At 71.2% G+C, this 100,059-nt stretch carries 73 protein-coding genes and 1 pseudogene (1 of these 74 running past the window's edge); 48 read left to right on the top strand and 26 right to left on the bottom strand.

Annotated features, from left to right (window positions below; genetic code table 11):
• Window positions 1–42, bottom strand: the 5' end (the start) of a protein-coding gene (locus ACIBTX_RS10765) for an alpha/beta hydrolase (protein ID WP_357125051.1). The gene continues 807 nt to the left of window position 1, outside the view; only the first 42 of its 849 coding nucleotides appear in the window; its start codon is at window positions 40–42; the stop codon falls past the left edge of the window.
• Window positions 43–51: 9 nt separating this feature from the next.
• Entirely contained in the window at window positions 52–885 is an 834-nt protein-coding gene (locus ACIBTX_RS10770; RefSeq protein ID WP_357398529.1) for an alpha/beta hydrolase, read from the bottom strand.
• A 215-nt stretch (window positions 886–1,100) separates the two neighbouring features.
• Between ACIBTX_RS10770 and ACIBTX_RS10775 the strand changes: the two genes are divergently transcribed.
• Both ACIBTX_RS10775 and ACIBTX_RS10780 read left to right on the top strand, forming a co-directional pair.
• Complete coding sequence (locus ACIBTX_RS10775; protein ID WP_357398539.1) at window positions 1,101–3,968, top strand: BTAD domain-containing putative transcriptional regulator; 2,868 nt, start codon at window positions 1,101–1,103, stop codon at window positions 3,966–3,968.
• A gap of 55 nt (window positions 3,969–4,023) precedes the next feature.
• Window positions 4,024–4,488 carry a helix-turn-helix transcriptional regulator gene (locus ACIBTX_RS10780; RefSeq protein WP_357125058.1) on the top strand — a complete coding sequence of 155 codons (465 nt, stop codon included), beginning with the start codon at window positions 4,024–4,026 and terminating at the stop codon, window positions 4,486–4,488.
• A 51-nt stretch (window positions 4,489–4,539) separates the two neighbouring features.
• On the opposite strand, the gene ACIBTX_RS10785 is transcribed toward ACIBTX_RS10780, so the two are convergent.
• From ACIBTX_RS10785 to ACIBTX_RS10840, 12 genes are all read right to left on the bottom strand, one after another.
• Window positions 4,540–4,890 carry a hypothetical protein gene (locus ACIBTX_RS10785; RefSeq protein ID WP_396832373.1) on the bottom strand — a complete coding sequence of 117 codons (351 nt, stop codon included), beginning with the start codon at window positions 4,888–4,890 and terminating at the stop codon, window positions 4,540–4,542.
• A 152-nt stretch (window positions 4,891–5,042) separates the two neighbouring features.
• Complete coding sequence (locus tag ACIBTX_RS10790) at window positions 5,043–6,395, bottom strand: ricin-type beta-trefoil lectin domain protein (protein WP_396832374.1); 1,353 nt, start codon at window positions 6,393–6,395, stop codon at window positions 5,043–5,045.
• A 356-nt stretch (window positions 6,396–6,751) separates the two neighbouring features.
• The gene (locus tag ACIBTX_RS10795) at window positions 6,752–7,180 is read right to left on the bottom strand and encodes a PPOX class F420-dependent oxidoreductase (RefSeq protein ID WP_396832375.1); all 429 of its coding nucleotides are present in this window, start codon (window positions 7,178–7,180) and stop codon (window positions 6,752–6,754) included.
• Window positions 7,161–8,081 (bottom strand): NAD(P)-dependent oxidoreductase, encoded by a 921-nt coding sequence (locus ACIBTX_RS10800; RefSeq protein WP_357168988.1) that lies wholly within the window; start codon window positions 8,079–8,081, stop codon window positions 7,161–7,163. Before ACIBTX_RS10800 ends, ACIBTX_RS10795 begins: the two co-directional genes overlap by 20 nt.
• A complete protein-coding gene (locus tag ACIBTX_RS10805) occupies window positions 8,078–8,671 on the bottom strand; it encodes a dihydrofolate reductase family protein (protein ID WP_357125073.1) in 594 nt (197 codons plus the stop codon). The genes ACIBTX_RS10800 and ACIBTX_RS10805 overlap by 4 nt, the downstream gene beginning before the upstream one ends.
• Before the next feature lie 57 nt (window positions 8,672–8,728).
• The gene (locus tag ACIBTX_RS10810) at window positions 8,729–9,631 is read right to left on the bottom strand and encodes a helix-turn-helix domain-containing protein (protein ID WP_396832376.1); all 903 of its coding nucleotides are present in this window, start codon (window positions 9,629–9,631) and stop codon (window positions 8,729–8,731) included.
• Window positions 9,628–10,842, bottom strand: a complete 1,215-nt coding sequence (locus ACIBTX_RS10815) for a nucleotide disphospho-sugar-binding domain-containing protein (protein ID WP_396832377.1) — start codon at window positions 10,840–10,842, stop codon at window positions 9,628–9,630. Before ACIBTX_RS10815 ends, ACIBTX_RS10810 begins: the two co-directional genes overlap by 4 nt.
• On the bottom strand, window positions 10,839–11,510 hold the full coding sequence (locus tag ACIBTX_RS10820) for a VC0807 family protein (RefSeq protein WP_363660523.1): 672 nt from the start codon (window positions 11,508–11,510) through the stop codon (window positions 10,839–10,841). Before ACIBTX_RS10820 ends, ACIBTX_RS10815 begins: the two co-directional genes overlap by 4 nt.
• On the bottom strand, window positions 11,507–12,124 hold the full coding sequence (locus tag ACIBTX_RS10825; protein WP_357125085.1) for a TetR/AcrR family transcriptional regulator: 618 nt from the start codon (window positions 12,122–12,124) through the stop codon (window positions 11,507–11,509). The genes ACIBTX_RS10820 and ACIBTX_RS10825 overlap by 4 nt, the downstream gene beginning before the upstream one ends.
• 118 nt (window positions 12,125–12,242) lie before the next feature.
• Window positions 12,243–18,434 (bottom strand): S8 family serine peptidase, encoded by a 6,192-nt coding sequence (locus ACIBTX_RS10830; protein WP_396832378.1) that lies wholly within the window; start codon window positions 18,432–18,434, stop codon window positions 12,243–12,245.
• 13 nt (window positions 18,435–18,447) lie between these two features.
• A complete protein-coding gene (locus ACIBTX_RS10835) occupies window positions 18,448–18,591 on the bottom strand; it encodes a hypothetical protein (protein ID WP_355236120.1) in 144 nt (47 codons plus the stop codon).
• 98 nt (window positions 18,592–18,689) lie between these two features.
• Window positions 18,690–21,644, bottom strand: coding sequence for an ATP-binding protein (locus ACIBTX_RS10840; protein ID WP_396832379.1), 2,955 nt, complete (start codon window positions 21,642–21,644; stop codon window positions 18,690–18,692).
• A gap of 99 nt (window positions 21,645–21,743) precedes the next feature.
• Here ACIBTX_RS10840 and ACIBTX_RS10845 point away from each other — a divergent pair, with 99 nt between their 5' ends.
• Window positions 21,744–22,991, top strand: coding sequence for an FAD-dependent oxidoreductase (locus ACIBTX_RS10845; protein WP_396832380.1), 1,248 nt, complete (start codon window positions 21,744–21,746; stop codon window positions 22,989–22,991).
• A 7-nt stretch (window positions 22,992–22,998) separates the two neighbouring features.
• Complete coding sequence (locus tag ACIBTX_RS10850) at window positions 22,999–23,538, top strand: MarR family transcriptional regulator (RefSeq protein WP_357125098.1); 540 nt, start codon at window positions 22,999–23,001, stop codon at window positions 23,536–23,538.
• 71 nt (window positions 23,539–23,609) lie between these two features.
• On the opposite strand, the gene ACIBTX_RS10855 is transcribed toward ACIBTX_RS10850, so the two are convergent.
• Entirely contained in the window at window positions 23,610–24,173 is a 564-nt protein-coding gene (locus tag ACIBTX_RS10855) for an ester cyclase (RefSeq protein WP_357125101.1), read from the bottom strand.
• Between the two features lie 89 nt (window positions 24,174–24,262).
• On the opposite strand from ACIBTX_RS10855, the gene ACIBTX_RS10860 reads away from it, so the two are divergent.
• Complete coding sequence (locus ACIBTX_RS10860) at window positions 24,263–24,886, top strand: TetR/AcrR family transcriptional regulator (protein ID WP_357125104.1); 624 nt, start codon at window positions 24,263–24,265, stop codon at window positions 24,884–24,886.
• Window positions 24,887–24,931: 45 nt separating this feature from the next.
• On the opposite strand, the gene ACIBTX_RS10865 is transcribed toward ACIBTX_RS10860, so the two are convergent.
• Window positions 24,932–25,777: an IclR family transcriptional regulator gene (locus ACIBTX_RS10865; protein ID WP_357125107.1), complete on the bottom strand. Its 846-nt coding sequence runs from the start codon at window positions 25,775–25,777 to the stop codon at window positions 24,932–24,934.
• Between the two features lie 119 nt (window positions 25,778–25,896).
• Here ACIBTX_RS10865 and ACIBTX_RS10870 point away from each other — a divergent pair, with 119 nt between their 5' ends.
• Both ACIBTX_RS10870 and ACIBTX_RS10875 read left to right on the top strand, forming a co-directional pair.
• Window positions 25,897–27,123, top strand: a complete 1,227-nt coding sequence (locus ACIBTX_RS10870) for a fumarylacetoacetate hydrolase family protein (protein ID WP_357125110.1) — start codon at window positions 25,897–25,899, stop codon at window positions 27,121–27,123.
• Window positions 27,120–28,637: an aldehyde dehydrogenase family protein gene (locus tag ACIBTX_RS10875; protein WP_357169011.1), complete on the top strand. Its 1,518-nt coding sequence runs from the start codon at window positions 27,120–27,122 to the stop codon at window positions 28,635–28,637. Before ACIBTX_RS10870 ends, ACIBTX_RS10875 begins: the two co-directional genes overlap by 4 nt.
• Before the next feature lie 242 nt (window positions 28,638–28,879).
• On the opposite strand, the gene ACIBTX_RS10880 is transcribed toward ACIBTX_RS10875, so the two are convergent.
• Window positions 28,880–30,403, bottom strand: a complete 1,524-nt coding sequence (locus ACIBTX_RS10880; RefSeq protein ID WP_357125116.1) for an alpha-N-arabinofuranosidase — start codon at window positions 30,401–30,403, stop codon at window positions 28,880–28,882.
• A 486-nt stretch (window positions 30,404–30,889) separates the two neighbouring features.
• Between ACIBTX_RS10880 and ACIBTX_RS10885 the strand changes: the two genes are divergently transcribed.
• The 7 genes from ACIBTX_RS10885 (at window position 30,890) to ACIBTX_RS10915 (ending at window position 40,385) form a co-directional block, all read left to right on the top strand.
• On the top strand, window positions 30,890–31,912 hold the full coding sequence (locus ACIBTX_RS10885; RefSeq protein WP_357125118.1) for a LacI family DNA-binding transcriptional regulator: 1,023 nt from the start codon (window positions 30,890–30,892) through the stop codon (window positions 31,910–31,912).
• Window positions 31,913–31,995: 83 nt separating this feature from the next.
• Window positions 31,996–34,170: an alpha/beta hydrolase gene (locus ACIBTX_RS10890; protein ID WP_396832381.1), complete on the top strand. Its 2,175-nt coding sequence runs from the start codon at window positions 31,996–31,998 to the stop codon at window positions 34,168–34,170.
• 105 nt (window positions 34,171–34,275) lie between these two features.
• Window positions 34,276–35,616: an extracellular solute-binding protein gene (locus tag ACIBTX_RS10895; RefSeq protein ID WP_357392600.1), complete on the top strand. Its 1,341-nt coding sequence runs from the start codon at window positions 34,276–34,278 to the stop codon at window positions 35,614–35,616.
• Between the two features lie 80 nt (window positions 35,617–35,696).
• Window positions 35,697–36,638, top strand: a complete 942-nt coding sequence (locus tag ACIBTX_RS10900) for a sugar ABC transporter permease (protein ID WP_357125127.1) — start codon at window positions 35,697–35,699, stop codon at window positions 36,636–36,638.
• Entirely contained in the window at window positions 36,639–37,523 is an 885-nt protein-coding gene (locus ACIBTX_RS10905; RefSeq protein ID WP_357125130.1) for a carbohydrate ABC transporter permease, read from the top strand.
• A 42-nt stretch (window positions 37,524–37,565) separates the two neighbouring features.
• Window positions 37,566–39,293 carry an IlvD/Edd family dehydratase gene (locus ACIBTX_RS10910; RefSeq protein WP_396832382.1) on the top strand — a complete coding sequence of 576 codons (1,728 nt, stop codon included), beginning with the start codon at window positions 37,566–37,568 and terminating at the stop codon, window positions 39,291–39,293.
• Window positions 39,294–39,359: 66 nt separating this feature from the next.
• Window positions 39,360–40,385, top strand: a complete 1,026-nt coding sequence (locus ACIBTX_RS10915; RefSeq protein WP_357125136.1) for a LacI family DNA-binding transcriptional regulator — start codon at window positions 39,360–39,362, stop codon at window positions 40,383–40,385.
• Window positions 40,386–40,407: 22 nt separating this feature from the next.
• Here ACIBTX_RS10915 and ACIBTX_RS10920 read toward each other — a convergent pair whose 3' ends face one another.
• Complete coding sequence (locus tag ACIBTX_RS10920; protein WP_396832383.1) at window positions 40,408–41,733, bottom strand: ricin-type beta-trefoil lectin domain protein; 1,326 nt, start codon at window positions 41,731–41,733, stop codon at window positions 40,408–40,410.
• A 655-nt stretch (window positions 41,734–42,388) separates the two neighbouring features.
• Window positions 42,389–43,528 carry a substrate-binding domain-containing protein gene (locus ACIBTX_RS10925; protein ID WP_357125143.1) on the bottom strand — a complete coding sequence of 380 codons (1,140 nt, stop codon included), beginning with the start codon at window positions 43,526–43,528 and terminating at the stop codon, window positions 42,389–42,391.
• Between the two features lie 457 nt (window positions 43,529–43,985).
• Between ACIBTX_RS10925 and ACIBTX_RS10930 the strand changes: the two genes are divergently transcribed.
• The 11 genes from ACIBTX_RS10930 (at window position 43,986) to ACIBTX_RS10980 (ending at window position 55,508) form a co-directional block, all read left to right on the top strand.
• Window positions 43,986–46,025, top strand: coding sequence for a DUF2264 domain-containing protein (locus tag ACIBTX_RS10930; protein ID WP_396832384.1), 2,040 nt, complete (start codon window positions 43,986–43,988; stop codon window positions 46,023–46,025).
• The gene (locus ACIBTX_RS10935) at window positions 46,022–47,326 is read left to right on the top strand and encodes an ABC transporter substrate-binding protein (RefSeq protein ID WP_396832385.1); all 1,305 of its coding nucleotides are present in this window, start codon (window positions 46,022–46,024) and stop codon (window positions 47,324–47,326) included. Before ACIBTX_RS10930 ends, ACIBTX_RS10935 begins: the two co-directional genes overlap by 4 nt.
• A gap of 116 nt (window positions 47,327–47,442) precedes the next feature.
• Entirely contained in the window at window positions 47,443–48,306 is an 864-nt protein-coding gene (locus ACIBTX_RS10940) for a sugar ABC transporter permease (RefSeq protein WP_357125152.1), read from the top strand.
• Window positions 48,306–49,202 (top strand): carbohydrate ABC transporter permease, encoded by an 897-nt coding sequence (locus ACIBTX_RS10945; RefSeq protein ID WP_357125155.1) that lies wholly within the window; start codon window positions 48,306–48,308, stop codon window positions 49,200–49,202. The genes ACIBTX_RS10940 and ACIBTX_RS10945 overlap by 1 nt, the downstream gene beginning before the upstream one ends.
• Before the next feature lie 5 nt (window positions 49,203–49,207).
• Window positions 49,208–49,885 (top strand): hypothetical protein, encoded by a 678-nt coding sequence (locus ACIBTX_RS10950; protein WP_357169033.1) that lies wholly within the window; start codon window positions 49,208–49,210, stop codon window positions 49,883–49,885.
• Between the two features lie 85 nt (window positions 49,886–49,970).
• Complete coding sequence (locus tag ACIBTX_RS10955; RefSeq protein ID WP_357169036.1) at window positions 49,971–51,155, top strand: glycoside hydrolase family 88 protein; 1,185 nt, start codon at window positions 49,971–49,973, stop codon at window positions 51,153–51,155.
• 45 nt (window positions 51,156–51,200) lie between these two features.
• On the top strand, window positions 51,201–52,025 hold the full coding sequence (iolB, locus tag ACIBTX_RS10960) for a 5-deoxy-glucuronate isomerase (RefSeq protein WP_357170542.1): 825 nt from the start codon (window positions 51,201–51,203) through the stop codon (window positions 52,023–52,025).
• A 44-nt stretch (window positions 52,026–52,069) separates the two neighbouring features.
• The gene (locus tag ACIBTX_RS10965; protein WP_357392599.1) at window positions 52,070–53,587 is read left to right on the top strand and encodes an RICIN domain-containing protein; all 1,518 of its coding nucleotides are present in this window, start codon (window positions 52,070–52,072) and stop codon (window positions 53,585–53,587) included.
• Between the two features lie 138 nt (window positions 53,588–53,725).
• A complete protein-coding gene (locus ACIBTX_RS10970) occupies window positions 53,726–54,190 on the top strand; it encodes a hypothetical protein (protein WP_357125167.1) in 465 nt (154 codons plus the stop codon).
• A 116-nt stretch (window positions 54,191–54,306) separates the two neighbouring features.
• Window positions 54,307–54,741: a VOC family protein gene (locus ACIBTX_RS10975; protein WP_357125170.1), complete on the top strand. Its 435-nt coding sequence runs from the start codon at window positions 54,307–54,309 to the stop codon at window positions 54,739–54,741.
• A 74-nt stretch (window positions 54,742–54,815) separates the two neighbouring features.
• Complete coding sequence (locus ACIBTX_RS10980; protein WP_357125173.1) at window positions 54,816–55,508, top strand: type 1 glutamine amidotransferase domain-containing protein; 693 nt, start codon at window positions 54,816–54,818, stop codon at window positions 55,506–55,508.
• Between the two features lie 74 nt (window positions 55,509–55,582).
• Here the strand turns inward: ACIBTX_RS10980 and ACIBTX_RS10985 are convergent, their stop codons facing one another.
• The 3 genes from ACIBTX_RS10985 to ACIBTX_RS10995 form a co-directional block, all read right to left on the bottom strand.
• Entirely contained in the window at window positions 55,583–57,196 is a 1,614-nt protein-coding gene (locus ACIBTX_RS10985; RefSeq protein ID WP_396832386.1) for an FAD-dependent oxidoreductase, read from the bottom strand.
• Between the two features lie 83 nt (window positions 57,197–57,279).
• Window positions 57,280–58,572, bottom strand: coding sequence for an MFS transporter (locus ACIBTX_RS10990; RefSeq protein WP_396832387.1), 1,293 nt, complete (start codon window positions 58,570–58,572; stop codon window positions 57,280–57,282).
• 46 nt (window positions 58,573–58,618) lie between these two features.
• Window positions 58,619–59,809 carry an MFS transporter gene (locus ACIBTX_RS10995; protein ID WP_357392597.1) on the bottom strand — a complete coding sequence of 397 codons (1,191 nt, stop codon included), beginning with the start codon at window positions 59,807–59,809 and terminating at the stop codon, window positions 58,619–58,621.
• A gap of 164 nt (window positions 59,810–59,973) precedes the next feature.
• On the opposite strand from ACIBTX_RS10995, the gene ACIBTX_RS11000 reads away from it, so the two are divergent.
• A complete protein-coding gene (locus tag ACIBTX_RS11000) occupies window positions 59,974–61,398 on the top strand; it encodes a class I adenylate-forming enzyme family protein (RefSeq protein WP_357125706.1) in 1,425 nt (474 codons plus the stop codon).
• A 43-nt stretch (window positions 61,399–61,441) separates the two neighbouring features.
• On the opposite strand, the gene ACIBTX_RS11005 is transcribed toward ACIBTX_RS11000, so the two are convergent.
• The gene (locus ACIBTX_RS11005; RefSeq protein WP_357125185.1) at window positions 61,442–62,071 is read right to left on the bottom strand and encodes a 4'-phosphopantetheinyl transferase superfamily protein; all 630 of its coding nucleotides are present in this window, start codon (window positions 62,069–62,071) and stop codon (window positions 61,442–61,444) included.
• Window positions 62,072–62,086: 15 nt separating this feature from the next.
• Between ACIBTX_RS11005 and ACIBTX_RS11010 the strand changes: the two genes are divergently transcribed.
• From ACIBTX_RS11010 to ACIBTX_RS11040, 7 genes are read left to right on the top strand one after another with little or no spacing between them, the layout of a single operon-like run.
• Window positions 62,087–62,374, top strand: a complete 288-nt coding sequence (locus tag ACIBTX_RS11010) for an acyl carrier protein (RefSeq protein ID WP_357125188.1) — start codon at window positions 62,087–62,089, stop codon at window positions 62,372–62,374.
• 2 nt (window positions 62,375–62,376) lie between these two features.
• Window positions 62,377–62,619 (top strand): hypothetical protein, encoded by a 243-nt coding sequence (locus tag ACIBTX_RS11015; RefSeq protein ID WP_357125192.1) that lies wholly within the window; start codon window positions 62,377–62,379, stop codon window positions 62,617–62,619.
• On the top strand, window positions 62,616–63,731 hold the full coding sequence (locus tag ACIBTX_RS11020) for a beta-ketoacyl synthase N-terminal-like domain-containing protein (protein ID WP_357125195.1): 1,116 nt from the start codon (window positions 62,616–62,618) through the stop codon (window positions 63,729–63,731). Before ACIBTX_RS11015 ends, ACIBTX_RS11020 begins: the two co-directional genes overlap by 4 nt.
• On the top strand, window positions 63,728–64,285 hold the full coding sequence (locus tag ACIBTX_RS11025) for a beta-ketoacyl synthase chain length factor (RefSeq protein WP_357125198.1): 558 nt from the start codon (window positions 63,728–63,730) through the stop codon (window positions 64,283–64,285). Before ACIBTX_RS11020 ends, ACIBTX_RS11025 begins: the two co-directional genes overlap by 4 nt.
• 1 nt (window position 64,286) lies before the next feature.
• Window positions 64,287–65,591: a beta-ketoacyl-[acyl-carrier-protein] synthase family protein gene (locus ACIBTX_RS11030; RefSeq protein ID WP_357125201.1), complete on the top strand. Its 1,305-nt coding sequence runs from the start codon at window positions 64,287–64,289 to the stop codon at window positions 65,589–65,591.
• Between the two features lie 10 nt (window positions 65,592–65,601).
• Window positions 65,602–66,531, top strand: coding sequence for a phytanoyl-CoA dioxygenase family protein (locus tag ACIBTX_RS11035; RefSeq protein ID WP_357125204.1), 930 nt, complete (start codon window positions 65,602–65,604; stop codon window positions 66,529–66,531).
• Between the two features lie 20 nt (window positions 66,532–66,551).
• Window positions 66,552–67,544, top strand: coding sequence for a phosphatase PAP2 family protein (locus ACIBTX_RS11040; RefSeq protein WP_357125207.1), 993 nt, complete (start codon window positions 66,552–66,554; stop codon window positions 67,542–67,544).
• Here ACIBTX_RS11040 and ACIBTX_RS11045 read toward each other — a convergent pair.
• On the bottom strand, window positions 67,477–68,196 hold the full coding sequence (locus ACIBTX_RS11045; RefSeq protein WP_357169055.1) for an alpha/beta fold hydrolase: 720 nt from the start codon (window positions 68,194–68,196) through the stop codon (window positions 67,477–67,479). The genes ACIBTX_RS11040 and ACIBTX_RS11045 overlap by 68 nt on opposite strands.
• 179 nt (window positions 68,197–68,375) lie before the next feature.
• Between ACIBTX_RS11045 and ACIBTX_RS11050 the strand changes: the two genes are divergently transcribed.
• From ACIBTX_RS11050 to ACIBTX_RS11075, 6 genes are read left to right on the top strand one after another with little or no spacing between them, the layout of a single operon-like run.
• Complete coding sequence (locus tag ACIBTX_RS11050; RefSeq protein WP_357169058.1) at window positions 68,376–76,364, top strand: beta-ketoacyl synthase N-terminal-like domain-containing protein; 7,989 nt, start codon at window positions 68,376–68,378, stop codon at window positions 76,362–76,364.
• Window position 76,365: 1 nt separating this feature from the next.
• Window positions 76,366–83,043, top strand: coding sequence for a thioester reductase domain-containing protein (locus ACIBTX_RS11055; protein WP_357169061.1), 6,678 nt, complete (start codon window positions 76,366–76,368; stop codon window positions 83,041–83,043).
• A 5-nt stretch (window positions 83,044–83,048) separates the two neighbouring features.
• Window positions 83,049–84,788 (top strand): NAD(P)/FAD-dependent oxidoreductase, encoded by a 1,740-nt coding sequence (locus tag ACIBTX_RS11060; RefSeq protein ID WP_357125221.1) that lies wholly within the window; start codon window positions 83,049–83,051, stop codon window positions 84,786–84,788.
• 23 nt (window positions 84,789–84,811) lie between these two features.
• A complete protein-coding gene (locus ACIBTX_RS11065) occupies window positions 84,812–86,572 on the top strand; it encodes a tryptophan 7-halogenase (RefSeq protein ID WP_357125224.1) in 1,761 nt (586 codons plus the stop codon).
• 21 nt (window positions 86,573–86,593) lie between these two features.
• Window positions 86,594–88,261: an NAD(P)/FAD-dependent oxidoreductase gene (locus ACIBTX_RS11070; protein WP_355047928.1), complete on the top strand. Its 1,668-nt coding sequence runs from the start codon at window positions 86,594–86,596 to the stop codon at window positions 88,259–88,261.
• 8 nt (window positions 88,262–88,269) lie between these two features.
• Entirely contained in the window at window positions 88,270–90,018 is a 1,749-nt protein-coding gene (locus ACIBTX_RS11075; RefSeq protein ID WP_396832388.1) for an NAD(P)/FAD-dependent oxidoreductase, read from the top strand.
• Here ACIBTX_RS11075 and ACIBTX_RS11080 read toward each other — a convergent pair.
• On the bottom strand, window positions 89,996–90,586 hold the full coding sequence (locus tag ACIBTX_RS11080; RefSeq protein ID WP_357125231.1) for a TetR family transcriptional regulator: 591 nt from the start codon (window positions 90,584–90,586) through the stop codon (window positions 89,996–89,998). The two genes, ACIBTX_RS11075 and ACIBTX_RS11080, sit on opposite strands and share 23 nt — an antisense overlap.
• A gap of 151 nt (window positions 90,587–90,737) precedes the next feature.
• Here ACIBTX_RS11080 and ACIBTX_RS11085 point away from each other — a divergent pair, with 151 nt between their 5' ends.
• From ACIBTX_RS11085 to ACIBTX_RS11105, 5 genes are all read left to right on the top strand, one after another.
• Window positions 90,738–91,874, top strand: coding sequence for an acyl-CoA dehydrogenase family protein (locus tag ACIBTX_RS11085; RefSeq protein ID WP_357125234.1), 1,137 nt, complete (start codon window positions 90,738–90,740; stop codon window positions 91,872–91,874).
• A 31-nt stretch (window positions 91,875–91,905) separates the two neighbouring features.
• The gene (locus ACIBTX_RS11090) at window positions 91,906–93,465 is read left to right on the top strand and encodes an amino acid adenylation domain-containing protein (RefSeq protein WP_396832389.1); all 1,560 of its coding nucleotides are present in this window, start codon (window positions 91,906–91,908) and stop codon (window positions 93,463–93,465) included.
• Window positions 93,466–93,470: 5 nt separating this feature from the next.
• The gene (locus tag ACIBTX_RS11095) at window positions 93,471–94,016 is read left to right on the top strand and encodes a flavin reductase family protein (RefSeq protein ID WP_357125241.1); all 546 of its coding nucleotides are present in this window, start codon (window positions 93,471–93,473) and stop codon (window positions 94,014–94,016) included.
• 9 nt (window positions 94,017–94,025) lie between these two features.
• Window positions 94,026–95,462, top strand: coding sequence for an MFS transporter (locus ACIBTX_RS11100; RefSeq protein WP_357125244.1), 1,437 nt, complete (start codon window positions 94,026–94,028; stop codon window positions 95,460–95,462).
• A gap of 722 nt (window positions 95,463–96,184) precedes the next feature.
• Window positions 96,185–96,388, top strand: a complete 204-nt coding sequence (locus ACIBTX_RS11105; protein ID WP_357125247.1) for a hypothetical protein — start codon at window positions 96,185–96,187, stop codon at window positions 96,386–96,388.
• 125 nt (window positions 96,389–96,513) lie between these two features.
• On the opposite strand, the gene ACIBTX_RS11110 is transcribed toward ACIBTX_RS11105, so the two are convergent.
• Window positions 96,514–96,936 (bottom strand): isoprenylcysteine carboxylmethyltransferase family protein, encoded by a 423-nt coding sequence (locus ACIBTX_RS11110; RefSeq protein ID WP_357125250.1) that lies wholly within the window; start codon window positions 96,934–96,936, stop codon window positions 96,514–96,516.
• A gap of 332 nt (window positions 96,937–97,268) precedes the next feature.
• On the opposite strand from ACIBTX_RS11110, the gene ACIBTX_RS11115 reads away from it, so the two are divergent.
• From ACIBTX_RS11115 to ACIBTX_RS11130, 4 genes and pseudogenes are all read left to right on the top strand, one after another.
• Window positions 97,269–97,823: a TetR family transcriptional regulator gene (locus ACIBTX_RS11115; RefSeq protein WP_363660516.1), complete on the top strand. Its 555-nt coding sequence runs from the start codon at window positions 97,269–97,271 to the stop codon at window positions 97,821–97,823.
• 208 nt (window positions 97,824–98,031) lie between these two features.
• The gene (locus ACIBTX_RS11120) at window positions 98,032–98,310 is read left to right on the top strand and encodes a phosphopantetheine-binding protein (protein WP_355047938.1); all 279 of its coding nucleotides are present in this window, start codon (window positions 98,032–98,034) and stop codon (window positions 98,308–98,310) included.
• 21 nt (window positions 98,311–98,331) lie between these two features.
• Window positions 98,332–99,687: an NAD(P)/FAD-dependent oxidoreductase gene (locus ACIBTX_RS11125; protein WP_357125257.1), complete on the top strand. Its 1,356-nt coding sequence runs from the start codon at window positions 98,332–98,334 to the stop codon at window positions 99,685–99,687.
• 45 nt (window positions 99,688–99,732) lie between these two features.
• Window positions 99,733–100,059: pseudogene (locus ACIBTX_RS11130) on the top strand (hypothetical protein); the annotation flags it as partial.

Genomic DNA, 100,059 nt, shown 5'->3' on the forward strand with positions numbered 1-100,059 from the left:
CACGCCTACCGAGACGAGGCGGCGCTTGAAGGACAATTTCACGGTTTCTCCTTACTGCTGCACGAAATCGAGCAGGGCGGCGTTGACCTGATCGGCGTGGGTCCAGGCAATGGCGTGCGGCCCGCCCTCGATGACGAGCAACCGGGAATCCCCGACGAAGGTGGCAACCCGCTGGCCGGTCACCCCGATGGGCAGCACACGGTCCTGGTCGCCCTGGATCACGAGCACCGGCACGTCAACCTTGGCCAGGTCCTCGCGGAAGTCGGTGAGCCAGGTGGGGATACACGCCACCGCGGCGACCGGGGACCCGGCCTCGGCCACGGCCAGACTGGCCTGGAACGCCTCGTCGCCGACCAGCGATCCGCCGTACACGTCGAGGTTGTAGAAGTTCTCCAGGAACTGCTTGAGCCACCCGTTCCGGTCGGCCCGCGCGGCCTGGATGAACCCATCGAACAACGCCTGCGGCGCGCCTTCGGGATTGTCGTCCGTCTTCAGGAGGAACGGCGGAATCGGCGACATCAGCACGGCCTTCGCGACGCGTTCGGTGCCGTAGCGACCCAGGTACCGGGCGACGTCACCGGTCCCCATCGAGTGGCCCACGAGAATGGCGTCGCGTACGTCCAGTGTCGTGAGGAGCACGTTCAGATCGCTGGCGAACGTGTCGTAGTCGTATCCACCCGCGGGCTGGCTGGAATCGCCCCAACCGCGCCGGTCGTACGTGATAACGCGGTACCCGGCGGCGAGCAGTGCGGCGACCTGCTTCTCCCAGGCCTGCCCGCTGAGCGGGTAGCCGTGGCTGAGCACGACCGGCGTGCCGGCGCCGTGGTCCTCGTAGTGGATGTCGATCGGGTTGGCTCCCTCTGAGCCAACGCTGACATGGGGCATGCGTACTCCTTGGGCTTGCGTTCCACGCTGGGAACCCTGCCGAAGGTACGGAGGTGGCGGCGTTTCGGAATCACCCGAATCACGTAGTCCCCGGCGTCGTCGGCCGCCCGAAAGACAACGAGCGATGGGCGATGCGGCGGGCCCGGCAGGAGTCGCAGGCTTGGGCCGAAAAGCGAAGCCGCCACCCCTTCGTCTCTAGGATGTCAATCGTGACCATGCCCGACCGCAGGCTCTCGGACGGGCCGCCGTCGCACTGCGAGTTCAAGGTCTTCGGCGGTATGGGCTGCCGGCGGGATGGCTCGGACGTCGATCTCGGCCCGGTCCGCCAGCGGGTCATCCTCGCCAAGCTCCTCGCGGCCGGCGGTGACGCGGTCAGCCTCGACAGCATCGTCGACAGCGTGTGGGACGACCGACCTCCGGCCAGCGCCGCCAACCAGATCCACCGGCACGTCGGGAACCTCCGCCGGATTCTGGAACCGGACCTGGACGTCCGCGAGACCGGTCGTTACCTCCTACCGGCCGGTACGGGCTACCGGCTGATCCTCGCGACCGAGGCATCCGATCTGGCCATGTATCGCGAGCTGGTCCGGCGGGCCCGCGAGGCGCTGGCGGGCGGGGATGCCGTGTCCGGCGTGCGGGCTTACCTGACCGCCCTGGAACTCGGCCGCAGCCCCGCGTTCACCGACCTGCCGCCCGGGGCGTTGCGTTCGCCGGAGTTCGTGGCCATCGAACGGGAGCGCGTCGCGGTGGCGCTCGCGGCCAGCGAAGCCGCGCTGGCCCATGGCATGGCCGACGCCGCCCTGACCCCGCTGGTGAGCGTGGCCGCCGCGGCGCCGCTGGACGAGGCGCTGCAGGCGTGCCTGATGCGCGCGTACGTGGCCACCGGCCACCGGGCGGAAGCGGTGCAGGTATTCGAGCGGACGCGCCAACGTCTCGCCGAGGAACTGGGGGTGGATGCGGGGCCCGAACTGCGGGAGGCGTACCGGGAGCTGCTCGCCAGCGGCGGAAGCTCGCCGGACGAGCTGCGTCCGCTGGAGGCTCCCCGGCCCGCGCAGCTGCCGCCGCCGGTCGCGGGCTTCGTCCGACGGAACGACCTGGCCGCAGTGCTCGACGGCCTACTCTCCGACGCGTTCAGCGACGCGACGATCGTGATCACCGTGCTCGGCGGTATGGGTGGCATCGGTAAGACCGCCCTCGCCGTGCACTGGGCCCACCAGATCGCCAACGAGTTTCCCGATGGTCAGTTGTTCCTCGACCTGAGGGGCCTGGACCCGGACGGACGGGTCATGTCACCGCAGGAGGCGCTCGCCACGCTGCTCGCGTCACTGGGCGAGCCGGCGGTCTCGTCACCGCAGGAGACCGTCGACGCTCAGGCGGCTCGTTATCGCAGTCGCCTCGCCGGTCGTCGCGTTCTGATCCTCCTCGACAACGCCCGCGACTCCGATCAGGTCCGTCCGCTGCTGCCGGCCTCCCGAGGCTGTCTGGTCATCGTGACCAGCCGCCACCGGATGACGAGCCTGGTCACCCGGGAGGGGGCACGTTACCTGCAGGTCGACCGGCTGACCGGGGCCGAGTCCCGGCAGCTACTGATCAACCGTCTCGGCACCCGCCGCGCCACCATGGACCCGGCCTCGCTCGACAAGGTCATCAGCCTCTGTGCCGGGCTGCCGCTCGCACTGGCGATCGTCGCCGCCCGCGTGGCGCTCAATCCGGCCCTGCCATTGAGCGCTGTCGTCAGCGCCGTCTCGGCCCCGTCAGCCAGACTCGACGCGTTGTCCAGCGCGGACCCGTCAGACGATGTCCGGTCGGTGTTCTCGTGGTCGTACCGCGCTCTCGATCCATCGGCAGCGCAGGTGTTCCGCGCTCTCGCCGTCCACCCGGGTCCGGGGGTCTCGCTGGAGTCGATGGCGAGCGTCGCCGGGGTCAGTCGGACGAGGGCGCGCACGCTGCTCACGGAACTGGTGACCGCGAACCTGCTCGACGAGGCGCAGTCCGGGCGGTACTTCCTGCATGACCTGCTGCGGGCCTACGCGGGTGAGCTTCTCGACGAGGATCGAGAGCGACCGGAGTACGAGCGGCGTCTCGTCATGCACTACCTGCACTCGGCCCGGGCCGCGTACGCGAGACACCACCGGCAGCCGGTCGGCACCGCCACCGGGACGCCACCGGACGTCACGCCCGAGTCGTTCGACAGCGTGTCCCAGGCTGCCGCCTGGTACGCACGGGAACGGCCAGCGCTGTGGGCGACGATCGAGCTGGCCCTCGCCCACGGCCTGGCGCGCGATGCGGCGGCAATGGTCCTCGCGGCCTCGGCGCCGGGCAGCAACTCCATCCCCGCGGGCCGGACACCGACCGTCCTCGCGATCCTCGACCTGGCCGGCGCGCTCGGCGAGCCGCTGATGGAGGCCGAGCTTCTTCGTACCATCGGTGAGGTCTTCGCCCCGCTGCCACCGGCCGACGAATACCTCCGTCGAGCCCTGTCCATCTTCGCCGGCGCCGGCGACCTCGCCGGGCAGGCCGACGTCCTGCGAAACCTGGCCGTGCTCTCGTCGGCGCGTGGCGACCACGACGCCGCCAACGCGTACGGCGAACGCTCGGTGGCTCTCGCTCGGCAGACGGAGCGTCAGGAACCGCTCGCCGTCTCGCTGCTGACACTCGCGAGAGCGCGGCTCGGTTCGGGTCGGTTCGACGACGGCGTACGGATCGCGGACGAGGGGTTGGCCATCGCGATGGTGCAGCACCTTGATCACCTGAACGTCCGCTACGCGCAACTCCTCGCGGAATCGTCCTGGAAACTCGGTCAGCTTGAGCGAGCGGTGACGATCTCGGAGTGGGGATTGGCCGAAGGCGTCAGTGAGTCGAACGGTCCCCGCTGCGCCGTCGCGGCGATCCTCGCGCGTGCCGCGTTCGACCTGGGCGACCAGGCGCGCGCGGAACAGGGCTGCCAGCGGTTCGAGGGCCTGATCGCCGACAACGGCTTCCGGGAACTCATCGAGTTCGCCGGCATCGAGGACGCCGAGACGTACCGAACCATGGTCGCGTACGTCCGGGCCCGGCTGAGTCTGATGAGCGACGCGTCGTGAGCGGCTAGGGCGCGAGCACTCAGTTTGCACTCGTCGCGCACAGCGGTGCGTTCGGATGGTCGTCGAGACCCCGAACCCGCGCCCGAGGAGCACCATGCACTGCCCCCCAGCCGACTCTTCCCGCGTTCATCCGGGTGCGGCACTGACCCCCCGACAGGAACAGATCGCCCTGCTGGTGGCGGCCGGCTCCACCAACATCGAGATCGCGAGACACCTGGTCATCAGCCCCCACACCGTCAAACACCATCTGCGCGGAGTGTTCCACCGGCTGAACGTCGCATCCCGCCGCGAACTGCGCGGGAGGTTGAGCCACCGCACGACCGATCGCTTCGCCCAGAGCCGTCGCCTGACCAGTCAGGAGCGCGACATCGCTCGCCGGGTCTCGGACGGCGCGTCCAACCGGGAGGTGGCGGCACAACTGTTCATCAGCCCGAGCACGGTGGACTATCACCTCCGCAAGATCTTTCGCAAACTCGACATCACCTCACGCCGAGAACTGGCCGATCGCCCTCGTCTCTGACGCTCCCCGGTCTGCGCGTCGGCACGCGGTTCGCGTGTCGCGGGACCCGAGTCAGCGCTGGTCCCAGTGTCCGACGTTCGCTCCCCATCCGGACGGCGCTGCCAGACGAAGCTCGTCTCGACTCAGCACCCCCAGATCGGCCGCTCGCCCCTTGACGACCCGCGTGTCGAAGGTGAACTGCACGCTGGTGCCGTCCGCGAAGGAGACCGTGACGTGGGTGTCGGGCCCGGCCGGGTGGTTGTCCAGCCATTGCACATGGACGACCTCGGCCGTCAGCGTGCCGTCCGGACGCACCAACGCGAATCCCTCGAGGCCACCCTGGGCGACATCCGGGTGGAACCGTCCGCGCAGCTCCGCCCGCCGCTGCTCGCGCCAGCGCCGTCGTGGGTCGATGTCCGCCATGCAGCGCATTCTGCAACGGGCGTCAGCACCGCGGAACCCGGTGTACGAGCATCCGGCGGCTACTCGTTCGGCCGTTCGATCGGACCCGAACGACACGCGCCGCCCGGGACAGAACCCGGGCGGCGCGTCTCTGACAGGTGGTGGGCGATGCCCTAGGTGCGCGTGCTCCACTGCTGGTTGGCGCCGCCGTGGCAGGCCCAGAGGTGCAGCTGTGTCCCGTTGGCCGTGCCGGAACTGACGGCGTCGAGGCAGAGCCCCGACTGCGCGGAGGTGATGGTGCCGTTGGAGTTGACGTTCCACTGCTGGTTCGACTGGCCGTTGCAGTCCCAGATGATGACCGCGGTGCCGTTGCTGCTGCCGCTGCCGCTGGCGTCCAGGCACTTGTTGCCGTAGACGGTCAGCGTGCGGTTGGCGGTCCGGGTCCAACGCTGGTTGGCGCCACCGTGGCAGTCCCAGAGCTGCGGGCGCGCGCCGTTGGCCGTGCTGGAGTTGGGGACGTCGACGCACCTGCCGGACTGGCTCCCGACGATCAGCACGCTCTGCTGGCTGGGTGGCGGGGTCGTCGGCGGGGGAGTCGACGGCGGGGGAGTGGTGGGCGGCGCGCCGCCGCCGAACTGCGCGAAGAAGTTCCACACCTCCTGCTTGACCCAGCTCCGCGCGCCGCTCTCGCAGCCCGCACACCCGTCCACCGGGCCCTGCTGGTGTCCGCCGTCGAACGCGGCCCAGAGCACCGGATATCCGGGCTGGCAGGAGTAGGCGGTGGTGATGTGGGTCCGGCTGCCGGCCGCGGGCTCGGGCGGGTTCTGCGCGGCGCATCCGTTGTTGCGGACGAACCTGTCACGCAACGCCCGGCCGTTCGCGATGTTGTCGTTGATGCCGTGGATCCCCAGGTACGCCACGGGTTGGGTGCCGCCGCTGCATCCGCTGATCGCTCCCGGGGCCGCGATGGCCGCGACCGCGCGGAACACCGTCGGCCGGGAACACGCCAGCGAGTAGCTCATCGCTCCGCCGTAGCTGAACCCGACGGAGAAGAGTTGCGTCGTGTCGACGCAGAGGGCGTTCTCGATCACGCGGACCATGTCGTCGGTGAAGGTGACGTCCTCACCGTTGGCGTTGCCCCAGCCGTTGTTGAGTCCCTGCGGGGCGACGAAGATCGTGGTGTTGTTCGCCTGGGAGAGCATGCCGTAGTAGGCCCACGGCGCGCCGTCGGTGCCGCCCGACGCGACCTGGCTGGCGGTGCCGCCCAACCAGTGGAAACCGAAGGCCAGCCGGTGGGCGTAGGTGTTGTTGTAGCTGTCGGGTAGCCGAAGGATGAAGCTCCGGCTCTTCCCGCCGCTCTGGATGGTGTGGGTGCCGCTGTTCAAGCCCGGCGCCTTGCCGCAGCCGGCGGTGCTGGCCGCGGCTGCCGGAGTGACGCTGGTGACGATGTAGGTTCCGACGGCGATCAGGACCAGGACCGCCATGGCTGCCCCGATCCAGGGGGCGGACAGTCTGCGAAGTGGCACAGTTGAATCTCCTTGTGCGAAAAGGAACGTCGGCCTGCCGCACGACGCCTCGTCTGTTCGGTACGAGGTGATCCACGCGCGGCGCGGGACGTGCCCATGACGAGGGCCGGCTGGACGCCACCGGTCCTGCGGCCCGTGCGGGACCGGATGGTCGTCGAATCGTCGGTGGCCCACAACGTTCGCCCGAACACCACGCGCCCGGCCGTCGGAGGATGCCGGAGCACCAGATCCGAGGGTCGAACCGATTCGACTCGACGCTAGATCAAGCAATTAGGGGTGTCAATGTCTTGGGCGGCGACGACCGAGACGAGACAGACCTGGGCGACCGCTGCCAGTGTGCGGGGACGGGCTGCGCGTCAGCGGATGCCGATGCTCTGGTGCTCGGGTTCGATGACGGCGACGACGCGTTCGTCGTCGCGCGGGTACGTCCCGTCGGTGTACTTGGCGACGATGCGGTCGATGATCGACCACGCGGCGTCGCCGTCGAGCCAGCTGACGACACGGCCGCGTACGACAATCGGAGTGAACGGATCGTCGGCCGGCGCGATGGACAACGCCAGGCGCGGGTCGCGGCGCAGGTTGCGCGCTTTGCGCTTGCCGGGCCCGGTGAATATGACGATGTGTTCGCCGTGCGTTCCGACGTAGACAGGGGTGGCGTGCGGTGCGCCGTCCGGCAGGACGGTGGCAAGGTGGGCGATCGGTGACCCGTCGAGCACACGGCGGATGTCGAGACGCAGCACGGTGGTCCCTCCGGTGGTGTGGTGGTCATCGGGCGTGATGGGCACGCCAGCTGATGTAGTCGGCGACGGCGGCCGTGAGGTCGAACGCCGGTTCGAAGCCGGTGTCGGTGGTGAGGCGGGAGATGTCGAGGTAGGGATCGCGCCCCGGTCCGCCACTGCGACCGTCGAGCACGTCGAGCCGCGCGTCCGGAATGGCCGCGCGTACGGCGTCGATCAGCTGCCCGTTGGTGAAGGGCTGTCCGCTCGAGATGTTGTAGATCTCGTGGCCGAGGGCGTCTGCCGTGATGAGCAGGGCGATTGCGCGTCCAGCGTCGGGGGCGTAGCAGAAGTCGCCCCCGTCGTGGGCGTGCAGGGCGGTGGGGCGTTCCCCGCGTAGCACGGAGCTGATGTAGGGCGGGACCGCGTTGAAGGGAGTGGCCGGGTCCATGAGCGGTCCCCAGGTGCTGCCGATGCGGAGCACGAGCGCCTGAATCCCGGTGTCCCGCAGCGCATTCGTGGTGAGCGGTTCGACAGCCTTCTTGAAGGCGATGATCGGGTGCGGTACGGCCACCGCAGGTAGGGGCAGGTCTTCGTGCCAAGTGATCGCACTGCTGCCCAGGTAGGAGCCGAGACTGCCGGCGACGGCGAAACGCCGCACGCGCCAGCTGCGTGCGGCGTCGAGCATGGTGAGCAGCCCGGCGGTGTCGGCCCGGAAGTACGCGACTCGATCCTCGCCGGGGATGCTGCCGGCCAGGTGGACGATGTCGGTGATCCGGTACCGGTCGCCGAGGGTGGACACCGCGGCGGCGTCGGTGACGTCGAGTTGTTCGACGATGACGTCGTCGGGCAGGAACGACGGGCGCTCGGTTCGCCGGTGGGCGGTCGCGACGACGGTGTGCCCGAGGTCCGTCAGGGCGCGCGCGGTCTGGGCGCCGATCATGCCGAGGCCGCCCGTCACGAGGATCACCGGACCACCTCGTAGTGCAGGTGGGTCACGGCCGGCGCGGCGACGGCCTCGATCAGGCGGAGTTCGACGGGTGCGGACAGGGCCTGGAAGTACGGCCGGCCGGCGCCCAGCAGCACCGGCCGCTGGTGCAGGATCAGCTCGTCGACCAGACCCGCGGCCAGCGCGGCGGTGGTCACTCCGCCCCCCATGAGGGCCACGTCCTTGTCGCCGGCCAGGCGGCGGGCCGTGTCGACGGCCTCCTCGATGCCACTGGTCACCAGAATCTGGCGCGGATGCTCGGCGGGCAGCGATCGGTGGCTGAGCACCACGAGCGGCGCGTCGGGGTGAGGGGTGCCGCCGCTGTCCCAGCCGGAGTCGTCGTAGGTGTTGCGCCCGGCCAGGCTCGCTCCCACCCTGGCCGCGGCCGTGTCGAACACGCGGGCGCTGGGAGCGCTCAGCCGGAAACCGTCGAACACCGCGCTCGGGGTGTCGCCGTCGAAATACCAGTCGAACAGCATGCCGCCGTCACCGAGGCCGCGTCGGGGTCCCGGGTCACGACCGGTGATGTATCCGTCGACCGAGACCGACAGGGCTGCGAGGACCTTGCTCATGTATCGCCTCTCACTCGTCGCGGGACCAGGTAGGTGCCGGCCTGCCACGGGGGGACGTTATCGAGCGACGCGCTTACCGGTCTTGAACGAATCGCGCACCGTCACGTGGTCTGCGTCTCCACCGACCTGGACTTTCTCGGGCGATCGAGCCGCGAGGAACGGCGCGTACGACGCGGTGTGGTCGTGCCCGCACGAGCACCGGTCGACCTGTGCGCCGAGCAGTCCGGCCGGCGTCAGCCCGCTCAGACGCCGCACCTCTCGACTCAGGTGGGCCTGATCCGCGTACCCCGCATCGACCGCGAGTCCCACCATTCCGTCGGCCCCGCGTCGTCCGGCCGCCATGGTGCCCGACTGCGCCAACGCCAGGAAACCCTGGAACCGCAGCGTCCGCTGCAACGACTTCGGACCCGTTCCCACCGCCCACACACAGCGGCGACGGAACTGGCTGACCGACAGTCCGAGGTGGTCGGCGACGACGCCGATCTCACGCGGCGCCCAGGGCATGAGCATGCGCACCGCCGCGCGAACGAGGGGATCCCCGCCGGCGGTCCGCGTGCGGCGCAGCAGGAATTCCTGCAGGACGAGCAGCCCCGCCCGAGGTGTGACGGCGGTGGCAATGGCCTCGCCGAGCCGGTCCACCCACCGGTGACCGACCTCGTCCAGCGCGACCTGCCGGTCGAGCAGGTCCCCGACGCCACCAGGTATCAGAACGGGTGCCCCCGGATGGAATCGGACGCCCAGCAGGATCGTCGACGCGGGGATCACCTCGACCCGGGGTCCGGTCAACGGGCCGAGCAGGCGTGGCTCTCCGCCGAGCGGCCAGTGCAGCTCCGCGCCACCGGTGGGCAGGTGCCGCTGCAGGTAGGGCGCCGCCCCGGTGGTCTGCACCCAAACGGTCCGAAGGTGGTCGACCAGCCCTGGCAGCGGGGCAAGCTCAACGTAGGACTCGCCTGCGCTCACGCGCGGACCTGATCCCCGTCGGACGCGATGGCCCCCTGCACCGCGTCCGCGGCCGCTCGACGTCCGCCCGCCGCCCGCACCGTCGCGGATGCGGTACGCAGGCGCTCACGGATCGTCGGATCGTGCGGGAGGTCGCGGATGCGGGCCTCGACGTCGCTGTTCGGACCAGCACCGTTCGACAGGTTCACCCCGAGACCGAGAGCCTCGACCCGTGCCGCGACGACGTGCTGTTCGCTGGTACGCGGCGCGCAGACCATCGGAACGCCGAACCAGAGGGACTCCATGACGCTGCCCATCCCGGCGTGCGTGACGAACAGGTCGGCCTGCGCCAACGCGGCGAGCTGGTCGACGTGCTCGTGGGCTTCGACCCGGTCGGGCAGCGTCCCGAGAGCGGCGATCGGGAGCCCGCCGGTGGACACGAGCACCCGGCGGTTGGGCGCCGCGGCGGCCGCCGCTCGGATCAGTGGCCGTAGCGCCTCGGGCTCGGCCGCCGCGGTGCCCGCGCTCACGTACACGAGGCGCTCGCGCACTGCCGGTCCGGTGCCGAGCCGCGAGCGCAGGCACGGTCCGACGAAGTGGTGGTCCGGGCCGAAGCCCTCTCCGTTGCACTGAAACCACCGCGGGAGGAACGCGATCGATCGCCGCTCGCGTGCCTCGGCCAGGTCGCGTACGGTGCCGCGCTCCAGTCCCCAGCGCGCGGAGAACTGGTCGAGATGGTCCTGCAACGGGGCGAAGGCGGGATGTGCGGGGTCCAGGACGCTCGCCTGCCCGGTGGCCGCGGCCAAGGACCACGCCGGCCCCTGTGCGAAGGACGGAAACATCGCCACCGCCGGCCGGTTCAGCAACTGCGCCAGCGCGCGGCCGGCCGGATGCGCGGCCCGATCGTAGAGCAGGACGTCGGGGACGTCGCCGCGCAGCACGGGGATGATCTGGGGGACGACGGCGGCTGCTTCCGCCAGGAGCACGAACGGGAGCCAGACCGCGAAATCAGCCGGCGGCACCGTCGACGACGGGCGCGTGACAAGCGTGGACTCGTACGTCACGACGTGCGCGCCGGCACGTCGCGCGGCGGGTGCGGCGCCGTCCGGGGCGAAACAGGTGACCCGGTGCCCGCGGGCCCGCAACTCCTCGATGACGTCGAGGACGGGCAGCAGGTGACCAGTGGCCCCGACGGCGAGGACGGCGACGTGCGCACTGGCCTTCGTGCTCATGCGCGCAGCCCGTGTCGGGCGGTGTACCAGAAGAACCAGGACAGCAGGCCGGCGAGCATGACGACGTACTGCACGTTGGTGACCGTCGCGACCGCGTCGAGGTCGATCACTGACGCGATGGCGACGCGGACCACGGCGTCCAGCATCAGCACGACGCCGACCACCACGCTCACCAGGCGCAGGCGGCGCCGGAAGACGGGATCGTCGGTCCAGCGTCGCTGCCACGCCGCGGCGCCCTCATCACCGACCTTCGCGGTGGCGATGGCCGTGCCGAGGTGGAGCATGAACGGCCGCTTCATGGCCAGCGACAGCAGCACCCAGGCGCCGAGCAGGCCGGTGAGCCAGCCGTCCTTGATGTACAGCAGCCGCGCGTCCCCGGTGACCACGCTCAGCGCGCCCCCCGCCAGGAAGAGGCTGACGACGACGAGGCCCGCGACGTCGATCCGCCGGCTGCGGGCGGCGACCAGGGCGGCGTTCGCCGCGGGGACCGCCCCCGCGGCCAGGGTGGCGGCCAGCACGCCGGCGCCCAAGGCGCGAAGCGCGTAGTAGACGAGCAGGGGCAGGACCACGTCGACGACGATTCGTCCGACCAGAGCGCGGCGCGCGCGCTCGCTCGTACGCCCGGCGGCAGTCGGCGTCGGCTGGGTGTCGTTCCTGACCGGCCTCACCGAAGCACCTCCCCGCGATCCCTCGTGGCCGGCTCGGCGGCGATCGCGCGGTCGAAGAGCGCGCACAACTCCTCCGCGTAGGCGGCCAGGTCCAATCCGCCACCGCTGGCGAACCGCTCGACGGCGGCGTCGACGGCGGCGCGGACCGTCACCGCCATCACCACCGGATCGAACGTGCGCAGTTCCCCGGACTCCTGGCCGGCGACGAAGAGGTGCGCCAGCAGCATCACGGGTACGTCCTCGCGAGCATCCGCATCCGCCGTGTCCCTGGGCAGGTTGCGGACGATCTCGACGGCCGCGCGGGCGTACGCCGGTCGTTCGCCCAGAAAGCGGAAGTTCGAGCGTAGGTACGCGGCGAGCTTGCCACGTGCCGTCGACTCAGCCTCGATCGCCGGGACCATGACCTGTTGCGCCCGGTCGACGATGTGGCGCAACGCCGCGGCGACCAACTCCTGCTTGGTGTCGTAGTGGTACGTGATGAGCCGGGTGCTGCTGAGTCGCGCCGTCTCGACGATCCGCGCGAACGTCGCCCCCGCGTAGCCGTGCTCGGCCAGCAGCTCGACGAACGCCTCCAGAATCTGCGTCTTTCGATCGACCTCCGGTGTTATCTGCATAGATAAAGTTCAGCAGAAGGCCGGCTTCCCGTCAAGGGCGTAGGGATCGCCGCAGCGCGTGCGGAAACGGCAGAGCCTCCCCGGCGACGTCGCCGGGGAGGCTCTGACCAGTGCGCGGCTATCTCTTCAGGCGCGGGTCCTCCTGCACCTTCAGGGCGTTGAGGATCGGATCGCCCTCGCCCTTCTCCCGGGTGAACTGGATCGTCAGATCGCCACCGGGGTGCTCGACCGTGACCGTGTTCGCATCGACGGTCAGCGCGCCCACCTTCGCCTGCACGTCGTGGTCGTACAGCACGACCTTGCCGTCGGCGAGCACGTCGAAGGCGCGCTTGCCGGCCTTGACCTTCTCGAGCTCCGCGAAGTCGAGGCCGATCCGGTACGTGCCGGCGGGGGCGTTCTTGAACACGTAGCTGAACGTGTCGCCGGTCCGCTGGGTGCGGAACAGCGCGTCGTCCGTCGTACCGGCGATGTCGGCCTTGGTGGTGTGCGCCTTACCGCCCACGTAGCCCCACTGCCGCGAGCCGAGCGCCTGGTCGGGCGCCCAGAAGAAGCCCGAGGCGTCGACGTACCCGGACCCGCCCGCGTCGACGCCCTTCCAGTAGGCCGACGTCGCCAGGCGGACCGGCTTGAGCTGGCTCTCACCCTTGCCGGCGTTGGACGCCACGAGCACGTCCCCGACGAGTACGCCGGGCTTGATGCCGGCGTTGTCGGCCGTCACCGTGACCGTGGTCGACGTGCCGGCCGCGAGCGTGACCGGGCCGGTCGCGGCCGGGCCCGTGAGGGTCAGCCACGGCAGGTCGGCGGCCTCGTGCCCACCGTCGTCGGTCCGCTTCTGCTCGCTGACCCGCACCTGAAGCGGCGCGGAACCGGTGTTGGTGACGGTCACGTCGGCCGTCGCCTGCTGGCCCTTGTCGAGGAGCCAGTCGAGGTCAGTTGCGGCGACGGTGGCGATGCCCGTGGTCAGCGCCGTGTCGACCACCTCGGCCTGGTCCTTCTTGGCGATGGTCACGGGGTGGCTGGCGGTGACGTAGTTCGGCGCCTCCACCTGCACCGTGTTTCCGCCGACCAGCGCCTGGGCCTTCCACCGGCCCTTCACGTCGGTGGTGATGACCCGTTCACCGGCCGGCCCCTTGAGCGTGACGACCGCGCCCTCGATCGGCTTGCCGTCGTTCCTGTCGGTGACCGTGCCCTCGATCGTGCCCGCGGCCGGGAGCGTGTACTCCAGCCCCAGGCCGGCCTTCAGGACCGGCTCGTTGAAGGAGTACTGGCCCGCGGGGTTGCGGTTCAGGCTCTCCACACCGACCGTCGCCGACGAACCCTTGGTGAGGGGGTTGTCGCCGCCGACGCCCTCGCCGTACCCGATCTGGATCCGTCCGTCGGCGATCAGGGTGACCGAGAAGCTCACCCGGGCGCTCGGGTCAGCGAAGAAGGTGACGTTGCGCCATTCGATGACCTGCGCCGCCACTCCGTCCACCTCGGTCGTGCCGAAGTAGATACCCGCCTCGTCGTCGACGACAAGGTCGTCCCAGAACGGGTAGATCGCGTCAATCGGGTACGGCGACGGCAGCGCCGTGTTGCTGCCCGACGTGGCGGCGCGGTCGAAGACGAGCGTGCCGTTCGTCGTGACGCACACGCCGTCCCAGGCCGTGTCGTAGAACGGCTGCAGGTAGTCGGAGCTGAACCACAACGGGCCACAGAGGTCGTCGCCCAGCCACCCGGACTCCTGGGTGCCCTGGCGGTAGAGCCCCTCGGTCACCTTCATCGAGTACGAGCGACCGGCGGGGGCCACCGGTACCGGGCCGGGGTCCGGCTGTTCGGGCTGGGGATCCGGCTCCGCCGCGTCCGCCCGCGGGTCGAGCGTCACCCGCAGCGCGGCGATGCTCGGGGCCTTCAGGCCCTTCGAGCCCCGCAGTTCCACCGTCAGCGGACCGCCGTCGTGCTGCACGACCGCGGTACGCCAGTCGACGGTGTTCGGTCCCACGGCGGCGGTCGGGTCGTACGCGTAGTTCGTCAGCGTCCCGTCCACGAGGACGTCGAACACCCGCTTGCCCTTCGGCGCCTTCTCGATCTCGGCGAAGCCGAAGTCGATCGCGTAGGTGCCCTTGGGCGCGTCCGGGAAGCGGTAGAACAACTGCTTCTCCGGCGTGGTGCGCTGCGACTGGAACAGGAGGTCGTCCGTCGTGCCGGCGATCCCGGCCTTCGTGGAGGTGACCTTCGTCTTGCCCTCGTAGCCCCACGACTTCTTGCTCGTCGGCTGGTCGGCGGACCAGGTGTAGCCGGTGCCGTCGGTGAGCTTAGCGCCGCCCGCGTTGACGCCGACCTGGTACTTCGTGGTCGTGAGCGTTACCGGCACGTACGTCTTGGACTGGCGTCCGGAGTCGGACCGCACGACGATGTTCGCGCCGAGAACACCCGGCTTGGCGTCCTTCGACGAGATCGAGACCTGGACGGTCGTCGACTGACCCGGCGCGAGGGTGCCGCCGGTCGAGGAGAGCGACAGCCACGGCAGGTCGGTGAGCAGGTCGTCCTCGACGTCGACGAGGACGACGTCGTCGGCGATCTGGTCCGCCGCCCACAGCGCGCCGGTGGAGTCGGTCTCGAGGCCGCCGCCCTGGCCCACCTTCTGGCCCGGGAACCACCACGCGTTCACCAGCGAGCAGTCGTCGGGGTCGACCTGCAACAGCCGGGTGGGCCGGTTCGAGGTGAGGTCGGTGTACCAGATGGTGTCGGACGCCTGGTTGTAGGCCAGGCCCATCACCTCGGGCAGCGGCGGCGTGCAGAAGGACAGCAGCGCGCCCGGGTTGTCGTGCGAGGTGCCGGCGACCGTCCCGATCATGCCGTTCGCCCGGCCACCGACGTAGAACACGTCCCGGGCCGGGTTGTAGGCGAGGCCGGTGAGCTGGAGCGTGGACCAGTCACCCTTGATCTGCCGCGTCTCCTTGCCGGTCTCCCGGCTGAAGCAGTGGATGTAGCTGGCCGGGCTGTCCTCCATCTGGCACATGTCACCGGTCTTGGTGTCGAGCGCCATGTCGAAGGCCCGGTACGCGGGGTTCCACGACGCGTCGAAGACCTTCGACGTCTTCTTGCCGGTCACCGTGTAGGCGGTGTTGGTCCGCGCGTTGTAGTCGTGGACCCAGACGTCGCCGTCGTACCCGATGCCGGAGGGCTCCTTCTCGGCGATCGTGCCGGGAATGGCGATCCGGGTGATGACGTCTCCGCCGGAGGTCGCGCCGACCCTGGCTGCCGCCTGGGCCTCCGCGAGGCTCGGCGTGGCGGGCTTGCCGTCGACGTTTGACGGCTTCATGCCGCTCGCGCCGGCCTTCCAGCCGGCGAGGTCGATCGTGCTTGCCGCGCCCGTGCCGGTACGCGCGGTGGCGCCGGTGGCGTCGAGCTCGGGGTGCCGCGCGGCCTCGCCCAGGTCGTACATGAGCGGGGCCGAGCCGGTGTTGGTCAGCGTCAGCGAGCCGACGCCGTTCTGGTCGGTACCCAACAGCGTCTCGAGGCCGTCGGCCTTCAGACCGGCGACACCCGTGGTCAGACGCGCGTCGATCTTGGCCTGCGCGTAGAGCTTGTCGAGCGAGAACGGGTACGACCCGGTCGTGTAGTTCGGCGCCTCGACCGTCATGGTGTAGTCGCCCAGCGGAAGCTGGCGGTGCACGAGACCGGTTCCGTTGGTCGTGACGGCCTCGACGAGCCCGTCCTTGGTGCTGAAGGAGACCTTGGCGCCGGCCACCGGCAACCCGTCGTTCTTGTCCACGACGGTCGCGTCGAGGTACCCGAAGTCCGGCAGGTCGTAGGTGACGATCATCCCGTCGCGCAGCACCGGGGCGTGATCGGAGAACCGGATGCCGTCGACGCCGGCCCAGCCCTGGATGCCGGTGACGGCGTTCGCGCCGGCGGTCACCGGGTCGTCGGTTCCGACGCCGTCGCCGTACCCGAAGATCATCGTGCCCGATCGGGTGAAGGTGGCCGAGAAGTTGACCGGTTCGGTGTACTCCGACCGGGTCGGGTAGGCCCAGATTTTGGTGTTGCGGTACTCGACGACGAACGCGTCCTCACCGTTGACCTTGGTGGCGGCCGTGAAGACACCGCCGCCGGGGGCGAACTCGGCGGGGCTCTCCATGTAGAACGGGAAGGCGCCCGCGCCGCCGTAGCCGGGACCGGTGCTGCCGTCCGGGGCGATCACGCCACGCAGGCCGACGCCGAGGGTGTCGTGGCTGCCGTTGTAGAGCGCGATCGGGAACGGCAGCTTCACCGTCGCCCACACACCGCTGCCGAAGGTGACCTGCTCGGTGCCGCGCAGGTACTCGCCCTCGGTGACGGCGCAGCTGTAGCCGCCCTTGTCGACGACGAGCCCGACCGGGATCTCGGGCGACTCGTTCTGTGCTCCCACGGTCAGCGGGAGCGTCTTCGGCGAGAAGCACGAGTTGGGCGTGACGGCCAGCTTGTACGCGCCCTCGGGGACACCGCTGATCGTGAACGCGCCGTTGGCGTCCGTGCGTACCGGCTTCAGCGGCGTGTCCCGGATCGCGACGTCCGCGTTCGGCACGGGCCGCTTCCTGTCGTCCACGACCCGGCCGCCGATGTCGTGCTTCGCGGCGGCCGTGAGCGGCAGCGTGACGGAGGTGTCCTGGCCGAGGGTGACAGCGACGGTGGCGGTCGCGGTCAGGTACCCGAACACCCTGGTGGTGAGCTGGTAGTCGCCGACCGGCAGGTTCGTCGTGAAGCGGCCGTCCTTGTCGGTGCCGATCGACCGGCTGAACGGCCCGCTGATCGTCACCTCCGCGGCGGGGACCGGGGCGCCGTTGGCGGTCACGACACCGGTGAGGGTGCCACCCTTGCGGGGCGCGAGCTTGAGTAGGCGGACGAGGTCGAGCCGGCCCTCGCCGTACTTGTTGTTGAGCTCGGCGGTGCCGCCGCACTCGGTGTCGTCGACGTCGGTCGCCGACTCGGCGAGCAGGCGACGGGTCTCGTCGACCTGCCCGATCAGGGTCGGGTCGTAGCTCCAGAGCGCCGCGACCGCGCCGGCGACGTGCGGTGCCGCCATCGACGTACCGGCCATCTCGACGTAGCTGTTGTTCGGATAGGACGAGCGGACGTTGACACCCGGCGCGGAGATCTCGGGCTTGATCCGACCGCCCTCACCCGCGCCCTTGCGGGAGAACGCCGCGAGCGTGCCGTCCTCCGAGTAGGCGCCGACGGAGTAGGCGGTCGCCGCCGAGCCCGGCGAGGAGACCGTGTCACAGGCCGCGTACGGCACGGTGTTCCCCGACGACCAGGTGCTGAAGATGCCCGCGGCGGTCCAGGCCTCGTCGATGGCCTGGAAGAAGTCGTCGAAGTTGTGTTCGACGTCCTGGCCCCACGAGTTGTTGACGACGTGGGGGCGCTTGGACGGGTCGGGGTTGTTGCCCTCAAGGTCGGTCGGGGCGAGCAGCCACCAGCCGGAGCGCAGCAGCGACTCGACACCGGTCCTCTCGCAGCAGCCGTTCGTCGCGATCCACTGCGCGTCCGGGGCGACGCCGACGTGGTCGGTGCCGTCGACGCCGACCATGGTGCCCATGGTGTGCGTGCCGTGTCCGTTGTCGTCGCACGGCGCGGCCGAGCACGATCCCCGGGTGGCCATCCAGTTGTAGTTGTGGTCGACGGTGCCGTCCGGCTTCGCGCCACGGTACTGACGCGACAGGGCGGGGTGGTCGAACTGGACGCCCGAGTCGAGGTTGGAGACGGTGATACCCGCGCCGGTGGCGCCCATGGCCCACGCCTGCGGGGCGTGGATGGCCTCGAGACCCCACGTGACGGTGTCGTCCGCGCCGGCCTTCGGGGCCGCGGGTCGGGCCGCCTGGTCAGCGGGGAGCTTCTGCTCCACGGGCTGTACCAGGGCGACCTGCGGCGTGGCGTGGATCTCGGCGACCTGCACCCGCGCGGCCACGTCGAGAGCGAGCTTCTCGGTGCCGCCCTTGACGAGTACGGCGTTGGCGATCGGGTAGGGGGTGTACTTGACCCCGGCCCGGTCGAGTTCGGTGGAGACGGAGGCCAGGGAGCTCTTTGACGCCGTGGCCAGTGCGTCGTAGACGAACTGACCACGGGCCGTCCAGTCGGCGATCTTCTTCGCCGGCCCGAGGTCGGGCTTCGTGTCGAACGTGATCCAGAAGTCGGAGGCCGGCTGCGTGCGGAAGCGGTCCTTCAGGGTCGGCGCGATCTTCCTGGCCGCCGTGCCGGGATCCGGCTCGGCGGCGGACGCCAGTATCGGCTGGAGCATGCTCAGGCCGACCGCTGCGGCCAGCGTTGCCGCGAGGGCTTTGAATCTCATCGGGGTCCTTCGCCTACAGGGGTTGGTAGGGGTCGTGGCTCTCGTGGTCGACGGCACCGTCGGCGTCGCGTACGTCGGAGGCGTCGCGCGGGGTGACGCGCGATTCGCCGAGCCGCTCGGGTGGCGGCTGGTGTTCGAGGGCGGAGTCGTCAGGCACGACGGGACGCTCAGGCATTCATCGCCCATGGGCTATGGATCATGGACTCATGCTCGGTGAGCCGGGTGGCCTTAGCTATCCGGCGGATACGTCAAAATTCACGATGCGTTGTCGAGGGATTCGTCCTCGGCGAACACACCGGCCTCCACCGCCTTGACCGCGAGCGCGGTCCGGCTGCTCACCTTCAGCTTGCGCATCGCCGCGCGTAGCTGCTGGTCCACCGTGGCCGGCGACTTGGCCAGGATCCGGCTGATCTCCCGGTTCGTCTTGCCCGCGACGACCAGTTGGACCACGTCGAGCTCGCGGGGTGAGAGCTGGTCCCCGTACCCGCGTCGGCCGCCGCGCCACAGTCGCGGGACCTCGGCGCCGTGTTCGCGAAGCCGCTGTGCGACACGGTCCGCGTCTCCGCGGGCGCCGAGCCGGAACAGCCGCTCGTACTGTGCCGCCAGCAGCTCGCCGCCCTGCTCGGTCCGGCCCTGCGCGATGATCGCTTCGGCTTGGCGCTCGCGGGCGCGCAGCGCGTCGTACGGACGCGGCAACGCGCTCCAGGCGCGCGCCGCGCGGTCGTACGCCGTCGCCGCGCGGGCGTGCTCCCCGGTCGCGGCGAGCAGCAGGGCACGACACACGGTGAGCGCGGCGCGCGGCGCGGGCGCCGTACGACCGCGCAGTCCCCTGGCGAACTGGTCGGTCAGGCGGGTCGCGGCCGTCAGGTCACCGGCGGCGAGGTGCGCCTCGATCCGGGCGGGGACGAGGTCGGTCGCCCAGACCCAGACGCCCTTTCGCCGGACGGTCTCCATCGGCTCGTTCGTGATTCGCAGGGCTCGGCCGCTGTTGCCGTCCGTCAGCCACAACCTGGCCAGCGCCGCGGCGGCCTCCATCGTGTCGTCGGCCGCGCCGAGACGGGCGGACTCCTCGAGGACGAGTCGGAACTGCTCCTCGGCGACCCGCCGCCGTCCGGCTGCGGCCGCCAGGCGGGCGGCGAGGCGAACGCTGCCCAGGTAGTGCGCCGGCCGGTCCCGGTCGGCCTCGGCGAGTGCCGCGCTCGCCTCCGCCAGGCCGTCCCACCGACCGGTGAGCCACGCCAGGTTGGCCTGTTCGAGTCGGACGTTGTGCTGCAACCGGGACGCCTGCTCGACCTCGGCGAGACTCATGGCCACGTCGAGGTGTTGCTCGGCGTCGGCGTACCGGCCCCAGATCAGCGCGCCGGTACCGACATTCGTGTGGATGCGGGCCACGTCGAGACGCTCTGCCGAGGTCGAGCCACCGAGGGGCAGGTCGGCGACGACCTCCCACGCCTCCTCCTCGCCCAGCATGAGCAACGCCGCGGCGCGGTTCCCGGCCAGGTTCAGCCTCTCGGCGGGGGAGTCGATCTGGGCGGTGAGATCGGCGGCGCGATCGAGCCATCGCCGATGGGTGGACGCCGGCCACGGTCCCGCGTAGGCCCAGCCGAGGTAGGTCATCGCCCGAGCCGCCTCGACCGGGTCGTGGTCGAGGTTGGCGACCGCCTGCTCCAGCTCGCGCAGGGCCGCCTGCGCCTCACCCCCGGTGATGAGAAGCCGACCCAGGGGGTTGCGGATCTCGGCCTGCTGCCGGGCGGAGAGGCCGGGGGTCTCCAGCACCGAGCGCAGGGTACGGATCACCCGGTGGTGGACCTGGTCGACCTCTTCCCGGCGGCCCAGGGCGGCGACTCCGGCGATACGGGCGACCCGCGCCCGGTCCACCGGCGGCAGCACGGCCCACGACAGCAGGTCGACAAGCAGGTCGACCGCCTTGGTGTGGTCGCCCGAGGCGATGGCCAACTCGGCGCCCTGTTCGGCGTACCGCGCCCAGGACGGGGTCTCGCCGGCCTCTCGGAAGTGGTGGGCGAGGCGCGCCACGGGCGGCGGGTGGAGGTGCTCCAGGGCGCGCCCGGCCAGCAGGTGAACGTGTCTGCGGTCGGTCAGCGGAATCGACTCGTAGACCGCGGTGGCGGCCAGCACATGCCGGAAGCGCCACCTGCCGCGGTCGTCTCCGTCCAGGACACCGGCGTTGGCCGCCTCCGCGATGGCGGCCCGGCACGCGGCCGGCGACAGGCCCGCGGTCATCGCGATCGTCGCCGCGGAGGACCGTTCCGCCAACGTCGCCGCGGCGCGCAACGCCTGCTGCGCCGTGGGCGACAGGCGGCTCACCCGCTCCCGGGTGGAGTCGCGCACCGTCGGCGGCACCTGTAGCTCGCGCAGCTTCAGTCGGACCCACTGGCCGTCGCGGAAGACGAGATCGGCCCGATCGCACATGAGACGGACCGACTCTTCCAGGGCCAGCGGGACGCCGCCGGTCCGTTCGTGCATGAACGCCGTGAACTCCTGCGAGATCGGATTGCCGTCCAGCATGGAGGAGACCAGCGCCGCCGTGTCGTCGGGTCGCATGGGCGCGAGGGCGATCCTCAGCTGCGTCACGCCAGCGGGCAGCCGGGACGTCAGCCGCAGCAACAGCGATCCGTCGTCGACCTCCTCGGGCCGGTAGGAGATGACGAGGCTCGGACCGTCCGAGTGCTGTCGGGAGATGACGAACAGCAGGAACTCCAGCGTCACCTCGTCGGCCCAGTGCGCGTCCTCGAGGACGAGGACGTCGACCCGCAGCGCCCGCAGCAGCTCTTCCAGGGCGCGGAACAGTCGATGCCGGGCCGCCTTCGCGTCGTCCAGGGGCGGCAGCGCGGGCGGCAGGCTCGCGGACCATTCGGGGAACAGGGGCCGGAGCGCGCCCGCGAGCGCGGTGAGCCGCAGCCGCGACACCGGACTGTCGATCCCCCGGAACGCGTCGACGATCGGCCCCAACGTGAGCGACTCGCGCAGCGGTGGGCACACCGACACCAGGGCGGTGCGCCGGGCCGGGGCGGAGTGCCACTCGCGTAGCAGCCGGCTCTTGCCGATGCCCGCCTCGCCCTCCACCAGCACGATCGCCGGTGGCCGGGCCAGGGCGCCCCGGAGTGCCGCCAGCTCCCGGTCACGACCCACGAAGCGCGGGGTGGCGACGGTTGGCGCGATCCCGTCGTCCTCGTTTGAGGCGTCGAGCATGCGTGATGATCTCGCTTTTCGGCGCGTGGACACAAGACCATCGCCGCCGGTGGTCCCGGGCGACCTTGCGGAAATCATCTTAGTTATTAAGATAACGGCATGGGCATATCGACGGACTTCTCGGTGGCTATCGCCGGCGGCGGCCTCTCCGGTCTCTGCCTCGCCCAGTACCTGACGCGAGCCGGCATCGACGCGCACGTCTACGAGCGGGACCCCGGCCCCTTCGTCCGGCGGCAGGGCTACCGGATCATCCTCGACCGGTACGGGTTGGCGGCGTTGCGCGAGAGCCTGCCCCGTCCGCTGTACAACCTGGCGCTGGCCACCGGCGACGAGCCCGGCGGACACCTCCGCTTCACCGACAGTCGACTCCGGGACGCGTTCACCATCGCCTTCAAGGACGAGCCGTATGCGACCCGCCAGGTCGATCGGTTGACGCTGCGCTCGATCCTGCAGACCGGGCTCGACGGGCGGATCCACTACGGCAAGGAGGCCGTCGCGGTGGACAGCGGCGGCCCGGCCGGGCCGCGACTGCGGTTCTCCGACGGTGCGGCCGTCGCGGCGACCGTCGTCGTGGGCGCGGACGGCGTGGGCTCGGCGCTGCGGGCGCAGCTCATGCCCGACGCGGCCCCGGCGAGCGCGCCGATGGCGGGCATCTACGGCCGGTCGCCCCTGCGCCGCAACGGGGAGAGCATGATCCCGGACGCGCTGCGCGACAGCGGCGTCCTGGCCATCGCCGATCGACCCGGCCTCGCCTTCTTCTTCACCTCCATGCGGTTCGGCGAGAGGCCACGGGAGGCGTTCGCGCGGCTGGCCCCGGGCAGCTACGCGCCCACCGGCGACGACTACGTGATGTGGGGACTGCTGCTACCGCAGGAGGAGGTGCCCATCGGCGTCCGCGGCGACCTGCTGGCGCTCTGGCGACTGGCCGCCGGGATGAGCACGGGCTTCCACCCGCTCATCCGACGGGTGGTCGCCACGGCCGAGTTGGACGCCACTGTGCTCAACCTCTTCGCCACCGGCCGACGCCCGCAGCGGTGGGCGGTGCCCCGGGCGACGATGATGGGCGACGCCGTACACGTCATGCCACCGTTCGGCGCCCACGGTGGTAACACCGCGCTCCGCGACGCGGCCCTGCTCGGCCGCCGGCTGCTCGAGGCCCGGGCGACCGGTCGGGCGGTGGAGGAGGCGATCGCCGCCTACCAGGACGAGATGGTGCCCTACGCCTTCCGCGCCGTCGACACCGCCGGCCGGCTGATGCGCCGTCTCACCGGGGGCGCGACCGCACCACACTGGGTGCTGACCCGCCTGTTACCTCGGCTGCACCGGGTGACCGTGCCGGAGGCATGATTGCGGCATGTCCCAGGTGCCGGCCCGCGCGTCCGCGATCGCCGACCTCATGCGCGCCGGGCGGGAGATGTCCCGGCTCTCCATGGTGTTCCGGTACGCCATCGCGGACCGGCTGGGCCTGACCGTGAGTGACCTGGAGTGCCTGGACTACCTGGCGGACGTCGGGTCCGCTACCGCGGGGCAGGTCGCCGAGCGGACCAACCTCACCACCGGAGCGGTGACCAGCATGTTGCGCCGCCTTCAGCAGGCGGGTTACGTGACGGCCGAGCGTGACCCGGCGGACCGGCGGCGGGTGATCGTCACCCTGCGCCCGGAGCGGATGGCCGAGTTGACGCGGCCGTACCAGCGGTTCGCCGAGGGGGCCGAACGACTCGTCGAGGGCTACAGCGTCGAGGAGGTCGCGCTGCTGGTCCGGCACTACGACCGCATGCAGGCGATGTACCTCGCCGAGTTGGACCGCCTCCGTGGTGGCGACACCGCGCAGCGGGCACGCGGTCAGGCCGGTGAACGGCCGTCGCTCTCCGGGTCCGCGGACGGCCGCGGGTAGCCGGGTGCGCGCTGCGGTCGATCGCAGCGCGCACCGTCGGTGTCCCGCCCGCACGGATGCGGACCGGTGACCTACCGCTCGGGAGCCGCCGTGACCTTGAGTTGCGTGACGAGCAGCAGAGTGTCGGCGTTGAGCCAGTAGTCGGTGATGAGGCCACGCCTGATGCGCAGCGTGTCCGTGCCGGTGAAGCGGACCCGGGTGCCGGGCGCGGCGGTCGCGCCGGGGAAGCCTCCGCCGTACGTGCCGTTGGCGACCCATCGCACGACCACGTGGTCACCGTCGATGATCGGGCCGACCTCGACGGTGAAGCGCAGGTCGGGGAAGGCGGACCGGATCTGGCCGACCAGGTCGGCCATGCCGTGCGGACCCTTGACGGCGCTGCCGTCGCCGCCGTCGAGCAGCGCGGCCCTCACCCGGACGTCCGGGGAGATGATGCGCTCGGCCTGTGTGTAGTCGCCGTTCCAGAGCTGAACCCAGGCGCGGGTCACCTGCCGCGCCTGACCGGCGGTGCCGTGCTCGTCGGGCTGCTGGTGGGCGAAGGCCGTGCCGCCGGCCAGAGCGGGTACGGCGCCGCTGGCGAGCGCCGAGCCGCCGATCAGGAGGGTGGCGATGGTGGCTGCGGGGAGATGCTTCACGGTGACTCCTCAGGTGGGTAACAGTCGTTCGCTTCCGTTACACCATATAACTGCAGTAACCTGATGTCAACGCGAAGGGGAGGTATGGCATGGCGGACCAGACCCGTACGGCCGGTGAGCAGTCGGCGGAGTCGCTTGTCGGGCCGCGCGAGCGCTATCGGCGGCAGGTGCAGGCCGAGGTACGCGCACACGCGTGGAAGCAACTCGCCGAGGCCGGCGCGGCGGGGCTGTCGCTCAAGGCCATCGCCAAGCAGATGGGGATGACCGCACCGGCTCTCTACCGGTACTTCGCCAGTCGCGACGACCTGCTCACCGAGTTGATCCTTGCCGCCTACCGCGACCTGGCACACGTGGTCGAGGCCGCGGCCGGCGCCGGCGCGACCCCACGCGACCGGCTGACCGCGATCGCCACGGTGATCCGTGACTGGGCCCGAAGCGATCCGCACCGCTACCTACTGCTGTACGGGACACCGGTGCCGGGCTACGCCGCTCCGGCCGAGGCCACCGAACTCGCCCGCCGCATCTTCGCCCCGGTGCGAGATGCCTTCGCGCACGCGGGTGAAGATCAGTCGATGCGCCGGTCGCTGACCTTCTGGACCCGCGTGCACGGGGTGATCAGCTTGGAGGTCGCCGGGCACTTCACCGGCATGCCGTTCGACCCGGCGGGCCTCTTCGCCGCCGAGGTCCGGTCCACGCTCAGCGACCTACCCTGAGGTGGGCCGCCTCCGCAGTGGCGACACCGGACGGCGGGGGCGCGGTCAGGTCGCGGAGGGCCGCGGGTAGCCGATCTCGTACGAGATCTGGTCGGCGGTCTCCAGCAGTAGCGGCAGATTGCTCCGCAGCTCGTCGAGGCTCGCGATGACCTCGATCGCGGTGATCGAGACGGCGGCGATGACCTGCCCTCGGGAATCCCTGATCGGTGCGGCCACGCACATCACGTAGGTGTCGTGCTCACCGTTGTCCACGGCCCAGCCGCGTTCCTGGATGGCGGCGAGTTCGGCGTCGAGCGCGCCGCGGTCGGCGAAGGTGGTGTCGGTGAACCTCTCGAAGACGACATGCGAGAGCAGCCGCTCGCGATCCTCAGGGGGCAGGTACGCCAGGATGGTCTTGCCGACGGCGCTCGCGTAGATCGACACCGCGCGCCCGACCCGGGAGGGGAGCTTGACGGCGTCGAACGCCGGGCTGTCCACCTTGTCGATATAGATGATCTCGTCGCCGGTCTGCTGCGCGAGGTGCACGGTGTGGCCGGTCTCGCGTTGTAGCGCACGCAGGTGCGCGGCGGCCGGCTGGCGCAGGTCCATCGAGCCGAGCGCGAGGTCCGCCAGCTCGATCAGCCCGCTGCCGAGCACGTAGGCGCCCGCGCCGGTACGGCGCACGAAGCGCGCGGACTCCAGGGTGTGCAGAATCCGTAGGGCGGTCGACTTGTGCACGCCGAGCACGTCCGCGGCCTCCGTCAGGGACAGCGGACGTTCGGCCGATCGACGGATGAGGTCGATCGCGCGGCGGATCGATTGCGCCAAGGCTGTGTCTCCCCTCGCACGGCGCGGCGTCGCCGCTTCCGTTGCATCATGTGCAATGTAGATGACGCGATGCGCAACCGCCACTTGACAACGTTGCACATGTCGCTACGATCGTTGCAATTTATGAGCTTGACTCCGACTTGTAACGGTGGAGCGACGATGGGTAAGTGGTGCGCTCGGATCGGCTTCGCCGGGGCGACGAATTGACGACGACCGACAGGCCCTCGCGTTCCGGGACCGCCGACGAACCCCGACGCGAGGACTGGGTCGGCACCGCCGCCGAGGCGTTGCCGGACGACGCGGGCAGCGTCCTGATCGGCCGGATCTGGGATCCGTCCGTCAGCGGCCCCACACCCGTGGTCGTCCGCGACGGTGAGGTCCTCGACCTGAGCCACCGGTTTGCGACCGTCCGGGACATCTGCGAGCTGCCCGACCCCGCCGCGACCGTGGTCGGGCTCGACGGGGCGCGGGTGGGGGACTTCGGGGAGATCCTGGCCAACACGGCGGTCACGACCCGCGACCGCGACCGGCCCTGGCTGCTGACCCCGGTCGACCTGCACGCGCTCAAGGCCGCCGGCGTGACCTTTCCCATCTCGATGATCGAGCGCGTCATCGAGGAGCGGGCCCGCGGCGACCTGGCGCTCGCGGCGGACATCCGGCAACGGATGTTCGCCGACATCGGCGTCGACCTGCACCACCTGGAACCGGGCTCGGCCGAGGCCGATCGACTCAAGAGCCTGCTGGTCGCCGAGGGCATGTGGAGCCAGTACCTGGAGGTGGGGATCGGTCCGGACGCCGAGATCTTCACCAAGGGGCAGATCCTCTCCGCCGTCGGCACCGCCGTCGACGTGGGCGTGCTCGCCGCGTCGACCTGGAACAACCCGGAACCCGAGATCACGCTCATCGTCCAGTCCAGCGGCCGGATCGTCGGCGCCACCCTGGGCAACGACGTGAACCTGCGCGACATCGAGGGCCGCTCGGCGCTGCTGCTTCCCCTGGCGAAGGACAACAACGCCTCCTGCGCCCTGGGCCCCCTGATCCGGCTCTTCGACGACCGGTTCGGCCTGGAACGGGTGCGCGAACTCGAGGTCCGCCTGGAAGTCCACGGCGCGGACGACTTCCGGCTCGAGGCGGTATCGGAGATGACGCGGATGTCGCGCGACCCGGAGGACCTGGTGCGGCAGCTCATCGGCCCGCACCACCACTATCCCGACGGCGCGGCCCTGATGCTCGGCACCATGTTCGCGCCCATCCAGGACCGGGGTAGCCCCGGTGAGGGCTTCACCCACCAGGTCGACGACGTGGTACGGATCAGCTGCCCGGCGCTCGGCACCCTGGTCAACCGGGTGCGGCACGCCCAGGAGTGCGAGCCCTGGCACTTCGGCATCCGCGACCTCATGGGCAATCTGGCAAGGAGGGGACTGCTGTGAACGTGGTCAGCACGGTCGATCCGCGCGACGGCCAGCGCCGCGCGACGGATCTCACCGAGACCGACGAGTCAGGGGTGGACGTGGTCGCCGGCCAGGCGTCCCGGGCGACGCGCTGGTTGGCCGACCTGGGAAGGCACGGCCGGGCGGAGCTGCTGGACGCCATCGCCGCGTCCCTGGAATCCCGTCGGAAGGACCTGGTCGCGGCCGCCGAGGCGGAGACCGGGCTGGCCCACGCGCGGCTGGACTCCGAGCTCACCCGGGCCGCGGTCCAGTTCCGGATGTTCGGCGACGTGCTCCGCGACGGCGCGTACGTCGAGGCCGCCATCGACCACGCCGCCGACACCCCACTCGGACCCGGTCCGGACGTGCGGCGGATGCTCGTACCCCTCGGGCCGGTCGCCGTCTTCGGCGCCAGCAACTTCCCGTTCGCCTTCTCGGTCGCGGGCGGGGACACGGCCGCCGCGCTCGCCGCCGGCTGCCCCACGGTCCTGAAGGCCCATCCGTCGCATCCGCTGACCTCGCACGCGTCCGCCGCCGCGATCGAGGCGGCCGTCCGCGACCTCGGCGGGCCCGATGGCGTCATCGGCGTCGTGTACGGGGAGCGGGCCGGTCGCTGGCTGGTGCGGCACCCCGCGATCCGTGCGGCCGCCCTCACGGGCTCGGTCAACGCCGCCCGTGCCATCCAGGCGGCCATCGACGAGCGACCCGATCCCATTCCCCTGTACGCCGAACTGAGCAGCGTGAACCCGATCGTCGTGCTGCCGGGCGCGGCCGCCGACCGGGCCGAGGGGATCGCCGAGGGACTGTTCGCCTCCTTCACCGCCTCCGGCGGCCAGCTCTGCACCAAGCCGGGCCTGGCGTTCGTGCCGACCGGTGGGGGCGGTGACCAGCTCGTCGACGGTCTGCGCGAGAGGGTCGCCGGCTCCGGCGGCGCGATCCTGCTCAACGAGCGCATCCGGGACGCGTACGAGATCCGGGCGGCCGAGTTCGAGCGGGCCGGCGTCCGCGTCTCGGCGCAGCCGCGGGTCGAGAACGGCGCGGGCTTCGCCGTCGCGCCGAGGCTTCTGGAGGTCGACCTGCCGGGGCTGACCGCCGAGATCGCCGACGAGTGTTTCGGGCCGCTCATGATCGTCATCCGGTACGACGACACCGCCGACCTCGACGCCGCGCTGCACGCCGTCCCGCCGTCGCTGACCGGCTCCGTCCACCGTGGCCCGCAGGACGACGCCGACGTGGTCCGTGGGTTGGTCGACGTGCTCTCCGCCCGCGCGGGTCGCATCGTCTTCGACGGCTATCCCACCGGTGTCCGGGTGTCCTGGGCCCAGCACCACGGTGGGCCCTGGCCGTCGACGAACGCCGTGCACACGTCGGTGGGCGCGACGTCGATCCGACGGTTCCTCCGGCCGCTGGCATGGCAGGACGCGCCGGCCTGGGTGCTTCCCGAGGAGTTGCGCGACGAGTACACCGCGATTGTGCGGCGGATCGACGGGAGGTTGACGCCAGCGGTCGAATAATTGCGTCGACGGTCTCTCGGGTGCATTCTTACGACACCCGCCGCTGACGCGTGGATTCCGTCGCGAAATAGAGCGGACCGAGATTCCGCACGCCAATTCGACAGGCGCTCACCGCGTTTTCCTCGGCCGCAATTGTGTCGGTCCTGGCCGGACCGTCGACGCGATTCTCCGTACTCCCTGTGGTGGGGAATCCCCGGCCGCGCACCCCCTGGTGAAAGCCGGGGCTGCGCGGCCGGGGTGTGCTACGGGGTCACGTCGGTGACGTGCAGCCGCAGCATGGTCCACGACGCGGGCGCGAGAGTCAGGCGGACGCCGAGGTCGCTCGCCTGGACCGTGTCGTTGGGGCGCGGCTCGGCGTGGTCCGGGCCGTCGGCCGTGTTCTTGGCATCGAGGTCGGCGCCGCCCACGGTGACGCATTCGATGATCTCGCCCACCTGGGCGCCGGCGAGGTCGACGGTCACCTCGGCGGGGGTGTCGACGACCCGGTTGACGAGGAACACGGTCATCTCGGCGGCGGTGTCGTCCCAGGTGGAGACCGCGTCGACCGCGTCGATGACGCCGTAGCGGTCGGTGGTCGTGGTGCTGCCGTCGCGCAGTACGTCCAGCACGACCCCCCGGGCGTGCCGGGCCGTGCGGGCGAACGGGTGGAAGATGGTCTGCCGCCAGGCCGAGCCTCCCGGTTCGGTCATGATCGGCGCGATGACGTTGACCAGTTGGGCCTGGCACGCCGCGGTCACCCGGTCGCTGTGCCGCAGCAGGCTGATGAGCAGGCCACCGACGACGACGGCGTCGGCCACGCTGTAGTGGTCCTCCAGCAGCGGCGGCGCGACCGGCCAGTCCTCGCCGCTGGGCGGGGTGGACGGCGCGGCGGACTGGTACCACACGTTCCACTCGTCGAACGCGATCATGATCTTCCTGGTGGATCGGCGGATCGCGCCCACCGAGTCCGCGATGGCCGTGACGGCGTCGATGTACCTGTCCATGTCCTCGGCCGAGGCGAGGAAGCTGGGCAGGTCATCGTCGACCGGCTGGTAGTAGGCGTGCAGCGAGATCAGGTCGACGTCGTCGTACGCCTCGGTCAGCACGTCGCGCTCCCAGCTCCCGAAGGTCGGCATGCCGAGATGGGACGAGCCGCAGGCGACCAGTTCGAGGTCGGGATCGAAGCGGCGCATCGCCTTCGCGGTCTGCGCCGCGAGTCGCCCGTACTCGGTCGCGCTTCGCTGGCCCACCTGCCACGGGCCGTCCATCTCGTTGCCCAGGCACCACAGCCGGATCCCGTACGGGTCGGCGGCGCCGTTGTCGCGGCGCTGGTCGGCGAGGTGGCTCCCCGCCCGGTGGTTGGCGTATTCCAGCAGGTCGACAGCCTCGGCGGTGCCCCGGGTGCCGAGGTTCACCGCCATGATGGGATCGACGCCCGCCTTGCCGACCCAGCGCATGAACTCGTCCAGCCCGAAGGCGTTGGTCTCCAGGCTGTGCCAGGCGAGGTCGAGCCGGGCCGGTCGTTTCTCGACCGGGCCGACGCCGTCCTCCCAGCGGTAGGAGGAGACGAAGTTGCCGCCCGGGTAGCGGACGGTCGTGACGCCCAGCTCGCGGACGAGCGCGAGGACGTCGCCCCGGAAGCCGTCCGCGTCGGCGCTGGGGTGGTCGGGCTCGTAGATTCCGCCGTAGACACAGCGGCCCAGGTGCTCCACGAACGAGCCGAAGATCCGGCGCGGCACCGGTGCGACACGTCGCCGCGGGTCCAGGAGCAGGCGTGCGGTGTTCACGACAGCCGTCCCGGCTGGCCCGGACGAGGCTGGACGGGCGAGGCGGCGCGGTGGGGGAGTGGGTGCGGCGCTGCGTCGAGGTGGGTGTTCAGGGCGGGCTCCTCTCGGAGGAGGCCTCCGACGTCGGGATCCGTGTCGCGGCGCCGGGGACCCGGGGTGGTGGGTCGGTGCGAGCTCTGGACATCGCCATGATCATCGATTACGTTCGCGATCGATGTAAACGTTACCGATCATGCTCCCCGGAGGGAACACCGCGTTCCGGAATGGCGCCTGACAGAGCGTGCCGTCCCGTTGTCAACGGGTAGATCCCGTGCGCGAAATGGCGCGGCTTTGCACCCCGGGAAGTCCACCTTGCACAATCCCGTTAGGACCCGCTGCCGGCGCTCGCGCGAGGATGAAGAGGTCTTGTGTTCGCAATCGTGGTCGGTTACGTTGGCAACATCCTGGAAACGTAACCGATAACGATTGCAGTCCAGAGAGAGCGGCATGATCGAAGCCAATGCGCCGGTAACAATGAGTGATGTCGCCCGGATCGCCGGCGTTTCCACCGCCACCGTTTCGCGCGTCGTCAACGGGCACTACGGCGTCAGCGCCCGCACGATCGCTCAGGTCCGCACCGCCATCGAACAGCTCGGCTACGAGTCGAGCCTGGTGGCCTCGAGCCTGCGGCGCAGCCGCACCAACGTCCTCGGCCTCGTGGCGCACAGCTTCCAGTCGTACACGGCAGAGGTGCTCAAGGGGGTCATGAAGGCGCTCAGCCGCTCCGGCTTCGACCTCATCATCTACGCCAACAGCGACCTCTACGGGTCCTACTCGGAGGGTTGGGAGCAGCGGCACCTGACCCGCCTGTCGGGCACCCTCACCGACGGGTGCATCGTCGTCACGCCCTGGGGTGAGATGCGCAGCCGTACGCCGGTCGTGGCCATCGACCCGGTGCGCGGCGCGACGGCGCCCTCGGTCATGGCCGACAACCTCGCCGGCGCCACCACCGCTGTCGAGCATCTGCTCGACCTGGGCCACCGACGCGTCGGCTTCATCGCCGGTCGCGACAGCCTCGCCTCGGCATGGTCCCGGGAGGAGGGCTACCGGGCGGCGCTCGTCGCCGCCGGTATCCCGGTCGACCCGACGTTGATCGGCCGGGGGGACTTCAATCCCGAGTCGGCCGTTCCGTTGGCGCGCGCCCTGTTGCAACGGGCGGACCGGCCGTCGGCGATCTTCGCGGCGAGCGACGGGATGGCGCTTAAGGTCCTTGAGGTCGCCAGGGAACTGGGGCTCTCCGTCCCGCAGGACCTGTCCGTCGTCGGCTTCGACAACATCCCCGAGTCGGCGTCGACCGTTCCGGGTCTGACCACGGTCGACCAGTCGATGTACCAGCTCGGGTACGAAGCCGCGCGAATGCTCAAGTCACTGGTGACCGGCGAGTGGGACGAGCCGCACCAGATAGTCCTGCCGACCAACCTCGTGGTCCGTGGCTCGACCGCAGCACCGGCGAGGGACCGAAGGAGGTGAGCGCTACCGCACGGCGAGATCCACCGATGGGTTGAGCTGGTCAGCGGGTCGCATCCGCTGCCGGCACAGGAAAGGAGTGGAGCGTGACAACCGAACATTATCACGGGCGCCGACGCCGCCTCGGCGTACGCCGGCTCGCGGCGGTGTTCAGCGCCGGAGTCGTCGCCCTGGCGGCGGCCCTGCTCGCGCCGCAACCGGCAGCGGCGGCGGACACGCCGTGGCTGGACGTCTCCCCGGACCGCTACGCCTCGTTCAGCGTGCCGGCCGCGTACGTCCAGGAGCGCCTCGGCACCGTCTCGCAGGTGGTCGTCGAGGGCAACTTCGGCCCGTCCGCCACCTGGGCGGAGTTCGGTCTGACCCGCCGCGGTGACGTGTGGTCCGGGGTGCTCGGCGCGCTGACGCCCGGGCTGTACCGCTACCAGGTGACCGCCGACGACAACAAGACCATCAAGGATCCGACCAACAGCGCGGGAGTGGCGTCCGACCCGCTCCTGAGCACCTTCCTGATCCCGGGCGAGTCGGTGCGCTGGCTGGCCGACGCGCCCGCCGGCAGCGGCGGCACGGTCGGGACGCTGACCTACCGGGTCCGCGCCGAGCAGCGCTCGGCCCTGGTCTGGACGCCACCCGGGTACGCGGCGAAGAAGCCGAAGGGCTATCCGACGCTCTTCCTGGAGTCGGGGGGCGGCGTGGCCGCCACCGACTGGCTCGACCTCGGTCGCACGAAGCAGATCCTCGACAACCTCTCGGCGGCGGGCGCGATGCAGCCGATGGTCGTGGTGATCGCCGACAGCACGGACGACCGGGAGTTGAAGGATCTCCGGAAGGCGGTCGGCGACAACTACCGGGTCCTTCGCGATCCGGCCCACCAGGCCATCGCCGGTGTCACCGACGGCGCGGCGCGGGCGGTCCGCGCGGCCCTCGCCAAGCCCGGTCAGTTCGGCTCCGTCGGCTGGTTCTCGGGCACGTCGACCCCGACGATCGACCGCCGGGACGCCACGGCGCTCAACCACCTCAAGCTGCTGCGCCTCTACACCGGGAACGTGACCGACCCGGCCTACAACACCACCTACCGGCTGACGAAGGCGCTGGGCCGGGCCGACGTCCGGTTCGAGTTCGACGGGGTCAACCCGGACGGCGGCGGGAACTGGACCACCTGGCAGGAGAACCTCGTCGACTTCGTGCCACGGCTGTTCCGGCACGTGGCGGACCACGGGCCGAGCCCGGGCCACGGCCGGTTCACGGGCGAGTTCTCGCCTCCGCCGGCCGGCACCACCCCGACGCCCTTCGTCACCGCGGACGGGTTCGTCACCTTCGAGACCACCACCGACTTCGCGGACGCCCAGCACGTCACCGTGTGGGCCAACATCGCGCCGGGCGGCAGTTGGCTGCGCGTGCCGCTGACGCGTGACGGCGACCGGTGGCGGGCGACCGTGGGGCCGCTGAAGCCCTGGTTCTACTACTACCGCCTGATCGTCGACCGGGTGCCGTTCAAGGACGTCTCCAACCCGACGAAGGTGACCACGGAGCCGATGTGGAGCACCTTCCTCGTCCCGGGTCCTGCGGCCCGACTGCTGACCGACGTGCCGGCGGGCCAGGGCGGCACGGTCGAGAGCATGACCTACAGCAGCACGGTGGCCGGCCAGGACCGCACCGCGCTGGTCTGGACCCCGCCCGGGTACGACCCGCAGCGAGCACAGCCCTATCCCGTCCTCTACCTCCAACACGGTGGCGGGCAGAACTACACGGACTGGGTCGAGATGGGCCGGGCCAAGCAGATCCTCGACCACCAGTTCCTCGACGGGGACCTGACACCCATGGTCGTCGTGATGGGCAACGGCAACTCGTCGAACTTCAACCGGGAGTTGTTGGAGAACATCGTGCCGACGGCCCGGTCCCGGTACCACGTCTCCAGCGACCCCTCCCAGCAGGCCCTCGCCGGGCTGTCGATGGGTGGAGGGCAGGCGTTCGGCGTGCTGAAGGCCTACCCGGGCCAGTTCGCCTACGTCGCGGCGTTCTCGGCCGGCTTCGGCAGCGGCACCGGCGTCGATGTCGCGGCCATCAACAACGGCACCAGGATGCTGCGGCTGTACGTCGGTGACCAGACCGACTTCGTGTACCCGAGCTTCATGGCCTCGCTGACCACGATGGACGCCCTCGGTATCCGCTACGAGTTCGACGGGGTCACCCCCGGGCCACACGGCTGGGACGTGTGGCAGAAGAACCTCATCGACCTGGCGCCCCGTCTGTTCAAGCGCTAGGAGCCTGCCCAGGCGACGCCACCGGGAGCGAGGCCCCAGCGCCTCCGGTGGCGCCGCCGGCGCATGGATGTCCGTGCACCGCCACCTTTGAAGGGAACCATCTCAATGAAGAGAAGACGCATACTCGCCACGGTGGCCATGCTCGCGGCCGGGAGCGGCCTGGTCGCCTGCTCCTCGGACGACGGCGGCAGCGACGCGAGCAACTGCACGAACACCATCACCAAGCAGAACGTGCCGGTCGTGACGATGTGGGGCTGGTACCCCAACACCCAGCTTGTCGTCGACAACTTCAACAAGCTGCACGACGACGTGCAGGTCTGCTGGACCAACGTCGGTCAGGGCGGCGACGAGTACGACAAGTTCCAGACGGCCATCTCGGCGGGCACCGGGGCGCCCGACGTGATCATGGTCGAGGCGGACCGGATCCCGACCTTCCAGATCCAGGGCGCGCTCGTCGACATCAAGCAGTACGGCTACGACGCGGTCAAGGCCAACTACGGCGAGGGCGCCTGGAAGGACGTGTCGGTGGGCGACGCGGTCTACGGCGTCCCGGTCGACGGTGGCCCGATGGGCATGATCTACCGCAAGGACATCTTCGACAAGTACCAGATCACCCCGCCGAAGACCTGGGCCGAGTACGAGCAGGCCGCGCAGAAGGTCAAGGACGCCGGCGGCCCGTTGTTCGGGGACCTCGGCGCGAACGTGCCGGCCGTGATGATGGCGCTGCAGATCCAGAAGGGCGCGTCGCCCTTCACCTTCGATCCGGCCCAGCCGAAGTCGATCGGGGTGAAGCTCAACGACCAGGCGTCCAAGGACGTGCTGGACTACTGGGGTGGCCTCGCCAAGAAGGGCCTGGTCGGTACGCAGGACCAGTTCACCCCGGAGTACATCTCCGGTGTGATCAACGGGAACTACGCGACGTACATCTCGGCGGCGTGGGCGCCGGGCTACCTCACCGGGGCGGGCGTCGGTAAGGGCCAGGACACCGGCAAGTTCGCGGTCGCGCCACTGCCGCAGTGGGATTCGGCCAACCCGGTGCAGGTGAACTGGGGTGGGTCGGCCTTCTCGGTGACCAAGCAGGCGAAGAAGCCGGAGCTGGCGGCGAAGGTCGCCTACGGGCTCTACGCCGACAAGGAGTCGCTCACCGACGGCTGGACCAACCAGATCATCTTCCCGCTGAACCTCACCGCGCTGAAGGATCCCGCGTTCGTCGACCTGAAGGTGGCGTTCTTCAGCGGCCAGCAGGCGAACAAGGAGGTCTACCTGCCCGCCGCCGAGGCCTACAAGGGGGTGTCCTACGCGCCCTTCGGCCAGTACTACCTGGACGCCATGACGAAGCAGATCAGCGAGGTCATCAAGGGCTCGACCACCGGCTCCCAGGCTGCCGACAAGCTCCAGGACGACGTGGCGAAGTACGCCAAGGAGCAGGGCTTCACCGTTCAGTGACCGCTCCGGGTGGGTCGCGCCGGCGGTGGCCGGCCGGCCCACCCACGACCCCCCGCGTCCACGCCCTTCGGAGACCACAGATGACAGTCCTGACCGAGAAGCGCACACCGCGTCCGCCGAGCGAGACGCGCAAGATCCGTGGCAAGGTGCACCTCCGCGAGCACCTGATGGGGTGGCTCTTCGTCGGGCCCTTCGCGATCGTCTTCCTGGCGTTCCTCATCGCGCCGTTGGCGTACGCGCTGTACCTCAGCCTCTTTCAGAAGAAGCTGATCGGCGGCACCAGTTTCGTCCTCTTCGACAACTACGTGAAGGCGTTCACCGACCCGAGCTTCCTGTCCGGAGCCTGGTTCGTCATCCGCTTCTCGCTCGTCTCGATCCCGCTGCAGATCGTCCTGGCGCTCGTGATGGCTCTCATCCTGGACGCCGTGACGACGCTGTTCGCGCGCTTCTCCCGCCTCATGATCTTTCTTCCGTACGCGATCCCCACCGTCATCGGGGCGGTGATGTGGGGGTTCCTCTACAGCAAGGGCTTCGGCCCGCTCACCGACATCTTCGGGCTGTTCGGCGCCACCGCGCCCGACTTCCTGGGCAGCGACCTGATCTTCTACGGCCTGCTCAACGTCGTCACCTGGCAGTGGGCCGGCTACTACATGATCATCCTGTACGCGGCGTTGCAGGGCGTCGACCCGACGCTCTACGAGGCCGCCCGGATGGACGGCGCCGGACGGTGGCAGATCGCGACGCGTATCAAGATCCCGCTGATCGCGCCCGCGCTGATCCTGATCCTGGTCTTCTCGCTCATCGGCACCCTGCAGTTCTTCAACGAGCCGCAGATCCTGCGTTACCTCGCCGCGGGCACGATCGGGGCCGACTTCACCCCCAACATGTACGCGTACCAGCAGGCGTTCTCGCTGGCCAACTTCAACTACGGGTCGGCGATCTCGTTCGCGCTCGGCGGCATCGTCTTCATCTGCGTGTACGCCTTCCTGTTCTTCACCCGCAAGCGGAGGAGCTTCCTCTAGATGGCCGACCACACCAGCGTCCGCGCCGGCGTCCGCCGGCCGCAGCGCTACCTTCCCCTGCAGATCCTCCTCGGCTTCCTGGTGATCTACTTCCTGGTCCCGTTCTGGTGGGTCATCGTCAACAGCTCCAAGGACGCGCCGGGCCTGTTCGGGGGCGGCAACACCCTGTGGTTCTCCGACCAGATCGACTACGTCGGCAACCTCCGGCAGCTCTTCACCTACGACGGTGGCATCTACCTGCGGTGGATCCTCAACTCCACGCTGTACGCCATCGCCGGCGGAGTCGGCGCCACGGTCCTGGCGGTGATGGCCGGCTACGGGTTCGCCAAGTACCGGTTCGCCGCGCGGCGCTTCAGCTTCGCCGTCGTGCTGGGCGCGCTCATGGTGCCAGCCACCGCCCTGGTCATCCCGACCTTCATCATGTTCTCCCGGCTCGGCCTGACGAACACCGTCTGGGCGGTGATCCTGCCGTCGCTGCTCAACCCGTTCGGCGTCTACCTGATGCACGTGTACGCGCGCGACGCGGTGCCGGACGAGCTGCTCGACGCGGCGCGCGTGGACGGCGCGGGGGAGGTGCGCACGTTCCTGCAGATCGCGCTTCCGCTGATGCGTCCCGCGGTGGTCACCGTGCTGCTGCTGTCCGCCGTGGCGTCCTGGAACAACTACTTCCTGCCGCTGGCCATGCTCTCGGACAACCGGCTCTTCCCGGTGACCGTCGGTCTCGGCCTCTGGCAGGGGATCGCCTCGGCGAACAACTCGGGCGGCACCTCGCTGTGGAGCCTCATCATCCTGGGCTCACTGGTGTCCGTGATCCCACTGGTCATCGCGTTCTTCAGCCTCCAACGGCACTGGCGCGGCGGCCTGTCCGTCGGAGGCCTTCGCTAGGTCGCGCCGAGCGACCTTGAGGCATGACAGAGAGGTGTGCTGATGTCGACGACAGATCGACCGCTGCGCAGCGCGCAGTGGTTCGGCGCCGAGGGCCGCAACGGGTTCATCCACCGGTCCTGGATGCGCAACCAGGGATTCGCGGACGACGTCTTCGACGGTCGCCCGGTGATCGGCATCGCCACCACCTGGTCGGAGCTGACCCCCTGCAACGCCCACCTGCGCGACCTGGCCGAGTCGGTGAAGCGCGGCGTGTGGGAGAGCGGCGGCCTGCCGCTGGAGTTCCCGGCCATGAGCCTGGGCGAGCCACTCATGCGTCCCACGACCATGCTCTACCGCAACCTGCTCGCGATGGAGCTGGAGGAGTCGGTCCGCGCCAATCCCCTCGACGGGGTGGTCCTGCTCTCCGGCTGTGACAAGACCACCCCGGGCCTGCTGATGGGGGCGGCGAGCGTGGACCTGCCGACGCTGATGCTGACCGGCGGGCCGATGCTCAACGGCAAGTTCCGGGGCCAGGACATCGGCTCGGGCACGGTCGTCTGGCGTTTCACCGAGGAGATGCGGGCCGGCCGGATGAGCGCCGCCGACTGCGCCGAGGCGGAGGTCGGCATGTCCCGCAGCCGGGGCCACTGCATGACCATGGGGACCGCCTCCACCATGGCCTGCGTGACCGAGGCGCTGGGCGTGCAGCTACCGGGGGCCGCCGCCGTACCCGCCGTCGACTCCCGGCGGTACGCGCTCGCGCAGGCCGCCGGACGGCGGATCGTCGCCATGGTGGGCGAGGACCAACGGCTGTCCTCGGTGCTCACCCGCGAGGCGTTCGAGAACGCCATCCGGGTCAACGCCGCGATCGGTGGCTCCACGAACGCCGTCGTGCACCTGCTCGCCATCGCCGGACGCCTCGGCGTGCCCCTGTCGCTGGAGGACTTCGACACCCTCACCGCCGACGTTCCGCTGCTGGTGAACCTCATGCCGTCCGGGGCGTACCTGATGGAGGACTTCGCCTACGCGGGCGGCCTCCCGGTGGTGATGAAGGAGCTCGCGCCGCTGCTGCACACCGAGCACGTCACGGTCAGCGGCCGGAGCGTGGCCGAGAACGTCGACGGCGCGCAGTGCTGGAACTCCGAGGTCATCGCCACCATGAAGGAGCCGTTCCAGGCCGCCGGCTCCGGCACCGTGGTGCTGCGCGGGTCACTGGCGCCGTCCGGAGCGGTGCTGAAGGTCTCCGCCGCCACCCCCCACCTCCTCACGCACACCGGCCCGGCGCTCGTCTTCGACCGGATCGAGGAGTACGTCGTCGCCGCCGACGACCCGGACCTGGACGTCACACCGGACACGGTGATCGTCGTTCGCAACGCCGGTCCGCGCGGCTACCCCGGCTTCCCGGAGGTGGGCAACGTGCCCATGCCCCGCCGACTGCTCACCGACGGCATCACGGACATGGTGCGGATCTCCGACGCGCGCATGAGCGGCACCGGCTACGGCACGTGCGTCCTGCATGTGGCGCCGGAGGCGTCCGTGGGCGGTCCTCTCGCGCTGATGCGCACCGGCGACCTGGTCCAGCTCGACGTCGCCACCCGCCGCCTCGACCTCCTGGTCGACGAGGCGGAACTCGCCGAGCGTCGCTCCGCCTGGAAGCCGCCGCCGCCGGTGGCCGAGCGGGGTTGGGCACGGCTGTACAGCGAACACGTCCTCCAGGCCGACAGTGGGGCCGACCTCGACTTCCTGGTCGGTGGCAGCGGCAGTGACGTGCCCCGTCACTCACACTGACGGACGAGGAACCCGACTCATGGAAGAACGGACGGCCCGCCAGTGCGAGTTCACGCGGAGGAAGCGGTGACGACCGCCCACCGGCCAGCGGTCATGGCGGACGTCGCCCGCCTGGCGGGCGTGTCCCACCAGACGGTGTCCCGGGTGATCAACGGAGCGCCCGCGATCCGGCGCGAGACGCGGGAGCGGGTCCTCGAGGCGATCCGGCGACTCGACTATCGCCCCAACACCGCCGCCCGGGCGCTGGTCCGGGGACGCTCCGGAATGATCGGCATCATCGGCACGGCCCGGACGCTGTTCGGTCCGACGAGCATCCACCGCAGCGTCGAGGACGCCGCCCGCGCCGCCGGCTACTTCGCCACCTCGGTCAGCCTCTCGGAGGTGACGGTACGGGCGCTCAGCGACGCCACCGAACACCTCATGCGCGTCGGCGTGGAGGGCGTCGTGATGATCGCCGGCAACGACGAGGCTCTCGAAGTGGTGCGGATGACCCGGTCCGGGGTGCCCTTCGTGGTGGTGGAGGGCGACCTGTCCAGGGCGAGCGTCACCGTCGGCGTCGACCAGGTGCTCGGCGCCCGGATGGCGACCGAACATCTGCTCGGCCTCGGACACACCGAGATCGTGCACGTGTCCGGTCCGCTCAACTGGGCCGAGGCGCGCGCCCGCCGCGACGGCTGGCGTACGGCGATGGTGGCCGCGGGCGTACGCCCACCCGAGCCCGTCGAGGGTGACTGGATGGCGCACAGCGGCTACCTCGCCGGGCTGCGGATCTGCGAGCTGCGCGGCACCACCGCGGTCTTCGCCGCCAACGACCAGATGGCCCTCGGCGTGCTGCGCGCGCTGCACGAGCGTGGTCGGCGCGTGCCGCAGGATGTCTCGGTCATCGGGTTCGACGACGTGCCCGAGGCGGCGTACCTGATTCCGCCGTTGACCACGATCCAGCAGGACTTCGACGCGGTCGGTCGACGGGCCATCACGGCGGTCACCCAGGCCATCGACGACACGGTGCCGCGGCCCCTGCCGTTGGTCGTACCGTCGCTCGTGGTGCGTGAGAGCACGGCGCCGCCGCACGGCGGGGCGGGCCCGGCGTGATGCCGAGCCCGCCCGGGTGCGCTCACGTCAGGGCAGCGAGCCGGAACTGCTGGTTGGTCTGGCCGTGGCAGTCGTAGAGCTGGATCTGGGCGCCGTTGGCGGTGCTCCAGACGTCGAGGCAGCGTCCGGACTGGACGCTGCTGATGGTGCCGTTGGCGTTGATGTTCCACTGCTGGTTGGTCTGACCGTGGCAGCTGTAGATCTGCACGGCCGCGCCGTTGCCGCTGCCTGCGGCGTCGAGACACATGTTGCCGTACACCTGTAGTTGTTTGCCCGAGGTGTAGGTCCAGGACTGGTTGATCTGCCGGTTGCAGTCGTAGAGGGTGACCCGGGTGCCGTTGGTGCGCGAGGCGTTCGGTACGTCGACGCATCGGCCCGACTGCGCGCCGATGATCTGGCTCGCCGAGCTCGGCGGCCCAGTGGTGGGTGAGGTGGTCGGCGTCGGCGTCGGGCTGCTCGTCGGGGTGGTGGTCGGCGTCGGGGTGGTTGGCGTCGACGGCAGCAGCGGACAGGTGCTGCGGTACGCCACCACACCGCTGTTGTCCAGCAGCGGGCAGAGGAACTGGCTGTACCGGGCGTCGTTGTCGATGAACATCTTGACGAACGGCAACATGGTCCGGACCATCACCGGGTTCGACCGTCCGACCATGAAGCCGTGGTCCGCGCCGGCGACCTCCAGGTAGACGCTCTCGGTGGTGCTCGGGATGCTGTTGTAGAGACCGGTGGCGTAGGACGGGGTGACCACCGTGTCCGCCTGGCCAGCGAAGATCATGGTGGGTACCCGGTCGGTGGCCAGGTTCGACGACGGCGAGTACGGCGCGATGCCGACCACGGCCTTGAGCGACGGACGCCGCATGGCGGCATTGAGCGCCCCACCGCCGCCCATGGAGTGGCCCGCGACGGCCAACCGGTTCGGGTCGACGCGGTCGCGTACCGGGCTCTGCTGCGTCAGGTAGTCCAGCGCGGCGAGGAGTTGGGTGCCGCGCGCCGTGTCGAAGTCGTTGCGGCTGTTGGTCTCGATGCCGATCACGACGAAGCCGTGCGACGCCAGCCACGGTCCCATCCAGGCCAGTTCGGCGGAGAACAACGCGGTGTAGCCCGGTGAGATCGCGATGGCCCCGAAGGTGCCCTGGCTGGTGTCGGTCGGGTAGTAGATCCGGCCGCCGTTGAAGCCGTACCCGGTCGGGACGGCGACCGACGTGTTGGCGAAGGGGCCGTTCACGGCGGTGACGCTGGTCCGGGTCGGGTCCGGGCCCCGTTGGTACGGGTTGTCGGCCGCTGACGCCGACCCGGTCGCCAGGGTGATGGTGAGCAGCCCGACCGCGGCGGCGATCCCGGCTGCGGCCACTGTGAACAGACGTCCCCGGAGGCCGGGCGACCTCCGGTCGGCATGGGTGTTCCCCGCGGGCGGGGAGTGGTCTGCGGATCCTCGCACTGTCGGTACCTCCTGGTGGTGGGGGAGTGAGGGGCGGTCGGGATCGTCCCGTGCGGAGCCCCGATCGCCCCGGCGGTGTCCGAATTGTCAGCGTTGCAGCGTCAGCCTGCCGGCCGGTACGGCGGGAGGCCGTAGTCGCCGCCGAAGCTGGGCGAACGCCTCGGCCACCCGGGCCAGGTCGGGCAGCAGCGACACCACCAGGGCGACAATTATCGCGACAGTTCCGGAACTGGAGAACGTTCGCGGTCGGTCCGCCCGGTGGTGGCGGTGCGGTGGTATCTCCTGGTGGTGGACCTGGCCGCCGGGCGGACAGGTAGGCCTGACGGTCGCGTGCGGCGCCTCCGGAGCTGAGTGGATCGTGTTAACGTTCACAGCCATCGATGGCTCTCAGGCTCGCAGAAAGTTCCAGCATTTTCAACCGGTAGTTTCGGGCTTGTTACGGATCGCCCGAACGGCGCGTGGCCGCCGTGCTGGGGCCACCGCCCACCGCGCCACGTCGCCGGTCAGTCGCCGTGGTGGTCGTAGGCGGACCGTCGGTCGTGGTCCCCGGGCGGGACGGGAAGACCCGTTACGCGGGTGGCGGCGCGGTCGACCCCCGGACCCGCAGCGACGGACTGATGACGACCCGGTGGGTGGGGCGGTCGGGGTCGGCGAGCCGGTCGGCGACGAGACGCACGGCAGCGCGTCCGATCGAGCGTCGCGGCGGTCGGATCGCGGTCAGCGGCGGGCTGAAGAGACCGGCGACCTCGTCGTCGTACGCCACGATGGAGAGGTCGCCGGGAACGGACAGCTGCCGCTCCTCGCAGTGCTGCACCAGAGCGATCGCCTCGGCGTCGGCGTGCACCAGCAGCGCCGTCGTTCCGGTCGCCCGGCACCGGTCGAGCACGTCGTCGAGGACCGTGTCCCGCTCCGGTGACCGGGTATCGGGTGCCACGGCCACCACTGTCGCATTCGGATCGAGGCCGCACTCGGTCGTGGCGTCGAGCCAGCCACGCCGCACGTGCTGGCTGGTGGGACTGTTGGCGTCGAGCACCAGGCCGACCTTGCGGTGCCCGAGCGAGGTGAGGTGGCGTACGGCCATGGCCGCACCGAGCGCGTGGTCGGTGACCACCGACTCCATGACAGCGTGATGGCTGCCCACCGTGGCGGTGCGTTCCAGCAGGACGACCGGGACGCCGACCTGGTCGAGCCACTCGATGGTGCGTTCGGCGGTCGGCGCGTCCATGCTCGGCGCGATGATCAGCGCGTCCACGTCCATCCGCCCCACCAGGCGGGCCAGTTGTGGCTGGTCGTCCTCGGTGTCGTACGAGGAGCCGCGCAGCACCACGCGCATGTCCAGCTCGCGGGCGGCGCCCTCGACACCGCGCGCCACGTCCGGCCAGTAGTAGTCCAACGAGGGCACGAGCATGCCGACCGCGCGCCCGACGAGCGGGTTCAGGCCCGCGTCGGGCGGCTCCTCGGTTGCCGGGACGTCGTCCGGCAGGATCAGGGCGACTCCACCGTGGACCCGGCGAACCAACCCTTCGGCGGCGAGCTCCGCGATGTCGCGCCGGATGGTGACCGGCGCGGCGCCCAGCACGTGCGACAGGTCGGAGATGCGCATCGAGCCGTCGCGCTGCAGCGCTGCCAACAGTTGCTGGCGGCGGGCGACCTGAAGCGGCGCGCGGGAAGTCTCCGCCGTGGCGACGACAGGACTGTCCTTGGTCATTGGGGACCTCCGAGGAACGCTTCGTGCGGCGAAAGGTATCGCGCCGTGACGACGAGCTTGCCAACCGGGCTGAACGCGGCGGCGCGCGACGGCCATGGCCCTCGGCTGCCCGAGCGGCTGTGAGCGGTTCTGATCGTATCAGATCAGTTATGGCGTTGAAGACGCCGCTGAGTCGCTGTACGGCGGCGACCGCAAGCCGGCGGAACGATCGAAGACTGCAGGATTGAGGCATATGTGCGCGCTGGGGGCAGGGCATCGACAGCTCCGGCCGCAGTCGATCCGGGTGACAGCGTGTGTCCTTTTGATCGTATGTGTTCGTCTGGTTTGAGAACAGCATTGACTTGATCTGATGTGAGCGTTTTACTTCGGAAACCCTGCGGAAGCCGGAGCGTCACATTCCCGGCAACGCCCCGCTCGCCACCCTCCATGGAGACGGACCGATGCGACAGGATCTGCGATGACGTCCGGGACGGCCGGCCGGTCAACGCCGGGGACGGCCTCGGATGCCGCGACCTGGAGCCGGGACGACTGGCTGGCCCTCGCCGACCGGATGCTCGCCGCGGTCCGGCCGTTCGCGTCGCCCGGCCACGCTCTCGTCAACCTTCCCGGTGCCGAGGGCGGTTACGGGCGGGCCGTCGACGGCCTTGAGGGTTTCGCCCGCACCTTCCTGCTGGCCGGCTTCCGCCTCGCGGGGGCCAGGGGAGTGGGCCTGGACGAGCTGGCCGACCGGTACGCGGCCGGTATCGCCGCCGGCACCGACCCGACCTCCCCGGACCGCTGGGTGCGCTTGGACGAGCACCCCCAGGCGAAGGTGGAAGCCGCTTCCATCGCGCTGGTCCTGGACATGACCCGCCCGTGGATCTGGGACCGGATGCCGTCCGCGGTGCACGAGCGGGTAGTCGACTACCTGCGCCCGGCGGTCGGCGACGACACGTATCCACAGATCAACTGGGTCTGGTTCCGGCTGGTCGTACAGACGTTCCTGCGTTCGGTGGGTGGGCCGCACTCGCTCGACGAGATGGCCGCGGACCTGCGCACGCACGACAGCTTCGCCCGCGCGGACGGCTGGATGTCCGACGGGCCGCACCGGGCGTACGACCACTACGTGGGCTGGGCCCTGCACCTGTATCCGACGCTGTGGGCCCGAATGGCCGGCGCCGCGGACCTGGCCGAGCAGCGCCGCGATCGGGACCTGGCCAGCCTCGACCGCTTCCTGAGCGACGCGGTGGCGCTCGTGGGCACCGACGGGTCACCGCTGATCCAGGGACGAAGCCTGATCTACCGCTTCGCCGCGGCGGCGCCGTTCTGGGTCGGCGCGATCGCCGGCGTGCCCTCGGTCAGCCTCGGCCGGCTGCGCGGCGCGGCCACCCGCATCGTGCGCCACTTCGTCGCCAACGGGGCTCTGGACGAACGAGGTCTGCTCACCCTCGGCTGGCACCGGCCGTGGCCGCGACTGGCCCAGTCGTACTCCGGTCCGGGCTCGCCGTACTGGGCCAGCAAGGGCCTGCTCGGCATCGCGCTACCCACCGACCATCCGGTGTGGACCGCTTCTGAGGAGCCGCTGCCGGTCGAGGAGCGGAATACGGTGCGGGCGATACACGCGCCGGGCTGGCTCGTCTCCGGCACCCGCGCCGACGGCATCGTCCGCGTCGTCAACCACGGCACCGACCACGCCGTCGAGGGCGCCACCGTCGGAGATTCCCCGCTCTACGCGCGACTGGGCTACTCCACCGCCACCAGCCCCGTCCTCGACGACAGCGGCTGGGCCAGTCCGCTCGACCAGTCGGTCACTCTCGTCGACGACGCCGGCCGGGTCACCCACCGCGCCGGCATGCGTCAGCTGACCGTGCACGTCGACAGCGACGGCGTGGGGGTGGCCGGATCACGTGCCCTCGCCCACTGGGTCGACCCGGATCCAGGTCAGCGCGATCACGGCGGCGGCCATCTCGGCTCGTCCCGACCGGCCGGGCACCTCACGGTGTACTCCCTGGTCCGTGGCCCCTGGGAGCTACGTCTGACCCGCGTCGACGACCTCGCCGACGGTGTCGAGGCGGCCGCGCTGCGGCTGCGGATCGGCGGCTGGGCCATTGCCGGGGACGCGACGGCGACCGTCGGCGAGCGGGCGGTGACCGTGACCGGGGCCGGCCTGACCAGCCGGCTCGACAGCGTTCGCGGGGACGGAACGGCCGGCGCCAGCGCCGTTCCGCACGGCGGACCGCTGGCCGGCGGGCTGGTGGTGCCCTGGCTGGACCACCCCGTCCGGCCCGGCTGCTGGGTCGCCGCCTTCATCGAGCTGTCCGGGGTGTCGGCAGCCACTGTCGGGCAGGCGGGCCGGGTCGTGGCCGACGAGAACGCCGACGGCCTCCACCTGGCGGTCGACTGGCCCGACGGGATCAGCACGTCGACCCGTCTGGACACGGAGCATGCCGGGCCCGCCCGGGTGCCTGGTAGCAGTGCGGGCCCGTCCGGGCCCCTTAACCTAAGGAGAAAGGGATGAAGCGTGCGATACCGGCCGTCATCAGCGTCGCGGCGGCCCTGACGCTTGTTCTCGCCGGTTGCGGCGGCGGAGACGAGCCAGTCGACCCCAACGCCCCGGTGACGATCACCCTGGCCGGCTGGACCCTGTCGTCCACGCCCGAGTTCAAGACGCTCGCCGACGGCTTCAAGGCGACCCACCCGAACGTGACGGTGGAGCTCAAGGAGTACGCCCCGGGCAACGACTACGACACCCAGATGATCACGGATCTGGCCGCCGGCACCGCCCCGGACGTCTACGTCATGAAGAGCCTCAAGAACTTCTACACATACCAGAGCGGTGGTCAGCTGCTCGACGTCTCCGACGCCACCTCCGGTCTCGGCTCGAGCCCGGCGCTCGCGTCGTACCAGGTGGACGGCAAGGCGTACGCGATGCCGTACCGGCAGGACGCGTGGGTGCTGTTCTACAACAAGGACCTGTTCGCGAAGGCGAAGGTGGCGCCGCCGGACGGCAGTTGGACCTGGGACGACTACACCGACGCGGCGAAGCGGCTGCACACCGGGCTGAAGGGGGCCGGCTCGAACGCGACCGGCGCGTACCAGCACACCTTCCAGTCGACGGTGCAGGGATTCGCGCTCGCCCAGACCCCCAACGCGGACCTGCTCTCCGGGAACTTCGGCTACCTGAAGCCGTACTACGAGCGGTCACTGGACCTGCAGGCGGCCGGCGCGCAGCCGACCTTCGGCACCGCGAAGACCAACAAGCTCACCTACCAGGCGCAGTTCGGCAAGCAGCAGTCGGCGATGCTGCTGATGGGCACCTGGTACGTGGCCACGCTGCTCAACCAGCGCAAGAGCGGTGACGCCGACACGTTCCAGTGGGGGATCGCCCCGGCGCCGCAGTTCGACAAGTCCACCACCGGCACCTCCGCCACGCCGGTCACCTTCGGTGACCCGACCGGCCTGGGGATCAACCCGAAGATCAGCAAGTCCAAGACCGCCGCGGCCAAGGCCTTCCTCCAGTACGCGGCCGGTCCGGATGCCGCCAAGGCGCTGGCCGGGATCGGCATCACCCCGGCCCAGGTCACCGACGCGGTCACCGCGACGCTGTTCGGGCTGGACGGTGTACCGCAGGACGACCTGTCGAAGTTCGCCTACGCGAAGCACACGGTCAAGCCGGAGAACCCGGTGTCGAAGCACACCGCCGGCCTGCAGAACCTCCTCAACGAGACGCACTCGGCGATCCTCTCCGACGGCAAGGGCGTCGACGCGGAGCTGAGCAAGGCGCAGACCCGTGCCAAGAACGAGGTCCTCAACCAGTGAGCTGATGGCGGGCCCGGCGCGCCTGCGTCGTACGCCGGTCCCGCCACCATGCCGAACGCTTCCGGAGACTCCCTATGGCAACATTGCCGCGCACGAGACCCAGGAACCGGCGGCTGGTGTCGCGCAACACGGTCGCTGGCTGGTCGTTCATCCTGCCCAACTTCGTCGGCTTCGCCGTGCTCACCCTGCTACCCGTCGTCGTGCTGTTCTACGTGGCCTTCACCAGCTGGAACGTCTTCGGGGCGGCCGAGTGGACCGGCACCGCCAACTTCCGGCGAATGTGGGGCGACGCGAGCTTCTGGACCGCGCTGCGCAACACCGTCTACTACACCGTCTTCCACATCCCGCTGACCCTCGCGGCGGCACTCGGGCTGGCGCTGCTGCTCAACCGCAAACTGCGCGGCGTACGGTTCTTCCGCACCGTCGCCTTCTTCCCCTACATCACCTCGATCGTGGCGATCGCGATCGTCTGGAACCAGCTGTTCAGCCCGGAGTACGGCCCGATCAACGCGCTGCTCGGCGCCCTCGGGGTGGACAGTGCGCCGGGCTGGACCACGTCGTCGACCTGGTCGATGCCGGCGGTCATCATCGTCGGCACCTGGCGGTACATGGGTTACTACATGCTGCTGTTCCTGGCCGGCCTGCAGACCATCCCGGCCCAGCTCTACGAGGCGGCCGAGACCGACGGCGCCACACCGTGGCAGCGGTTCGTGCACGTGACCCTCCCCGGGTTACGACACACCACCTTCTTCGTCACCGTGCTGCTCACCATCGAAAGTTTCAAGGTCTTCGACCTCATCCTCGTGATGACCGGCGGCGGACCGGGCCAGTCGACACTGGTGCTCTCGCAGTACATCTACCAGAAGGGCTTCGAGGAGAACCAGTTCGGCTACGCCTCGGCGGTCTCCATCGTCCTGTTCGCCATCTGCTTCGGCATCACGGTCATCCAGTTCATGGTCAACAAGCGGAGGAACAGCTGATGACCGCGACCGACCTCTCCCTGCCCACCCCGGCCGTCGCCGCGCCCGGCAACCGCAGCGCGCCCGGCCGGCCGGTCCGGTCCCGGGGCTGGCGGCTCGTCGGGTACGCCGCCCTCGTGCTCGCGGCGGCCGCGCTGCTGCTTCCGTTCTACTGGATGGTGGTGGCGTCGTTGAAGACCAACAGCGACGTCTTCACCATCCCGATCACCTGGCTCCCCGATCCCGTGGTGTGGCGAAACTACCTCGACATCTGGCAGCGCTCGGACATGACGACCTGGTTGGGAAACACGCTGCTGCTGTCGGTGGTCGTCAGCCTCCTGCAGGTGGTGACCGGCAGCTTCGCCGCCTACGGCTTCGCCCGGGTCCGCTTTCCCGGCCGTAACGCGCTCTTCCTGGCGTACGTCGGGACGATCGCGGTGCCCTGGCAGTCGTACATGATTCCGCAGTTCATCCTCATGTCGAAGTTGCAGTTGTCGAACACGCTGTGGTCGATCGTCGCGTTACAGGCGTTCGGCGCGTTCGGCGTGTTCCTGATGAAGCAGTTCTACGAGACGATCCCCGAGGAGCTGAGCGAGTCGGCGCGGGTGGACGGGCTCGGCGAGTTCGGCATCTACCGACGGATCATGCTGCCGCTGTCCCGACCGGCGCTGGCCAGCCTGGCCCTGCTGACGTTCGTGACCACCTGGAACGACTACCTCGGCCCGCTGATCTACCTGCGCAGTCCGGAGCTGCGCACCATCCAGTTGGGTCTGAACACCTTCATTTCCCAGTACAACGCCGAGTACGCGCTGATCATGACGGGCTCGGTGCTGTCCGTGTTGCCCGTCGCGGTCATCTTCCTGCTCGGCCAGCGCTACTTCATCGAGGGCATCGCCACGACCGGACTGAAGGGTTGAGGCCCATGCGTTCGCGCCACCACACCCTCACCGCCGTCTTCGACGGGGTCTACGTCGCGCTCGTCAGCAACCTGCTGCTGGTGCTCGGTTGCCTGCCCCTGGTGACGCTCGCGTTCACCACCGAGGCGGCGCGCTCCTGGCCGCTGTACGCGCTGACCGCCCCGCTCTGCGCGCCCGGGCTTTGTGCGGTCTTCGCGGTCATGTCCGCCTATTCGGCTGGCGACACCGGCGGCGTGCTGCGCACCTACGGCCGCGCCTGGCGGGCCACCGCCCGGCCGGCGATGCTCTGGACGGCGGCAGCCATGGCGGCCCTGGTCGTGCTCGTCGTCGACGCCCGCGCCGCCTGGGGCCACCGGGTCGGGGCACTCGCCCTGCCGGTGCTGGCGACCCTGATCGTCCTCACCGTCGCCACCACGCTGCTGGGGTTGGTGACCGTCGCCGAGCGACCCACCGCGCGGTTGCGTGAGGTGGCCCGCGCCTGCGGGTATCTGGCGGTGCGCCGGTGGTACCTCACCGCCGTGTCTCTGCTCGTCCTCGTGCTGCTCGCACGGATCCTGGCCGCCCGCCCCGCGATCGCGCTCGGCCTCGCCGCCGCGCCACTGCTCTACGTCGTGTGGGCCAACAGCCGCTTCACCCTGCGCGCCGCCCTCGACCCACCGGCGACCGCACCGCAGAGCACCTGAGCACCGCGTTCCGGCCACCGCGCCGGGACGCCGACAACCGCACCTGCCCGGCACCGGACCGTACCCACGAGGGAGAACAGCATCCATGACGGCGACCGACGTCCGTCCCAACTCCGACGCAGAAGCCACGGCGGCCGCGGTGGCCGCCGCGATCCGCACGGTCGACGCGAACATCGCCGCCTTCGGCGACCGGTACCCCGCCGACACCACCGCCGCCAACCGCTACCCGCTGCGGCCAGCGAGCGGAGGCCAGCCCGAGGGCGCCAACGTCGGCTGGACCACCAGCTTCTGGCCCGGGATGCTCTGGCTGGCACATGACCTGACCGGAGCGGAGCGCCACCAGCGGGCCGCGCTCTCCCACGTGGACAGTTTCGCGGCCCGGATCACCCGCGGCATCGACCTGGACACCCACGACCTCGGGTTCCTCTACACCCTCGCCTGCGTCACCCCGGCCCGCCGTACCGGTGACCCGCGGGCCCGAGGCGCGGCCCTCGCCGCCGCCGACCACCTGATGACGCGCGTCCTCGAACCCGCCGGAATCATCCAGGCCTGGGGCGACCTGAACGACCCCCGCCAACGTGGCCGCACGATCATCGACAGCCTCATGAACACGCCGCTGCTCTTCTGGGCCAGCCAGACCACCGGCGACGACCGCTACGCCGCAGCGGCCCGCCGGCACACCGCCCAGCTGCGCCAGCACATCCTGCGTCCGGACGGCACCACCTTCCACACCTTCTACTGGGACCCGGACAGCGGTGTGCCGCTCCGCGGGGAAACCGAACAGGGCCACTCCGACCACTCCTGCTGGGCGCGTGGGCAGGCATGGGGCATCTACGGGTTCAGCCTCAACCACCGGCACATCGGCGACCCGGCGCTGCTTGCCGCCGCGAGGACCTGCGCCGACCGCTTCCTCGCCCACCTGCCCGACGACCACGTCGCGTACTGGGATCTGGAGTTCGGCGACGGCAGCGGCCAGGAGCGGGACAGCTCGGCCGCGGCCATCGCCGCCTGCGGCCTGGTCGAACTCGCCGACGGCGTCACCGACACGGCCAGCGCCGACCGGTACCGGACCGCCGCCGCGGAGATCCTGCGCTCGCTCATCGCCCGCTACTCCACCGGCGGCCACCCGGTCTCGAACGCGCTGATCCTGCACGGCGTGTACGACAAACCCAAGGGCATCGGCGTCGACGAGGGAACCCTGTGGGGCGACTACTTCTACCTGGAAGCCCTCACCCGCGCCACGATCCCTGGCTGGACCAGCCCCTGGTGACCACCGCGATCGACCCGCACCGTCCGCATCCTTCGAAAGGTGACCATGGACTACCGCTACCACTGCGCCATCCCCGCCGTCGACGGCCGGAACACGCTGCCCTTCAATCCCTGCCGGCTGCTGGACTTCACCCTGCTGCGGCTGTCGGCCGGCGAGTCCTGGACCGGCGAGTCCGGTGACCGGGAGATCCTGGCCGTCATCCTCGGTGGCACGGCCAGCTTCACCGTCGCCGGCCGCCACTTCCCACAGGTCGGTGGGCGTCCGGACGTCTTCTCCGGCAAGCCGCACTCGGTCTACCTCCCGGCCGGCTCCTCGGTGACAGTCGAGGCGGTCACCGACGTGGAGATCGCCCTCCCCAGCGCCCCCAGCGACCTGAGCACCGACCCCTATGTCATCGCGCCGGAACAGGTCGTCAGCGGACGCTGGGGAGCGGCCAACTTCGGCCGCACCTACCACCAGATCCTCACCGAGATCTCCCAGCCGGACCTGCCCGCCCGCCGGCTCATCGTCGGCGAGACCTACACGCCCTCGGGCAACTGGAGCACCTACCCGCCGCACCGGCACAGAATCGACGACCTGCCCGCCGAGGCCGCGCACGAGGAGATGTACTACTACCGCGTCAACCCGGCGGACGGGTTCGGTATCAGCCGGGTCTATACCGACGACGGGTACGAGGAGAACGTCACCATCCGCGAGCACGTGATGCAGATGATGCCCGAGGGGTACCACACCGTGGTCAGCGCGCCCGGCTACACCACCTATTTCCTGTGGTTCCTGGCCGGCACCCAGCGCACCCAGGGCGCCCGCGAAGACGCCGCGCTCGCCTGGGTGGGCCAGACCGTACCGACCCTGCGCAGCTTGGGCCTGTAGCGATGGAAAACGCCGATTCTCTTCCCACGTTGATTGGACACGTCATGAAGCGGAGCAGACTGTTCCACGGCCACGTATCGCGGAGCACCCGGTCGCCGCGCCGACTCCTGGTCGCGCTGGTGGCCGCGTTGACGGCGCTGGTGGGTGGGGTGGTGGTGGTGTCCGCGCCGGCCGCCGCCGCGACGAGTCAGTTTCGGGGGATGAACTGGGCGGTGTTGGGGGACAACTTCAGCACCGGTCCGTTGGTGGTGCAGGGTCTGAGTATGTCGGACAGCAACGCGACGGTGCGGGCCAAGGCCACCTCGTTGTATGACGACATGGCCGCCACGTTGGGGGTGAACACCGTTCGGTTGCCGGTCAACACGCACACCGTCGGCACCGCGTGGTGGGAGGCGTACCGGGGGGCGATCGACGCGGCGACCGCTCGGGGGTTCAAGGTGATCCTGGCGTATTGGGAGGACGGGGCGGCCTCGGGCGGGCGGATCACGAACCTGGGGGCGTGGAACGCGATGTGGTCCACGGTGATCACGGCGTACGCATCGAATCCGAACGTGTACTTCGAGCCGATGAACGAGCCGCACGGCTACTCCTCGGCCGAGTGGCGGACCGTGGCGGCGAACTGGCTCACCGCGCACTCGGCGGCCCCGCCCGGGCGGGTGCTGATCGGGGGTACCGGGTTCAGTCAGGATCTGCGGGATCTGTGTACCGACAGTCGGTTCAGCGGCACGCTGCTGTCGTTCCACTACTACGCGTTCTTCTACGGCGCGATGACGTACGACGCGTTCCGCAGCCACATCCAGACCCGCCTGGGCTCCTGCGCCTCCCGGGCGGTCGCGACCGAGTTCGGCGCGCCCATGAACGACGGCCGTAACTACGCCGACCCGAACAGCACCGACAACTTCGTGCGGTACATCCGGGCCATGGCCCAGGTCATGCGGGACAACCAGATGGGCGGCACCTACTGGCCCGCCCTGGGCGGCAAACCCGGCAGCATCGGCTACGACTGGTACTCGATGTACGCGCTCAGCGGCGGCGGCACCGACCTCAACCTCACCGTTCGCAACACCTCCGGCGCCGACCGGCTGCGCTACGCCTGGGGCGACACCGTCGGTGGCGATCCCACCACGCCACCACCGAGCACCGGCACCACCTACCGCCTCGACGCCCGACACAGCGGCAAGACGATGACCGTCCAAGCGCCGGCCGCCGACAACGGCACCCGCATCGCCCAATACCCCTACACGGGCAGCCCCGCGCAACAGTGGCAGTTCCAGGACGCCGGCAGCGGCTACTGGCGCATCGTCAGCAAAAACAGCGGTAAATGCCTCGACATCGTCGGCGCCTCCACCGCCGACAACGCCGACCTGATCCAGTACACCTGCGGCACCGGCACCAACCAACAATTCCAGATGATCACCAACGGCAGCTACTTCCAACTCCGCGCCCGCCACAGCGGCAAATGCCTCGACGTCCCCGCCGCCTCGACCACCGACGGCACCATCATCAAGCAATACACCTGCAACAACGGCACCAACCAACAGTGGACGCGGACGACCGTCTGACAACCCACCCGGCAGCACCCCCGGCTCCGAGCTGTCGACCGGAGCCGGGGGTGCGTGCCGTCGCGACGACCTGCGCCACGGTCGTCGGGCGCTATCATCGGACGGCCGATCGGCCGGTCCTCACCCGGGAGTGTGCACGTGTTCCTGACGTCGGTGTCCCGCCGGGCCCGGTACGCGCTGACGGCCGCGTTGGTGGCCGTCACGGCTGCCGGTTGTGGCGACGGCAATGAGACGCAGCGATACGCCGACCACATACGGGTCGAGGGATTCACGCTGGTCAAGACCACGTACTCGAACGGCGAGGGTCAGTCCTATCTCGGGCCGGCCGGCGACGAGGTTCCGGTGGTCACCGCGCCCGGCCTCACCCTGAGCCCGGGTGGTACGGACCTGTCGTACCTGTTCTACGACTACCTGGCCACCGGCGAGGGCAGCGACGCGGACACCGGTGCCTGTCGGGTGACGGTGTACGAGATCCGGGACCGGACCAAGGCGGTGGCCTACCTCGATGACGACCTGAACAGCAGCCAACAGCAGGCGGTGCGCGACGGCACGTCCAGGATCGTGCACATCGACGTGCTCTGCGACGCGCAGGCCGACGTCTGAGCCGGTGCGGGTCGGCGGTTCGCCCGGCGGTTGTCCAGCTCCTGTCAAGTGCTCCTCAACTGGCGTTGCCTACAACTCCAGGTGCAGCGTTTTTCGCACCGCACAAAGGAGCCCTCATGGCCGACGTCACCCCACCGTCGTTCAGCGGCGTGCACCACGTCGCTTTCACCGTCCGAAACCTCGAGGCCAGCGTGGCCTGGTACCAGAAGGTCTTCCAGGCCACGCCCGCGGACGGCAAGCTCCCGCACTACGGGCGGGAGTGGACCGGGTACGCCGAGCTGGTCATCGATCCGCGTACCGGCTTCTCCATCGGTCTGCACCACAACGAGGGCAACCGGGGCGAGGAGTTCAACGAGGTCCGTACCGGCCTCGACCATTTCTCCCTCAACGTCGAGACGCGCGAGGGGCTTGAGGCCTGGTCCGCCTGGCTCGACAGCCTGGGCGTCGCGCACTCCGGCATCCAGACCGCGAGGGAGCCGTTCCGCTACTCGACCGTCGTCTTCCGGGACATCGACAACATCCAGCTCGAAGTTGTCGCCTTCGGCGTCTGAGCCGCCGGACCGTGGGTATGACCGCCGACGCGACGGACGGGGCGGTGCCGGCCCGATGATTCAAGGAGTGGAACATGACCAAGGTTCTGATGGTGTTGACCTCGCACGACCAGCTCGGTGACACCGGCCGCAAGACCGGGTTCTGGCTGGAGGAGCTGGCCACGCCCTACTACCGCTTCCGGGACGCCGGCTGGGAGGTGACGCTCGCCTCGCCGCAGGGCGGACGGGCGCCGCTGGACCCGAAGAGCGACGAGCCGGACTTCCAGACCGACCAGACCCGCCGGTTCACCGCGGACGCCGAGGCGGAACGCCAGCTGGGGGCGACGGTACGGCTCGACTCGGTCGCCGTCGCGGACTACGACACCGTCTTCTACCCGGGCGGCCACGGACCCCTGTGGGACCTCGCCGAGGACGACACGTCGATCAGGCTGATCGAGCAGGTCGTCGCGGCGGGCAAGCCGATCGCGCTGGTGTGCCACGCCCCGGGGGTGTTGCGGCACTGCGTGACGCCCGACGGCGAGCCTCTGGTGGCCGGCCGGCGGGTCACCGGCTTCACCGACAGCGAGGAGGAGTACATGGGCCTGACGAAGGTCGTGCCCTTCCTCGTCGAGGACGAGCTGGTCGCGAAGGGCGCCGACTTCTCCGGGGCGGGCAACTTCGAGCCGTACGTGGTGAGCGACGGGTTGCTCGTCACGGGCCAGAACCCGGCGTCCTCAGGGCCGGCGGCGGATCAGTTGATGTCCCTGGTGGGCCGTAGCGACGGGTAGCAGCCGTGACCTCCGTCCGGCGGGTGCCACCGCCCGCCGGACGGCGTCGTCGGGTGGCAACGCCGCCGGCGAAGTCAGCGGGACCGCACGGTGTGCACCGCGGAGACCGCACCGGCCCCCTCCCCGACGGCGGTCGCCACCCGCTTGGTGGAGCCGGAGCGGATGTCGCCCACCGCGAAGACGCGCGCGGAGCTGGTCTGGAACGGCAGCGGCGCGTCGTGCGTGCCGGGAGGCAGTCGGCTGTCGGTCAGCACGAAACCGCTGTCGTCCGTCGCGATGCCCGTCATCCATCCGGACTCCGGTTCGGCGCCGATGAAGCAGAACAGCCCTCGACAGTCCAACCGCGTGGGATCACCCTCCTTCGCCACGACGATCGCCGTCAGGGTGTCCTCTCCGTGCAGCTCCCGCAGGGTGCTGCCGGTGTGGACGGTGATCCTGGGATCGGCCCGGATCCGGTCGGTCAGGTACGCCGACATCTTGGCTCCGAGGTCGGCCGCGCGCACCACCAGGTGTACGGAGCAGCCGCGCGCGGCCAGGGAGAGCGCGGCCTGCCCGGCCGAATTGGCGCCGCCCAGCACGGCGACCGGCTGGGACTCGTACCCACGCACGTCCAGTTCGGTAGCCGCGTACCGGACGCAGCCGCTCTGCTCGAACTCCGCCCACCGCTCGATGTCGAGGCGTCGGTACCGCGCTCCGGTGGCCGCGATGACCGCGGACGTCCCGATCCGGGTGCCGTCCGCCAATTCCACGACCGGACGCCTCTGGTCGGAGACGTCGAGGCCGACCACCGCGCACGGCGCGTAGATCTGAACGCCGAACTTCAGCGCCTGGAGCATCGCCAGCCGGGCCAACTGCTCGCCGCTGACCCCCTCGGGGAAGCCGAGGTAGTTCTCGATGCGCGCGCTCTTGGCCGCCTGGCCGCCCAGGCCGGTGCCGTCCAGCAGCGCCGTGACGAGACCCTCGGAGGCGGCGTACACCGCCGCGGCCAGCCCGGCCGGCCCGGCGCCGACCACGACCAGGTCGGGGTCGCGCGCCGTGGCGACGTAGGTCAGACCGAGGGCCTCGGCGACCGTGCCGGGAGTGGCGCGACGCAGTACGCGGTTGCTGGTGACCGCGACCGGAAGGTCGTCCGCGCCGACGTCCTCCGCCCGCAGGAGCGCCCGCCCGGGCAGCGACGCCGCGTCGAGCCAGGTGTGCGGGAGGAGCATCTGGTTCACGTACGTCCGCAGCTCCAGCGACTCGGCCACGTGCGGCCGACCGACGATCTCCAGGGCGTTGCCGGCCACGCCGCGCATGAGCTCGCGCCGGGCCCGGAAGGTCTCGATCAGCACGTCGGCGATGTCGACCTGGTCGGCGAGCACTCGGCGCAGCTCGGGGGCGGTGATCCGGACGACCGTCCCGGCCGTCACGACGCGGACCGTGAGGAACACCTGCTGCCCGGTCAGCAGGCTCAGTTCGCCGAGGAACTCGCCCGGTCCACGCCGGTAGATCAGCCGTTCGGGCTCCAGCGCCGTCGCGTTGCGGACCGCCTCGGCAGTCGCCGTACGCAGCAGGAAGAAATCGTAGGTGCTGTCCCCGGCGGCGTACAGATGTTGGCCCTGACGCACCTCCTCCTCGGCGCCGTAGCTGGCGAGGCGGTCGAACTGCTCCGCGTCGAGGACAGGACCGTCGGCGTCTCGGGTGCTCACAGTCGAACGGTAGGTGCCCCGTGTTGACGAGGAGTGGATCGGCACTGAGTTCGCCGCGTCGTGTCACTCACCTCGGGCCGTGTTCATGGCCGGGGCGCCGCAGCCGCGACGGTTCGCCGGGGCCGACCGACGGTGGTGAGGTAGAGGACCAGGCCGGCGCTGGTGAGGACGAATCCCGCCCACACCGTGGAGAGGGTTCCCCAGCCGACGCCGAGGGCGATCGCGCCGCCGATCGCGCCGAGCGAGTTGGCGAGGTTGAGGGCGGCCAGGTTGAGCGCGCCCATGAGGGTCGGCGCGTCGGGTGCGAACTGGGTCAGCCGTACCTGGATGGCGGGAATGGCGAACATCATGGTCGCGCCGACGCCGAACAGCGCCGGCATGAGGATCAGAATCTCCCGGCCGGCGAGCCCGATGGCCACGAGCAGCACGAGGACGTAGCTGAACCCGTAGATCAGCGGTCGGCTGCCGTCGTGGTCGGCGGCGCGACCGCCGAAGTAGTTCCCGAACGCCATGCCGAGGCCGAAGACGGCCAGGGCGACCGGAATCAGCGACGTGCTCTCCCGTGCCGCGTCGGTGACGAACGGCCCGATGAAGGTGTAGACGGCGAAGATGCTGGAGATGCCGAGCGCCGCGACCGCGACCATGAGCCAGACCTCGCGTCGCCGGAGGGCGGCGAGTTCGTGCGCCACCGCGCCGCCGTGCAGGTCGTCGGTGCGCGGCAGCCACCCCAGGAGCGCCGCGCCGGCCAGCAGCCCCAGGCCGACCACGGTCCAGTAGGTCGCCCGCCACCCGGCCTGCTGGCCGACGAGGGTGCCGAGCGGCGAGCCGAGGATGGTGGCCACCGTCAGGCCGCCCATCACGGTGGCGAAGGCCCGGCCACCCTTGCCGGGACCGTAGACGTACGCGGCGACGACCGCCCCCGCGCCGAAGAACGCGCCCTGCACGCTTCCCGTGATGAAGCGGAAGACGACGAGGGTCGCGATGTTCGGGGCCAGGCCGGACAGGACGTTGCCGACCAGGAACAACGTGATCAGACCCAGCAGGAGGGTACGGCGGTTGGCGCGCGCCGCGAGAAGCGTGATCGCCGGTGAGCCGATCATGACGCCGAAGGCGTAGGCGCTGATCGCGTACGTCGCGACCGGGATGGACGCGCCCAGGTCCGCGGCGAAGAGTTGCAGGATCCCGTTGCTGCCGAACTCGCCGGTGCCGATGGCGAAGGTGCCCAGCGCCAGCGCGAGGAGGGTCAGTGCCGGGCGGGGACCGGGCCGAGCGGCGGTAGCCCGCTGCGCTGGAGCGTTCTGCTGGGGTTCGTCCGGATCGCCGTGGACGTCGGGATGCGCCGGCTGGAGCCGGGTGCTGTTCTCTGACGTGGTCATGGAGCCTTGTCCTCGCGCAGGGATGTCGTGCGCGGACATCCTGACGTCAGCCAGTTGACAGTTTCTGACGTTTGTCGGACCGGGCGGATGTCCTCGCGTCCTGGGCGAGCAGCAGGAGCGCGGCCAGCGTCAGCAGTCCACCGACGAGCGCGAGCACGCGCGCTCCCGACGTGGGCAGGAGGGCGCCGCCGAGCAGCGATCCGCCGGCGATGCCGACGTTGAAGGCGGTGCTGACGCCGGCCGACGCGATGTCGGTGCTGCCGGGAGCCAGGTGCAGCATCCGGTTCTGCACGGCGGACGCGAACGCCGCGTAGGCGAGGCCGAGCCCGGCGAGGAACGCGACCGCGCCGGGTCGGAGCACGCCGAGTCCGTACATGCCGAACAGCGCGGCCGTACCGATGCCCAGCGGCGTCAGCAGCGAGGCGATCGGCCGGGCGTCCAGGGTCCGGGCCGAGAGCAGGGTGCCGACGACGGCCGCGACACCGGCGGTGAACAGCAGCGGCGTCAGGGCCGCGTCGGTGAAGCCGCTGACGTCCAGCAGGAACGGTGCGATGTAGGTCTGCAGGGTCAGGAAGCCGCCGACGCCGAGGGCGGTGGCGGTCAGTAGCACGGCGAAGCGCCGCCCGTCCGGTGCGGTGCCCCGGGCCGCGCCGCCAGCCTCCGGCGGGTACGTGGGCACCAGGACGAGCACCGCGGTGGCGATCACCAGACCGATCCCCGCCAGCGCCGCGAACGACGCGCGCCAACCTGCCTGCTGACCGATCCAGGTGCCGAGGGGTACGCCGAGCACCGGCGCGAGCGTCACTCCGGCCCCGAACAGCGCCACCACCCGGCCCCGCACCGCGAGGGGGAAGGGCCCGATCACCGTCGCCGTGGCGATGGACCAGAACAGCGCCTGGGCCACAGCGGTCACGAGCCGGGCGCCGGCCAGCATGGCGTACGTGTGCGCGAGCGCGGCGGTGCCGTTCGCGGCGGCGAACAGGAACATCGTCACGCCGAGCAGGTGTCGACGGGGGATTCGCCGGGTCAGCCGGGCCAGCGGGACGGACGCCAGCACGACCACGACGGCGTACCCGCTGACCAGCAGACCCACCCGCGAGTGGGACCGGTCGAGGTCGACCGCGATGTGGGTCAGCAGGCCGACCGGCAGCAGCTCGGTCGTGACGAACGCGAACGCGGCCAGGGAGAGCGTGACGAGGACGGCCCTGGCCCTGGACGGCGACACCTGGGGCGTCACCGTCGGGGCCACCGTCCGGTGGGCGCTTGACGGTGGAGACCGCGCCGATATAATTCATCGAACCGGGATGTCATCAGATGAGGAAACTCCTCCGTTCGGCACGTACATACCCGTCGAGTCGAGCCGGCCCGCCGTTCGAGCAGCGTGGAGGCCTTGTGTCCACTATAGATTCGCCGCTGGCGGCTGTCCGGCACGATCTGCCCGCGCACGGCACGGGCTGGGTCGACGACGTCCTGCTGGCCGGGCCGGGCAACGAGACCTGCCTCGTCCTCGGCATGCCGATCACGCGGGCGCAGCTGCGCGCCGAGGTGGCCTCCCGGCAGGCCCGGCTCACCGACGCCGGGCTGCGTCCGGGCGGCGCGATAGCGCTGCGACTGCCCTCCTCGCTGGCGTACGTGGCCAACCTGCTCGCCGCCTGGCGGATCGGGGCCCAGGTGACGCTGCTCGACCACCGGCTCTCGCGCGGCGAGGTCGAGCGGGCGCTCGAACGGGTCGGCGCGCAGTTCCTCGTCCAACCCGTCGACGCCGTGCTCCCGCCCCTGCGCGGCTTCGTGACCGTCGACGAGACGGTCATCGCACGCCCGGCCGGTCGGCCGGCGTCGACGCCGCACGCCCTCATCCAGCTGAGCTCCGGGTCCACCGGCCCGTCGAAGGTCATCGGCCGCACCGTCGACGACCTCGTCGCCGAGATCGAGCGCTACACGCTCACCGACGGCGTGCCCCGCCCCGGCGAGCGGCTCGTGCTGCTCGCGTCGATGGCGCACGTGCTCGGCCTGGTCGGCGGCCTGCTCTACGCCCTGCACGCCCGCGTCACGCTCACGCTGCCGGAGCGGATGACGGTGGGCGGCGTGCTGGGCGTCATCGCGGGGGACTCCACGCCGACCACGGTGATCGGCGTGCCCGTCCACCTCGAAATGCTGATGGCCGGCCGTCCCGCCGGGCCGTTGCCGCAGTTCGTACGGATGACCACGGCGGGCGAGCTGGTCCGGCCCGGCGTTCCCGAGCGCTTCGCGGAGTGCTACGACACCGTGTTGGGCAACATGTACGGGATGACCGAGGTCGGCGTCATCGCCACCGACCTGTTCGGCGCGCACCGGCCCGGCGTACGCCCGGCGCCCGGGATCGACGTACGGGTCGTCGACGGTGAGCTGCAGGTCCGTCGGCCGGTCACCCCGTACGTGGGGCTCGTCGACGAGAGTCGCTGGTCCGACGGCTGGCTACGCACCCGTGACGCCGCCACGCTCGACCCCGCCACGGGGCTGGTCACGATCCGCGGTCGCCTCGACTCGCAGGTGTCCATCGGGGGCCTCAAGGTCGACCTCACCGAAGTCGAACAGGCCATCCTCGACCTGCCCGGCGTCACCGAGGTGGTCGTGACGTTCGACGGCGGCGCCATCGAGGCGTACACGGCCGTCGACCAGCCGTTGACCGGCCGTGAGCTGGACGCCGCGTTGGAGGACGTCCTGGCCCCGTACAAGCGACCGCTGCGGTGGCAGATCCTGGAACGGCTGCCGCGTACGTCCAGCGGCAAGCTGGTCCGCGACGTCGCCGTGTTGCGTCGGGCGTCGGCCGAGCCGACGTCGTCATGATGCCCCGGGACGGGACGTGGGTGGCGCGGCGGCCGACCGGCCGTCATGACGCGGGCGCCTCCGGTGGGTCGACGAGCAGTCCGATGCCACCGGTGTCGCCCTGGTCCGGTCGGTCCTGTCCGGCGACGGCCAGCACCAGGCCCTCGGGGAGGAGGCCGCAGGCCACCTCGGCCCGGCTACCGGGCACGGGGCGCAACGGCAGCGACCCCGGCGGATCCGGCCAGACTGGCGGCAGCACCAGCGGCTGCCGCAGGCCGCCGCCGCGCAGGCCGGTGCCGCGCGCCTTGCCGATGGCCTCCTTCTGGGTCCACAGCCAGAGGAACGCGCTGGTGTGCAGCGCCTCCGGCTGGTCGGTCAGCCAGTCGGCGTCGGCCGGCGCCATCCAGCGTCGAGCCAACGCCGCGCCGGGCAGCGCGCGTTCGCGCTCGACGTCCACGCCGACCGGAGTCACCGCGGAGACAGCCACCGCCACCACGCCGCGCCCGTGGCTGATGCTCGCGTGCAGCCCGCGTGCCGCGCCGGTGAGCCTCGGCCGGCCGGTCTGGTCCCGTGCCACGCCAACGTTGGCGGCCGGCACGCCGAGCAGGTCGGCAGCGGTGCTGACCAGATGCTCCGACGCCCGGCCCCTGGGGTCGCCGGTGATCGTCGCAATCCGCACCACGACCCATTCCATGGGAGGAGTCAAGCAATGTCAGATGAGGTTCGCCAGTCCATCGTCGATGCGCTGGCCCAGATGAACTACGACGTCGACGACGTCACCGGCGACACGGTGCTCGGCCCCGCCGGGCTGGACCTGGAGTCGCTGGCCGTCGCCGAACTCGCGGTCCGCGTCGAGGACACCTTCGGCGTCAAGTTCACCGACGAGGAGTTGGAGAAGCTGGCCGACTACACGCTCGACCGGTTCGCCGCCGAGGTGGCCGGGCGCGCGGAGCCAGCGCGGAGCGCCCCCGTCGCACCGGCCACCTCGGCGGAGTGAGGGTGGGCGACAGCGATCGCCGCGACGAGATCCTGTCGATCCTCGCCGACGTGGGCTACCGGAGTGTCGACGCCTCGCGTGAGCGCATCGACTCGCTGGAGCTCGCCCGGCTGGTCTACGAGATAGAGCGGCGCTACGGCCTCGACCTCGACCTCGACGACGACGAGCTGGCGGCGATGTCCACGGTGACCGGTGCGGCGGAGATCCTCAGTCGTCTTACCCTGACGGCGGCGGAGTCGGAGTGACCCGCTCGACTGTCGTGGTCACCGGACTGGGCCTCCTGACGGCCCACGGCCGCGGCCCCGCGCCGCTGCTGGCGGCGGTGCTGGCCGGGAAGCCCGCGTTCGGCGAGGTCCGTCGCTTCGACCCGGGCCGTAGCCGGGTACGAGCGGCGGCCACCCTCGCCGACACCGAAGACCTGGCCGCCGAGGTGGTCGCCGTCGTGGCGGACGCCTGCGACGACGCCGGGTTGGCACACCGGCGCGGCGAGTGCGCGCTGTACTTCGCCACCGGCACGGGCACCAGCGTGGTCCGCGCCGGAGGATCGGGCAACGGGCCGGCCGTGTTGGCCGCCACCGTGGCCCGGCGAACCGGCCTCGGCGGCGTCGCGCGGGTCTACACGTCGGCGTGTGTGGCGGGCAGCACCGCGCTGGCCGAGGCCGCCTCGATGATCGCCCGGGGTCGGTGCGAGCGGGCCGTGGTCGCCGGGGGCTTCCTCGTCGACGCCGACCACCAGGCCCTCTTCGACGCCGGCCGGGCCCTGGCCGACGACGGCGCCGTCCGCCCGTTCAGCAACGGCCGGCGCGGCATGCTGCTGGGCGACGCGGTCGTCGCCGTGGTGCTGGAGTCGGCGGCCGCCGCCCAGGGACGGGGCGGTCGGGTGCGGTCCCGGCTGGCCGGCTGGGCCCGGGCCGGCGACGCCTACCACGTCTGCCAGCCCGATCCGGGTGGCGCCGGGATGGGCTCGGCCATCCGCGCCGGCCTGGCCCGGGCCGGCGTGACGCCGCAGGAGTTGGCGTACGTTAACGCCAACGGCACCGGCACGACACGTGCCGACGCGGCCGAGAGCAGCGCGTTGCGCGTCGGCCTCGGCACGGCGGTCGAGTCGGTGGCGGTGAGCTCGACCAAGTCCGTGCACGGGCATGCCCTGGAGGCGTCCGGCCTGCTGGAGTTCGCGGTCACCGCGCTGGCCCTCGACGCCGGCCGGTTGCCGGTCAATGCCGGCTTCATCGAGGCGGACCCGCAGTGCCCGGTACGGGTGGTGCGCGAGCCCGGCCCGATGGTCGGCCGGTACGCCCTGAGCTGCAACTTCGCGTTCGGTGGCGCCAACACCGCTCTGGTGCTGGGGGCGGTGTGACCGGCCTCGACACCGCTTCAGGCGCGGTCCGTGAGCTGGCCCGCGCGGCGTGGCCCGAGCCCGGCGACGCCGGCCGGCCACCCGCGGTCCGCGGGTTCGTCGCCTCGCCGTTCCCCCCGCTCGTCGTGGCCGTCGCCAGCCGCTGCCTGCGACGGCGCGCCGGCGCGGGTGCCCACGGGCCGACCGCCGTCGTCCTGGTCAGCGCGTACGCCGACCAGGCCACCGCGGCGGCCATCGCCGGGGAGGTGGACGGTGGCCGGCGGGTGTCGCCGATGTACTTCTTCCAATCCGTGCCGAACTCGGTCCTCGGCCACGTCGCCACCGAGTGGGCCCTGACCGGACCGGTCGTGTCGCTCAGCCCGAGCGGCGATCCGTTCGGCGAGGGCCGGGCGGTGGCGGAGGGCCTGTTCGCCGACGGGGACGCGGCGGAGGCGCTGGTGATCGTCGTCGAGCACGACACCGACCCGGCCCAGCCCACCGGCGCGACGGCCCTGCTGCTCACGCCGGACCACGAGATGACCAGGCCGCCGACCGGCGGCGGACAAGGCGGTTGACATGACCGGATCGACCCGACCCTCGGCCACCATCACCGGTATGGGGCTGGTGACGCCCGTCGGGCGGGGGGTAACGGACTTCTTCGCGGCGATCTGCAACGGGCGCTCCGGGCTGGTGCGCCCGCCCGAGGGGCACGGCGCGGCCGCCGCCACGGAGGTGGTCGGGATCGCCCCGGACATCGACCCCACCACCGTGTTGCCGCCCAACGAGGTGCTGGCCGCCGACCGGTTCCTGATCATGGGTCTGGCCGCCGCCGACGACGCGATGCGTGACGCCGGCCTGGAGGTCGGCCGCGACGTCGACCCACTGCGGGTCGCCGTGGTCGTCTCCAGTGGCGCGGGTGGCCTCACCACCTACGAGGCGCAGGCCAAGGCCCGCGTGGAGCGCGGCCGCACCGCCGTGAGCGCGTACCTCTATCCGGGTTTCCTCCCCAACATGGCCGCCGCGCGCATTGCCATCAGGTACGGCATCCAGGGCTACAGCTCGTGCATCGCGACCGCCTGCGCGGCCAGCGCGCACGCCGTGGCGGAGGCGCTGCGACTCATCCGGTCCGGCGACGCGGACGTGGTCGTGTGCGGTGGGGCGGAGTCACCGCTCGGGCCGACCGGCACCGCCGGTTTCGCCAACGCGCGGGCGCTCGCCACCGGCTGGTCCGACCCGACGCAGGCGAGCCGCCCGTTCGACCGGCGACGCAACGGCTTCGTGCTCGGCGAGGGCGCCGGGATCCTGGTCGTCGAGCGCGCCGAGCACGCGGACGCGCGCGGGGTTGCCGGCTACGCCGACATCATCGGGTGGGGCGCCACCACCGACGCCTTCCACCCCACGTCGCCGCGGGCGGACGGCGCCGGCGCCGCGCAGAGCATGCGCCGGGCGGTCGCCGACGCCGGCGTCGCGCCCACCGACGTCGACTACATCAACGCCCACGGCACGAGCACCAAACGGGGCGACCTGGCCGAGACCCGCGCCGTCCACAGCGCATTCGGTACGCACGCCCCGGCGGTCAGCTCCACCAAGGGCGTGACCGGGCACCTGCTGGGCAGCGCCGGAGCCGTCGAGGCGGCGGCGACGGCCCTGGCGGTCACCTACGGGATGCTGCCGCCGACCAACAACCTGGACGATCCGGACCCGGCCTGCGACCTCGACCACGTGCGGGGTCAGGCGCGTCCGGTCCGGCCCCGCGCGGTCCTGTCCAACTCCTTCGCGTTCGGCGGACACAACGTCAGCCTGATGTTCGGTCCGCCCTCCACGGCGCGGGTCCGGGAGGCGGACCCGGCGGCGGCGGTCACCACCACGGATCAACGATGAGAGGAGCGCGATGACAACGACGGAATTCACGCTGACCGACGAGGAGCGGGCCGCGCTGCCCACCGACGAGGACGTCCGGTCGTACGCCGAGCGGGGCTGGTACCTCAGCCAGAAGCTGCTCACCGACGACGAGGTGGACACGCTCGTCGAGGCCACCGAGCGGTTCTACGCGGGTCACCGCGACCGGCGGTTGCCCCGGCGGCCGGCGAAGCTGGCCTACTGGGAGCCGGAACACGGCGACGTGCAGCGACACAACGACTACGTGCACTACGAGAGCGACGAGGTCGCCGCGATCCTGCGCAAGCCGATCATCGGCGCGGTCGCGGCGCGGCTGGCGGAGGCGGCCGAGATCCGGGTGTTCCAGAGCACCTTGATCCTCAAGCCGCCGAGCCCCGGCGAGCCGACCAACATCGTGCCCTGGCACTTCGACCGTCACTACTGGCAGACCTGCACCTCCGAGCGGATGCTGACCGCCTTCATCCCGATGCACGAGTGCACCGAGGAGATGGGCACGATCACGATGGTCGACGGCAGCCACACCTGGAAGGAGGTCGGGGGCGACGACAAGACCACGCGGCACTTCGCCGAGCGCGACCGTTCCGAGCTGGAGGATCTGCTCGTCAACAACGCCGAGTACAACGGCGCGCAGGTCAACAAGATCCCGATGCACATCCCCAAGGGCCACATGAGCTTCCACCACTGCCGTACGTACCACGGCAGTGGGGCCAACCGGAGTCCGCGCGCCCGGCGCGCCATCTCTCTGCACCTGCAGGACGGCGACAACCGCTACCGGCGGTTCCACCGCTCCGACGGCGACCTCGTCGTCTACAACCACGATTCCCTGGTACGCCGTGACGAGGCGGGTCTGCCCGACTACAGCGACCCGCAGTTCTGCCCGGTTCTCTGGCGCTCCTCGAACCCGCAGAGCGAGACGGCATGACCGTTGGCACGCCCCGGCCCGTGGCAGTCGCACGGGACCGGGGCGACAGCCGGCGCGATCCGCTGCTGTGGCCGGAGGAGTGCCTCTTCGCGGTGGCCCTCACCCTCGTCGCCGCGCTCGCCCTCGTCACCGGCGCGGTCTCCTGGGCGATGATCGCCGCGTCGACCGTGCTGGTCGGCGCGCTGATCGCCGGGTTCGCGCTGTCCCGGCGCCGCCGCGCCGCCGCGTCGGGGCCGGCGGTGCTCGACGCGCGGGTGGGCGGCCCGGCGAGGGTGGCCAGGTTCGTCGGCGGGGTCGCCCGGACGGCGGTGCCGTTCCTGTCCTGCCTGGTGATCTACTCAAGTCTGCGCGACATCACCCCGGAGCTGGACTTTCCGCTCGTCGATCCCGCGTTGATCGAGTTCGACCGCGCGGTCTTCGGCGGCGACGTCAGCCGTTGGCTCAACGACACCCTCGGCTCACCCGCGTTGACGCTGTTCATGGCGATCTGCTACCTGAGCTACGGCCTCTCCCAGGGGGCGTACGCCATCTTTTCGTACGTGCGGGGCCATGTGCGCGAGTACCACGACTTCGCGCTCGCGATCTCCATCACCGCGGTGGTCGGCTACTCCGGCTACGTGCTGGTGCCGGGGGTGGGTCCGCACATCTACCAGACCGACGTCTACGCCGACCCGCTCCCCGGTCACGAGGGATCGATCGGCGGCGCGCTGGACGCCATCACCGCCGTCCAGGGTCCGGCGCGGGATCTCTTTCCCAGCCTGCACACCGCCATGACGGTGGTGCTGATGGTGTATCTGTGGCGCGACGCCCGTCGCCTGTTCTGGTGGTACCTGCCGATCGGCCTGGGGTTGCTGCTGTCCACGTTGTACCTACGCAAGCACTACGCCGTCGACCTGCTGGCCGGGACAGTTCTCGCGGTGCTGGCCGTGGTGGTGGCCGGGCGGGTCAACCGCTGGTGGTACCGGCCCCGGATCGACCCACCCGCCGAAGCAGCTCGGTCATCCGCGCCGTAACGGCGTCGACGACCTGCGGGTGGTCGAGGATGAAGTGCCCGCCGTCCACGACGGTCAGGTCGAAGCGTTCCGCCGTCTCCTGCTGCCAGGCCAGCGCGCCCGCCGCGTCGGCCATCCGATCGTGGCGGCCCACCAGGGCGGCGATCGGACACCCCAACGCCGTCCGGGGTGGGCGGGCGTAGGTCTCCGCCAGCCGCAGGTCGGTCCGCAGCACCGGCAGGGCGAGCCGTATCAGCGCCGGTTCGGCGAGGACCTCGGCCGGGGTGCCGCCGAGACGTCCCAGCGATTCGATCAGCCGGTCGTCGTCCAACCCGTGCAGAGGGCGGTGGGCGAGACCGGCGGCGGGCCCGTTGCGCCCCGCGACGATCACCAGCTCGGGGCCCGGGCCGGTGCGCGCCAGCGTCGCCGCCACCTCGTACGCCAGCAGCGCGCCGAAGCTCTGCCCGGCCAGGGCGTACGGACCCGACAGGCGGCCGCGCACCGCGTCGCACGCGGCGGTCACCAGCCGGGGCCAGTCGTCGATCGCCGGCTCCTGTCGGCGGGTGCCGTGGCCGGGCAGCTCCACCGGCTCGACGACCACTCCGGCCGGCAGCCACCGCCTCCACCTGGTGAAATGCGACGCTGAGCCACCGGCGGCCGGGAAGCCGAACACCGTCAACGACGGTGGACCTGAACGCCCGTTATTCCGTGCTTCTTCGGCAACCAGGACGTGATCTATCAGCATTGACATCTCGCTTCTCGTCCGATGTACTTCAACGTACAGGGAAATCATCAGGCGGGGAATGGCCGCTACAGTTCACCGAACGGATGCGCGTGGGGGGTGCCGTGGGGATGCGCCGCGACCGTCGCTCAGCCGCCAGGGCAGGTGCCACCGACATCGCGGTGGTAGGCGTCGGTTGCCGGTTCCCCGGCGGAGTGGACGACCTCGACTCGCTGTGGCGCGTCCTGGACGAGGGGCGTGACGTCACCGGCCCCGTCCCGGCCGGGCGACCCGGCGCCGCCTCGCTCGACACGGTCGGCACCGGCGGGTTCCTGCCCGACATCGACCTGTTCGACGCCGAGTTCTTCGGCGTCTCACCCCACGAGGCGCGCGAGATGGACCCGCAGCAGCGGCTCCTGCTGACGCTCGCCTGGCGTGCCATGGAGCACAGCGGTGTGCCGCTGTCAGCCTGGGCGGGCAGCAACACCGGGGTCTACTTCGGCATCCTGGCGATGGACTACGCCGTCCTGCACGCCCGCACCCTCGGCGTCGACCACGTGGGGGCGCACTACGCCAGCGGCAAGGAGTTCAGCTTCGGGTCAGGCCGGGTGGCGTACACGTTCGGTCTGAACGGGCCGTGCATGACCCTGACCGCCGCCTGCGCGTCGTCGCTGCTGGCGGTGCACCTCGCCGCGCGTGCCCTGGCGGCGGGCGACTGCGACACCGCGCTGGCCGGTGGGGTCAACCTGATGGTCGGTCCGGAGCTGACCCTCTACATGCGACGTATCCAGGCGCTGTCACCGCAGGGGCTCTGCCGCCCGTTCGACGCGGACGCCGACGGCGTGGTGCGCGGCGAGGGCGGCGCGGTCGTCGTCCTCAAGAGGTACGCGGACGCCGTCGCCGACGGCGACCAGATCTGGGGCGTGATCAAGGGAAGCGCGACGAACCACGACGGCCGCAGCGCCGGCCTGACCGCGCCCAACGCCCTGGCCCAGGAGCAGTTGCTGCGCAACGCGCTCCGCGACGCCGACGTGTCGCCCGCCGACATCGAGTACGTCGAGGCGCACAGCACCGGCACGCCGCTGGGTGACCCGATCGAGCTCAGCGCGTTGGCAGCGGTCTTCGGTCCCGAACGTGCGCCGGAGCGCCCGCTGCTCGTCGGCTCGCACAAGGCCAACTTCGGCCACCTCGACTCCGCCGCCGGCATCCTCGGCCTGCTCAAGGGCCTGCTGGTCGCGCGTACCGGGGTGGTGCCGCCGCAGATCAAGCTGGCGCAGCCGACGCCACGGTTCGGCTGGTCCGGTTCCGGGTTGGCGGTCCCCACCACCCGCACGGTGTTGCCCCACGCACCCCACCGCCTCACCGGCGTCAGCGCGTTCGGTCTGTCCGGCAGCAACGTGCACGTCGTGCTCGCCGCGCCCCCAAAGGAGCGCGCCGCGCAGCCGCCGGCGCCCGTGTCGTGGCCGGTGCTGGTGCTGTCCGGCCCCTCCGGGTCGGCGCTGGCCGACCAGGTCACCCGGCACGCGGCACTGCTCGACGACCCCGCGACGGCGGAGCCGGACCAGCTCGGCGACCTGTTGTTCAGCATCGGTGCCCGGCGTAGCCACCACACGCACCGGCTCGCTCTGACCGGCGGGAGCGCCGCCGACCTGCGCGGCGCGTTGGCCGGTCACCAGGCCGGCGAGAGGTCCGCCAACGCGGTCAGCGGCGAACTGCTGCACGACGGTCCGGCGTACGTGGTGCAGGTGTTCTCCGGCCAGGGCTCGCAGTACCCCGGCATGGGTCTCGACCTCTACCGCGCCGACCCGACGATGCGCGCCACGCTCGACGAATGCGACGCGTTGACCCGGCGGATCGCCGGATGGTCGCTGCTGGAGGAGCTGGGTCGCCGCACCGGCAGCCGGTTGTCCGAGACCCGGTTCGCCCAACCGGCGATCTTCGCGATCCAGATCGGGCTCTCCCGGCTCTGGGCCCGGTGGGGTGTTCCGCCGGACTCGGTCGTCGGCCACAGCATGGGGGAGGTCGCCGCGGCCTGCGCGGCCGGCGCGCTGCCGCTGGAAGACGCGCTGCGGGTCATCGTGCTGCGGGGAGAGCTGTTGCAGCCGGCGTCCGGCAGCGGACGGATGGCCGCCATCGCGCTCTCCGCCGACGAGGTCACCGCCACCATCGGCCGGTACGCCGAGGTGGTGATCGCCGCGGTCAACGGGCCTCGCTCGGTCGTGGTCGCCGGCCCGACGGTCGCCGTGGACCGGCTGCTGGCCGACCTGACCGCCGCCGGGGTGCGGTGCGTGCCGCTGGCCGGCGACTACGCGTTCCACAGTCCGGCGGTCGCGGCGTACGGCGACGAGTTGGAGCGCCGGCTCGACGGCCTGACACCGGCCGAGCCGCGTGTGCCGATGCTGTCCAGCGTCGACCCGAGCGGCGTCGTACCGGAGTTCGGGCCGGCCTACTGGGGCCGCAACGTGCGCGAGCCCGTGCTGTTCTGGCCGGCGATCGACCGGCTGCTGTCCCGGCGGCCGGCGGTCTTCGTGGAGCTGGGTCCGCATCCGGTCCTGACCGGGCCGCTGGCGGCGTCACTCGTGGCCCGCTCCCGTCGTGGCGCGGCGATCGGCAGCCTGGCGCGGGGCCGACCGCCGGTGGAGACCCTGACCCGAGCCCTCGCCGAGGCGTACACCGCCGGTGTCGCGGTGGACTGGGCAGCGGTGTACGGCGAGGGTCGGCGGTACCGGCCGCTGCCGCCGGTCCGGCTCTCCGAGGAGCGGTACTGGCTGCCGACCCCCGAGTCCGTCGCCCTGCCCGCACCGCAGGCGGTGGGGACGGATCCCGTCGGCTCCGCGCACGGCGTCGCCGGCGTGGCGCTGGGCGAGCTGCGGGCCGAGGTGCGCCTCATCGCGCCGGACGGCACCGTCGTGCAGACGTTGGCCGGTGTCGGTGTGCCGACGACCGCCGCGCCCAACGGTGCCGGTGGCCGGGGTGGCGAGGGTGTCGGCGAGCGACGCGGCACCGGTGCGGCCGCCAACGGCGCCGGTGTCGGCGGTACGACCGTCAACGGTGTCGCCGGCGGGGGCGGTGTCGGCGGCGCGACGGCCAACGGCGCGACGGCCAACGGCGCGACTGCCAACGGCGCGACTGCCGGCGGTACGGATGCCGCGGGCGCGGGTGTCGGCGGTGGCGGGAGCGGCATCGGCGGCCGTGACGGCACCAACGGGGCCGGCGCCCGCGCTCGCACCCCGGTGGAGCGGGAGCGGATCGCCGCCCTGGTCAACGATGCCGTCGCCGAGGCCCTCGGCTACGAGCCCGGCCGCCGTCTGGCGCGCGGGCGCGGCTTCTTTGAGCTGGGCATGGACTCGCTAGCCCTGGTCGCGCTCGTCAGCCGGCTCGAACGCGAGCTGGGCGCTGTCCTCGGGGCTGCCGTCGGCATCGAGCACCCGACCATCGACGCTCTCACCGACCACCTTGTCGCCGAGGCACTCCCGGCCGGGCCGCCGCCTCCCGCCGAGTCAACAGAGCCGGCGCGCCCGGTTGAGCCGCCCCGCCAGGCTGCGTCACCGCCGATCGCCGCGGCGGCGGCTGTTCCGGTCGCGTCGGTCGTACGCGGGCCGGCCGAGCCGGTGGCCATCGTGGGCATCGGTTGCCGGCTGCCGCGGGCCGACGGTCCCGAGCAGTTCTGGCGGCTGCTGTCCGACGGGGTCGACGCCACCGGCGACGTGCCGGCGGACCGGTGGGACGCCGAGGCGCTGCTCGGCGCCGGTCCCGGCGCCCCCGGCACCGTGGTCACCCGCCGTGGTGGTTTCCTGGACCGGGTCGACCTGTTCGACAACGCGTTCTTCCGGATCTCGGCCCGGGAGGCCCGGGCCATGGACCCGCAGCAGCGCCTCTTCCTGGAGGTGGCCTGGGAAGCGCTCGAGGACGCCGGGGTCACGCGGGAGCACCGGCGATCCGCCCGGGTCGGCGTTTTCGTCGGCATGAACACCACCGACTACCAGCAACTGCTCACCCGGCGGGCCCGGGACGTCGACCTCTACTACGGCACGGGCAACTCCTTCAGCGGCACGGCCGGCCGGTTGTCGTACTTCCTGGACGTTCGCGGCCCCAGTCTGGCGATCGACACGGCCTGCTCGTCGTCGCTGGTCGCGGTGCACCTGGCCGTGCAGAGCCTGCGCGCCGGGGAGGCCGACGTCGCGCTCGCCGGCGGGGTGAACGTGATGGTGAGGCCCACCGTGCACCTGGCGATGTCGGCCGCGGGCGCGCTGTCGCCCGACGGTCGCTGCAAGACCTTCGACGCCAGCGCCGATGGCTACGGGCGCGGTGAGGGTGCCGGGGTGGTGGTGCTCAAGACACTCGCGCAGGCCGAGCGCGACGGCGACCGGGTCTACGCCGTGATCCGTGGCAGCGCGGTCAACCACAACGGCGCGAGCGGCGGCCTGACCGTGCCCGGCGGCGAGGCGCAGGAGGAGCTGATCCGCACGGCGCTCGCCGCCGGTGGTGTCGCCGCGTCGGACGTGGACTACCTGGAGGCGCACGGCACCGGCACGGTACTCGGGGACGCCGTGGAGCTGCGGGCGATCGCGCGTGCGCTCGGCGGCGGGCGGCAGCCGGACCGGCCGCTGCTGGTCGGGTCCGTCAAGACCAACATCGGCCACCTGGAGGCGGCCGCTGGTATCGCCGGGCTGATCAAGACCGCGCTGGCGCTGCGACACGGCGAGCTGCCCGCGCACCTGCACGTCACCCGTCCCACCTCCCAGGTGGACTGGGCGCGGCTGCCGGTCCGGATCACCACGTCCACGACGGCGTGGCCGGCCACCGGCGGGCGACCCCGGGTCGCCGGGGTGAGCGCGTTCGGATTCACCGGGACCAACGCCCACGTGGTGCTCAGCGGGCCGGCCACCCCGGCGTCGCCGAACGGGCACCGGACACCGGGCGTCGCCGCGTCCGCCAGGGCCGGCGCGATCATTTCCGGCCGGGCTCACCTCCTGGTTCTGTCGGCCGCCGGGGACGGCGCCCTGGCCGCCGCCCGGGAGAGCTTCGCGGACGTGCTGTCCGCGCAGGGCGGCGCGGACATCGCCGACATCTGCCACGCAGCGGCGACCCGGCGCGCTCACCTGGAGCACCGGCTGGCGGTGGTCGGTCGCGGGATCGCCGACCTCGCCGCCGGGCTGTCCGGTGGCGACGGCGCGCACCAGGGCGCGGTGTCCGACGAGTCCGAGCGCCTGGTCCTCGTGTACGGGGACCGCGCGTCGGTCGACTGGCGTGCCCTCGATCGCGACGAGCCCGCCTTCCGGGCCACGTTGGACGCGCTCGACGACAGCGGCGCGCTGCGTACGGCGCTTACCGCCGGCGACGCGGATCGGGGCGAGCCGGCCGCCGTGCTGGCCGTACAACTCGCGCTCACCGCCGTCTGGGAGGCATACGGGGTACGGCCCGACGCGGTCGTCGGACGTGGCGTCGGTGAGTTGGCAGCGGCGTGCGCGGCGGGTGCGCTCGACCGGGCGCGGGCGATCGGCGCGGCGCTCGACGGCACGACCGTCACCGTGGCGGCACCCACCGACACCTCCTCGACGCCCGTGCTGTGGCTGGCCTCGGCGGGCGGTCCGGTGTCCGGTCCGCACCCGGTGTCCGCCCGGTCACCGGCGTCGGGCTGGGACGCGCTGGCCGCGTCGCTCGCGGCGGCGGGGGAGCGGGTGTGGCTCGCGGTCGACGGCGGGTCGGACGCCGCGGCTGTCGCCGCGGGTGGGGAGGCGAGCCTCCTGGCGGTCGGTGCGGACCTGGGCCGTCCGGAGGGATTCCTCGACGTCATCGCCCAGCTCCACGTGGTCGGTGTCGGCATCCACTGGGAGAGGCTGTTCGGCCGCCGCCCGTACCGGGCGGTGCTGCCGCGCTACCCGTGGCAGCGACGCCGGCACTGGGCGGATACGTCGGACCCGGCGACCGGTTCGGCGGCCGTCGCCCAGCGGTCGGGCTCCGTGACCACGACGCCGGCTGTCCCGACCACTCCGGCGCTCACCGGCACCACCCTGCCCGACGATGTCCGGGACCGCTGCGCCGCGCGTACGTTCACCGTCCGGTGGCGTCGCGTCCTGCCGCCCGCCCCGGAGGCGGCGGCCGGGCGGTGGCTCGTCGTCCCGCTCACGGGCGCGTCCGTTGAGGCGGGTCAGCGGGTGGTCGATGGTCTGCGGCTCGCCGGCGTCGAGGTGACCTGGCGGCCACCGTCCGTCGGCGCGGGCCCCGACGACGACCGGGGCGGTAGGCCGACCGCCGGCGTGGGGGAGGGCGACCTGCCGCCGTGGGCCGATGTTCCGCCGGACCACGGGATCGTGCTGGTCGCGGCGGCCGCACCCGGCAGTGTGCCGGTCGAGGTCCTGGTAGCGGGTGTCGTGCGGGCAGCCCGTCAGCTTCGCGCCGGACTCGACGTGCCGTCCGGGCGGTTGCGCGTCGTCACCGCCGGGGCGTACCAGCCGACCGGTGCCGGCGAGGCGGACCCGGCGCAGGCGGCGGTGTGGGCGGCCGGGCGGGTGCTCGCCATGGAGGCCGCGCCCGGGTGGGGCGGTCTGGTCGACGTCGACCCGCGCCTGCTCGGCACCGCGCCACGTCAGGCAGGCGGCGAGCCGGGCCAGGCGGGCGGCGAGCCGGGCCAGCAGGACGTCGGCTGGACTCCCGGCGACGCTGCCGGACTCGCCGGTGCGCTGACGGCCCCGCGTGGGTCCGCTACCGACCCGGCCGAGGACGAGCTGCTCCTGCGCGAAGGAGCCTGGTACGCCGGACGGTTGTCCACGGCGGACCCGCTGCCGACCGCGCTGCCCGAGTTCGACTGTGATCCGGACGCCTGGTACCTGGTGACCGACGCGCTGCACCCGGCCAGCCGACCGTTCGTGGACGTGCTCGTACGCCGTGGCCTGCGTCGGCTGATCGTCGGGGAAGCCACCCCGCCCGACGATGCGCCGTCCCACGCCACCCCGCCCGACGTCACGCCGTCCGACGGTGCGTCCCCGGGGCACGTACGGCTCGCCGAGCTGACAGCGGCCGGCGTGGAGGTGCGACGGATCGACCTCACGGCGGCAGACCGTGGGGCGGACGAACGATCGGCGGCAGACCGCGCGGCGGATCTCGCGGCCGACCTGACGCCGGACGCGTTGGGCGCCCCGCTCGGTGGCGTGCTGCTGGTCGGCAAGCCCGCGCCGGCCGCCCCGCTCGACACCCTCGACGAGGGCGCGGTGTCGTCGGCCGTGCGCTGGGCTGAGGTCGTACACCGGCTGGACCTGGCGACCCGGGACCTCGCGCCGCCGCTGTTCTGCGTGACCGGCGCGGCGGCCGCGGTCTGGGGGGCCACCGGGATGGCCGCGCGGGCCGCCGCCGAGGGCGCGGTCGACGCGGTGACCACGGCGCGGGAGCGGGCCGGTCTACCCGTCCAGGTGGTGCGGTTCATGCCCGTCGACGACCCGGCCGAGCTGTCCCGCCGGGACCGGATGGTGATGGTCGACAGCGGCCTGCGGCCGCTGGCCGGCGCGGAGCTGGGCGAGGCCTTCGAGGTGGCGCTCCGGGCGGGCCTGACCCAGGTCACGGTGGCGGACGTGGACGCGCCCCGGTACGCGCGGGTGTGCCGGGAGCGGGCCGACCGCGCGTTCCTGGCCGAGGTGGGCGTCGAGTCCGTGGCGAGCGACGGCCGATCGCAGGAGGCCGGCAGGTCGGTCGCACCGCTGGCTGCCGTCGTGCTGGCGCTGCCGGCCGAGCAGCGGGCCGAGCGTCTGTTGGAGGCGGTGCTCGACGCGGTGGCCGAGGTGTTGGGCGAGGCGTCCGGGGTGGACGTGCTGGCCCATCAGGGCTTCTTCGACCTCGGCATGGACTCGGTGATGTCGCTGAGCCTGCGCGGCTGGTTGGAACGCGGGCTGGGGGTGGACCTGCCGGCGACGCTCACGTTCGAGTTTCCCAACGCGGCGGCGCTCACCGACCACCTGCTGACGCTGCTCGATCCGGCCGCCGACCCGGCCCGGTCGAGCACGCCGGCCACCACGCCCGCCACCACGGCGACCGGCGTGCCCGACGACGCCGACGACGACCTGGCGGCGATGTCCGAGGACGAGCTGATCGCGCGGCTGTCGGCCGCGCTCGCGGAGGGGGGCTGAGATGTCGACGACCGCTTCGCGTACACCGGACAGCCGCCGGCTCATGGCCGACGCGCTGCGCACCATCGAGGATCTGCGCCGCCGCCTTGCCGACAGTCGGGACGGTTGGTTGGACGAACCGATCGCCATCGTCGGGATGGCCTGCCGGTTCCCCGGCGGCGCGCACTCGCCGGAGGAGTTCTGGACCCTGCTGCGCAACGGGGTGGACACGACCTCGGAGTTCCCGGCGGAGCGCGCCGACGCCGGCGCGTACCACGACCCGGACCCGGAGGCGCCGGGCAAGGCGTACACGATCCGGGGCGCCTTCCTCGACCAGGTCGACCGGTTCGAGCCGGAGGCGTTCGGGATCTCCCCGCGCGAGGCGCTGGGCATGGACCCGCAGCACCGCATCGCGCTGGAGATCTGCTGGGAAGGGCTGGAGCGCGCCGGCTACGCGCCCGACCGGCTCGACGGCTCGCGCACCGGCGTCTACTTCGGACTGAGCACGACCGACTACGTACGCGCCCGGCAGAGCGTCGGCGACATCGACGACGTCGACTTCTACCAGCTCACCGGCGAGCCCAGCTTCCTGGCCGGCCGCATCTCGTACCTGCTCGGACTGCGGGGGCCGAGCAAGGTCGTCGACACCTCCTGCTCGTCGTCGCTGGTCGCGCTGCACGAGGCGTGCCAGGCGCTGCGGCTGCGGGAGTGCGACCTGGCGTTGGCCGGCGGGGTGAACCTGCTGCTGTCCCCGTACGGCTTCGTGATGATGAGCAAGTTCCGCGGGCTCTCCGCCGACGGGCGGTGCAAGACCTTCGACGCGTCGGCGGACGGCTACGCCCGCGGGGAGGGCGCCGGTGTCGTGGTGCTCAAGCGGCTCTCCGCCGCGCTGGCCGACAACGACCCGATCGTCGCGGTCGTCCGCGGCTCGGCGGTCAACCACGACGGTCGCTCCAGCGGCCTCACCGTGCCGAACCCGCTCGCGCAGCAGGACGTGGTCGCCGCGGCCATGAGCCAGGCCGGCGTCGGGCCGGACGGCGTGGACTACGTCGAGGCGCACGGGACGGGCACCTCGCTGGGCGATCCCATCGAGCTGCGTTCGCTGGAAGCCGTCATCGGTCGGCACCGCCGACCCGACGACCCGCTGCTGGTGGGCTCGGTGAAGACGAACATCGGGCACCTGGAGCCGGCCGCCGGCATGGCCGGCCTGTTCAAGGTCGTGCTCGCCATGTCGAACGGCGAGATCCCACCGCACCTGCACCTGAACGAGCCCAACCCGAACCTGGACTGGTCCGCCTTGCACGTGCGGGTGCCCGTGACCTGTACGTCGTGGCCGGATCGGGGCCACCCGCGCACCGGCGGAGTGAGCAGCTTCGGGGCGAGCGGGACGAACGCGCACGTCGTGCTGGCGGCGCCGCCGGCCGGTGCCGCTCGGGCTGGTGCCCAACCGCCGTACGGGTTGTTCCTGGCCTCCGCGCGTACCGAGGAGGCGCTGCGTGAGCTGGCCGACCGGCACGCGCGGTGGCTCCGCGGTCCGCACGCGGTGTCCCTCGGCGACGCCTGCTACACGACGCACGTCGGCCGCGCGGTCCAGACGCACGGCCTCGCGGTCACCGCCGCCGACACCGACGAGCTGGCGGACGTCCTGTCGGCGTACGCGCAGGGCCGCCACCCGCGCGGGCTGACGGTCGCCGCCCTGCCCCGCCGCCGCGATCGCAAGGTCGCCTGGCTGTTCACCGGCCAGGGCGCCCAGTACCCGGGCATGGCCCGCGGGCTGCTGGGGAACGCCGCCTTCCGCGCCGCGTTCGAGGAGGCCGCGGCGCTCTTCGACAGCGAGCTGCCCCGCCGGTTGGCGGACGTGCTGTGGGCCGACGGTCCGACGCCGCTCGACGACACCCGGTACACGCAGCCGGCGCTGTTCGCGGTCGAGTACGCCCTGGCCCAGATGTGGCTCTCCTGGGGCCTGCGACCGTCCGCGGTGGCCGGCCACAGCGTCGGCGAGCTGGTCGCCGCCTGCGTCGCCGGTGTGCTGGACCTGCCCGCCGCCGCGACGCTGGTGGCCGCGCGGGCGCGGTTGATGGCGGAGCTGCCGGCGGGCGGCGCGATGGCCGCCGCGGGCTGCGCGGAGGAGGTCGCCGTCGCGGCGATCGACGGGTACGCGGGCACGGTCGCGGTCGCCGCGGTCAACGGGCCGGGCGACGTCACGATCTCGGGTCACGCCGCGCATCTGGCCACCGTCCTGGAGCGGCTGGCGACCGACGGCGTCCGCACCCGGCGGCTGGCCGTGTCGCACGCGTTCCACTCGCCGCTGATCCGACCCATGCTGGAGCCGTTCCGGTCGGTGCTGGCCGGGCTGTCGTTCCGCCCGCCGCGCATTCCGTTGGCGTCCAACGTCACCGGTCGGCTGTTCGGCGACGACGACCTGGGCCCGGACTACTGGCTGCGGCACGCGGCCGGCGCGGTCCGCTTCCGCGACGGGGTGCGCGCGTTGCACGACGCGGGCATGCGCACCTTCGTGGAGCTCGGGCCCGCGCCCGTGCTGACGGCCCTCGCGGCCCGCTCGCTCGCCGGCGAGCCGGATTGCGCGTTCGTGCCCACCCTGCGGCGGGGCGGTGAGGACCTGCGTGAGGTGCTCGGCGCGGTCGGCAACGTGAGCCTGCGGGGCGCACGTCCGGACTGGCGGGCCTTCCACGAGGGCGAGGACGTGCGCGCGGTACCGCTGCCGACGACACCGTGGCGCGGCGCGCACTACTGGTTCCGCGAGGTCGGGCCGGTCGCCGCGCCGGTCGCGGCCGCCGCCGAGGAGACCGGGGCCGCCGTCGTGGCCGGCGACATCCCGGGCGTCGGCCGCCGCCTGCCCGGACCCGTGCCGGCGTACGAGGTGACGCCCGAGGCGCTGGCCGGTGAGTCGCCGGGTCTCGGCGCGGTGTTGGACGTGGCGGTCCGGGCCGCCACGGACTGCCTCGGTGGCGGGTGGCGGTGCGCCGAGGATCTGAGCGTCCACACGTCGGTCCCGACCGGCGAGCGGGGTCACCTGCGGCTCACGGTCACGGCGCGGGACGACGGCTCGGCCGACTGGGAGCTGGTCGGGGCCACCGCGGCCCGGGAGGCGCTGGCCGCGCCGTGGATCCGCCACGCCAGCGGGGTGCTGCGGCGCCGGTGGCCGGCCGGCCGCCCGTACCCCGACGGGGACAACGACGTCGAGACCGCGCCGGAGGTCCCGGTGCCGGACGGCGCGGGCTGGCCCGAGGTGCTCGACGCCGCGCGGGTCGCGGTCACGGTGGCGGGCGGGGCGGAGTCGGAGAACGGGTCGACGCTGGCCGGCTGCGGCGCGCTCGGTGGCACGGCCGCGACGTCGAGTGACGTCCTGCCCCCGGGCGGCGTACGGGCGGTGCGGGTCCGCGTCGGGTCCGTGCGGGCGGTCGGCGACGTGCTGACCGGGGCCGTCGACCTGCTCGACGCCGGGGGCGTCCCGATCGGGTACGCGCAGGACGTGACAGTCGCGTCGGTGCCCGCGCCGGCCCGTTGGGAGGTCCCGGCCGACCTGCTCTACGAGCAGACCTGGGTGCCCCTGCCCGGGCCGTCCCCGCAGCCGCCGGCCGACCTGGCCGGACAGAGCTACCTGCTGGTGGCCGACCCGACGGGTCCGGATGCCGCGTTGGTGACCGGGCTGGCCGCGCTGCTGCGGGAGCGCGACGCCGCCGTCACGGTGGCGGCGCCGCCGGTGGTGGGCCAGGGGTCGGACTGCCGTCCGGACCCGGACGCCGTCCGGGAGTTGGTCGCCACCTGGTCCGCCGGCCCGGGTCGTCCCCGGCTCGCGGTGGTCCTGACCGGGCTCGACGCGCCGGGGTCCAAGGACTGCGACGCCGCGAGCCTTCAGGAGTACGCCGGGCGCGCGGACCTGACGACCCTCGCCCTCCTGCGCGCGATGCTCGACGACCCGGCGTGCGCCGACGCCCGGCTCAGCCTCGTCACCCGCGCCGCTCTGCGGGTGAGCACGGCGACCGCCGTCCCGGACGCGGCCGCCCCGGTCGCCGGCACGTTGTGGGGCCTGGGCCGGGTGCTGGCGCTGGAGCACCCGGACCGGTGGGGAGGGGCGATCGACCTGGACCCGCGGCGCCGACCCGGCGAGGACCTGATGCTGCTGGCCGCGCTGACCACGGGTGGGTTGGTCCCCGGCGACCCGTCCGGCGTCGGCCCGGCCGACGCACAGGACGGCTACGACGACCAGCAGGCGCTGCGCGCGGACCGTCGGTACGCGCTGCGCCTGACCCCCGCGCCCCCACTGCCAGCCGAGGCGCTGCGCCGTCGGCCGCCGGTCCACGGCGAGGCCACGTACCTGATCACTGGGGCGTTCGGCGGGATCGGCCTGACCGTCGCGGAATGGCTGGCCCGCGCCGGCGCCGGCCGCCTGGTGCTGCTCGCCCGCACCGCGTTGCCCGAGCGGGACGGTTGGGCCGACGCGACCGGGGAGGCCGCGCGGCGGATCGACGCGGTGCGGCGGCTGGAGCGGCTGGGGACCACCGTCGACGTGGTCGCCGCCGACGTGGTCGACGAGGCGGCGATGACCGCCGTGTTCGCCGCGCTGGAGAACGGCGCCCAGCCGCTGCGCGGTGTCGTCCACGCGGCCGGCGTGTCGGAGCCCGAGTTCGCCCGTACGGCCACCGACGCCGCGTACCGGCGGGTGTGGCGACCGAAGGTGATCGGCGGCTGGCTGCTGCACCAGCTCACGCGCGGCGCGAAGCTGGATTTCTTCATCGGCTTCTCGTCGATCGCCGCGACCTGGGGCTCGCAGCACCTGGCCAGCTACGCGGCCGGCAACGCGTTCCTCGACGCGCTGGCGGGGCACCGCGAGGCCGCCGGCCTGCCGGCCCTGTCCGTCGCGTGGGGCCCGTGGGACCTGCCGTCCGCTCTCTTCGGCGACGAGGTGATGGCGTTCCTGAAGGCCACCGGCTTGCGGCCGTTGCCGGCCGAGCAGAGCATCCGGATCCTGACGGCGCTCGCGGCCGGCGACGCCACGCAGCGGGTGGTGTGCGCGGTGGACTGGTCGGTGTTCAAGCCGGTCATGCAGGCCCGCACGGAGCGGCCGATGCTGCGCGGCATCACCGCCGACGAACCGGCCGCGGACGATGTCGCGGAGGCGCCGCTGCTGGCCGGCCTGCGCGCCGAGGGCGACCCGCGCCGGGTGCGGGCGACGCTCGGCGCGTACGCGGTCGAGTTGGCGACGGACGTCCTGGGCGCCGGTTCGGGGGCGCTCGACGAGGAGAGCGACGTGCTGGCCAGCGGCATGGACTCGCTCATGGTCATGGACGCCGTCCGGCGTTGCCGGCGGGATCTCGGCCTCACCGTGCGCGCCGGTGACCTGCTCACCCTCGCCACCCCGGCACAGTGGGCCGACCTGTTCGCCGGGCTGCTGGCCGACCGGTCCGGCGACGGGTCCGCTGACGACGCCGTGCCGCCCGCCGGTGACCAGGGCGGCGGAGACCTGGCGGATGACCCGGCCAGTGACCCGGCGTGGATCGCCGGCGAGGTGACCCTCGCGCCGGACATCCGGGTGGTCGGTGATCCGCCGGCCCGGGTGCGCGATCCCCGGCACGTTCTGCTGACCGGCGCGACCGGCTTCGTGGGCGGCTACCTGCTGCACACCCTGCTCGAATCGACCACGGCCCGGGTGTGGTGCCTGGTGCGGTGCGCCGACGAGGGGGCCGGCCTGCGGCGGCTGCTGGACAACATGGAGCGCTACCTCCCCCTGCCGGCCACCGCCGTCGATCGGATCACGGTGCTGCCCGGTGACCTGGCCCGACCCGGGTTGGGCCTGTCCGCCGAGCGGTTCGACGAACTCGCCGACCTGCTGGACGGCATCTACCACTGCGGCGCCCGGGTGCATTTCGGCTACAACTACCAGCAGCTCCGACCGGACAACATCACGGGCACCGAGGAGGTGCTGCGGTTGGCCGCGCGTGGGCGGCCGACCGCGGTCCACCACGTCTCGACGTACGGCATCTGGGGCCTACCGGCCCCCGGCCGCGACGTCGTCGGCGAGGACGACGACATCGCCTCGGCCGGTCGACTGGTGACCGGATACGTGCAGACCAAGTGGGCCGCGGAGCGGCTGGTCGAGCTGGCCCGCGCGCGCGGCGTGCCGGCCGACATCTACCGGCCGGGTCGGGTGCTGGGCGACTCCCGCACCGGCGCGAGCCTGACCACCCACTTCACCACCCGGGTCATGAAGGGCTGCGTGCAGCTCGGGTTGGCGCCGGACATCGACATCAAGGTGGAGATGACGCCCGTCGACTACGTGGCGAGCGCGCTGGTGCACATCTCCCGGTACGGCCCGGCCCTGGGTGGCACGTACCACCTGGTGAGCCCGTACAAGGCACTCTTCGCGGACGTGGTGCGCGCGCTGCGTCGGCACGGCTTCGCGGTCGAGGTCGTACCCGTCGAGGAGTGGTGGCAGGCGCTCAAGGCGACCTACGCCGTGGGCACGAACGAACTGCACCCGGTCATGCCGGTGGTCCAGGAGTTCGTGGTCGGCGGCGAGGAGGCCGTCCACTACGGCGTCGACAACACCGAGGAACAACTGCGGGGCACCGACGTCCGGTGCCCGCCGTTGGACGACGACCTACTCGACATCTACCTGCGCTGGATGGTGCGGACCGGCTACCTGCCCGCTCCCACAGCGGCTGATGAAGGAGCTTGAACGACATGACTGATCATCCGCGCAGCACGCCGGAGTACGACGTCGCGATCATCGGGTCCGGCCTGTCCGGCACCATGCTGGCCGCCTGCCTGGCCCGCAACGGCGCGAAAGTGCTGATCGTCGACGGCACGACCCATCCGCGGTTCGCCATCGGCGAGTCGACCATTCCGGCGACGTCGATGATGATGCGGCTGGTCAGCGAGCGGTACGGGGTTCCCGAGATCAAGTGGCTGTCCACCTTCGAGGGCGTCCAGTCCAAGATCAACACGACGTCCGGGGTCAAGCGCAACTTCGGGTTCGTCTACCACCGGCCGGGCGAGCGCCAGGACCCGCGCGAGACCCACATGTTCCCGATTCCCAAGGTCACCCACACCGAGAGCCACTTCTACCGCCAGGACATCGACAACTGGATGCTCACGGTCGCCGCCAAGTACGGCACCACCGTGCGCCAGCAGGTGCGGATCACCGGCGTGGAGATCGACGACGACGGTGCGACGCTGAAGCACACCGGCGGTCACTTCCGGGCCAAGTTCGTGGTCGACGCCAGCGGCTTCCGCTCGGTGCTGGCCGAGCAGTTCGGCCTGCGCGAGGAGCCGACCCGGTTCCGACACCAGTCGCGGTCGCTCTTCACCCACATGGTCGGCATCCGGCCGTACGACGAGCTGGCCCCCAAGTCCCGGTACGGGCATCCCAGCCCCTGGCACGACGGCACGCTGCACCACCTGTTCCGTGGCGGCTGGATGTGGGTGATCCCGTTCGACAACCACCTGCGGGGCACCAACGACCTGTGCAGCGTCGGCCTCCAGCTCGACCCGCGGATCCACCCGGTGCCGGACTGCTCCCCGGAGGAGGAGTTCCGCCGGTTCATCGCGCAGTACCCGGACATCGAGCCGCAGTTCGCCGAAGCCCGCTCGGTGCGGGACTGGACCCGCACCGGCCGGCTGCAGTACTCGTCGCGGCAGACGGTCGGCTACCGCTGGTGCCTCACCTCGCACGCGGCCGGCTTCCTGGACCCGCTGTTCTCCCGGGGGCTGTCGAACTCGCTGGAGACGATGCACGCGCTGGTGCACCGGCTGCTCTCCGCGATCGAGGACGACGACTTCTCGGTCGAGCGGTTCGAGTACATGCAGGAGTTCGAGCAGGGTCTGCTCGACTTCAACGACGACCTGGTCGCCAACGCGTACACGTCGTTCGGCGACTGGCGGCTGTGGGACGCCTGGTTCCGCATCTGGTCACTCGGACAGTTCATCGCCACCTTCGAGGTGAACCGGGCGTACGCCCGCTTCCTGGACACCCGCGACCCGGCGGTGCTGGCACCGCTGGAGCGGCCGTGGTGGCGGGGACGGGTCATCCCGCAGGACGCGCCGTACGGCGCGGTCATGGTCCTGTTGCAGCAGGTCAACGACATGACCCGGGCCGTGCAGGAGGGGCGGGCGGACTCCGGGGAGACGGCCGCCGAGCTGCTGCGGCTGCTGCGTGAGGCGGACTTCGTGCCGCCCGCGTGGGGCCTGGCCGACCCGGACAACCAGTGGACCGACGCCAACTTCTTCGAGATCGGCAAGACCCTGCGCTGGGCCCGCAAGAAGGCGCCGAAGGCCGTCGGCGACCTCACGTACGAGGGCCTGACGCTCTTCATGAAGAAGCGCTTCTCGCCCGGCGAGTTCGCCGTTGGCGAGGAACTCAAGCACCTCATCGCCCGCTGGCCGGTGGTCGGCAAGCGACTCCGCGTCCCGACGCCGAAGTGAATCCAATGGATAAGGAGTCCATGATGGAAGGTGCGGCCGCGCACAACGGGATGTTCGACGTGGTGGTGATCGGCTCCGGGCTGGCGGGCTCCACCCTGGCGGCGTGCCTGGCCGCCAACGGCGCGTACACGCTGGTGATCGACGCCGGCACGCACCCCCGCTTCGCCGTCGGCGAGTCGACGATCCCGTACACGTCGATGGCGATGCGGCTGATCAGCGAGCGGTACGGCGTGCCGGAGATCAAGTACCTGAGCACCTTCGAGTCGGTGTACGCGCACATCAACACCACCGGCGGGGTGAAGAGGAACTTCGGCTTCGTCTACCAGCGCCCGGGCGAGCAGCAGCGGCCCGAAGAAGCGAACATGTTCCAGATCCCGAAGATCCTGAACACCGAGAACCACTTCTTCCGGCAGGACATCGACAACTTCATGCTCACGGTCGCGGCGAAGTACGGCGCCGTGATCCGGCAGCAGACGCGCATAGCGGGTGTGCAGGTCGACGAGGACGGCGTGACGCTCGACGTCGGCCCCGGCGCGCCCGTGCGGGCCCGCTACCTGGTGGACGCCAGCGGCTTCCGTTCGGCGCTGGCCGAGCAGTTCGACCTGCGGGAGGAGCCGACCCGGCTCGAACACCACTCCCGCTCGCTGTTCACGCACATGGTCGGTGTGCGGCCGTACGACGACTTCGCGCCGCGCGAGACGTACGGCAACCCGACCCGCTGGCACGAGGGAACGCTGCACCACATCTTCGAGGGCGGCTGGATGTGGGTGATCCCGTTCGACAACCACCCCCGGTCCACCAATGACCTGTGCAGCGTCGGCGTGCAGTTCGACCCGCGCCGGTACCCGGTGCCGGACTGCTCGCCGGAGGAGGAGTTCCGCCAGTTCCTCGACCGGTACCCGGGCATCGCGCAGCAGTTCACCAACGCCACCCCGGTGCGCGAGTGGGTGCGCACGGGCCGCCTGCAGTACTCGCCGAAGAAGACGGTGGGCTATCGCTGGTGCCTGATGTCGCACGCGGCGGGCTTCGTCGACGCGCTGTTCTCGCGTGGCCTGTCGAACACCATGGAGATCATCAACGCGCTGACCCAGCGGCTGCTGGACGCGCTCAAGGACGACGACTTCGCCGTCGAGCGGTTCGAGTACGTGCAGGAGCTCGAGCAGGGTCAGCTCGACTTCAACGACGATCTGGTCAACAACGCGTACATCGCGTTCCGGGACTGGGACCTGTGGGATGCCTGGTTCCGGGTGTGGGCGCTGACCCAGATCCTCTCCACCTTCGAGATCAACCGGGGCTACGCGCTCTACTCCAAGACCCGCGACCCCGCCGTGCTGCGGCGGATGGAACGGCCGTGGTGGCGGGTGGAGCTGCGCGAGTTCGACCGGTCCAAGGTCGACGACCCGGACCACGCCGAGGTGCTCGAGTTCCTGGCCGGCGTCAGCCGGATGATGCGCGCCGTCGACGCGGGGGAGGCGGAGCCGAAGGACGTCGCCAAGCAGATCCGCGACCAGCTGGCCAGCGCGCGCTTCGTGCCGCCGGCGTTCGGCCTGGCCGACCCGGCGATTCGGATCACCGGCGCGTCCGCGGCCAAGGTGCTCGGCACCCTGCGCTGGGCGAAGCGGGACGCGCCGCCGGCGATCGGTGAGCTCACCTACGAGGGTCTGACCCTCTTCATGCGCAAGCGCTTCGCCCGGGGCGAGTTCGAGCCGGTCGAGGAGATCAAACAGAAACTCGCTGGCTGGCCGGTGCTCGGCTCCCGGCTGCGCGTCCCCGAGCCGAAGTAACCCGAGGAATTGGAGTGCACGGTGAGTGAATTGATCGAGGCCGAGAAGGCCACATATGACGTCGCCATTCTCGGCGCGGGTTTCGCCGGCTCGATGCTCGGCGCGATCCTGGCCCGCAACGGCGCGAAGGTGCTGCTGGTCGATGCCAAGGCGCACCCGAAGTTCGCCATCGGTGAGTCGACCATCCCCAACATGCTGGTGTCGCTGCGCACCATGTCCGAGCGGTACAAGGTGCCGGAGTTGATGACCCTGGCGACGCTGACCGCCTGCCAGAAGATCATCTCGCCCTGGCACGGCAAGAAGGACCACTTCGCCTTCCTCAACCACCAGGAGGGCAAGCCGCAGGACCCGAAGCAGGTCACGATGTTCAACTTCCCGAGCCTGCTGCACGAGACGCCGCACATGTACCGGCAGGACACCGACGCGTACCTGTTCCACGCGGCGATCAAGTACGGCTGCACGGCGCGGGTGAACTTCACGATCGCCGACGTCGACTTCGACGACTCCGGCGTCACGGTCAGTTCGACCCGGGGCGAGCAGTTCCGCAGCCGGTACGTGGTGGACGCCAGCGGCTACCGCTCGCCGCTGGCCGAGAAGTTCGGGCTGCGCGAGGACCCCTGCCGGTACAAGCACCACTCGCGGGCCGTGTGGAACCACATGATCGACCTCAAGACCACCGACGAGGTGTTCCAGCGCACCGGCGCGGACAAGCCGCCGGTGCCGTTCTACGAGGGCACCGTCCACCACCTGTTCCCGCGCGGCTGGTCGTGGGTGATCGCGTTCAACAACCACAAGGACTCGAAGAACCCGCTGTGCAGCGTGGGCCTCACGATGGACCCGCGGATGTACCCGAAGACTCCCGGCATGTCGCCGGAGGAGGACTTCTGGAAGCACATGCAGCGGTTCCCGGGCATGGCGGCGCAGTTCGAGGGCGCCCGGCCGATGCGGGAGTGGGTGGGCACGGACCGGGTGCAGTACTCGTCCAAGACCACCGTCGGCGACCGCTGGGTGCTGCTGGCCCACGCCGCGGCGTTCATCGACCCGCTGTTCTCCCGTGGTCTGTCCAACACCTGCGAGGCGGTCAACGTGCTGGCCTGGCGGATCCTGCGGGCGGTGGGTGACGACGACTTCTCGGCCGACCGGTTCGAGGGGGTGAACACCCGCCAGCAGGCGCTGTTCGACGGCAACGACAAGCTGGTCAACGCCGCGTACGCCTCGTTCGAGCACTACTCGCTGTGGACGGCCGTGTTCCGGATCTGGGCGTGGGGCTCGAACGCCGGCACGTTCCGGGCCCACGAGGCGTACCGCCGGTGGCGCTCCACCGGCGACGAGCGGCATCTGAACGAGCTGGAAGAGGTGAAGAACCCGGGTCTGCACTGGTCCGACCACGAGGGCTACGGCGAGCTGTTCGAGGACATGGTCAAGCAGTGCGGTGACTTCGAGGCCGGCAAGATCACCGGCGACGAGGCGGCGGATGCCCTCTACGACCACCTCAACCGGGCGCCCTTCGTGCCGGACCACTGGGGCTGGAAGGACCGCCACCTGCGGTTCATCAACCCGACCCCGCTCAAGATCGGCCGGACGATGCTCTGGGCGGCGACCAAGGCGCCGCCGGACGTGCGGCGGCTGATGCTCGGCTTCCTGCGCGAGGCCGGCAAGGAGCAGCTCATGGGCCGGAAGATCTTCTAGGAGACCGGATGACCACCATCGAACCCGACGCCCCGGTGTCGTACGACGTCGTGATCCTGGGCAGCCATCTGGCGACCGGCCTGCTCGCCACGGTACTGGCCAAGCAGGACCTGCGGGTCCTGCTCGTCGGCTCGCCCGACGACACGGTGCTGCCGTCCGGCGACAGCACCGTGCCGTACACGACCGCTGTGCTGCACCTGCTGGCCGAGCGGTTCGACGTGCCGGAGATCGCCTCCTTCGCGCACTTCGAGGACCTGCCGGACGCGGTGCGCCGGACCAGCGGGATCAAGAAGAGCCTCGCCTTCCTGCACCACACGGCGGGCCGCCGGCACGACCCGGCGCACGCCGTGCAGTTCCACGTGCCGGGCGAGCACAGCGAGTGGCACCTCTACCGGCCGGTCGTCGACGGGTACGCCCGGGAACTGGCCGTGCGGTACGGCGCGTCGGTGCTGCCGGAACGGGCGTCCACCACCGAGGTCCGGCTGGCGCCGGAGGCCGTACACCTGACCTTCGGCTCCGGACAGACGGTGACCGCGCGGTTCGTGGTGGACGCCCGCGACCAGGAGTCGCCCCTGCGGGCGGCGACCGCCGAGGGTGATCCGAGACCGCTGTTGCTGCGGTCGAAGATGATGCACGCCCACCTGCGCGGCGTCCGGCCGTTCGAGGAGTGCAGCCGGCTCGCCGACTACCACCGGGCGACGACCTGGTCGCGGGGGACCGTGCACCACCTCTTCGACGGCGGCTGGATCCAGGTGGTGGACTTCCGCAACCACGACGACGCGGCCAGCGACCTGTGCAGCGTGACGGTGGGGCTGGACCACGACCGGTTCGACGACCTGCCGGCGGATCCGGACGCCGCGTTCCGGGGACTGGTCGCGCCCTTCCCGAGCCTGGCGGAGCAGTTCGCGTCCGCCACGGCAGAGGGCGGCTGGACCACCTCGCCCCACTGGCAGCGCCGGTCGGCGGTGACCCACGGGCCACGGTGGTTCGCCATGGAGCGGTCGGCCTGCCGTACCGACGAGTTCCTGTCCCGGGACGTGACGATGACGGCGGAGATGGTCCACGCGCTCGGGGCCGCGCTGCCGCGAGCGCTGCGCGACGAGCCGGCGACGGGCGTCGTGCTGGCCGAGGCGGCGGCCTTCCAGGACGCCCTGATCGAGTTCAACGACCAGATCCTGGCCGCTGCCCGCACGGCCGCCGGCAGCTTCGCGTTGTGGAACGCGTACAGCCGGGTCTGGCTGCTCTGGCAGATCCTGGGCCACCTGTCGTTGAAGCGGGCCACCAACGATGCCCTGGCCGCCGGGACGTGGGATCCGGTCGAGCGGTTCGCCGACGGCGGGCTGTGGTTCCGCACCCCGGACGGTCTGCGCCAGATGTTGGACTGGTTCTTCGAGGTGTTCGCCCGGGTCCGGGCCGGTGGGCTGCGGCAGTCCGAGGCGGCGGACATGATCTTCCGCGAGCTGCGCCGGGCGCGGTTCGTGCCGCCGCTGTACCGGTTCGGCGACCCGAACGCGCGGTACTACCACTTCACGATGCCCCGTCGGCTCCTCATGGTGGCCTGGGTCATGACGGTGGCGCCCGCGGACTTCAAGCGGCTGCTCACCAAGGACAACGTGACCGGCCGGCGGGATGACGCGCCGTCGCCGACCCGGGGGCGGGCGTCGGTCGACGACGGGCGGGCGGCGGCCCACGACGTCGAACGCGCGGACGGCTCGGCCGCCGACGCGCCCGGCGTCACTCAGCCAGGTCGGCGGTGAGGTAGTGCTGGATTGTGCGACCCATCATCCGGGCCAGATCGTCGCGGTCGTGCCGGGACAGCTCGGTGCCGTCGATCAGGTAGCGGCACAGGGCCAGGCCGATCACCTGGGACGCGGCGAGCGCCGCCCGCAGCTCGTGTCGGTCGGGGCTGACGCCCTCGGCCAACGTGCCGAAGAACGCCCGTACGAACTCGTCGCGCATCAGCTCGGCGATCTCCTCACTGGTCAGCGAGGCGGACAGCCGGGCCCGGTAGGAGATCGTCGTACGAGGGCTGTCCCAGTGGGTGAGCAGGGCCGTCGCGGTGGCCCGACCCAGCCGGCGACGGCTGCCGGCCAGCAGCTGTTCGGCCAGCTCAACGGGGTTGCCGTCGACCTGCACCGCGTGCCGCAGGAGCTGCTCCTTGGAGCCGTAGTAGTGCCGCACGAGCCGCGGGTCGACACCTACGCGCCGGGCGACGCTGCGGATGCTCACCCCGGTCAGGCCGCACTCGGAGATCTCCCGCCGGGTGACGTCGAGGATCGCCTGCCGGATGCCGCTGCCACCGTCGAATCCCTGCTGCGTCGTCAAGGCAACCTCTTACGAGTTCCCGTACGCCCGAGCGCACGGCCCGATCAAATGCCTGAGTCTAGACCTTTGAGGATATGTCAGTCCGGTCCGGGTTGCTCCTGCAAGCCGGTCATTCCGTCGCGCCGGTTCACCGCGCGGCCGAGGGGGCACCGTGGACTTCGCCTGGACGCCTGAACAGCGGGACGCTTACGACGAGGTGCGCGCGAGCGCCGAGCGGGCTTTCCCGCCCACCGCCGACGCCAGCCGGCTGCACGACCGCGAGGCATGGCGGCGTCTCGGTCGGTTGGGGTTGCTCGGCCTCTGCATTCCCGCCGAGTACGGCGGCGGCGGGCTGGGCGCCCTGGACACCGCGTTGCGTGTCGAGGCGTTCGGTCGGGGGTGCGCGGACACCGGTCTGGTGTTCGCGGCCAGCGCGCACCAGTTCGCGTGCGCGGTGCCGATCGCCGGGTTCGGCACACCGGAGGTGAAGAAGGGCCTCCTACCGCGGATCTGCTCGGGCGAGGTGGTGGCCGGCAACGCGATGACCGAGGCGGGCGCGGGCTCCGACGTCTCGCGGCTCGCCGTCACCGCGACGGAGACGGCGGACGGCTACCTGCTCAACGGCGAGAAGACGTTCGTGACCAACGGACCGGTGGCCGACGTGCTGGTGACCTACGCGACCACCGATCCGGCGGCCGCCCATCTCGGTGTCACCGCGTTCGTGCTGGACCGGGACACTCCCGGCCTGACGGTCAGCGAGCCGTTCGACAAGATGGGCCTCGTGTCGGCGCCGGCCGGCCGGGTGTCCTTTCAGGACTGCCTCGTGCCGGCGCAGCGGGTGCTCGGCGAGCCGGGCCAGGGTGCCGCGATCTTCCAGCACTCGATGCGCTGGGAGCGGGCCTGCCTGTTCGCCGGATACGTCGGCCTGCTGGACCGCCTGGTGGAGCGCTGCGTCGAGCACGTGACCTCGCGCCGCCAGTTCGGCCGGCGCATCAGCGACTTCCAGGCGGTCGCGAACCGGATCGTCGAGATGAAGCTGCGGACGGAGTCGGCGCGGCTGCTGCTCTATCGCTGCTGCTGGGAGATGGACAACGGCGGCGGCTCGGAACTCAACGTGGCGTTGTCGAAGCTGGCCGTCTCGGAGGCGGCGGTCGCCGGGGCGCTCGACGCGGTGCGCCTGTTCGGTGGACTCGGATACCTGCGCGACACCGGGATCGAGACCATGCTGCGCGACGCCGTCCCCAGCACGATCTTCTCCGGCACGTCGGACGTCCAGCGTCTGCTCATCGCCCGCGAACTGGGCCTGTGAGGGCCGCGGCTTGACCAGGGAGGTGTCGACCGTGCGGGACGTGGACCAGTCCGACACGCCGGGTGGCGCGGGAATCCACGGCTACGTGGCCGAGTGGGCCCGTCGTACACCGGACGCGCCGGCGGTGATCGCGGACGACGGCCAGCTCACGTACGCGGAGCTGGCGACGGCCGCGCGGCGCCTGGCGGCGGGGCTGGCGCGTGCGGGGGTGTCCCCGGGCGACCGGGTGGTGCTGTGGTCCGACAAACGGGCCGACGCGGTGGCCGTCATGCAGGCGGCGCTGTCGTTGGGGGCGCCGTACGTCCCGGTGTCCGCGGCGAACCCGCCCGCCCGGGTGTGGCGCATCGCGGCCGACTGCGCGGCGACCGTCGTCGTGGCGGACGGTCCGGCCGCCGACCGGGTCGCCCGCGAAGGCGGTGTTCCGGACGGGCCACCGCTGGTGTCGCTGGACGAGTTGCAGCGGTTGGGGGCCGAGAGTGACCTGCCGCCGGTGCACCGACCGGCCCCGGACGAGCCCGCGTACATCCTCTACACCTCCGGGTCGACGGGCGCCCCGAAGGGCGTCAGCCTGAGCCACCGCAACGCGGCGGCGTTCGTCGAGTGGGCCGGTGACCTGCTCGCCGTGTCGCCACGGGACCGGCTGGCCAACCACGCCCCGTTCAACTTCGACCTGTCGGTCTTCGACCTCTACGCGGCGTTCCGCGCGGGCGCGTCGGTGCACCTGGTCCCGGCCGAGCTGGCCTACGCGCCGGTGCAGCTGGCGCGGTTCGTGCGCGACGAGGGCATCACCATCTGGTATTCCGTGCCGTCCGCGTTGACCCTGATGATCCGGGACGGCGGGTTGCTGGACGGCCCGCCGCCGCCGGCCCTGCGGGCCTGCGTCTTCGCCGGTGAGGTGATGCCGATCCGGTACGTGCACGAACTCCGTGCCGCCTGGCCGGGCGTGCGGCTGCTCAACTGGTACGGGCCCACCGAGACCAACGTCTGCGCGTCGTACGAGGTGACCGACGCCGACGAGGGGCGCGACCGCCCGTTGCCGATCGGCCGACCGGCCAGCGGCGCGGTGTTGACCCTGGTCCCGCCGAGCCTTGACGGCGCAGGTGCCGCTGGTGGCGGCGACTGCCCGGAGGGCGAGATCGTGGCGGACGGGCCCACGGTGATGCTCGGCTACTGGGGGCGGGAGCCGCAGCGTGGACCGTACCGAACGGGTGATCTCGGGCGGATGTCGTCCGACGGCACGCTGGAATACCTGGGCCGCCGCGACGACATGGCCAAGGTGCGCGGCAACCGGGTGGAGCCCGGCGAGATCGAGGCCGTCCTCGCCGCGCATCCGGACGTCGCGGCGGCCGCGGTGGTCGTCGCCGGCGCCGGGCTCGCCGCGCGGCTGCACGCGGTCGTGGTGCCGGCGGGCGACCGCCGGCCCGGCCTGCTGGAGATCAAGCGCTGGTGCGCCGGACAGCTGCCGACCTACATGATCGTCGACTCCGTCCAGGCGGCCACGAGCCTACCGCTCACCCCGAACGGAAAGACCGATCGAGCCGCGCTGCTGGCGGCGATCGAAGGAGGTGGACCATTACTGGCACCGAACTAGTCAACGTGGAACCGAGTGCGTTCCTGGCGATCATGGGCTCGCTGGCCAGCGGCGTCAGCGTGGTGACCGCGATCGACGCGTCCGGTCGGCCGCACGGCCTGACCTCGTCGTCGGTCTGCAGCGTCTCCAAGGACCCGCCACTGCTGCTGTTCTGCGTGCGGCAGGTGAGTTCGACCCTGGACGCCATCCGGGAGACCGGCGGATTCGCCGTCAACTTCCTCGACGCCGACGGCCACGAGGTCTCCGAACTGTTCGCCAGCTACAGCAGCGACAAGTTCGCCAATGTGGCCTGGCGTCCCGGCGACGTGGCCGGCATGCCACGGCTGGAACCGACCGTCGCCTTCACCGAGTGCGCGCTGCATGACGTGATCACCGCTGGTGATCACGCCATCGTGCTCGGCCGTCTCGTCGGTGGGGCGACGGCGCCGGACCGATTCCCGCTGGGGTATTGGCGCGGGACATATGTCCGGGTCTCTCGCCCCCATTACCGACGAGAGGAGCGCAACGGGCAGCGTCCCAGCGATCCTTCCCAGTCAATCCATCTCGAGTAGGGAAACAGAGTGGACAAGAACCAACCAGCGACCCACAGCGCCGCATGGACATGGGTCGCGGCCCTGGTCGCGGTGTTCATGGTCGCAATCGACACCCTCGTCGTCACGACGACGCTACCGGTCATCCGTACCGAGCTCGGCGCGAGCCTTGAAGATCTTGAATGGATCGTCAACGCGTACACGCTCACCTTCGCCGTCTTTCTGTTGACCGGCGCGGCGCTCGGTGACCGCTTCGGCCGGCGCAAGGTCTTCACCATCGCGCTGCTGGTCTTCACCATTGCGTCCGGGCTGGCGGGCCTCGCCGACAACATCGAGTTCCTGATCGCCGCACGCGCGGTGCAGGGCCTGGGCGCGGCGGTCGTCCTCCCGCTGACCCTCACGCTGTTGGCCAGTGTGGTGCCGGCACGTCAGCGTGGCCACGCGTTCGGGTTGTGGGGCGCGATGGTGGGTCTCGGTATCGCCCTCGGGCCGGTCATCGGCGGCGCGGTGACCGAAGCCTGGTCCTGGCAGTGGATCTTCTGGGTCAACGTGCCCATCGGTCTGCTGCTGCTGCCGGTGATGACGCGGGTCCGCGAGAGCCGTGGCGGCTACGGTCGCCTGGACCCGGTGGGCGTCGTCCTGGTCACCGCCGGCATGCTCGGCATCGTGTCCAGCCTCGTGCGGGGCAACAGCGCCGGCTGGGACAGCCCCTCCATCCTGGCGGGGTTCATCGTCGGCGGTCTCCTCGTGCTCGTGTTCATCTTCTGGCAGTCGCGGGCACGCACGCCGATGGTGCCGCTGTCGTTGTTCCGCAGCCGTGGCTTCAGTCTCACCATGGTGGCGACCATCATCATGCCGTTCGGCGTCTTCGGCGCCGTCTTCCTCGGCACCCAGTACCTGCAGAGCGTCCTCGGCTACTCGCCACTGGAGGCTGGCGTTCGCACGCTGCCGTGGACGGCCATGCCGATGATCGCGGCACCGATCTCGGGCATCCTGACCGACAAGATCGGCGGTAAGCCGCTGGTGATCCTGGGCCTGACGATGCAGGCCATCGGCGTGGGCTGGATCGGCTCGGTCGTCGGCGACCTGACGTACTCGAAGCTGGTGGTGCCGTTCGTCATCACCGGGCTCGGCCTGGGCATCTTCCTCGCGCCGATCGGCCGCCTGGCCTTCGGGTTCGCGCCCGCCGAGCTGGAGGGCGTGGCGTCCGGTGTGTCCAACGCGATCCGCCAGACCGGCACCGTGATGGGCGTGTCGGTGGGTGGCGCGATCCTCGGCGCGAACGGCGGCTACGAGTCCGTGACCACGTTCGTCAACGGCCTGGAGGAGGCCCACCTGGTGGCCGCCTGTGCGCTTGCCGCGGGCGCGGTCATCGCGCTGTTCATTCCGCACCTGCGCACCCAGGGTCACGGCCACGCGGTCGAGGAGGACGAGGAGGAGGTCCTCGCGGCGGGTGCCCCGACCTGAGCGGTCCACGGGAATCGAGGCCCCGGCCCTGCGGTCGGGGCCTCGATCGCGCCAGGGGGGCTTGGCGCGATCGAATCCATCGATGGTGAGGTGGCTGACCACCGGTAGCTCGTGTCGCAATGTCGGCAGGCGCGATGGTGGGAGCTGGTTGCGTCGCGGAGGCGGCGGGCGCCGGCTCGACGTGCCCGGTCCGGGACGTCACGGCGCGGACCGCAGGGTCGTGGCGGGCTACATCGGCATTGGCGCACGTCAACCGGGTTGGCCGGTGGCGGGCGATTGCCGTGCTCGCATTCGTGTGCGACATCTCTGCCCGGCGCCTGATGCCCGATGAGACCTATTCGGGCCGTAACGGTCTGCAACCCGACCGGTGCCGCGTGATCGCCCACCCATTTAGGGGGGGACAGCGCGGCCGTCGGCAGGATAACATCCATCGATGAACTGGCGGTACGCTAATGGGGGATGGGGCCACCAGGGATATGAAGTCATCAGCACTGGCGGTTACGGATGTCCAGGTACTCTTCTACGAGCCAGAAGGGCTTTTATTGACAGCGGGACTATTGCCGGCGGACGTAGGCGGGCACGAGTTCCGCGTAATGTTTCAATTAAGTTACCTGGGCACTGGTGAGATTACGGCGCACGTCGGCTTCCAACAGTGCGACGGCACCGACAAGACGGCTCCCGAGTTCGTCACGGTGGAATTGCTGGGAGCGGCACGACACCGTATGCCCATTATCTGGACGGCCTCGGCATCGGTGCGCGCGGAGCAGGTGAACTGCCGGCTCGTCATCTGGGGGGAACCCGCCGGCGAGGACCTGTTGCGGGGGGAGTTGATCGCCGAGGTCTCCGGGCGGCTGCCGGTGTTGACGGCCAGTTGCCAGGCATCGGTGACGCAGGCGGAACTGCCCACCCGGCAGCGGGTCGCCTAGCGGGCTGGCTGCCCTCCGTCGTGGGCGGAGGGCAGCCAGCCCTGGGGGGTAGGCGACATGGCAGTCCCTTCGCGGGTCAGCGGCTCGTCAGATCGGCCGCACGGCTGGTGAGGCGGGCTATCGGATCACGCCTGCGGTGAGCTGGCCCCCTGCTGCCACGGCCGTAGGCGGGGAATCCACGCCGGGACCGCGGCGCGGTACGTGTCGTACGCGGCGCCGTATCGTCGGCGCAGACCGGGTTCCTCGTAGAACCGCACGAACGCGGCCTGGATGAGGGCGATGGCCAACCCGTACCACAGGAGCGAGGCCTGGCCGAAGATCAGTGCCTGGCCGAGGATGGCCGTCACCACCGCGACGTACATCGGGTTGCGGACGTACCGGTAGGGGCCGCCGATCACCAGGTGTTCGGTCGGCGCCACCGGGGCCGGAGTGCCCAGCCCCTCCACGACGAAGCGCACGAACGACTGTAGGAGAAACGCCACCGCGGCGACCAGCATCAGCGCGCCGAGGACTCGAACCGGCTGGTAGTAGGCGAACGGTGTTTCCACCTCCCAGTCGGAAATCCACCATGGACCGAAGCCGGCGACCACACCCGGCGCGGCGCAAAAGAAGACAAGACTTCCGACGACGGCCCGTGTTCGTAGCACTGCGCCATGCTACGGCGCGTGCGGGGCACCATGTCAAGGCATCGTTACGTACTGTTGTCGTTGCCTGTCCGCAGAACCTCCGTATTTCCGCACGTAGGAAGGCGATACTATGGCGTTTGCCCCCATACGATGAATAGGGCATGCGATGAACTGGGAAAGGTGAACTTGTGGGCGCGGAGGTGTCCCCGAACGGTGCTCCACGACGGCGGACGGGGCGACGTGTCGGGCCGACGGTGAGCCATCAGCTCATCCTCGAGATCGCTCGTGGCCAGTTCGCGGAGCGGGGCTACGAGGGCACCACGGTCCGCACCATCGCCCAGGAGGCGGGCGTCGACAGCGCGCTGGTGCACCACTTCTTCCTCACCAAGGAAGGCCTGTTCGAGGCGGCGGTGCGTGGCGCCCTGCAGCCGCCGGATCTGGTGGAGCGGGCGATGAAGGGCCCTCGTGGCCAGGTCGGCCGACGTGCTGTCGAGCTGTTCTTCAGTCACTGGGACGAGCCCGACACGGCGGCGCGACTCGGCGGCATCCTCCGGTCGATGACGGCCAACGACATGGCGGCGGACGCCGTCCGTAACTTCCTCGGCGACCAGGTGATCCTCCCGCTGGCCCGGGCCCTGGGTCACTCCCAGCCGGAGCTGCGCGCCGCCATGGTCGGCTCGCACCTGATCGGTCTCGCCACCACCCGGTACGTCTTCCGCGTCCCGGCGATCGCCGAGCTCAGCGCCGCCGCTCTGGCCGCGGGCACGGGCAAGGCCATCCAGACCTACCTCACGGGCGTCCTGGCCTGATCGGTCCGCCCTCGGTGGGCGGGCTCCACCGTCGTCGCGCCAGTGGCCGACGTCGATCCCTGCGCGGCATCCCCCTTGACGAACCCGCGTGGGCTTCTAGAATTCATCGAACAGGGATGTCATCAGAGGGGGAAGCGCCGGTGGGTTTCCCGGCCTCCCGGGTGACGCCCCACGGGGGAGACCACGTCCGGCGACCTGGGAGGGGTTTGTGCCGACAGACCAACGCGACGAGATACTCGGCCAACTGATGGTGTACGTGCGCCACGAGCTGATTGGCGACCAGGACGAGGCGGTCACCGGGGTTGACCTGCGCCCCGACTCGCCACTGCTGGAGTGGGGCGTTCTGAACTCACTGAACACAGCTCGGCTCATCGCGTTCGTCCGGGCGGAGCTCGACGTCGACGTGCCGCCTTCGCACATCACGGGACGGCACTTCCGGAGTCTCGACACCATCACCGATCTGATCCTGTCGTTGCCCCGCGCCTGACAGGCCTGCCGAGGAGGCGCCATGAACACCAAGCCAGCAGAGTGGGACATCGGCATCATCGGAGGCGGACCCGCCGGGTCCACGGCCGCCGCCTACCTGGCCAAGGCGGGGCTGTCCGTCGTGGTCTTCGAGAGCGCCCACTTCCCCCGCGAGCACGTGGGCGAGTCGTTGGTCCCGGCAACCACGCCGGTGCTGTTGGAGACCGGGGCGATGGCAGCCGTCGAGGCGGCCGGCTTCCCGCGCAAGTTCGGCGCGGCGTGGACGTCGGCCGAGTCGCGGCCGGTGAGCCACATGGGCTTCTCCAACCTCACCCACGACTTCCGGCTCGCCGAGGTCATGTTCAACGAGCGGGATCAGGCCGGCGTCGACCGCGATTACACGTTCCACGTCGACCGGGGCAAGTTCGACCAGATCCTGCTGGAGAACGCAGCGAGTCTCGGCGCGGAGGTCCACCACGGCGTGCGGGTCAACCGCGTCGACTTCGAGGGCGAACACCCCGTGCTGCACACCCGGTCCGCGGACGGGCAACGCGAGGTGCCGGTGCGCATGGTGATCGACGCCAGTGGCCGGAACACCACGTTGGGCAGCCAGCTCAAGGTGAAGGTGGCCGACTCGGTCTTCAACCAGTACGCGATCCACACCTGGTTCGACGGCTTCGATCGACAGGCGCTCTCGGCCGAGCAGGCGAAGTCGGACTTCATCTTCATCCACTTCCTGCCGCTGACCGACAGCTGGGTGTGGCAGATCCCCATCACCGAGACGGTCACGTCGATCGGCGTCGTCACCCAAAAGAGCCGGTTCGCCGAGGCGGCCCGGGAGGATCTCGAAGGATTCTTCTGGGAGTGCGTGGGCAGCCGGCCCGAGCTGGAGGCGGCCCTGCGCAGCTCGAAGCAGGTGCGGCCGTTCAAGGCCGAGGGCGACTACAGCTACGCGATGAAGCAGATCTGCGGCGACAACTTCGTCATGATCGGGGACGCCGCCCGCTTCGTGGATCCCATCTTCTCCACCGGCGTCAGCATCGCGCTCAACAGCGCTCGGCTGGCCTGTAACGACATCATCGCCGCCGCCGAGGCGGGCGACTTCAAGCGCGAGCGGTTCGCCACCTACGAGATGCTGCTGCGGCGCGGCGTCCGCAACTGGTACGAGTTCATCTCGGCCTACTACCGGCTCAACATCCTGTTCACCGCATTCGTCCAGGACCCGCGGTATCGCCTCGACGTGCTGAAGATGTTGCAGGGCAACATGTACGACGAGGCCGAGCCCAAGGCGCTCGTCGAGATGCGGAACGTCATCCGGGCCGTTGAGCAGGACCCCGAACACCTCTGGCATCCGTATCTCGGTGAGCTGTCCGCTCCGACGGCGGCTCCCATCTTCTGACCACAAGGGGGCCGTGCGGCCCCGGTAGGGGGGACATCAGTGAGCGTGGGCAGCAGTGTGTTCAGCGACCTGGCTGTGCACCACGTCGAATTCCATGTGACCGACGCGGTCTGGGCCGCACGCGAGCTCGCCGCACAGTACGGCTTCGCCGTCGTCGGTTCGCGCCGCGACGAGGACCACGTGTCGGTGGCACTGCGGCAGGGTTCGACGGTTCTCGTGGTCACCGAGGGGCTCACCGACGCGCACCCGGCCAGCCTGTACGTGCAGCAGCACGGCGACCTGTTCCACACCTTCCACCTGCATGCCCACCGCTGGGCGGACAACCGCACCGGGATGCTCGAAGGGCCGGCCGACCCGAGCCTGGTCGTCGAC

This window comes from Micromonospora sp. NPDC049359 (assembly GCF_044466585.1).
Taxonomy (GTDB): Bacteria; Actinomycetota; Actinomycetes; order Mycobacteriales; family Micromonosporaceae; genus Micromonospora.

Bases quoted from the DNA above. Each gene is read 5' to 3' on its own strand.
- ACIBTX_RS10775 (WP_357398539.1), top strand. From the start codon at position 1,101: ATGCCCGACCGCAGGCTCTCGGACGGGCCGCCGTCGCACTGCGAGTTC.
- ACIBTX_RS10965 (WP_357392599.1), top strand. From the start codon at position 52,070: ATGAAGCGGAGCAGACTGTTCCACGGCCACGTATCGCGGAGCACCCGG.
- ACIBTX_RS10975 (WP_357125170.1), top strand. From the start codon at position 54,307: ATGGCCGACGTCACCCCACCGTCGTTCAGCGGCGTGCACCACGTCGCT.
- ACIBTX_RS10895 (WP_357392600.1), top strand. From the start codon at position 34,276: ATGAAGAGAAGACGCATACTCGCCACGGTGGCCATGCTCGCGGCCGGG.
- ACIBTX_RS10770 (WP_357398529.1), bottom strand. From the start codon at position 885: ATGCCCCATGTCAGCGTTGGCTCAGAGGGAGCCAACCCGATCGACATC.
- iolB (WP_357170542.1), top strand. From the start codon at position 51,201: ATGGACTACCGCTACCACTGCGCCATCCCCGCCGTCGACGGCCGGAAC.
- ACIBTX_RS11075 (WP_396832388.1), top strand. From the start codon at position 88,270: ATGACCACCATCGAACCCGACGCCCCGGTGTCGTACGACGTCGTGATC.
- ACIBTX_RS10850 (WP_357125098.1), top strand. From the start codon at position 22,999: ATGTCCCAGGTGCCGGCCCGCGCGTCCGCGATCGCCGACCTCATGCGC.
- ACIBTX_RS10825 (WP_357125085.1), bottom strand. From the start codon at position 12,124: ATGCAGATAACACCGGAGGTCGATCGAAAGACGCAGATTCTGGAGGCG.
- ACIBTX_RS11035 (WP_357125204.1), top strand. From the start codon at position 65,602: ATGACAACGACGGAATTCACGCTGACCGACGAGGAGCGGGCCGCGCTG.
- ACIBTX_RS11050 (WP_357169058.1), top strand. From the start codon at position 68,376: ATGCGCCGCGACCGTCGCTCAGCCGCCAGGGCAGGTGCCACCGACATC.
- ACIBTX_RS11010 (WP_357125188.1), top strand. From the start codon at position 62,087: ATGTCAGATGAGGTTCGCCAGTCCATCGTCGATGCGCTGGCCCAGATG.
- ACIBTX_RS10935 (WP_396832385.1), top strand. From the start codon at position 46,022: ATGAAGCGTGCGATACCGGCCGTCATCAGCGTCGCGGCGGCCCTGACG.
- ACIBTX_RS10785 (WP_396832373.1), bottom strand. From the start codon at position 4,890: ATGGCGGACATCGACCCACGACGGCGCTGGCGCGAGCAGCGGCGGGCG.
- ACIBTX_RS10945 (WP_357125155.1), top strand. From the start codon at position 48,306: ATGACCGCGACCGACCTCTCCCTGCCCACCCCGGCCGTCGCCGCGCCC.
- ACIBTX_RS11105 (WP_357125247.1), top strand. From the start codon at position 96,185: ATGCCCATTATCTGGACGGCCTCGGCATCGGTGCGCGCGGAGCAGGTG.
- ACIBTX_RS10805 (WP_357125073.1), bottom strand. From the start codon at position 8,671: ATGAGCAAGGTCCTCGCAGCCCTGTCGGTCTCGGTCGACGGATACATC.
- ACIBTX_RS10930 (WP_396832384.1), top strand. From the start codon at position 43,986: ATGACGTCCGGGACGGCCGGCCGGTCAACGCCGGGGACGGCCTCGGAT.
- ACIBTX_RS10990 (WP_396832387.1), bottom strand. From the start codon at position 58,572: ATGACCACGTCAGAGAACAGCACCCGGCTCCAGCCGGCGCATCCCGAC.
- ACIBTX_RS10845 (WP_396832380.1), top strand. From the start codon at position 21,744: ATGGGCATATCGACGGACTTCTCGGTGGCTATCGCCGGCGGCGGCCTC.
- ACIBTX_RS11005 (WP_357125185.1), bottom strand. From the start codon at position 62,071: ATGGAATGGGTCGTGGTGCGGATTGCGACGATCACCGGCGACCCCAGG.
- ACIBTX_RS10950 (WP_357169033.1), top strand. From the start codon at position 49,208: ATGCGTTCGCGCCACCACACCCTCACCGCCGTCTTCGACGGGGTCTAC.
- ACIBTX_RS11065 (WP_357125224.1), top strand. From the start codon at position 84,812: ATGGAAGGTGCGGCCGCGCACAACGGGATGTTCGACGTGGTGGTGATC.
- ACIBTX_RS10840 (WP_396832379.1), bottom strand. From the start codon at position 21,644: ATGCTCGACGCCTCAAACGAGGACGACGGGATCGCGCCAACCGTCGCC.
- ACIBTX_RS11055 (WP_357169061.1), top strand. From the start codon at position 76,366: ATGTCGACGACCGCTTCGCGTACACCGGACAGCCGCCGGCTCATGGCC.
- ACIBTX_RS11125 (WP_357125257.1), top strand. From the start codon at position 98,332: ATGAACACCAAGCCAGCAGAGTGGGACATCGGCATCATCGGAGGCGGA.
- ACIBTX_RS10910 (WP_396832382.1), top strand. From the start codon at position 37,566: ATGTCGACGACAGATCGACCGCTGCGCAGCGCGCAGTGGTTCGGCGCC.
- ACIBTX_RS10980 (WP_357125173.1), top strand. From the start codon at position 54,816: ATGACCAAGGTTCTGATGGTGTTGACCTCGCACGACCAGCTCGGTGAC.
- ACIBTX_RS10780 (WP_357125058.1), top strand. From the start codon at position 4,024: ATGGTCGTCGAGACCCCGAACCCGCGCCCGAGGAGCACCATGCACTGC.
- ACIBTX_RS10815 (WP_396832377.1), bottom strand. From the start codon at position 10,842: ATGAGCACGAAGGCCAGTGCGCACGTCGCCGTCCTCGCCGTCGGGGCC.
- ACIBTX_RS10900 (WP_357125127.1), top strand. From the start codon at position 35,697: ATGACAGTCCTGACCGAGAAGCGCACACCGCGTCCGCCGAGCGAGACG.
- ACIBTX_RS11030 (WP_357125201.1), top strand. From the start codon at position 64,287: ATGACCGGATCGACCCGACCCTCGGCCACCATCACCGGTATGGGGCTG.
- ACIBTX_RS10860 (WP_357125104.1), top strand. From the start codon at position 24,263: ATGGCGGACCAGACCCGTACGGCCGGTGAGCAGTCGGCGGAGTCGCTT.
- ACIBTX_RS10885 (WP_357125118.1), top strand. From the start codon at position 30,890: ATGATCGAAGCCAATGCGCCGGTAACAATGAGTGATGTCGCCCGGATC.
- ACIBTX_RS10955 (WP_357169036.1), top strand. From the start codon at position 49,971: ATGACGGCGACCGACGTCCGTCCCAACTCCGACGCAGAAGCCACGGCG.
- ACIBTX_RS10830 (WP_396832378.1), bottom strand. From the start codon at position 18,434: ATGAGATTCAAAGCCCTCGCGGCAACGCTGGCCGCAGCGGTCGGCCTG.
- ACIBTX_RS10925 (WP_357125143.1), bottom strand. From the start codon at position 43,528: ATGACCAAGGACAGTCCTGTCGTCGCCACGGCGGAGACTTCCCGCGCG.
- ACIBTX_RS11060 (WP_357125221.1), top strand. From the start codon at position 83,049: ATGACTGATCATCCGCGCAGCACGCCGGAGTACGACGTCGCGATCATC.
- ACIBTX_RS10905 (WP_357125130.1), top strand. From the start codon at position 36,639: ATGGCCGACCACACCAGCGTCCGCGCCGGCGTCCGCCGGCCGCAGCGC.